A 115,343-nucleotide genomic window follows, 5' to 3' on the forward strand; every position below is an offset into this window, starting at 1 on the left:
ATGAAGGTACGGAAAAAAAACTAATCAATGAAGAGAACCAGGAAAGCGAGAAAACATTTCTGTTAATAGGTGTTGACACAAGGGGAGAGCAAAAATCTCGGTCAGATGCGATTATCCTGGCAAAATACTTTCCTGAGCAGGAGAAACTGAAGCTGGCTTCCATTATGCGTGATAGTTATGTGAAAATCCCCGGGAATAAATCAGGATATAACAAAATAAATGCTGCTTATTATTATGGTGGACGGGAATTGCTCAAGAAAACCATACAGGAAAACTTTGATGTCAAGGTCGATCATGTAGCGGTAATCGACTTCCAGGGATTTGTGAAGATGGTCGATTTACTTGCCCCTGAGGGGGTGGCGGTGAATGTGGATCAGGAAATCATTGATGATATGAGCATCCAAGCAAGCGTCGGTAAAAATGTTCTACACGGTGAGGAAATATTGAAATATGTCCGTTTTAGACATGACGATGAAAGTGATTTTGGAAGGGTAGAGCGTCAACAAGAAGTTATGGTTCAATTAAAAACAGCGTTTATAAATCAAATCTCATCCTTCGAAGGGATGGCAGCCCTTCCTGGTATCATAGAACAAGGGCTCTCGTACTTGGATACAGATATTGGTCTGAAAACAATAATAGAAATGGGTCCAAAAGCCGTCTTCCATACCCCGGACACCGTCGAAACCTTAAGGGTTCCAGTGGAAGGAAGCTTTAAAGATGAAATATATCCCCAGTCCGGAGCCGTTTTGGAAATGGACTGCACTGAAAATAAAAAAGCACTTCAGGAGTTCTTTGCAAAATAACAAGAATTTTGGAAGTCCATTTTATTATCGAAAGTGTTCGGATTTAATTATTGTATTATAGACCTCGCAAGAATAATTATTTAAAAAACGAGAGGGATACGAAATCCTTCTCGTTTTTTATCACCAATAAAGGAACCTGAATCAATTAACAAAATGCGGAATGTTTTTGAAGAAATCAGGTGTTATGATTCCGTTTTCGGTAATGATGCTTGTAATTAGGTGATTCGGTGTAACATCAAAGGCTGGATTGAAAGTCTTCACGTTTTCCGGAGCGATCCTTATACCTTGAATGAAGGTGATTTCAGCTTCATTCCGCTCTTCGATCGGGATGGATGTGCCGGATTCGATAGAAAGGTCGAATGTGCTTGATGGTGCGGCTACATAAAAGGGGATACCAAAGTGCTTGGCTAATATGGCCAATCCCAATGTCCCGATTTTATTTGCTGTATCCCCATTGGCCGCAATCCTGTCGGCCCCGACGATAATTCCATTTATTCGTTTCTGGTGAATTGTATGGGCAGCCATATTATCAGAAATTAAGGTGACATCAACCCCCGCTTGCATCAATTCCCAAGCCGTCAAACGCGCCCCTTGCAGGACAGGCCTGGTTTCACATGCATACACTTTTAGCGGAAAGTCCCTTTCTTTAGCCAGGTGGAAGGGAGCCAAGGCTGTGCCATACCGAGCTGTGGCGATTCCCCCAGCATTGCAATGCGTAAGAATGGAATCTCCTCTAGTGAATAGGGATAAACCATGTTCCCCGATTTTCCTGCACATTTCTTCATCTTCAGCAAAGATGGCTTTAGCCTCCGATACAAGTGCTTCCTTGGCAGTTGAAATGCTTTGCGCAGCCTGCAAGGTGTTCTCCATCCTCCTTAACGCCCAAAAAAGGTTGACTGCAGTTGGCCGGGAAGATGCGAGTTTTTCAATATGCCTCGTTACGTTTTTCTTGAATTCCCCTAATTCAGCGGTTGTTTCCTGTTTGGCACCAAGTGCAACACCAAATGCTGCCGTCAGTCCAATTGCTGGGGCACCGCGAACTTTTAATGTCAAAATGCTGTCATATACATCATTAACAGAATGAAGTTCAATAAACTCAGTTATGGAAGGAAGGGCTTGTTGATTTAATAATGTAATATGGGTATCATCCCATTGTACCGAATATGGTAAGGGTGCTAGTGTAGTCATGTGCAGGTCTCCTTTTAAATGGTTGAGTAAGATGGCAGTGTACGTTGCTTCAACGCTTCAATTATAGTTGGAACATCCAATTCCTCCCGTTTTTTAATTAAAAAAGAACCAATTTCCAATGTTGCCGTTTTGGCAGCGATCCTTGTTTCTTTATCTTCAATGACGTTTAAATCGGCTACATGGGAAAGGCCAATGGTTCGCCGAATCAGTTCGCAGCCTGCAAAACCGAATGCATCTTTTTTGAATTTTGTCAGTAAATAAGGCAGATAACCTTTCACATGGCGAAATGGGCTTTTATTTTGGCCTTCCCATAATTCGGTGTAAGTTTCTTCAAAGGCATTCCAAAATTCATGAAGGAGCGTGAAAATCTCTTCCCTTCCGACGCCATTTCGTGTTACTGCCTGAAAGAGAAGGTTGGCGGTGTATTGACCAAGGTCAAAACCAACTGGCCCATAAAAAGCGAATTCCGGATCAATAACCTTTGTTTCGGTTTCACTTGCAAATATACTTCCAGTATGTAAATCTCCATGAAGCAAGGCTTCCTGCTCGGTTTCAAAGCTTTGTTTCAGTTTGGCGACCTCAAGTATCACTTCTTGATCATTCCATATTTTTTGGGCGGCACCTGTCAATTCCACCTCGAAATCTCCCGGGAGTTCCTCAAAAAATGGATCCGTGAAAATAAAGACCTCAGTGATTTTGCAGAGTTCGGGATTCGTGAAATGTCGGGCCACCTCCTTTTTCGCAGAGGGTTCTAAATGATAATCGGATGTATAAAATGCCGTCTTCGCAACATACTCACCAATATGCTGTGAAAGCAATGGATATGAATCGCCATGGATCAATCCTGTTCTAACGATTTTCAAGTGCGATAAATCCTCCATTACTGTGATGGCAAGCTGTTCATCCGAATAATAGACTTGCGGTACGAATTCGGGGCAATAACTTCTGAAATGAATCAGCGCATTCGCTTCAATGGCTGCCCTTTTCAGTGTCAGCGGCCAGCTTTCACCAAGTACCTTGGCATAAGGGACCGCTTGTTTGATTATTAGTCCTTTGTTTGTGACCGTGTCTGTAATATGAAAAACATAATTTAAGTTTCCATCGCCGATTTCATTACATTTCAAACTTGCATCCGCATTGACCAACCCAAGTTTTTTTGCAAGGGTTATAGCTGTTTCGTTTGTCAATCTCTTAAAATTTGAATGGTTTTGAGTCATTCTTTTCCCCTCCAGATTCAAAATAAGAATAAAAAAGCCTCTTTCATATAGAAAGAGGCAGAAGTTTTGGCTTCGGACCTCTTATCTTCCAGAAAATGAATTCTGGTGGAATTAGCACCGTGCTCTGTGGATTTAATAATCCGGCGGAGGATCCGCCCCATTTCACAATGGTATTACAGTCGGTTGCTGGGCTTCATAGGGCCTTTATCCCTCAGCCTGCTCTTGATAAGAGTAAATGTTTTCTGAAATTTTAATCTTCGGGAAAATAATATCAACTTTTTAAATAGTTTGTCAATGGGTAAATTAATAAAAGTCTGGACGGCGATCTTCGAATACAGGTATTTTGTTACGTGCTTCCGTAACTTTGTTGAAGTCCAAGGTGCCTGTCAATAGTTCGTTTCCTTCTCCGGCTTCACTTACGATATTCCCCCATGGATCAATAATCAAGGAATGACCCGCAAATATATTATTGATATCCGAACCTGTACGATTAACGGCTACAACATAGGCTTGGTTCTCGATGGCACGGCTTATCAATAAGGCTCTCCAGTGATCGAGTCTCGGCTTTGGCCATTCAGCCGTAACGAATAGAACTTCCGCGCCTTGAACGGTATGGGCTCGCTGCCATTCAGGGAAACGAATGTCATAACAAACGAACCCGGCACATATTTTTTCATCAAGAGTAAATAAACCATCTTTTTCACCTGGCTGCAGGAAATGGTGTTCATCCATTAATTGAAATAAGTGAAGCTTATCATATTCTTTAATGAGCTTTCCGTGTTTATCGATGATGAGCATGGTGTTATAGATTCCCTTGCTTGTTTTTTTCGCAATGGAACCGCCGATGATGTGAATCCGGTGTTTCTGTGCCTGTGTTTTAAGAAATTCAATCGTTTTTTCTGCCTCTTGGTCTGCAATCTCATTCAGCCTGGTCAAATCGTATCCGGTTGTCCAAAGCTCTGGTAATATGACGATATCGGGTTCGGACCGAGCTGCTTTTTCCATCCATTGTTCTGCAACCTGAAAATTGATATCTGGTTGACCGAAGGCTATATCCATTTGAATACAAGCTATTTTCCACTTCATCGTTTAAAACCCCCACATGTAAAAAATGCTTTACAAGACTACGATAAACATATATCATTTGTGACTAGAATTTCAAGAAATTTCAGAGAAGGTGTATAAATGGTGCAATTCGAAAAATCCGGACTGCTTCAGGACCTGCCCAAGCAGTTTTTTGCTTCACTGGTCGCAAAAGTCAATGCGATCACGGAGCAAGGACATGATGTCATTAATTTAGGCCAGGGAAACCCTGATCAGCCGACGCCGGAACATATCGTCAAAAGTTTGCAGTCTGCAGCTGAAAAAACGACTAATCATAAATATTCGCCATTCCGGGGACATCAATATTTAAAAGATGCTGCTGCCGTCTTTTATGAACGAGAATACGGTGTCAAGCTGGATCCGAATAGTGAAGTGGCGATTCTCTTCGGGGGAAAGGCGGGTCTTGTCGAACTGCCGCAGTGTTTATTGAATCCAGGTGATACGATCCTTGTTCCAGATCCCGGCTATCCGGATTATCTTTCCGGTGTTGTTTTAGCCCAGGCAAAGACCGAACTGATGCCCTTGACAGAAGAAAATGATTTTCTTCCGAAATACGATGACATACATAAAGAAGTTCTTGATAAAGCCAAAATGATGTTCTTGAATTATCCGAATAATCCCACAGGCGCTTCTGCCACTGAAAGTTTCTTTGATGAAACCGTCTCCTTTGCAAAAGAACATTCAATTTGTGTGGTCCATGATTTCGCCTATGGGGCAATAGGATTCGACGGAAAAAAACCGAAAAGCTTTCTCCAGGCGGAGGGAGCGAAGGATGTAGGAGTTGAAATATACACTCTATCGAAAACATACAATATGGCAGGGTGGAGAGTCGGCTTCGCAGTGGGAAATAAGAGTGTAATAGAAGCTCTTGAACTATTACAAGACCATCTTTATGTGAGTCTCTTCCCGGCGATACAAGAAGCTGCGGCAAGTGCTTTACTTGACTTACAGAGCTGTGTAGAGCAGTTAGTGAAGATGTACGAGGTGCGAAGGAATGTTTTCATTGAGGGATTGAGGGCAATCGGCTGGGATGTCCAAGCGCCTGCGGCATCGTTTTTTGCCTGGCTCAAAGTACCTGGAGGTTTTACGTCCGAGAGTTTTGCGGACTATTTATTAACGCATGCCCATGTAGCTGTTGCCGCAGGGAATGGTTTCGGTGAATTTGGCGAAGGTTACGTCAGGGTAGGGCTACTGACTTCGGAAGAACGGCTGCAAGAGGCTGTGGAACGGATACGAACATTAAACTTATTTTAATGCAATAAGATATCCGATTTATACACATTTAAATAGTTAAAACTTATTGACAAAGTAGGGATTACCTGTCAGAATACAAAATAAATTCTTAATCTTTCGATACTTGGATGCAACTTATATATCAGCGTTTTCTTATTTTGAGCAGGTGGAGGGACTAGCCCTATGAAGCCCAGCAACCGACCGTAATTCCATTGTAAAATGGGGCGGAATCCTTCCGCCGGATTTTCTTGAAATCCACAAGGCACGGTGCTAATTCTTGCAGCCAATGGGCTGGGAGATAAGAAGATGGCTTTTTAAAGCCTCTTCTTTATGAAGGGGCTTTTGCCATTTTGAGACCATTTCAGGTTAATGACATCGAGGGTTTACTAACGTGTTATAGGAGTGATCAGATGAGCGAGATAGTCGCTACTTATTTAATTCATGACTTTAATGGAAATCATGAGAAAAAAGCAGAAAGCATTGCCTTGGGTTTGACTGTCGGGACATGGACGGACCTGCCGCATTTGGTTCAGAAACAACTGGAAAAACATAAGGGACGCGTTGTATCGGTGACACCACTATCTGAAGAAGAGAGGGCAAACAGCTACTTTAATCGGAAAGTATACCGTTCGCTGATCAAAATTGCCTATCCGGGAGGGAATTTCTCCAATGATTTACCTGCAATCCTCACGACGGTCTTCGGCAAACTTTCATTGGATGGTGAAATAAAACTGATCGACTTGGATTTTGTCGGTGATATTCAAAAAGCTTTTCCAGGGCCGCAATTTGGCATTGAGGGCATAAGGGAAAAGGTTGGCGTTTTTAACCGGCCCTTGGTGATGAGCATCTTTAAAGGTGTATTGGGAAGAGACCTAACATTTCATAATGAGCAACTGAGGCAACAAGCATTGGGAGGTGTCGACCTAGTTAAAGATGATGAGATCCTCTTCGACCAGGAACTGACTCCATTTTTCGATAGAATAAAAACGGGAAAAAGAATATTGAATGAAGTCTATGAAACCACTGGCCACCGAACGTTATATGCTGTCAATCTATCAGGGAAAACATTTGAATTATTGGATAAGGCAGAGCAAGCGGCTGAAGCAGGGGCAGATGCTTTATTGTTCAACGTTCATACATATGGTTTGGATGTAATGCAGGCCTTGAGTGAACATGATCGTATCAAGCTGCCGATCATGGCGCACCCCGCATATAGCGGGGCATTGGCATCTTCATCATTTTATGGTATCGGCTATCCATTATTGCTTGGTAAATTAGTAAGGTTATCAGGTGCGGATTTATCCTTGTTCCCTTCTCCTTATGGAAATGTCGCACTTGAAAAAACGGAGACCTTGGCGATTGCTGAAGCTCTGACAAAAAATGAACTTTCATGGAAAAAAGCCTTTCCTGTTCCTTCTGCAGGCATTCATCCGGGCATGGTTCCGGACCTCATCAAGGATTTTGGGCTCGATAGTGTGATTAATGCCGGAGGCGGAATTCACGGGCACCCTGACGGAGCAGAGGGCGGTGCCAAGGCTTTCCGTTCTGCTGTGGAAGCCGTTCTAGCAGGAAAGGAACTTTCTGAAGCGGCGGCAGAGGAAGAAACACTAAAAAAAGCTCTTGTGTTATGGGGAGGCCTATAAGAAATAATGAGACCGATCATCTTTTGTGATTTTGACGGAACGATCACCAACACAGATAATATCATTTCCATCATGAAGAAATTTGCGCCTCCGGAATGGGAAGCGTTGAAAGACGGTGTCCTTCAGCAAAAAATCAGTATATCTTCAGGAGTTGGGGATATGTTCTCCCTGCTTGATAGCGGCTTGAAGGATGACATCATCCAATACGTAAGAAAAACGGCCGGCATTCGCCCAGGGTTTTATGAATTCGTTGAGTATACGAAACAAGCCAATATCCCTTTATATATTGTAAGCGGGGGCATGGATTTTTTCATTGCCCCCCTATTAAATGATATCTTGCCAACAGAGTCCGTTTATTGCAACTATGCATTTTTTGATAAGGATAAGATTTATATTGAGTGGCCGCATACTTGTGATGATCAATGTAATAATGATTGCGGTTGCTGCAAGCCATCCATTATGAGGGAAATTGCGGGTGCGGAAGATTTTAAACTCGTTATTGGAGATTCAGTAACGGATTTTGAGGCGGCAAAACAGGCTGATTTTGTCATAGCCCGTGACATTCTGCTTGAAAAATGCGATAGGGAAGGAATTCCACATCAAGGATTTGAAACATTTTTTGATGTAATTGACATTTTAAAGCAGCAGGAGGCGGTTAAAGCGTGAACACTCATTCTAAAGAATGGCAGGAGTTGGCAGATATCAAAGCTGAACTGGCCGCAAGGGATTGGTTTATGGGAACTAGCGGGAATTTGTCAATCCGCGAGCCCAAAAGCCCTTTCTTTTATATTACCGCAAGCGGTAAGGATAAAAGGAAGCAATCGGATTCGGACTTTTTACTGGTGGATTTAAAAGGAAAACCAGTTGAAGAAACGAATCTAAGACCATCGGCCGAAACTTTACTTCATACAGTTATTTACCGGAAAACAAATGCGAACTGTGTACTTCATGTCCATACAGTTGAAAATAATGTGATATCGGAATTATACGGAGATGAAGGCCAAGTTTCCTTTCGTAATCATGAAATCATTAAAGCGACCGGGCGGTGGGATGAAGATTCGGAGCTTCGGATTCCAATCATATATAATCACGCTGACATTCCGCTGTTATCCGATAAGTTCAAGCCACATGTCGAAGAAGACTCTGGCGCTGTGCTGATACGCAATCATGGTATTACGGTTTGGGGCAAAAGCGGACTCGAAGCAAAAAGAATACTTGAAGCTTGCGAATTTTTATTTCAATATCAACTGTTACTTAATCAACAAAAGGCGTTTGCAGGTTCTTTAAGATAAACACTCATAGAGGAGGAATGAATGATGGCGACGATCAGATTCCATGAAACAAACGAGGTTATTGAAAACGGTGAACAGGTAAAAGGGTTTTTAGAAACTCAAGGGGTTATTTATGAGCAATGGGACATTTCTAAATTACCTGACCACCTTGTGGAAAAATACGATCTAACAGATGCTGACAAGGAGGAAATCCTTGTAACATTCCAATCGGAGATAGCGGAAATCTCTGAAAGAAGAGGCTATAAAGCCCATGATATCATAACATTATCCGATGCAAATCCGAACTTGGACCAAATGCTTGAAAACTTTAAGCAGGAACACCACCACGAAGATGATGAAGTGCGTTTCATAGCAGGAGGAACGAGTATCTTTGCCATTGAAGGCAATGATAAACAGTGGTTTGATGTACGTCTTAATCCAGGAGATCTTATTAGTGTACCAGAATCAACAAGACATTATTTCACGCTCGCGGAAGATAGGAAAACTGTTGCTGTCCGGATTTTCGTAACAGCTGCAGGATGGGTGCCGATTTACGAAAAAGACGAAGTTCAAGCATGAATCAATTTCGAAAAACCAGCTTAAGGGCTGGTTTTTTTATGTGGATACGGCAAGTGATTTAGTAAGGTAAGTATGATAAAATTTAACGGAATCGAATTTAACCGGATTATAGGAGCAGATAAGAATGAAAACGACCGAAGTGTACATATTGGGCGGCTTTCTCGGCAGCGGGAAAACGACGCTTCTTCGAAATATTTTAAAACAGGAAAGTGAAGCGGGCAGAAAAGTGGCAGTGCTTTTAAATGAGCTCGGCAGTGTATCGGTAGACAGCGGACTCATTGGTGATGGAGTGCCTCTGAAGGAGTTGTTTGACGGGTGCATCTGCTGCACAATTCAAGATAAACTGGAGGTTCAGCTTCATGAGTTGCTAACCGAAAATGAACTGGATGCGGTTTATATTGAAACGACGGGCGCAGCTCATCCAGTTGAAGTATTGGATGGCATCATGTCGCCGATTTTCGCCAAAAGGCTGGAGTATAAAGGGATCATCACGGTCGTTGATTTATTAAGGTGGCGCGATCGGGAGGAACTGTCTCCTCAGCTTCGACAGTTACTTGCAGAGCAAATCCACCATGCTGATTTCATACTATTGAATAAAGCGGATTTAGTAAGTGAGATGGAGGCCGCACAGCTGATATATACGATACAGGCGCTGAATACGGATGCGGTATGTCTATTGACGGAGTATGCAGCCGTTTCCTTGGCATCATTGCAGCAAATGCAAAGAAAAAGGCATAATGACCATCAAAAGCTTGATGTACATGACCATTTGCATTTAACTGCAATCGTTCATACATTTGAAGGTGCTGTGGCACAAACCGACTTTGAACAGTGGCTTAGGGCCCTACCGGAAACGGTCTATCGAATGAAAGGATATATTTCCTTTACACATTCACAATACCCCCATTTATTCCAATACTCCTACGGAATGCCGATGTATATGAATGAAATGATGAAAATGCCATTGAATATCGTCATCATCGGGGAAAAGTTGGATAAGGAAATATTGATCGCTCAGTTGAAAGCTTTGGAAGCGAAAGCGGCCCGATAAACGTTTACCGCCCATTAAAGAAGGGGAACATAAAAAGAAGACTTTCTTATCAAGGAGGCGGTATTAGTGCCATGGAATAAGAACGATTACCCAAACTCGATGAAGAATCTAGATAAAGATGTAAGGGAAAAGGCTATAGAAATCGCGAATGCACTATTGGATGAAGGATATGAGGATGGAAAAGCCATTCCAATTGCCATAGACCGGGCTAAGATGTCAGTAGGAAAAGATTGAGAAAATGGTCAGACCCACATAGGGGTCTGACCATTTTTATTGTTGCATTCCAAAGGCGGCAAATGTCTTTTCGTCTTCTATCAATCCGCAAGCGGCACATTGAACCCGAACTTCAGGACCATTATATGCTAGATGGAATGGCTGAAGGGAATCGTTCGAATATTGTTCAACAATCTCACCGGATTGGGGATCCTTTTTAATGGGGGTTGCCACTTGCTGAATGAGATTGAAGCGAGATTTATTTGTCCGGCAATTCGGACAGCGGTATACTTGAGACATTATACTCACTCCTTTTTTGGATTATAAAAAGCGTGATATCTTATTATTAAGATAGTCTTTACAAACTTGAACATTAATATGTATAAATTAGTAACGGATGGAAGGGATACTATGAAAGAAAATGTCAGGCAAGAAGAATTACTGGTGGCTTATTTAAGCATATGGAACAATCGTAAGGTGAACGATGGAGGTGGAAGGGAAGTGTTGTCGGAACTCATCCGCAGAGAGCTTTTGGATGAAAATTCCCATCCACGTGCCCGAAAACCGGTATTGGAGAAATTTTACCTGTCTATTAAACGCGTGATGGAATCTTCGCTTTCGGAAGAAATGAAAAATGCGATTGTCATGGCCTATATCACTGAATTGGAAAGATTATGATTTCCGAGTGTGATATGGATGCTTGTTAGCAAATATTCTTTTATGCTTCATACTTTTTTCACAAATCATTGTTAAAATCTTTAAAAAATAGATATTTAATGAATAAGGAGCTTAAAAAATATGAAGTGGGGCATTGGGCTTCTTCTTGCCATCGTACTGCTTACTGGGTGTAATAGCGGTAATGCATTTACTAAAATCAACAAAAGTCAATCTTTCCTGGCGACTGTCAATATCAAGGATACCTCACTGACTTTCATAGATGAAAACTATCATCCTTTTGCAAAGTGGGATATTTCAGAACCATTTACCGGGGCCCTGCTCCTGGCAGACAAGGATACTATCCTGCTTTATGGAAAAGAGATGGAGAAAGTCCAAGTGTATTCTTTATCCGCAGGAAAACTGATAAACAGTTGGGAAATTGGGAAAGGGATCGTCAATATGCAGTTGTTACGTGATGGAAAAAGCATCGTGGCGGTCAATCAATCGAATCACTCCATTTATTTTTTGAATGCTGATGGGGAGGAACAGGATATTGTCAAGGTTGGTAAAAGCCCCTTGACCGTTCTTCAAGGAGAGCAAGCGAATCGTTTGTATGTTATTAATTTTGGTGATACCAAATGTTCGGTGATAAATCTTGAAACGAAAAAGGTCGATTTCGAATTTCCCGTACATAGTTCCAGTACAGGCACATTATTAAGGGAAGAAAAGGATGAAATATGGATTGGAGGACACGGTGATGGGGACCAAGTGGAAGAAGATCTATATATTTATTCGGCAAAAACGGGAGAGTTGAAGAAAAAGCTTAAGGCCCCAACCATGCCGATAAAGTTCCTGGAAAATGGTGAAGGAATATTTGTCCTTAGTCATGGGACTAGCTCCTTATATAAATTGAATGATCAATATGAGGAAGTCAAAAACAAAGTGGTCGGCGTCAACCCCTTTGAAATGGCGAACTTTAACGAAGATGTGGTCGTGGCGGGATATGATAGTGATGAAGTGTATGTAATGGATGCTGAAACAGTCGAGGTTAAAAAAACGATCAAAGTCGGCGAAGGTCCATTCCAATTGATGTTGAGGGAGTAGATGACATGCATGTTTACACCATTTTAGTCGTGGATGATGAAGAAGATATGCGAAATCTAGTTGAAATGTATTTGCTGAACTCAGGTTATCGATGCCTTCAAGCTGCGAATGGAAAAGAAGCTATAAGCATGGTTGAAACAGAGGAAGTGGATTTAATCCTATTGGATATCATGATGCCAGGTATGGACGGTTTCTCCGTTTGTGAAGAAATTCGTGAAATTGGGGAAATCCCTGTGATATTTGTCAGTGCGAAAGGTGAAGAATGGGATAAGGTGAAAGGGCTGAAGCTTGGCGGCGACGATTATATCGTCAAACCGTTCAATCCAGGAGAATTGGTCGCAAGGGTCGAAGCGGTATTGCGAAGGACAGGGAAATTATCATTGAATGAAGAGAATCAAAACCATGTCCGATTCGGTAAAATTAGCTTGAACTTACAATCCAGAACGGTTTTAGTGGAAGGGAAGCCAATCAATTTAACCTTGAAAGAATTCGAATTGCTTTTATTCCTCATGCGTCATAAAAGCCAGGCACTCAGCCGTGAACAACTGCTTGAAAATGTATGGAGCGGTGAGTATGGAGGATCTTTACGTACTGTGGATACCCATATTAAAACGTTACGAATGAAATTAAGAGCGGCCGATTACATTCAAACCGTCTGGGGAATCGGTTATAAGATAGAGGAAAAGAAATGATCTATAAATGGCGAACCCTTTCTTTTAAATTATGGCTCACCATTATCACCGCCATCATCCTATCCGTGCTGTTCGCTTACTCCCTTTCCCAATATTATTATAAAAATCTATATGTGGAGAAGCTTAAAACGGATTTAGTCAATGAAGCATCATTGCTAGGGGCGGATTATTCCGGCGGTGAAATCAGCGAAAACTTTAAGCAAAAAGTTGAATGGTTTAACAGTAAGAACGACAGCGAAGTCTTTGTCGTCAATAATCCCAGGGAATTGAGTGCTTGTCTGCCTTTTGAAATCAATTATGATACCCTTATTTCTGAAGAAGAACGGCAAATGCTTTTAGATGGGAAAGCCGTTGAAAAAGAGGGATATGAGAAAAGGTTTGAAAAGAACATCGTAGCGGCGATCATACCCCTGATTGACGAAAATCGCCTCGAAGGCATCATCTATACATATATTCCTGTAGATTCCATTACGGTCTTATTTAAGGAATTTGCTGCAAAATGGTTGGCGGCGGTTCTATTATTTTTGATTGTCGCGATTTTGTTTACTACTAAATGGTTGAAAAAGCTAGTCAGTCCGATTAAGGAAATCGAGACTGCGGCCCATCGTGTCTCAGAGGGGAATTATGACATACAGGTCGAGGTAAGGAGTCATGATGAGATAGGTAAACTGGCAATAGCCTTTAATGATATGGCCAATTCCATCCATTTGGAAGAAGAAAGAAAAAAAGAATTTCTAGAAAATGTTGCACATGAGCTCAGAACCCCGCTTAGTTATGTAAAGGGCTATACGCAGGCCATATTGGATGGTGTCGTGAAAAATGATGAAGAGCAACGGAAATACCTTCAACTCATTTCAAGGGAGGCTCTTAGGCTGCAGCGGCTTGTGGGAGATCTTATGGACTTATCAAAAATGGAAAGTGTTCCATTCTTGTTAAATAAAACCCCGATTGCCTATGCGCAATTCATTGAAGACGTACTTGTGAAATATGAACCGATAATAAAGGAAAAACAATTGGGCTTGAAGCTAGACCTGGATCCAGACCCGATTATTTTTGGGGATGAAGGAAGGATGGAACAGATCCTACATAACATTTTTGATAATGCCATTCAGTATACGGATCCTGGAGGGGAGATCCATATTACCCTAATTCAGCATAAAGATGATTGCGAACTGCTGGTAACTGACACGGGCAACGGGATTCCGGAAGCGGATCTGCCGTATATCATGAATCGTTTTTACCGTGTGAACAAGGCACGCAGCCGTTTTGATGGCGGTTCAGGGCTTGGACTGTCCATTGTCAAAAAATTGGTGGAATTACAAAATGGTAAAATCGAAATAGAAAGCAAGGAAAAAAGGGGAACAACAGTCAGGGTTATCCTGCCGAATATAAAAGAAGAATGGAATTCATAAAAAGGGGATACGTTCAAATGAAAAAAATCATGTTATTTTGCATGGCGTTAATTTTTTTGGCTGGATGCGGCAAGAAAGAGGAAATTCCGAAAATGTTAAATGTCGATTTAGCTGTCGATCCAACTCAGGGTAAAGTGAATGAGCCTGTGAAATTTCAGGCAAAAGTAACATATGGGGACGAAGTCGTGACAGATGCGGATGATGTCAGTTTTGAAATTTGGCTTGCGAATAGCGATGACCATGACAAGATAGCAGTAAAACATAAAGGGAACGGTATATATGAACTGGAAAAGGCTTTTGATGAAGAAGGAACCTATTATGTATATGCCCACGTAACGGCAAGGGACATGCACAACATGCCAAAGAAAGAATTCGTCATAGGTAAACCAAGCACTCCCGAACAAAATGGCGGAAAAAAAGAAATGGACGAGATGAATGATGAAGAAATAAAATGATGAATGTACCATCAAAATCAAAACAATTCGGGCTTAAATCCGGATTGTTTTTTATTTGGAAAAATATTCAAGATGATAAGGGGAAATGACGAAATGTCGAAGTGAAACCGAAAAATTTGTAACATAAAAGTAAAGAAAGTCATAATATTTCGGTTGGAAGCGATATGTCAACTAAAAGTTATTAGTATTCCATGGAAATGGTTCTATGTAACTACCATTGACAAATAATTACTGGAAAAATATGAGTATTTATACTATTGGCAGAAACATAGATAGTTAAAGCATTTCTGCTTGTTTTCTCTGAAACTTGGATCATAAATATATTTTCATTCGCATCCTGTGAATTTGATGGAAATTGATGGTGCCTTTATTACAAAAAATGCATGTTATGATAATTCCAGAAGCAAAGCACAACAAAAAATGAACATCACAGGAGGAAATACGAATGAAAAAGAAAATGATTATGTCAGCAGCAGCGGCTGCAGCTATTATATTCACAGGAGTAGGAGCTAACCAAGCTGAAGCAGCCAACTGTGATACAGTGAAACAAGTAACTTATAAAACTACGAATAAAGAGGATATGCAAAAAGTCCTTAACCAATACCTAGCTAAATACAATATCACTATACCTGCAGCGCAGGCACAACAAAAACCAGTTCAAAAACCAGTTCAAAAACCAGTTCAAAAACCAGTTCAAAAACCAGTTCAAAAACCAGTTCAACAAGAAGCTGGAACAACGAACCAATCAAAACCAGCAGCAAAACCTGCAGCACCAGAAGTGACACCTAATAAATCAACTGATGAAAAACAAGAGACAAGCTCTGAATTAAGTGCGTTTGAACAAGAAGTTGTTAAATTAACGAATGCAGAACGTGAAAAACAAGGTTTGGCAGCTCTTAAAATCGACACTGAGTTGAGCAAAGTTGCACGTATCAAGTCTCAAGACATGAAAGATAAAAACTACTTTGATCACAATAGCCCAACTTACGGTTCACCTTTCGATATGATGAAACAATTCGGAATCAGCTATAAAACAGCTGGCGAAAACATCGCACAAGGTCAACAAACACCTGAAGAAGTGGTACAAGCTTGGATGAATAGCCAAGGACACCGTGAAAACATCATGAATTCTAGCTTTACTCATATCGGAGTAGGTTACGTAGAATCTGGTAACTACTGGACTCAACAATTCATCGGAAAATAATAGATTAATAGAAAAGTGCATCCCATTAAAATGGGGTGCGCTTTTTTTTGCGAGAATGGATCATTCCATTCCATGGAAAAAATATAATTGTGACATCGATTGGTTCTCTATAATGTACCCAAATCTAAAAAGAATTGAACCAAGAAATAACTGGAACCGCACCATAACATCAGTGAGGTCCCGGTGAAGCCACTTAAATTTCGGATACATCAATTTCTGAATATTGTGTATTGAAACTTTTTTGAAGACGTATTTCCAATGTTGATTCTTTATATTGGGCTGATGCCCCCTTTTTCTTGACAGGTGCAGGGAGTGTTATGACATGCCGATCTGACTCTTCAGGAATTCCCTCGATGATGGATTGGTTAGATGTATGGTAAAGTTTCATTTTCTTTAGCCAGGATTCATCTTCTATTGGAATTCTTACGAAGACATATAAGTGGGTTTCAAATACTTCGGCATGTAAAGGATGTTCAGATCTGGCATTTACTTTTTGTGAGCCGCCATCATTTTGGTTCATCATACCCTGCATATTGTCAGGGATCACTTGTGAAAATACCTTTTCAATGAACGATTGAACATCACTTTGCTGCATATTTTTCATGAATTCCTTTTGGTTCGGGTTATTCTTAAAAGAAAAAAGTGAATTCCAGGGAAACATATTGAATTCCTCTCTCCTGCTTATGGTCTGACAGGTTTATTTGTTATATTTTATGCAGCTAAAGCCCAGAGGTTCTTTTTTATAATTACTAAATTATAGAAAATGGAATAAACTTATGTATAATTAAGTAAAATCCATTAGATAAAGAGGGTAAGCCTGTGGATGAAAAAGTAGCTTTTATTACTGGTGGAGCAACGGGTATCGGCAAAAGGATGGCGTCTTCACTCGCGGATAATGGAATGTCCATTATCATTACTTATCGAAAAAGTAAAAAGGCAGCTTTAGCATTAGTGGATGAATTACAGGAAATGTACCATGTTAAGGCAATTGCGATTCAAGGTGACTCGTCAAGTGAGGAAGATTGCCGGAATATTTTGCAAAAGATTTCGGAGGAATTTGGCCGTGTTGATGTCTTCATTCATAACGCAGGGCCATATATGCATGATCGTAAACCGATGACTGAATATGGCAGCGATGAATGGAAGTACATCATGGACGGAAATTTAAATGGTTTTTTCTATTTTGCGAAGGAACTTATTCCACAAATGCGCAGCAGAAACTGGGGTAGGGTCATTACATTGGGATTTGAACGGTGTGAAACTGCACCAGGTTGGATCTATCGTTCTGCTTTTGCTGCTGCAAAGAGTGGCTTGACTTCCTTGACAAGAACTTTAGCTGCCGAAGAAGCTACACATGGAATCACCGTGAATATGGTTTGTCCTGGTGATATCATTGGTGATTGGAAAGAGGAGGAAATTAGGATCGCGAGAGCAGCAAAGGATGAAACGGTTCCAGTCGGAAGACCGGGTACGGGGGAAGATATAGCGAGGGTCATCACGTTCCTATGTGATGAAAAATCAGATTTCATTACTGGGAGTATCATACCAGTAACAGGCGGTAAGGATGTTCTTGGGAAAATATATAAAGCCTAGTGGTTTACAATTTGAATTCAGAATGAAAAAAAGTGAGGCCGGTGTAAACCAGCCCCACTTTTTTTACGCCTTTTTTTTATATTTTACTTGCTGAATGAACCGTAAGCGAGCAGCCAAGCCTATAGCTCCGAGAGCCAAGCCGGAAATTAAGCCGATCCAATACCCAAAGGCTCCCATATCCGTATATTGTGCAAAGAAATAGCCAATCGGAAGCCCGAGAATCCAGTAGGAGACCAGTGACATTGCAAATGTGACATTTACATCTTTATATCCACGTAAAATACCCTGAATAGGTGCCTGCAGGGCGTCCGATATCTGAAAGAAGATGGCATATATTAAAAAATGTGATGTCAGCATCATTACTTCGTGATCTTTAGTGTATAAAGAGGCCACAGGTTCACGGAAGAGGAAGAGGATGGTCGACAAAACGAGTGACATCGTCAAGGCCATCGAAATGCCAATCCAGCTATACTCTTTGGCATCTTTATAACGGGCTGCCCCAATTTCAAATCCAATGACGATCGTCAATGCCATGGAGATACTTAGCGGTATCATATAAAGCAGTGACGCAAAATTCATGGCAATCTGATGCGATGCAATCGTCACGGTATCATACTTACTCATCAAAAGTGTGACTGCCGAAAAAATGCTTGTTTCAAAGAAAATAGCCAGCCCGATGGGTACCCCAATCAATAATAAGGCCCTCCATTCTTTCCAGGAAACCCGGAAAAATTCAGTGAAAACCTGATATGTCGAAAATGGGTTTATTTTTATTACAACCAGGATGGCCACCAGGGCTATTAACCAATACGTAATGGCAGTGGCGTACCCGGAACCGACACCGCCAAGTTCAGGGAATCCAAACTTCCCGTATATTAACAGGTAATTAAAAAGGACGTTTACCGGGAGCGCACATAAGGTGATGATCATGGAAATCCTAGTTTGCCCCAAAGCATCGATGAAAGCCCTCAACGCATTATAAATGAATAAAGGAATGATACCGAGTAAAAGGGCGATCAAATAATCATGGGCCACCATGTGGACACTATCTTCAAGGTCCATGGCATTCAATACGGGGTTCAAAGAAAACGCTCCAATGATTAAAATGAACAAGGCTAAGGCTACAGCTAAATAAATGGCCTGCATCACGGAATAGGAAACGGATTTAGACTGCCTGGAACCCACCAGCTGTGAAACTACCGGTGTTAAGGCAATCAATATCCCGCTTAGCCCCGTGTACACGGGTGTCCATAGCGAACTGCCGATGGAGACGCCAGCAACGTCCTGAGTGCTGTATTGCCCCGACATCATCACATCAAAAAAAGTCATGGCATACATGCTGATTTGGGTGATCAGGATAGGTATCAATATATAAAATAATAGGCGGATCTTTTGTGATTTAGTATAAGTCTGATTCATCAAAGTACCTCAATATCAATATTTGGAATTTTCAACACAATGAAAGAATTATATCACATAAGCATGTGATGTTTTAAGAGTTTTTATTTGAAGCTAAAAAAAGACTTGCCGTTTAGGGCAAGTCTCAGACTATAGACAAACTCGATATGTAATTAAGATTTCCTGCATTTTTTTAGGCAGTGTAAAATATGAACGTTGCTTTCCACTGCAGGCACTCGCTTTCCGCGGGCGGTCCCGGGAGCCTCCTCGGCGCTTTTGCCGCCTGTGGGGTCTCCCTTGGACGCGCTCTTAGGAGTCGTCAGTCGCGCATGGATTCAAAATCATTCATGGCTTCCATACCTGAGTCTTTTTGAAGAATGAATGCCTGTGAAGGAATGGCAATTTGTACACCTTCCTGTTCCAATATCTCCATTATTTTAAAGTTCACATCTTCTTTGATTGATAAATATCCTCCAAAGTCCGTTGCTTTCGTGAAGAAATATAGGTAAAGGTTGAAACCGGAATGACTGAACTCATCAAACTTAACCAAAATCGTTTCCGGATGTACTTCAGGATGATCAATGAGCATTCTTTCAATTTCTTTAATGACATTTTCCAATTTTTCTTTTGGTGTCGTGACATTAACACCCAAATGGAAGGCAATCTGTCTTTTGCCCATCTTGGACCAGTTGATGATCGGTTCATTCGAAAGGGTCGCATTTGGGACTGTAACTAAAGCTTGGGCAAAAGTCCGGACTTTGGTGCTTCGGAATGTGATGTCTTCAATGGTTCCCTCCACACTTGGAGTTTTGACCCAATCTCCTATGGTAAAAGGTTTTTCGGTAACGATGACGATACCCCCAAAGAAATTGCTGACGGTATCTTTAGCGGCAAGTGCGAAAGCCAATCCACCCAAACCAAGCCCTGCAACAAATCCATCGACATTAAATCCCCATTCTTCCGCGATGATGGAGGCACCAAAAGCAATGATGATCAATTTTATGATTTTCGTAAAGAACGGCATGACGATTTGATCGACTTCAAGTCCGAATTTACTTACTAATTTCGGAAATAATATAGTTAACATCGAACTGATATTAAAAATCGTCCAAAAGAATAAGAAGACAAAAAACGATCTGTATATTTTCGATCTGAGTTCAACCGAAGGTGAGTCGATCGGAAAGTAGTGCAGTGAAATGATAACACCAATCAAAACGATAAGCCATCTTACCGGCTGTTCTAAAGCGAGCATTAAGTTGGCGGCAAATTCAACTTTACGTTTTTCTGCAATCCGTAGAAAGAACTTGAATATATATGTAGTAAATACTTTCCGAAGCAAAAGGAAGATTAGAAAAATGCCTATGGAAATTCCTAATTTGGTCCAGGCTTCGATTCCATCAAATTGATTAAGTGATTCAGAAACTTCTTGCAATGTATTACTCCTCCATTGTATCTTGTAGTATTGTAGAATACTAAGATTATAATATATTCATGCTGAAAAAGGAAAAATAATCGATGATTACATACATCATGGGGGTTTTACGGTTCACTGAATACTTTTTCAAGTTATTAATGGCAAGGATATATGGTAATATGGATGCAAAGTGATTTTTTAAGTTTGGAAGGTGGAAATATTGACTAAGAAAATAGTATTTACCGGAGGCGGTTCTGCCGGTCATGTATCTGTTAATGCAGCAATCATCCCGGAATTTTTAAAGCATGATTGGGATGTTACTTATATTGGTTCAAAAAAAGGCATTGAAAAAAGTATCATCGAAATGGAATTTCCCGAGGTCCGTTATGAAACGATTTCCGTTGGGAAATTCCGACGTTATCTATCTGTTGAAAATATGAAAGACCCTTTCCGTGTCATAAAAGGGATTTTTGATGCACGAAAAATATTAAAAAAGACCAAGCCCGATTTCATTTTTTCTAAAGGTGGTTTCGTTTCGGTTCCAGTAGTTTTGGCAGGCAGGATGCTGAGGATTCCGATTGCGATACATGAATCGGATTATACGCCTGGTCTGGCTAATAAGATCGCGATGCCACTTGCATCGAAAATTTTCACTACCTTCGAGGAAACGGAAAAAAATCTTCCGAAAGAGAAGGCCATGTATCTTGGCGCTGTATTGCGCGATGGGATTTTTACTGGAAACGCTTCTGCTGGAAAGGCATTTTGTGGATTCACGAATAACAAACCGGTATTACTCGTTATGGGCGGAAGCCTTGGGGCCGTTAAAATCAATAATTTAATTACAGATAACCTTGATGCCTTATTAAATGATTATCAGATTATTCACATTTGCGGGAAGGGAAATGTGAAAACCGAATTGAAACAAAGGGGATATGCTCCTTTTGAATACGTGCACGAAGAATTATTCGATCTTTTGGCGGCTGCTGATGTCGTTGTGTCAAGGGCTGGTTCAAATTCTATCTTTGAATTCCTTGGTTTGCAAAAGCCGATGTTGCTTATCCCTCTAAGTGCCAATGCATCCCGTGGAGATCAAATCCTGAATGCATCAAGCTTTGAAAAACAGGGTTTTTGTAAAGTCATCCAAGAAGAAGAGCTGAATGATCGGATTTTTAATGCTACATTAGCGGATTTATTGAAACAATCGGATGAATATCAAGAGAAAATGCGTCAAAAACGCCCATTCAAAACGGCAGCTGAAATGTATGAATTACTGCTTCAAGTAATGGCAGCAAAAAAATAAGTATCATTCCCCTCTATGCAGCATATCTTTTCGAACAGAGGAGGGGGTAGTATGGCTTATGAATATTCCAAAGGATGGTTCATTCAGCAGCTAAAAGCCGCAGGGATTAGCTATCATCCAATTGAAAAAAGAAAGCTGGAGCTGTATAAAACTTATATTCTAAGGCGTTTATACGAAGATCTGCAAAAAAGGTAAATCATAAAAAGAACCGCAACGTCGTTAACGTTGCGGTTCTTTTTAAAGGAAATTACTTATAAAAGGAAAGAAACAGGAAATAAGGATACCTGCGATAGCCATTGCCGCACCTGCGACAGCCCCGGTAAACTCACTTTCCTGGGCAGCTTGAGCCGTTCCGAGACCATGAGCGATCGTACCATAAGCGATACCGCGTGCGAAGGGCATCGTAATGTTTAGTTTATCCATCATTTTTGGAGCGATCATCGTACCCAGCACCCCTGTTAAAATGACGAAGGCAGCTGATATATTGGAATTTCCACCATAAAGTTCCGTGATTTCAACCGCGATGGGCACTGTAATGGATTTTACCGCCAATCCTTGGACTATGAATTGCGGAAGTGAAAATGCTTTAGCGATGGCGAAGGCAAGGATCAAAGTGACAAGAAGACCAAAAATCATGCCGCTAATTGCCGGCATTGCATATTTAACGATTATTTTTCTATTTTTATAAAGTGGTACGGCCAAAGCAACGGTAGCTGGTCCCAGGAAATAGGTGATGATGTCTTTTCCTGGTGAATAATCCTCGAAGTCCAACCCGCTGATCAGCAGTACGAGAATAATTGTAACCGTACTGAAAAATACGGGCGTCGTAAAAGGTGATGGATGTTTAGCATATATTTTCCTTCCAATGATATAGGCAAGGATGGTTATCAAGATGCTATATGTTGTGATGAGCGCTGTCATGCTGCTTAACCTCTCCTCTATTGGATAGCTTCTGAACGGTCCAAGCTGAAACGATGAATCCGAATATCAGGCTGATTCCCAATGTAAGTGCCAATGGCAAACCGAATTCAATGAAAAGCCATCCCATGGTCATTAAACTGATTGAAATGGGAATGAAGAAAAAGGCTAGGTGCTTTACCAAAAATCCTGATGTAAGTTCAATCCATTCGACTTTTATGACCTTCGTCTGTAATAAACCGAATAACAGAATCATGCCGATGACGTTGCCTGGTATAGGTAAATGAAGTAAATTGGCTAAATAATAGCCAAGCTTGCAAATGATGAGCAGGAAGATAAGCTGCACGATAAAAGCAAATGTTTTTTTCATGATTAAGTCCTTTCAATGACGCTTTGAATATATTATTGAATTGGTCAATTGTATTCATTATAAAAAAATATCCCTAAAAAGAATAGGGATTTGCAGCAATCTATGTTAAACATCCTGTGAAACTGGAAAAAAGAGCTTTCCAGGTTTGGAAGCTCCGGCCATTATATGAAAAGATGAACAAAGCCATGCTGAAATGTTCTTCGCTCTATGCTTCAAGTAACTGCTGTTCGTCATCATCATGCTGTCTAAGGATATGAAAGGTGTATAAATCTTTAGGGATTTCATACAAATCGTAGATATCTCCTTCATGATTGATCTGATCATAAAGGGATTTTCTTGTTTCGTTGGCATTGACGGCATAGGGAAGCTTTTCAGCAGCTTTTATGGAGCGGATATTTTTTTTGCGAATACGCATGAAGACCGTTTCCAAACCGAGCTCGAAAAAAAGCTCTTTGAAGAAAGCGTCTTTTGCGATGGCATTATACCCTTTTCCATGATAAGGCTTGCCAAGCCATGTGCCTAAGAAACCTGCCCCATTTTCAATATCGTATAAAGAAATACAACCGATGGGATTTTCCCATTCATCCAAGATTGTTCGTGAAATGAGTTGCCCAGCATCTTCGGCTTCGATCGTTTGCTTAGTAATGAAAACATATTCTTCATATGAATCTACCTTATGGCGCACGAAAGGGAAGACATCTGGATGCGTCATTTGTTCATAAAGAGAAAAACAATCTGTGAAATCTCTCTTTTTTAACATTTCCGTCCCTCCGTTTGAGGGCAGTTCTTATGCGTAGTCGCTGCCCACCCTCGAAATTTTTTAAGTCGTTCATCAAAAAATTTCGGGGTGGGAATCGAACCCACTAGAACCGGAAACCGGTGGCGCACCATTTGCCTTCCCTATTTTTATTGTCAGAAAATATGCAAATCTAAAGTACCTTACGAAGGTATAATACTAAAAAAAAAACGGTTTGGGAATAGGTTTTTTGCCTTTTTTTTTCGTCAAATTTCAACTTTTTTTTGAAGGGTGAAATCTTTAGGCAAACGCTGCATCCTTCCATGAAAAACTGATTTTTCTCCCCCTTTTTTCTTTAAAATTCACCTGTATATTGCATGAATAAAATGATTGCGCCGAGGGCCCATACATAAATGGAGAATATTTTGAGTGAACGCTTTTTTAAGAAATCGATCATCCATACTACGGCTATATAACCAAAGATTGCTGCTGATAGGGTCCCGACGAATAGTGCAGTGAGTGGAAGCCGTTCTACTTCTCCTGTAAAAATCGGTTTCATCTGAAATATGATGCCACCCGTAATGGCAGGAATGGAAAGCAAAAAGGAAAAATAAGCTGCGGTGGCCCTATCCAGTCTGCAGAAGAGGCCTGCGGCTATCGTTAAGCCGGAGCGCGAAAGAGCAGGCATGATGGCAGCAGCTTGGAAGGTACCGATGATCAGTGCATCTTTAATCGAAATTTCATTAAGGGATTTGCCGCCTTTTCTTACTCCGTCGGCTACCCATAAGATCAGTCCGGTCGCTAAAAATTCCCAGCCTATGGTCACACCTGTTTTTGAAAGGCCATCAAACCAATCACCGAGTAAAATGCCGGCAATAACTGCAGGTATCGTCCCAGCAATGAGAAGCAGGGTCATTTTGGAAAAAGGGTTTTTCAAAATGGCAATTATATCATTCTTATAGACGACCAATAACGCCAGCAAGGTTCCGATGTGGAGCATGGTATCCAGAAAAATGCCGGCCTCGTCAAGGTGGAAAATATGCCGTCCTAAATATAAATGTCCAGTGCTTGAAATAGGTAAAAACTCAGTCAAGCCTTGAATGATCCCAAGGATGAAGGCTTGAAATTCATTCAGCAAAAAAACATCACTCCATTCTAGAAGGTATAGGACAATCCATTATTTAAACTGTATGCACAAGACGGATGAACATGTCCGGATTTTATTGGTTATATCAAGATAAGGCAGTCCAGATTTACCTTCTTTCGAATATAATGAGAGGAAAAATGAAACTATTTTTGATTTGATTCGTAATTATTCATATGAGAAAGGAGGAGAAGACACTATGCCTACTAAAGATGAAAGAGTGTTTGCTGCCCTTATTTATGTGATCAGCTTTTTTACAGCATTTATCGGTCCTTTGGTGATTTGGTTATTGAAGAAGGACTCGTCACAATTTGTGGATTATCACGGAAGGGAATACTTGAATTTTTTCATTTCCTACACTGTATATTCAATAATCGCAGGGATACTCACTATAGTATTGGTTGGTTTCTTGCTATTGCCGGTTATCGGGATAGCTTTAGTCGTATTCACCATCATTGCTGCTGTTAGGGCTTATGAAGGAACGGATTATAGGTTCCCATTGATCTTCAGGGTATTATAGAAGGAGGTAAAAGGATTCCGTTCCATTCGGAATCCTTTCAGACTGTAGACAAACTCGAGGAAAAGCGAGTTTGACTGCAGTTTTTTTATTTAGAAAACGTTCCAGTGGATTTCAGAAATCCGCTCCCTATCCGCCGACAGCCTGCCAAGCCTCCTCGCCTAGCGGCTGCGGTGTCTCGGCTAGCCAGTATTCGGCAGGAGTGTCGTAAATTTCTTCAATCCAATAAGGAATGCAGTAAAAAAACATTAAGGATAATTTAGTCTTGTTTTAAAATTAGGTAGAGCCCCATTTTGTCTACAATAGGATTCCGTTCCATTCGGAATCCTTTGAGACTGTAGACAAACTCGAGGAAAAGCGAGTTTGACTGCAGTTTTTTTATTTAGAAAACGTTCCAGTGGATTTCAGAAATCCGCTCCCTATCCGCCGACAGCCTGCCAAGCCTCCTCGCCTAGCGGCTGCGGTGTCTCGGCTAGCCAGTAATTCGGCAGGAGTGTCGCAAATTTCTTCAATCCAATAAGGAATGCAGTAAAAAACAACATTAAGTATAAACTAGTCTTGTTTTAAAATTAGGTAGAACCCCATTTTGTCCACAATAGGAGTCCAATCAATACGGAATCCTTTTTTATATGAACCGTGTTGGGAATTACCTTTCATTAAAAAGGGAATAGATCACATTAAAGCGAATAAAGTATTATGATAACTGCTTCCATGCACTTTCAGGAAGCAGATGCCGGGCGGTTTTTGGTACTGCTAATCAATGGCAGCCCTAAAGGCGGTAATCTTTTTTGTAGGGAGTGAGCAGCAGAGCGGGATATGAATATACGTGAATATTATCAGAAAACGAGCAATTCAAATTTTCATGCTTCTTGGATATCTCTTCTTTTGGCTGTTGTATTTTTCATTTGCCATATTTTTGCAATGATACCGGGCAATATATTATTGATAACGTTTCCTTTTATTTTCTTTAGCATTGCCCAATTTGTCAGCCATCGTATATATGAAAATAGAATGAAGGAATTGCCTGATCAACACATCGGGACGAATACCGGGTTATTAAAAAATGAACATGTTTTATTGACTTTTATGCCGGCACCGACATTGCGACTGCTTCTCTTTGCGCCTGATGGGTCACTAATGGGCGAGGTACGGGATTTGAATATGAAGTGGTTCATGTGGATGATTCCCAATTTCTTGTCGATGCTATTGGCGAAGAGGTATGAACTGGTGGACCATGAGGGGCGTTTGCTGGCTAAGTACCATATCAAAAGGGGGCTTTTCAATAAAATGACGATCATGGATGATCGGGGCGGCATTATTGGATCGTATCAAGAAAATCCGTCATTCGTGAAGATCAATGGAATGATCTATAAGGAAGACGGTACGGAATGGATGCCGATTGAAACGCCGGGAAGTGTGAATTCTTTTGAGATTGTCACAAAAGACGGGGAAAAGATCGTTTCATACCAAGAAGGCTGGATGCCTTTGGAGTGGGGGACACGATTCAAGACAAATACACCCATACTATCTTTTTCATCAAATGTTGCTGAAATTCCTAAAATCATCGTATTTGGGTTCTGTGCAGCCACACTGAATCATCGTTCAAATTGACTATGGTTACCCTTTAGCAAATCTTTTAAATATTTGATATAATATTAGAGAGCTACATAGATTAATAATACATATTAAAAAGGTGGTAATTATGAGTTTACTTAATGAGATTCTTGATTATAATGAACAGTTTGTTGAAAAAGGTGAATATGTAAAGTATAGAACGGATAAGTTTCCTGAGAAACGTATGGTCATCATAAGCTGTATGGACACTCGGCTCGTTGAACTATTGCCAAAATCCTTGAATGTCAAAAATGGCGATGTCAAAATCCTGAAGACTGCCGGGGCAATCGTCTCCCACCCATTCGGAAGTGTCATGCGGAGTATCCTTGTTGCTATTTATGAGCTAAAGGCAGATGAAGTATTGGTCATACCTCACCATGACTGCGGGATGGCATCAGTCGATGCCGATTCTGTAATGGACAAGATGATAGAACGTGATATACCAAAGAGCACCATCGATACACTGGGGGCTGCAGGAATCGATATCCGCAGTTGGCTTCGCGGATTTGATGATGTTTATGAAAGTTGTAAGAACAGCGTGGAAGTGATTAAAGGACATCCTTTGATCCCTAAAAACATTCCTGTACATGGTCTAATCATATCGCCTGATACAGGGAAGCTGGAATTGGTAGTCGATGGGTATTCGGAAGTACAAAAATAATATATTCATCGAGGCTGTCGGGATCATTTCCGGCAGTTTTTTTCAATTTTTTATCATTACTATTTATTTTTATCCTTTTTTTTGTTAAAATCGCCAAGTGTAGTTTGTCACTAATACAAACGGGTGGGCGAGGGATAAATTTAATAAGGATACAACATGAAGAAATTAAACTTGGAAACGTTTTTTCATTTTTCCGACTATGGAACGAATGGAAAACGTGAAATCCTTGCTGGAGTGGTCGGCTATTTTACGATAGTCTATATTCTCATCGTGAATTCCCTGATTTTATCGGAAGCGGGCATACCGATTAATGGTGCGGTGATTGCCACGATTCTTTTATCAGCTATAAGCTGTGTCATGATAGGGCTTTGGGCGAATGTCCCAATCCTTCTCGTTCCAGGAATGGGCGTTAATGCCTTATTTGCTTATACCATGGTTCAAGGAATGGGTCTATCTTGGCAATCGGCTCTTGGTGCTGTTTTTATCTCGGGGGTAATTTTTGTAATCATCGCTTTTACAAAATACTCTAAGTTAATCAGTGATTCGATTCCAGGTTCGATAAAAGAAGCCATATCTGTTGGTCTTGGCTTATTCTTGATGCTGATCGGACTTGAAAAGGGCGGGATAATCACAAGAGGTTCATCATCAATCGTCGCACTGGGAGATTTAAGCGATCCAGCGGTGTGTGCAACGGTGTTGACCTTTTTACTGGCAATCACGCTGTTCATCAAGAATGTCCCCGGTAATTTCATGATTACCATCCTGGCAGGCAGCCTCATTGCCTATTGGTTCGGAACGGTTCAACTATCGGAAATCCATTTTTCAGGCGTAAACACAGCTTCCTACGGCGATCTCTTCTTTTCATTATCGTTCTTGGAAGCGAACCGGATTGAATTCTGGATAAGTGTATTTGCGATGACGATGGTTCTTGTTTTTGAAAACATTGGTCTTGTGCACGGGCATGTAGACAGCATAAACCGCCAGGATGCCTATAAAAAGTCGCTGCAGGCGACAAGTGTGTCCGTTCTGTTTTCAGGTATATTCGGTTCGAGTCCTACCGTTGCTACAGTTGAAACGGCAGCAGGAATCGCATCAGGAGGCAGGACAGGTTTTACTTCGGTGGTGACGGGCGTGCTATTCATTCTATCACTGCTATTTATACCGGTGATTAAAGTAATCCCTGATAGCGCCATTGCCCCCATCTTAATTATCATTGGCATTTTAATGCTCGGAAATATAAAAAAGCTGGATTTCAGCGATTTAACCGAGAGCATACCTGCAATCATGATCATTACGATCATTCCTTTCACTTACAGTATTGCCGATGGAATGGCATTCGGTTTCATCCTGTACCCGTTCTTGAAGCTTGTAACCGGAAAAGCGAGAGAAGTGTCAGCACCGATGTATGTAAGTGCCGGAATGTTTATCGTCTATTTCATCATCGGTATGATCGGTTAATAATTCAAAAAAGCGGTTGGTATGAGTTAATTCTTATTCCAACCGCTTTTCTAATGGGTTTTTCGTCGAAAAAATGGATTAATTGTGATTTACGCGATGACACATCCATCTTGAAAATGCTATGATATAGAATATTAAAAAAATGATAAATGACAAGCAGCATATTAGAGGATGTGACAGGATGATTATTGAAGGTTTAAAAAGCCATGGTTCAGGAAATGATTTCTTGATCATTGATGAATTGACTACGACCCTGACGTTTACTGAAGAAGAGCGGGAAAATTTCGCGAAGGCCCTATGCAATAGGGAAAGGCTTGGAGCGGATGGTATTTTGTTCGTAATGAAAAGTGAACATGCTGATTGCCGGATGCGTGTCTTTAATGCGGATGGATCGGAAGCCTCAATGTGCGGTAATGGACTTCGCTGTGTGGCACGTTACGCGAATGACGTTCTTGGGCTCGATAAAATGATCGTGGAAACCATGAAGGCAAATCTGCTCGTGGAAAAAACGGAAGATATTTATGAGGGGATTCCGACTTTCAAGGTGGAAATTTCCCCGGTAAGTTTTAATGTGAGGGATCTACCTCTTGTATTGGCTAAAGAACAGCTGCAAAACGAAACATTGCCGGAACTGCATGATACCCTATTATTTTCGGCATTGGCGGTTCCTAATCCACATTTGATCTCACTTGTCGATAGTGATGTTTTACAAAGTGATTTGCAGGAAAAACTTTCAACAAAGGTCAATCAACCGAATGAGCTTTTCCCTGATGGTGTCAATGTCAGCTTTGTGAAAGAGCTGGAACCAGGGAGCATTTATGTGAGGACATTCGAACGTGGAGTAGGCTTCACGAATGCATGTGGAACGGCGATGTCGGCTTCTAGCCTAGTAACATGCTCTGTTGGGTTAAACGAGTTGGAAAGTGCAATATCTGTCTACAATAACGGCGGAAAAGTTAAATGCGTAGTCCACCATGATGAAGAAAGCCAAACGTATTCAATTGATTTAATCGGAAATGCAACCTATGAATTCAAGGTATCGATTGAAATTGACTTAGATCAGCCTGAAAAATTTGAAATGCTTGAAAAAGAGGATTTTGAATTGGAAACAAGCTTATATGCCAAGCTGCAGGATGAAGTGCAAGGTTATTTGAAAACAAAATTATAAAGAAAATTTTAAACTGCAGGCGAACTCGAAAAAAAGCGAGTTTGCCTGCAGTTTTTTTATAAATTGCAGTGGATTTCAGAAATCCGCCCCCTTTCCGCCAACTGTCTGCCAAGCCTCCTCGGATCAAGAGCCTGTGGGGTCCCGGCTAGCCAATTATTCGGCAGGAGTGTCGCAAATTTCTTCAGTCCATTAAAGATTATAGTAAAAAAATATGAAGGGTAACCTAGTCTTAAACATTATTCGGGATGAGACTAGCCTACATTTTTTTTAAAAAAAGAAACGTCCCAGTTGATTGGAATGTAAGGTACGAGACTCCTGCGGGAAAAGCGTGGCCAAGGGAGGCCCCGCAGGTGAGCGCCGAGGAGGCTCCCGGACCGCCCGCGGAAAGCGAGTGCCTGGAGTGGAAATCAACGATCAGAATTACTAACCTTCAAAAAAACGTTGGGTTAATTTCAGAAATCCGCTCCCTAACCGCCCTACTGTCTGCCAAGCCGCATCAAATCAAAGCCTGCCAGCGGAAAGAGAGTCCACGGAGGCACCTTTCCATTTTACCAATTAGTTATGGGTCTTTTTTTGTTTAAGGAACGACAATACTTCCAAAAAGGCTGGTCCATTATCCACCAGTCGGTAATCCATAAATGCACACCCGCTCCTTTTTATTCTGTTTGGTATGGTTTCAATCGTAAAGTCCTTTAACTGGAGACTTTCGTTCACTTCCTCCCAAAACAAAGGAGTAGCTACACCAGCGAAAGAATTTCCCCGTGGGGAATAAGGCAGAATGATGGTTTTTCCTTCACTATGCTGCACAAAGTCCAAGTAAAGTCGATTCTGCCGATTTATTTTCATTCTTTCCGTTGTAAAATCATTCGGATTGGAACTTGTTAAGTAGTCACCGAGAAAGTCGGTGAATATGCGTGTCTCCTGATAAGTAAATCTGTCTTCAGGCAGAGGGATGTGAATTTGCAGTCCTTTGTTACCTGAAGTTTTTACAAAAGCTTTAATCCTTAATGATTCCATCACCTTTTTTATTTCCTGTGCAGCCTTTACCGCAAAGGAGAAATATTCGATGGAAGGAGGATCCAAGTCCAGGACGATTTCGTCGGGTCTTGTTTTACCGGCTTTCTGAAATGGTGCATGAAATTCCAATGCAAGTTGATTACCAAACCAAAGAAGGGTTTCAATGTCGTTACAGAGCATATACTCGATATCCTCATCCATGAACGTTTTAATAAAGTCCGGGGCATAATCAGGTTTGTTTTTTTGGAAAAACCTTTCTTTATCCAAAGTGCCATGAGGATAGCGGATCGTTGTAAGAAGCTTATCCTTCAAAAAGGGTAAGAAGAAAGCTGAAACCTCCCTTAAATAATGAAGGTATTCAACTTTTACCACCTGTTTACCTCCTGTTATCCAAAGCGGTTTATCCCTGGAAGTTATTTGTACAGTATCTGGAAATGTATATTGCCCTAGCACGAATTTCTCCCAGGTACATTCGTCGGGAGACGTTTGTAAAAGCCATTGCGAAAACTGGGGTTCACGTAATTCATTTTCCTCATATACGTGTAAGAATTGAACTTCAATGCAAATGGATGGATGGATATAAAAAAATTGTGCGTCTTCGTCTGATGCATTTTGCTTGATCAATTGATGCAATATACTTTTATCTCGAGCACTCAGTCCATTTTTGACACTTCCGATTTTCGTTACGGCACCTTCTTTGAAAACTGCGAGGGACACGTAGCCATTTTCTTTGTGCAATGCTGTAATGAAACAAGAAACGGTCTTCCAATTTTTCACCTTAATCCAAGTTGTTGTACGTCTTCCTTCTTGCCAAACACCTCGAATTTCCTTGGCGACAACCCCTTCGCCATCTAACAGGGTGACCTTCTTCAAAGCATTATCCAAAACGTCAAAACTCTCAATTAATTGTATCAATGCCTTATCGTTGGGATCAGGAGGCATAGGAAGACCGAGTTTTTCCCCCATATTCAACATCAATTCCCTTCGTTCCACCATTGGTTTAGCTGCTACGTCTTTTCCGCTGATGCGAAGCAGGTCAAACGCTATAAACCGACATGGGGAAAAACGGGCATTTTCTGAAATTAAGGATTGTTTCCCTAGGCGTCCTCTCCACTGTATTTGAAAAAAGTCCGCTTTCGCCTGATTGGTAAGCCAGACCAATTCTCCATCTAACTGAAGCGGGAGATAATCTTCCAGGTCCAGATCTTTGATGTAAGCAATGATTTCTGGGAATTGAGTTGATAACTCCTTCTCATTCCGACTCGAAATGCTTATGGTATCGGTGTCTATTGTTAAAATAGCCCTAAAGCCGTCATATTTGACTTCATAACGCCAATCGTTGGATTTGGGGGCTTCAGGGTAATAGGTAGGCAGCATCGGTTTCATTTTTGTATTTACCTCCGCAAATAATTGATAACATTATTTTGCCAAAAAAACGTAGTGTTAGAGTTGGCAATTGTTTTTTCGGTTTTTTTTTAACAAAGGGGAATAATAAAATTGTTCTTCTCATTAAAAATAAGTTATGAGGTGACGAATATGCATACGATGTGGAAGGGAAGCATATCATTCGGTTTGGTGAACATTCCGATAAAACTTCATGCTGCAACGGAGGATAAGGATATTTCTTTGAGGACGTTGCATAAGGAATGCCATTCACCGATTAAATACGAAAAGGTTTGTCCGGTATGCGAGAAAGAAGTGGGGAAGGATGATATAGTCCGCGCTTTTGAGTATACAAAGGGAAAGTTTGTTGTATTGGAAGACAATGAACTAGAACAACTGAAAAAACAAAACGAAGAAAAAGCCGTGGAAATCGTGGATTTCGTTAAAATTGAAGAAATAGATCCTATTTATTTTAACCGGAGTTATTACATGTCCCCAAATGACGGGGGGATAAAAGCTTATTCCCTTTTGAGGCAGGCCCTCAAGGAATCGAATAAGGTAGGTTTGGCGAAAATCATCATTCGCTCCAAAGAGCAAATGGCGGTAATCCGAGTCGTTGATAATACCCTGGTTATGGAAACGATTCATTATCCGGATGAAGTCCGCTCCACAGCGGATGTTCCGAATATCCCTGCCAATGATACCATTGTAAAAAAAGAAATCGATACTGCCGTATTATTGATAGATCAATTAACGACTACCTTCGATCCGACAAAATACACCGATGACTATCGAACCGCGTTACTAGAATTGATTGAATCAAAGAAAACGGGACAGACGACGATTACAGCGAAAACAAAAGAACCAGTTTCCAACAATGTAACCGATTTAATGGAGGCATTACAGGCATCCATAGACCGTACAAAACATGATGAACCGGTAAAGAAAAAGACGACCAGAAAGAAAGCGGCACCGAAAAAAAAGAAACAAGCGTAAACAGGAAGCTGAGCGGAAGACGCATGATGTCGCTCGGCTTTCTGCTTGTTTTTGCAAGGAATCAGGCTTCTAATAAGGAAATGATAGGGACCTGCCAGGGAGGAAGGAAGGTGCGAACAGTTAAGTCGATCAGGACGCAAGAAACTGAATGGGATTAAAAGAAAAAAATGGAAGTGAATGAAAGCAAAAAAAATTCGCTCCCTAAAGAGCGACAATGAGGAATTCAATCATGAAAATCAACATATAGGCGAACGGTTGTAGTTTTCGACTATATATTGTGTTCATATTCTACCATATTTAATTCTGAAATAGCAACAAAATTACTGAAACTAACCTATGAATTTTTCTGGAAATCAATGATATTTTGCCCATTTCATGCACATTTGGCTTTTTCATTTCATATACATATAAAAAGTTACAGAATAAAATGGATTTTTAGTATAATTTATACATACAGGGTTATTTAAATTAAATATGAATGGAAGATGCAAAATGGAAAATGGAAAAATCAAATCACTTCATGCGGGAAAGCCGAAACATGAAATTTATTCGAATATCGATATCTTTTCAGCCATGAATAAACAAGCACAGGATAATCTGACAGTGACTAAAGCAGGCATAATCGGTGATGGCGTGGGTAATGTAAAGTTCCATGGAGGTCCTGATCGGGCTTTGTGCTTTTACCCATTTGAGCATTATTCATTATGGAATGAAAAATTCTCTAAAAAGCTGGATATCCCTGCATTCGGTGAAAATTTAACCATAGTGGGGATGAAGGAAGAAACAACTTATATCGGCGATATTTATCAAATAGGCGATGTGATTGTTCAAATTAACCAGGGGAGGATACCTTGTTCGACCATTTCCCACTTCAATCAAGAACCTAAGTTTTTGGAACTCGTGCTGAAAACGGGTTTCACTGGTTATTTTGCAAGAGTACTTCGAGAAGGAACGATAAATAAACAAAACGAGATCGTGCTAATAGATCGTTTGCAAGGAAAAATTTCAGTTCATTATGCAGCAGATGTCATCCTTCATAAACGAGATGGCCTGGAAGGCGCTAAGGCTTTACTTACACTAGACTCGTTAGCGGAAGACTGGAAACAAAGGATCTTGAAGAGGGTTGAAGCTGCATAAGATTGAATGAATTTTGCAAAAGTGAAAAAAATGTCGATCAGGTATTGAAATTGACAGATTATTAATGTAAATTAAATATAATCAAATTTTGAAATCTTGTGAAAATTATATAATTGGATCTTATCGAGAGAGGTGGAGGGACTGGCCCGAAGAAACCTCAGCAACCAGCTTAGGCAAAGGTGCTAAATCCAGCAAGCAGAGCTTGATAGATGAGGAGAATGTTTCAATAAACCTTCTTCTTTGAGAAGGTTTTTTTCCTTTTCTCTCATACTCATAGACTACGACAAAAACAGGATTGTTTTTGAGAGAGGGTGTAATGATGAATTTTCGTAAAGAAGTGAAAGAAAGAATGCTGGTTGGGGAAGGGGCAATGGGGACCCTACTGTACTCTAATGGCATCGATCAATGTTATGAGGAATTAAACTGCACAAACCCAGATCAAATAGAGTCCATCCATCGTGCTTATCTGGAAGCTGGTGCAGATATCCTTCAATCGAATACTTACGGAGCCAGTTTCAGCAAATTGAAACGGTATGGACTGGAAGATGAAGTGAGCAGAATCAATCGCCAGGGAGTCATTCTTGCTAAAAAAGCGGCAAAAGGAAAGGCATACGTCTTCGGTACCATAGGGGCACAGCGGAGTATCAGGAAATCGGATTTAAGCTTGGAAGAGATAAAACGGGGTTTTCGTGAACAGCTATACAGTCTGTTGATGGAAAACCCTGATGGGATTCTCTTGGAAACATTTTATGACCTGGAAGAACTGGAAACCGTCCTGCAAATCGTTAAAAATGAAACTGGACTGCCGATCATCGCCAATGTCTCGATGCATGAACTGGGCAATCTTCAAAATGGAATCCATTTAAATGAAGCCTTTCAAAAACTCGAGCAATTGGGAGCCGATGTGGTTGGTGTGAATTGCCGTCTTGGTCCACATCATATGATTCGGGCCTTGGAAGAAGTGAGTTTGCCAAAGCAAGCATCGATTGCCATATACCCTAATGCCAGCCTGCCGGATTATGTCGATGGAAGGCTCGTCTATAAAGCTGTGCCGGAATATTTCGGTTCCAGTGCCCTGGAACTTCGTAAGCAAGGTGCCGCAATCATAGGCGGGTGCTGTGGAACGACTCCACTGCACATTCAAGCTGTAAAGAATGCGATTGGAAGTTTGGTTCCAGTAAAATATAAATATACGAAATCCCGCGAAATAGAAAAAATTGAAGTGAGCGTTAGAGAATTGGAACTTCCCCTGTACGAAAAGGCCAAAACAGAAAGGACGATTCTTGTTGAGCTTGATCCACCGAAAAAGTTGGGAATAGAGAGCTTCATGACTGGTGCTGAGGTTTTGAAAAAAGCAGGGGTCGATTCCATAACATTAGCGGATAATTCACTTGCCTCACCAAGGATAGCGAATGATGCACTGGCTAATTTACTGAAGAACCAATTGAATATAAAGCCGATGGTGCATATAACATGCCGTGATCGAAATTTGATTGGCCTGCAGTCACATTTAATGGGTCTGCAGACGGTGGGGCTGAACGAAATATTGATCATCACCGGAGATCCTTCAAAAATAGGGGACTTCCCGGGTGCCACTTCGGTTTATGATTTATCTTCCTTTGACCTGATAAGTATGGTCAAACAATTTAATGAAGGTCTTTCCTATTCCGGTCAAAGTTTGGGCCAACGGGCAAATTTTAAAATTGCGGCAGCTTTTAATCCTAATGTGAAATATCTGGATAAAGCCGTACTGAGGATGGAAAAGAAGATTGCCTGCGGTGCTCAATCCTTTTTGACACAGCCGATTTATTCCGTGGAGCAGGTCGAAGAAGTATATGAAGCTACAAAACATTTGGAAACCCCGATTTTCATCGGTATCATGCCGTTGACAAGCACCCGGAACGCCGAATTCATCCATAATGAGATCCCAGGCATCAAATTGCCTGATAATGTTAGAAGGGCCATGGCTTTAGCGGGGGATGACCCTGTAAAGTCAAGGATTGAAGGGGTGAATATCGCGCGGGAACTGGTGGACGCGGCAAGGGAAAAATTCAAGGGCATATATTTAATCACTCCGTTCCTTCGCTATGAAATGACGGCTGAACTTACAAAATATATTAGAAAAGTCGATAGTAAACAGACATCAGAGGTGGAAAGTACATGAATAAAAAAGCGATTCAAGATCAGTTGAATTCTAAGATTCTCCTTCTTGACGGAGCGATGGGAACGATGCTTCAAGCGGAGAATTTAACGGCAGCGGATTTTGGCGGGGAACAATTCGAGGGCTGCAATGAATATTTATCACTGACGCAACCGGAAATCATCCAATCCATTCATGAAAAATATTTAGCAGCGGGTGCAGACATCATTGAAACAAATACCTTCGGAGCGACCAGCATCGTTCTTGAGGAGTACCAAATAAGCACAATCGCCTACAAGCTAAATAAAATTTCAGCTGAGCTTGCCGTTAAAGCTTGTGAAAAGTATTCCAATGATGAATGGCCAAGATATGTAGCTGGCTCGATGGGTCCCACTACAAAAACGCTTTCCGTAACGGGCGGAACGACTTTTGATGTTTTAACAGATTCTTATGAAGAGCAGGCACTGGGTCTCTTGGATGGCGGGGTAGACTTGCTGTTGGTGGAAACCTGTCAGGATATGCTTAATGTCAAGGCTGCCTTTTCTGGAATCAAAGCAGCATTCGCTAAAACTGGAAAAGATGTGCCTGTCATCATATCAGGAACAATCGAACCGATGGGCACGACACTTGCCGGCCAGTCCATAGAAGCTTTTTATTTATCGGTTGAACATATGAAGCCCGTAGCCGTCGGCCTTAATTGTGCAACAGGGCCGGAATTCATGATAGACCATATCAGGACACTTGCAGATATATCAAATAGCGCCATCAGCTGTTATCCGAATGCCGGGCTCCCTGATGAAGAAGGCCACTATCATGAATCACCTACTTCCCTGGCAGAGAAAATGAAGCAATTTGCCGATAAGGGATGGGTCAATATCATTGGCGGATGTTGTGGTACGACACCAGAACATATTAAAGAACTTTCCAGGGTACTCGAAGGCATGAAGCCCCGTACAATTACGGAAACTGCCCATGGCCATGCCGTATCAGGCATAGAGCCGCTAATTTATGATGATTCAATGCGTCCTTTATTCGTAGGGGAGAGAACGAATGTTATCGGTTCCCGAAAATTCAAGGAGCTTATACGTGGAAAGCATTACGAGCCAGCTGCCGAAATTGCACGTAACCAGGTAAAAAAAGGCGCCCATGTCATTGATATCTGTCTTGCTGATCCTGATGGGGATGAGCTTGGCGACATGAAGGAATTTGTAGAAGAGGTCGTCAAAAAAGTGAAAGTCCCATTGGTCATCGATACTACGGATGAAGTCGTACTTGAACAGGCATTAAAACATTCACAAGGAAAATCGATCATTAATTCCATAAACCTTGAAGATGGTGAAGAGCGCTTTGAAAAAATAGTCCCCTTAGTCCATCAATATGGTGCTGCCGTTGTCGTAGGAACCATTGATGAAATTGGGATGGCCGTCGATGCTGAACGGAAATTGGAAGTGGCTACACGGTCTGTGGATTTGCTCGTCAATAAGTACGGTCTAAACAAAAATGACATCATTTTTGATCCGCTGGTATTTCCTGTAGGCACAGGGGATGAACAATATATTGGATCTGCATTGGAGACGGTTAATGGAATAAAGGCGATTAAAGAAAAGTTTCCGGAATGCTTAACGATACTTGGGATTTCCAACGTTTCTTTCGGTCTGCCGGCGAGGGGAAGGGAAATATTAAATGCCGTTTTCCTTTACCATTGTACAAAAGCGGGTCTCGATTATGCTATCGTGAATACAGAAAAACTTGAACGTTTCGCCTTGATACCGGAAGAGGAAGTGAAATTGGCTGAGGCACTCCTGTTTGAGACTTCAACTGAAACCTTAGCGATTTTTACCGAATTTTATCGTGGAAAAAAAGCGGAGAAGAAGGATAATGGTGTGATCCTGCCATTGGACGAACGTCTAGGTAACTATATTATCGAAGGAACGAAAGAAGGATTGATTGATGATTTAAATGAAGCGATAGAGCGCGGTGATACCCCATTGGAAATCATCAATGGACCCTTGATGGATGGCATGAGTGAAGTGGGTCGGCTGTTCAATGACAACCAACTAATTGTCGCAGAGGTGCTTCAGAGTGCTGAAGCGATGAAGGCGGCTGTAGCTCACCTTGAACCACTTATGGAAAACTCTGAAGATAGTGCAAAGAAAGGGAAAATCCTGTTGGCGACTGTCAAGGGAGATGTGCATGATATCGGGAAAAACCTAGTGGATATCATCCTATCCAATAATGGCTATGAAGTCATTGATTTGGGAATAAAGGTCGCACCGCAACAAATCATTGAAGAGGTTCGAAAACATGAGCCAACCATCATTGGCCTATCTGGGTTACTTGTCAAATCTGCACAGCAAATGGTTTTAACCGCTCAGGATTTAAGGCAAGCGGGAATAGATACCCCAATTTTAGTTGGAGGGGCAGCATTATCCCGTAAATTCACCGATTTTAAAATATCACCTGAATATGAAGGGCCGGTTTTATATTCCAAAGATGCGATGGATGGTTTGGCTGTAACGAATATTTTACATGACGCTGACAAAAAAGTCCTGTACTTGGAAGAGTTGGTCAAGAAACGAGAAAGATCGAAAGCGAATGCCGCCATTGCTGCCACGATGGAAAAACCTGTTCGTAAGCAGTCCACAGCGGCACCTTTAAGCGATGCTCCTGTTCAAAAACCGCGTGACATCAAACGTCACGTCCTGAAAAACTATCCATTGGATGTCGTCCAGCCATATATAAATAGGCAAATGCTGATTGGTCATCATTTGGGGTTAAAAGGCAAAGTTTCCGAGTTGCTAAAGCAAGGGAATGAAAAAGCAGTGCAGCTCAATGATCTCGTTGATGAATTGATCGAATTCCTAAAGACGGAACCGGATTATGGTTTGAATGCGGTTTATCAATTTTTCCCTGCTCAAAGCGAAGGAGATAAGCTATTTATATACAACCCGGACAATCATCATGAGGTTTTGGAAACTTTCGACTTTCCCCGGCAAGATACGAATCCGCATCTTTGTTTAGCGGACTTCGCTAAACCGATCTCCTCCGGGCAAATGGATTATGTTGGTTTCTTCCTGGTCACTGCCGGAAAAGGCATCAGGAAATGGGCAGAAAAACTGAAGCTTGAAGGTGATTTCTTAAAAAATCACGCCCTTCAATCACTTGCTCTCGAAACAGCCGAAGGGTTCGCGGAAAGAATTCATCAATTGATGCGGGATGATTTAGGTATAAGCGATCCGATTGATATGTCCATGAAAGAGCGGTTTGCCGCTAAGTACACCGGGCAAAGGTTTTCATTTGGTTATCCTGCTTGCCCTAATCTGGAAGACCAGGAGAAGCTATTCCGCCTGTTGCAACCTCAAGATATTGGTGTGGAATTGACTGAAGGATACATGATGGAACCTGAGGCTTCCGTTTCAGCCATTGTTTTTGCACATCCTGAAGCACGTTACTTTAATGTCGATCGATAACTTCATTTAATAAAGGCAGCGGTATTTTTTACCGCTGCCTTATTGCGCATGAAACCCCTTAACTGGTACATCTTAATGGTCAAAAGGAAGGGGATGCAACACCTATGAAGAAGATGCTAAAATTAATTCTTTTCATGGCGGGTTCTTTCATTATTATTTTGTTTGATATGGATGTGCAGAACATTCATGTACATGCAGTGGTTCCTGAAGAGATGACACCGCTCCTAAAAAGTAAAGCGAATCAGAAAATCGCTTATTTGACTTTCGATGACGGACCATCTTTGAATACCATGGAGATATTGGATATTTTGGACCGCTATCATGTTAAGGCCACATTTTTCGTTAAAGGTAACGAAGAAGCATACGCAAAGGAATGTTATCAGGAAATGATATCCCGCGGTCATTCGATTGCCCTTCATTCATATACACATGATTATTCCATCGTTTATCGGTCTACTGAGAGTTTCTTTCAAGATTTGAATAGGCTTGAAACCATGCTGCAAGAGGAGTATGGGATAAAAAGCCGTATTGTGCGCCTTCCTGGAGGCTCGAATAATCGCCTGCGGCATCAGGCGTCAACGAAACCAATCATCAATGGAATCCTTCAACAACTAAAGGAAAAGGGGTATATTTACATTGATTGGTCCATTGACTCGACAGATGGTTTCAGTCCGTCAATAAGTGAACAACAAATCATTACTGCTGTACAAAAAGGGACGAAAAATCAAAAGCATGTTAATATCTTATTGCATGATATCAATAGTATGAAAAATACAGTGAAAGCATTGCCTGATATAATTGAATTCCTTAAAAAAGAAGGATATACCTTTGATACTATTGATGAGACAACGCCAAAAATGCAATTTAATTGATGAACACATAGTTTAACTATAGTAAATTAAGGTATAGGATATTGAGATTACAATGCGAAAGGATTTATCGTCTCTATGATGCCATCATTGTTTTTATCACACGGAACACCGCTATTAGCTTTGGAAAAGAATAGCTATACCTCTTTTTTGAAGGATTATATGCAAACTATGAAGAAACCTGCTGCCATCGTTATTTTGTCAGCGCATTGGGAAAATGAAGGTCAAATGATTTCTGCAGTGGGGAAGCATGAAGTCATTTATGATTTTGCAGGATTTCCTGAAGAAATATTTCAGGTAACCTATCCTGCCAGGGGATGCCTTGAGCTGTCAGATCGAATTTTAACCTTATTGTCCAGGATAGATGTATTGGGGGAACTTGATGAAAGGCGCCCCCTGGATCATGGAGCATGGGGGCTTTTGCATATCATGTATCCCGAAGCAGATATCCCGACCGTATCCATGTCCATAAGTCCTGCGCTGCCATTGGACAAGCAGTATGAAATTGGGAAAGCGTTGAGGGAATTAAAGGAAAGTAATGTCCTGATCATAGGAAGCGGTGGAATTGTCCATAATTTCACCCATATTCAGAAAGACATGCATGTTGCAGAAGGATGGGCAATCGAGTTTGAGAATTGGGTCGAAGAGAAAATCATGAAATGGGATTTGCAATCTTTGTTCAATTATGAAAATATTGCCCCTTACAGTACAGAGGCTGTGCCTTCCAAAGAGCATTTCATTCCATTGGTCATCGCAATGGGGTCAGGGGATGACAACAAAAAAGCGACTCTTTTGCATAGGAGCTATCAATATGGCAATCTGAGTTTAACAGCTTGGAAGTTTGAGTGAGGTGAAAGGGTTTTCAAACTAGTTAAATTTACCTGAAAAATAATCATTATACAAAAATACAAAAATCTTTTTTTAGCGAAAAAAAGACTTAAATGAGCAAAAAAGACAATTAAAAGCGATTTTTGACGAATTAAGCAGAAATATAGTTGAAAAAAGGTTGTATAAAGTGGTTTAACCTTTGGATATTTCGACAAAAACATGTTAATATAACATCTGAAAACGTTTTATCCTTTAAAATTTTATTATTCAAGAACCAAAGTTATTTATTATATATCTTATATATATCGTATATTTGGGGAAAATTAGAAGAAAGAAATTTGGGGATGGATAAAACGGAATGAAAAAAATTATGAGAAAAATTTGGGGGTTTACAAAATGACCATCAATGATTCTAAGGTATTAGACCACTGGAAAGCTTTTTCAGGTCCGAACCTTGGGTATGTCATGGAGCAATACGATTTATTTCTAGCCAACCCGGAAGAAGTGGATCCGGAACTGAAAAACTTTTTTGAAGTAGCAGGTCCTCCTTCATTCGATGTATCGGCAGAAACAACGACTGTAAGTGCATCAACTGTACAAACTGGAGAAGTTCTTCCAATGAAGAAAATTATGTCTGCAGTGAAGTTAGCTGAAAATATCCGTGCATACGGACATCTTGCTGCAAATATTTATCCTTTAAAAGAAGAAGCTCTGGACACTGAACAAATTCACTTTGAAAAATATGGCTTGACTGCAGATGATTTAAGGAAAATACCGGCTGACTTCATTTGTCCGGAATCACCTGAAGACGTGAAAGACGGATACGAAGCCGTACAATACCTAAAACAACTCTATACAAAAACGATAGCCTTTGAATTTCATCATGTTAATGACTTGGATGAAAAGCAATGGCTTACTGATATGGTCGAATCTGGAAACATGTTCCCGGAAGTGGGAAAAGAGAAAAGAGAACTATTACTTAAACGATTGAATGAAGTAGAAGGTTTCGAGAAATTCCTTCACCGCACATATGTAGGGCAAAAACGTTTCTCAATTGAAGGACTGGATGCTATGGTTCCGATTTTAGATGAAATGATTTCACAAACTGTCCAAAACGGAACGGGTAATGTGAATATTGCCATGGCTCACCGTGGCCGTTTGAATGTGCTTGCACATGTATTAGGAAAGCCTTATGAGGTCATTTTCTCTGAATTCCAACATTCACCGAATAAAGATTTGGTTCCTTCCGAAGGTTCGACAGGCATTAACAATGGATGGACAGGTGATGTTAAATATCATTTAGGTCTGGATAAACAGATTACTAAAGCTAATATACAAAAAGCAAGGATTACACTTGCCAATAACCCAAGTCACTTGGAAGTAGTCGGTCCAATCGTGGAAGGGTATTCTCGTGCGGCTCAAGAAGACCGTTCAGAGAAAGGTTTCCCGGTGCAAGACATTTCCAAATCTCTTGCAATCCTGATTCATGGTGATGCTGCATTCCCAGGTGAAGGAATTGTACCTGAAACGTTTAACTTAAGCCGTTTACGCGGTTATCAAGTTGGCGGCGCAATCCATATCATCGCCAATAACATGATCGGTTTTACAACGGAAAGTGAAGATTCACGTTCAACCTTATATGCTAGTGATTTGGCAAAAGGCTTTGAAGTGCCGATCGTGCATGTAAATGCAGATGATCCAGAAGCATGTATGGCTGCTGTGAACCTTGCTAACCTATATCGTGAAAAATACAACAAGGATTTCTTGATCGACCTGATCGGTTACAGACGTTTCGGCCATAACGAAATGGATGAGCCATTGGTGACTCAACCTGAAATGTATGCATTAATCCATAAGCATCCTACCGTAAAAGAGCTTTATGGAAAAAAACTTATCGAATCCGGCGAGTTCACTGAAGCTGAAGTTAAAGCGATTGCTGAGCAAGTGGATACAAGGCTTGCAGATGCATATGCGAAAATTTCCGGAAATAAACCGGAAGCTTCCAAAGAGTGTAATCCTCCTGGGATTATTGAAAAAGGACTTCCAGCCATTGAAACGGCAGTTCCGAAACAAGAACTTGTTACAATTAACGAAGAGCTTGTTAAGTGGCCGGAAGGATTCACCCCTAATAAAAAATTAGGAAAAATTTTATCACGTCGCTTGGATTCCTTTGGTCCAGACGGAAAAATCGATTGGGCACATGCCGAGACATTGGCTTTTGCATCGATTTTGAGTGACGGCACGCCAATCCGTTTGACAGGACAAGATTCAGAGCGTGGAACATTCGCACAACGTAATATCATGTTACATGATAGTGTTAATGGAAAAACATATTCACCACTTCACACACTTGAAACTGCCAAAGCTTCATTCGCTGTTCATAATAGCCCGCTTACGGAAACGGCAGTTCTGGCTTATGAATATGGTTATAATGTTTTTGCACCTGAGACACTTGTATTATGGGAAGGCCAATTCGGTGACTTCGCTAATACAGCACAAGTGATCTTTGACCAATTCATCGCGGCTGGCCGTGCAAAATGGGGTCAAAAATCAGGTCTTGTCATGCTGCTACCACACGGTTATGAAGGACAAGGGCCAGAGCACTCAAGTGCACGACTGGAACGCTTCCTTCAATTAGCAGCTGAAAACAACTGGACAGTCGCCAACTTAAGTTCGGCAGCTCAATACTTCCATATCCTTAGAAGACAAGCTAAGATTTTGGATCAAGAACAAGTACGTCCGCTTGTCATCATGACACCGAAGAGTATGCTTCGTAATCAAGTGATGGCTTCTACAACAGAAGAATTCAGTGAAGGCGCATTTGAATCATTCGTAGAAACCAAAGCTTTGGGCAAAAAACCTAAATCGGTTGAACGCATTGTTTTTGCAACAGGTAAATTGGCGGTTGAACTTCGTGAAAAAGCGGCAACTGAAAAAAATACGGATTGGTTGCAAATCATCAGTATCGAGGAAATTTACCCATTCCCATTCACTGGAGTTCAAGAAGCCCTGAAAAAATATACAAATCTTAAAGAAATCTTCTGGGCTCAAGAAGAACCTAAAAACATGGGTGCTTGGACATTTGTTGAACCTCGCCTGAATGCAGCGGCTCCTGGCAATCTTTCGGTAACATATATAGGAAGGAAGCGCAGATCAAGCCCGGCTGAGGGAGATCCACTTGTCCATAAAAATGAACAACAACGGATTATGACTCAAGCAATTACACGCAATAATGAGGGGGAGAAATAAAATGGCTGAAGTAAAAGTACCTGAATTAGCAGAATCAATTTCTGAAGGATCTATTGCGCAATGGTTAAAACAACCCGGTGATCACGTTGAAAAAGGAGAATATGTCCTTGAACTTGAAACGGATAAAGTGAACGTTGAAATCATTTCAGATTATACTGGTACACTTTCGGAACATTTAGCAGAAGAAGGCGATACTGTCCAAGTTGGACAGGCTATCGCCATCGTTGATGAAAATGGATCAGCTGCAGCAGCTCCAAAAGCGGAAGCTCCTAAGGTTGAAGAAGCTAAAGCAGAACCAGTTAAGGCTGAACAAGCGGCTCCTGTTAAAGAGGCTCCTAAAGCAGAAGCGAAAGAAGCATCATCCACTCAACAAGTTATTGCATCACCAGCTGCAAGGAAATTGGCTCGTGAAAAAGGAATTGACTTGACTCAAGTGCCTGTAGCAGATCCACTAGGTCGTGTACGTGTACAAGACGTAGAAGCAGCAACTAATGCACCTGCAGCACCTGCTGCAGCTCCAAAACAAGCAGTTGCACCTAAACAAGCAGCCGCTCCAGTTGAAGTGAATGATGACCGCATTGAAGTGGTTAAGATGACACGCCGTCGTCAAACCATTGCCAAACGTCTAGTTCAAGTACAATCAGAAGCAGCCATGCTTACTACTTTTAACGAAGTAGATCTTTCTGCAGTCATGGAATTGCGTAATCGCCATAAGGATTCTTTCGTGAAAACAAATGATGTTAAACTTGGTTTCATGTCATTCTTCACTAAAGCGGTCATTGGCGCATTGAAAAAATATCCGTTATTGAATGCTGAAATCCAAGGCGACCATATCCTGAAAAAGAACTTTTACGATATCGGTGTAGCAGTATCCACTGATGAAGGTCTTGTCGTTCCGGTTGTAAGGGATGCCGACCGCAAAAGCTTTGCTGAAATCGAGAAGAACATTTCGGATTTAGCTGTTAAAGCGCGTAACAACAAACTGGGACTTTCAGATTTATCAGGTGGTACTTTTACCATCACAAACGGAGGGACTTTCGGTTCTCTATTATCTACACCAATCTTGAATGCCCCTCAGGTTGGGATTTTGGGCATGCATACAATCAAGACTCGTCCAATCGCTGTTGGAGATCAAATCGAAAACAGACCAATGATGTACCTTGCATTATCTTATGATCACCGTATCGTAGACGGAAAAGAAGCTGTAGGTTTCTTAGTGGCCATCAAAGATATGCTTGAAGATCCAGAACAACTTTTACTTCAAGGTTAATAAAATAATACGAACCCCCCTGTCATCTTGACATGGGGGTTTTTTTTGTGAAGAACTGAAAGGATATTTTCATAGAAAAAAAGATAATGGGATTCAAAAGTTTTTTTCTGAATGAATGGTTTTGAAGGTAATGATGAATGAATTTGAATATTTTTAAATGTTTATGATTGATTATTCCTTCGTTTTCATATATGATGATGATATTAAAGTGAGGTGGGCGAATTGTTGACAACTGAAAGGCATGAGTTCATCTTATCGATCCTTAAAGAACAAGGAACGGTAAAGCTGCAGGAGCTTGTAGATCAGTTACAAGCCTCGGAGTCGACCATTCGGAGAGATTTAGTGCAACTCGAAGAAATGAAGCTCTTGAAACGCGTGCATGGCGGGGCCTCTTTACTTCAAAGAAAAGGCCTTGAACCAACAACTATGGAAAAGCAATATAAAGCAAGAGCTGAAAAACAACTTATAGCAAAGCTGGCGGCTTCATTCATAGAGAAAAATGATTGTATATATCTTGATGCAGGCACGACAACTGCCGAAATGATCCCTTATTTAAAGGATAAAAATATAACGGTGCTGACAAATGGTCTTATGCATATTCCAAAGCTCATCGAATTGGAAATCAAAACAGTGTTAGTTGGCGGAACGATAAAATTTTCGACAAATGCGGTTATAGGAAGCAATGCTGTGCAGTTTTTGAATGAATACCGTTTTGATAAATGTTTTTTGGGAATGAACGGCATCCATCAAGATTTGGGTTTCACAACACCCGACCCGGAAGAAGCCCTGCTGAAGAAGATGGCATTACGCCTCTCTAACGAAGCCTACGTACTTGCTGACAGTTCAAAACTGAATGAAGCTACTTTCGCTAAGGTGGCAGATGTAAGCGATGCCATAATCCTTACTGACAGCAATGATGAAGAGGCTGTTGCTCAACTTCAAAAAAATCCAAAGATAAAGGTCGTGACCATTTAATGATTTATACAGTGACACTTAACCCATCCATCGATTACCTGGTCGAGGTGGAGAGTTTTCAAATGGGCAAGGTGAATCGAACCAGTTATGATGCAAAATTCCCTGGAGGGAAAGGGATCAATGTTTCCCGAGTGCTAAAAAGGCTAGGAAATAATACGACAGCGTTAGGATTCATCGGTGGACAAACAGGTGAATTTGTAAAAAGGTTTTTAAGACAGGAAGAGATTTTCACGGACTTTACAGAAATAGCTGGAGATACAAGAATAAACATTAAATTGAAAACAGGGCTTGAGACCGAAATTAATAGCCAAGGGCCAGTCATTTCAAAAGGGAATTATCAACAATTATTCAGTCAGATTGAACAGTTGAATAATGATGATATCCTCATTTTGTCAGGAAGCATCCCTCCAAGCGTTCCTTCCGATGTATACGAAGCCATGGCAAGAACCTGTTCCCATAACGGCATAAAAGTGGTGGTGGATACGAGTGGCAAGGAATTACTGAATGTCCTTCCGCACCGGCCATTTTTAATCAAGCCCAATCATCATGAGCTGGGTGAGCTTTTTTCCACCGAAATAAGTACGGTTGATGATGCTAGGGAATATGGCGCTAAATTGGTTGAAGCAGGAGCACAAAACGTTATTGTTTCAATGGCGGGACAGGGTGCCGTGCTTTGCTCCGGTGGAGAATCATATTCCGCAAATGTTCCAAAAGGGAACGTCATCAACTCAGTGGGTGCCGGTGATTCCATGGTAGCAGGTTTCATCGGGACTTATGAAAGGAAAGGGGATATTCTATCTGCTTTCCGATTCAGCCTTGCAGCAGGAAGTGCTACAGCCTTTTCATCCGATCTCGGTACATTGGATAAAATTGAAGAGTTATTACCGCAAATTGCTATCAATCAACTAACAGGAGGCTGACTCTATGAAAATTACAGACTTGTTAAAATTGGATACAATCATAATCGATCTGCAAAGTGTTACAAAGCAAGCAGTCATTGATGAACTATCAGGAAAGTTAGCCGAGGCAGGCAGGTTAAATGATGTGGATGGTTTCAAAGCTGCCATCTTAAAACGTGAAGAGCAAAGCACAACAGGGATTGGTGAAGGGATAGCCATACCGCACGCAAAAACAAATGCTGTAAAGATACCTGCCATCTGTTTCGGAAAATCGGTCAGTGGTGTGGATTATGAATCGCTTGATGGGCAGCCAGCTCATTTGTTCTTTATGATTGCAGCAAGTGAAGGAGCGAATGCAGATCACTTGGAAACCCTTTCCCGGCTTTCTTCGTTACTGATGGATGATAAATTCAGGGCCCGATTGATTTCTGCTTCTTCTGGTGAGGAAGTGTTGGAGATAATCAATCAAAAAGAAATGGAGGCTTATGAAGAAGAAAGTGAAGAGCAGCAATCGAGTAATGGTGCCAGCGGTAACAATAAAGGAGGTAAAATCCTTGCCGTTACAGCTTGTCCAACAGGAATTGCCCATACTTATATGGCTGCAGATGCGTTAAAGGCCAAAGCGAAGGAAATGGGAATCGATTTCAAAGTGGAAACAAATGGTTCCACAGGAATCAAAAATGGTTTAACCGCCGCAGAAATTGATGAGGCGGATGCGATTATCGTTGCAGCTGATAAGCAGGTGGAAATGGACCGTTTTAATGGTAAACATGTCATCATTGTCCCTGTTGCCCATGGGATCCGGAAGACCGAGGAACTGTTAACAAGAGCCGTGAATCAGGATGCACCTGTTTACAATGGAACTGGAAATGATAAAAGTGATGAAGGTGATTCAGCTAAAGGTGGATTGGGGATTTACAAGCACTTGATGAATGGTGTAAGTAATATGCTTCCATTTGTCGTCGGGGGCGGTATCTTGATTGCGCTTTCTTTCTTTTTTGGAATCGAGGCAGCAGATCCGGCAAATCCGGAATATAATCCCATTGCCAAAGCATTAAGTGATATTGGCGGGGGAAATGGTGCCTTCTTCTTGCTTGTCCCTGTACTAGCTGGATTCATTGCTTCAAGTATAGCCGACCGTCCAGGTTTTGCCCCTGGTATGGTAGGGGGATTATTGGCAGCACAGGCTAATGCCGGTTTTCTTGGCGGACTGATTGCCGGTTTCCTTGCAGGTTATGTCGTCTTACTATTAAGAAAATTGTTTTCCAAGTTACCGCAAACACTCGATGGCATTAAACCGGTTTTACTCTATCCTGTATTCGGGATGTTAATTACAGGGTTTATCATGGTATTTCTCGTAAATGAACCAGTAACCGCAATTAACACGGGACTGACCAATTGGCTCCAGGGCTTATCAGGCACGAACGCAATATTCCTTGGCTTGATTCTTGGCGGTATGATGGCTGTGGATATGGGAGGCCCCATAAATAAAGCGGCATTCACTTTTGGGATTGCAGCCATTGAAGCATCAAGTTTCGGACCGCATGCTGCAGTTATGGCTGGTGGAATGGTTCCTCCTCTTGGAATCGCATTTGCAACTACATTCTTTAAAAGTAAATTCAGTGAAATGGAAAGGAAATCCGGTTTCACTAATTACTTCATGGGTGCTTCGTTCATTACAGAGGGAGCCATTCCTTTTGCGGCTGCGGATCCATTGCGGGTTATCGTCAGCAGTGTTGTTGGGGCAGCGACGGCAGGAGCGCTGTCAATGGCTTTTAGTGTAACATTGCCAGCCCCACATGGGGGAATATTCGTCATCCCCCTAGTCAACCATCCTTTCCGCTATTTGCTGGCGATTTTAATAGGGTCCCTCATTACCGCTTTAATATTGGGATTCTGGAAAAAGAAACAAAAATAAATATACTACCAAAAGCGGGTCCGAGAAAAATGGACCCGCTTTTTAATATTTCCATTCCAAAATTTCGATCCGGTTGCCGAAGTGATCGGATAAATATATACGGTTCGCCCCGGGTAACCTCTCGTCTTCTGTAAAAGAAATATGCTTAGTCATTAAATGTTGTTTAAATTCAGTGAGATTTTCAACTTCAAGTGCTGGATGCGCTTTTCTTGCGGGAATGAAATTATCCTCCTTTCCGACATGAATTTTGATCGATCCCGATTCAAACCATATCCCGCCATTGGAACTTAATGACGGAGGCGTAATTCACTTCCCGGAACATTAATATCTCAGTGAAAAACTTCCTTGATTGGTCCTCGGTATTTTTAGGAGATGCTAATTGGTAATGGTCGATTGACTTAAAAATGAAGTTCAGCTTTCAACCCATCCATTTCCTTATATATCCAATTTTAAAATAAATCAATCAATAAGGATATATTATTTTTTTAATTGTCATCGATAAGATTTCCTTATGTTTTAGTCGTGAGTGGTTTAAGAAAGCATGAATGTAATGTTTATGGGTAAAGGAGTATTAAAATGAACAAAAGGAGTGAATGTAGATGCTGAAGAAAAATACCTTAAAAACGACGAAAAGGGATGATATGATTGATGTAACGATAGAAGTACAGGCATTCATCAAGGAAAATGGGATTCAAGAGGGGATAGCTCTTATATATTGTCCACATACGACAGCAGGAATCACGATTAATGAAAATGCTGATCCCGATGTCAAAAAGGATATATTAAGAAGACTGGATGAGCAATATCCATGGAATCATACATTGGATTTACATATGGAAGGGAACACGGCTGCCCATTTGAAATCAAGTACGGTTGGTTCTTCACAACAGGTGATCATCCATAAAGGGAGCTTAGTCCTTGGTACTTGGCAGGGTGTATATTTTTGTGAATTCGATGGTCCCAGAGAAAGGCAATATTTTATTAAATTATGTGTCGACCAGTAAAATGGAAGGTACTGCAAGGATGAGGTGGGTGGAAGCGGATTGGACGATGTTTGGATTGAAGGAAGCAAAGTCAAATTGAGGAATGTTAAACAAGCCGATTTAAAACGTTTATGGAGCCTGAAATATGGCGAAGCCGATCCAGAATGGAAAAAGTGGGATGCACCTTATCAGCCTCTTGAACTCATTGATTTCCATACGTTTATCGATAAAGAAACGAAGCATAAAACCTATGATGAGAATATCGGGGCTTATTCCGAGCTATTAATGGAAAAAAACGATCAAATTATAGGTTCTGTTGTATATTACTGGGAACATGAACCTTCACGATGGCTTGAAATCGGAATTACTATTTTTGATCCCAAGTATTGGAATGGCGGTCATGGAACAGAAGCATTAATGATATTCATTGGCTATTTATTCGAAAACCTGGAGATTGAGCGGGTTGGACTTACAACTTGGTCAGGTAATGAACGTATGATCGCAGTTGGAAAAAAGGTTGGCATGCAAGTAGAGGGAAGAATGAGAAAATGCCGTTATCATGATGGTTATTATTATGATTCAATCAGAATGGGAATGCTGCGGGAAGAGTGGGAATCATTAAAATTCCGAAGATGAATTGACCCTGAAAATTTTTCCTTCATTTCCTTGGAAAAAATTTAGCACTGTTTTCTCCCATATGGTCTGTTATCCTAGGAAGGTGCTTAACGAGGAGGTAACAGGATGAAATTATCAGTATTAATATCCGTGATAATGACTCTAAGTGTCATCGTACTTGGTATAGCTTTTCCTAAGGGAACGACAAGTGAAGCTTCTGATGGGGCAACCAAACATGTCATTAAACAAGGTGAATCGATATGGGATATTGCAAAGCAGCACGGTGTTCCAATCGGTAAGTTAAAAAAAGTCAATAATAATGTAAATAATGTTGTCGAACCTGGTAAAACATTGATTATTCCACATGTAATGAATGAAAAAGATAAAGAATTATTAGCAAGGCTTGTGCATGCAGAAGCCAAAGGGGAACCATACAGAGGAAAGGTCGAGGTGGCAGGAGTTGTTTTGAATCGCCTTGATAGCAATGAATTCCCTGATACGGTCCGGGAAGTGATTTATCAAAAAAACCAATTCTCGCCTGTTGGTGATGGCAGTATAAACAAACCTGCAGGAAATGATGCCAAGAGAGCTGTCAATGAAGCATTGGCCATTCATGGCTACACAAATGATGCCTTGTATTTTTGGAATCCCAGTATTTCGGACAGCGAATGGATGAAACAATTAGAAGTAATAAAAATTATCGGCGGCCACCATTTTGCCATATAAACTGCATATTAAAAACCGGCTTTCCAAATGGGGGGCCGGTTTTTTTGTTAAACGATATCAGCCCACATTTCGCGGGGATTCAGTTCATAAATGCTGTTTTCCCGGTACATGATGCTTCCGATAATGAGTTCACGTCGTATCGTTGCATAATCATCATGGAAAGACTGGATGAATTCATTCAGTTCTTTTTCCGGATATTTTCGTCCCTTCTCCAACAGGCCTGCAATATGATGAAGAACGACCATTTTCTTTTTTCTCTGTGCTGGTATGGTTTTTAGTCGACCATCTGGAGTAAAAAAGTTTTCAAGGATCTTTTTGTGTTCTAAATTCAGCTTTTGACTTTCCATTTTATTGGAGTCCTCCTTAGTTGAAACCATTTTAGGTAATGCTGACGAATAATGCTTCAGGACATCTTCATTCAAAAAATAATATACCGTATTTTTTTCCCTCCGATCCTTCACTAAATTAATGTCTTTCAATTTCGTTAAATGGTGTGAAATGGTTGGGGCCGTCAATTTTAATATTCCCGCAAGTGCCTGTCCGTGTTTTGGTCCGTTTGCCAGGATGGATATAATCCTAATCCTTGTCACATCACCAATCGTTTTGTGGAAAGCTACCAATTTTTCTAATTGCAATTTTGTCCCCCCTCATAATTAGATTATCATCTAATTAGATAATAATCTAATTAGTGACTGTCAATCAAGTTAATATTCACTTTTCTATAATGCTTGGAAAATCTGATGTATACTTTAGGGGAATACTAAAAAAATAATCCGGAATTAAGGAGCTGTAACATGGCTAATACACATGTTTATACAAAAAAAGAAGAAGTAGTCAATGCGATAACCCACGGTGTCGGCGTTTTGTTGAGTATTGCTGCACTTGTGTTTTTAATCATATACTCAGTTCAAACAGGATCGCCTTGGAATGTAGTCATTTCAGTCATATATGGTGTTTCCATGCTTCTTTTATACGTCTCTTCCACTTTAGTGCATAGTTTTCCAGAGGGGAAAACAAAGGATATATTTGAAATCTTTGATCATTCGGCCATATATATATTCATTGCTGGAACATACACGCCCATCATGCTTCTTGTGATCAAAGGGTCACTAGGCTGGACACTGCTAGGTATCATTTGGGGAGTTGCAATCATTGGCGTCGTCTTCAAAGCTTTCTATGTGAAAAAATTCCTTTTCCTTTCGACGATTCTCTATATTGCAATGGGGTGGATGATCGTTATCGTTTGGGGCCCACTTACAGCAACGATGCCTTCAGCTGGTATCCAGTTACTGATTGCAGGGGGATTGCTTTATACGTTTGGTGCCATTTTTTATGTTTGGCGCGGTTTTCCGTTCCATCACGCGGTTTGGCATGTATTCGTGCTTGGGGGAACTGTCACACACTTTTTTGCAGTATTGTTTTATATCCTTCCACTATGATCACTTGGTCGATTTGATGTATCTGAGAGATTGGTTGAGGTTTTAAATGACCCCTATTAGGAAATAATTAAGGTATACAGACTAAAGGAGGAAAAACTAATGAGAAGATCAATCAAAATATTATCAGTGCCGTTTGCCGCTTTGCTTGTTTTGGCTGGATGCGGCGAAGAAAACGATGAAGTGAAAAACCCGCCGGTTCAGGAAAATGAAAATCAAGCGGAAAATAATCCTGAAACAGGTACGGATAATAATGAAAAACTGCCTTTCACATATAAGGATTTTCAATTAGAAGTGGATTATACCGGCAATGATAACGAATACGAAGCTGAATATGATACAATGGGAGCTCAAACAGAAGCTTCGATCGAGGACAAACTTAACAAACACGAAGTTCACGGTGATGAAGCAATGAAAGAATTGACACCGATTCTAGAAAAATTGACATTCACCAAAGATTCATCAGATGAGGAAGTCATTCAAGAAGTGACAAAAGCATTTAATTTGAAGGATGACTATCAAGAATTTGATTTAGAGGTCGTTTTCGAAGATGGTACGAAAAAAGAATATCAAGTGAATAATAAGTAACTAAAATCCATTACTCTATTCTGCATGTTCATATGTGCCGTCAATAGTTGTCAAATTACTGTTCCTATAGTAAAATGGTTACGGTTAGCAAAGGGGATAATATACATTTGCTATTTATATTCGGACTTATGGGGATAGGACCGCAATAAATACTTGCAAAAAAGATTCTTTTTTAAGAGTCTTTTTTTTGTAGTGTTCTGGAATGAAGAAAAGGGTACCGCTTGCGGTACCCTTTTCTTCATTTATCCATCATTGCGATAGTGATGCATTTCTTTTTGGCAGCATATTAGCCGACGCTAACCTTGAACGGATTGTTATGCCAAGCCAAGATGCAAGGAATGCCTTTAAAACGCCTACGATTATAAATGGTGCAAAACCGCTGGCAAATGCCACTGGCCAAGATAATGAACTCATATATTTTAACCAAACCGTACCGATGACCAAAGTAATTATCATCCCGATTGTATTTGCAAGGAAAGCCATTGCGACTGAGAAACGGGTTTTTTCCAATATCAGGCCAGTTATATATACTGTCGGGATATAGGATAATAAATAACCGCCAGTAGGACCGAATATCTTAGCCAGCCCTCCTGACATTTCAGCGAAAACCGGAACTCCCGCTGCCCCTATGAACAGATATAATAAAACGGAAGAGGTTCCATAACGTGAACCCAGTATCGTTGCTGCCAGTCCAACAGCTAGAGTCTGACCTGTAATCGGTACTAATGGCAGTGGAATTGTAATTTGGGCAAGTATTCCTATAATTGCTGCAAATAAAGCTGTAACCATCATCATTCTTAACTTCTCATGACGCTCCTTCATCGTGCTTCCTCCCCTTATGTAAACCTGGTTGTATGACGAGTTGACATATAAAGAATTTTAATATGTTAAGTAAACACTGTCAATGATATTATGAATTTTATTTCAATAATGGACTTTTTAGATGACAAGGTTTGTAAAAAAACAAGGCTCAATTCCAAAGTAGGGTTACTAATTCGTGGCCGAATTGCTATTAATCTACTCACTTAAATAATGGGGCTACCTAAATAAATATTTTGCATAAAAAATAGCACCCCCAATTGTTAGATAGTGTCTAACAATTGGGGTGCAGTTCATGATTCGTTTGTGATTATAGTATTCTATATATTTTGCTAGTTCTTGTTTAAAGTGTTCCACACTTTCAAATTCTTTTAGATAAAGAAGTTCCGATTTCATGATACCAAAGAAATTTTCCATAACAGCGTTATCGTAACAATTCCCTTTGCGAGACATACTTTGTGTAATGCCACGTTCCCTAAGGACATCACGGAATTGTTTCATTTGATAATGCCAGCCTTGATCTGAATGAATAAGGAGAGTATCGTCGTCTGTTAAGCGTTCAAAAGCTTGATCTAACATCGTTGAAATGAGTGAGTAGGTTGGTCTTGAACCGATTGTATACGTAATGATTTCTCCATTAAATAAGTCCAATATCGGCGATACATATAGCTTTTCTCCAAATAATTTAAACTCTGTAATATCCGTAACCCATTTCTCATTTGGTTTTTCAGCTTTGAAATTGCGATCTAAAATATTTAGTGCAATCTTGCCCACAGTTCCTTTGTAAGAGCGATATTTTTTCATACGGACAAGACATTTTAGCCCTAGTTCTTTCATGATACGTTGTACCTTTTTGTGGTTTACTTTGTGTCCGCGATTTCTAAGTTCATCACGAATACGTCGGTAACCAAACCGACCTTCATGTTCATCGAAAACAGATTTAATCAATCCTTTCAGTTCTGCATCTGGATCAGGACGACCGAAGTTTTTCACCCAATAGTAATACGTGCTACGCGGAATGTCTGCGAGCTGTATAAGTGCTTTCACCAAGAATGCATTCCTTAATTCATAGACTACTTGTGCTTTGTCTTGTTTGGTGATTTTTCCTTGTTTTGAACTAAGGCATTCAACTTTTTTAAATAGGCATTCTCCATACGTAAACGTTCATTCTCCGCCTGTAAAGCCTCTATTGATCCTTCATCGGGCACTTGAGAATTTGATGTCTTATTATTTTTATTTTTCATGGATGGACGCCCCTTTTTCTTTGATTGTAGGGCATCAAATCCTCCTGTTTCATAAGCAATTTTCCATTTTCGAAGTGTTTCATAAGATGGAATATTAAAAATCGCCGCTGTTTCCCTGATAGACGTCCCGTGTTCGTTCATATAATTGAGTACATCTAGTTTAAACTGTGCGGGGTAGGGTGTATAGCGTTTTTCAAAAGCATCAACACCAAAAAGTTCAAATTGTTTAATCCACTGATGGAGCAAACTCGGATGAACACCAGTAGATTTAGCAATAGTTTTTCCTCCCTCATTACCATCTATATATTGTCTTACTGCCTGTATTTTTTCTTCTGAAGAAAATCTCGCCATAAAAAAACTGCACCTCCAATTGTTAGTTGTGTCTAACAATTGGGGTGCAGTTCAAAATTACTGGTTGACCTTTTTTTAATAGAATCTATTATTTCAGTAGCCAGGGTAGGACGTAAGGGTGCGTGGGACTTGATCCCGTGAACTAAACTGTCCGCCCCTACTTGTAGAAACATGTTTGAGGCTGGTCGGGACGCAGATCTCGTATAACAAGCGAAGCTATGACACTACAGGTAGGACTAGGGGTACTGGTTAGTAAGTAGAGGAGGAAAAAACAATGAATCCAGTTGTTGGTCTGGATGTGACAAAAGGAGAAAGCCAAGTTCAGGCATTTTTAGACCAATCTAAACCGTATGGGAAGAGCTTTATAATGAAGCATACCAAGGAGAAATTGGACCATTTTTTAGACTTTCTAAAAGAAGTTGAAGAGGTGACAGGGCAGCTGCCTATGGTCATTTTAGAATCTACAGGGCATCACCATACTCCCGTTATTCAATACTTGGAGGAACAAGGGATTCTATATATCTTACTAAAACCGATTATTTCTTATCAGGCAAAGAAGTCCAGTTTACGGAAGGTAAAAACGGACGCAATCGATGCGTACCAGTTGTGTGTGCTGTATTACAAAGAGGGTTTTGAACCTCATAAAATTAGAGGAATTCAGCTTTTAGACCTTCGGAATTTGTCAAGATAACAGGAAATCGTAACGAATATGTATGTGGGAGCTAAACTTCAGTTTCACCCCATTTTAGATCAAGTGTTTCCTGAATACCGGAAGGTTTTTGGGGATCTATATTCGAAGGTTTCTTTATTGATGTTAAAGGAATATCCTACTTCAGAGGCGGTATTAACAGCCGGAGAAAGTAGACTGGCAGAGAGTGTTATAGAGTTCTGTTCTAGCCGATCCGGTCAATGGGCATGGGAAAAAGCAAAAAAAAATAATGGACTCCGCATCTCGAAATCCATTTCAAAAAAACGTGTATGAAAGTCACGTAATCAATCTTCGTATGTATATTGAGCTGCTTTTTCATTACCAGGGACACCTTTCTGATTTGGAAGATCGTATAGTGGCCCTGGCAAATGAAATGGAAGAATATAAGATCATCCAATCGATTCCCGGTATAGGAGAAAAAATCGCAGCCACGATTATCTCTGAAATTGATGAAATCAATCGGTTTAATCATCCGAAAAAACTGGTTGCCTTCGCTGGAGTAGATCCAAGTGTTCACTCATCGGGTAAGTTTACGGCAACCATTAATCGTATGACCAAAAGGGGGTCGAGCAGACTACGTCATTCCCTGTATCTTGCCGTACTATGCGGCATAAGAAGTTCAAGGAACAAAAAGCTTAAAGCATTCTATGATAAGGAAATTCAGAAAGAAAACCTGCCAAAGTGTCAATCGTTGCCCGTAAGAATAAGTTGCTTCATTGGATCTATGCTTTATTAAAGAAACGTTCCTAGATTTAGCCTAATTAACGTTTTTATGTAACAGAGAAAAACCCTTCCAAAAGGGTTTTGGAGGGTTATTTAGCATGGCCAAAAATAGTATATCATAAGGGAAATGAAAATTTTAGAGAAAGATATTGACATCCTATTAGCTGGTTTAGTTCATTAAGGATTACTAAAAATAATCAAACTATTTTTCGAAAATTGTAAACTTAATTACTAGTTTTGATCAACAATAGTTTCTAGTTTTTTAAAATAATGGGGCGTAAGACTATTTATTTTATTACGCAGTACGATCATTATATGCATTATAAAAAAAGTGTTGTTGCACTAACAGGTTTTACTTTTGGATTTCTTTAAATTATATCTATTCACTAAATGCTTTATATATACAAAAAACATCTTTTACTTTACGTTCGTTCCTGTATTTTTGGGACACTTTTACGGAAAGAGATATGTTTTAGCAGTTTTTTTATGTTACCTTTTTTTTCAGTGACACTCATCGTTCTTAGTTGCATGTACAAGCACTCCGTTTGTAATTTTAATAAGATATAGAGAAAAACAAAAATTTTGATTAATGAATGGAGGAAGTACAATTATGAGTCTATCAAATGATCCTGTAGATAAATTGTTTATTTTCGTTCATATCCCCAAAACAGCGGGGACAACCCTATCATGTATAATAGAAGATCAATATAAAGGTAATGAGTTTTGGAAATATAGCTATGATTATCAAGTACTAATAGAAAAAGCTAACAAGATGAAATGTGTAATCGGACATTTTCCTTTCGGAGTTCATCAGCATATTAAAAGGCCATACACTTATTTAACCATGCTTCGCGATCCGGTTGAACGTCTCATTTCACTTTATTATTTTTGGTCCGAACAGGCTTTTGGGAATGTTCAAAATGTAAGTTTTGAAGAATTTATCGATTCTCCCATTTATGATGCTAATGTTTCAAATGGGCAAACTTTATATTTGGCGGGAGGTCTAACACCAGATTTGGAGAAAGCGAAAGAAAACCTTATCAATCATTTTGCAGTTGCAGGGATTTTGGAAATGTTTAACGAATCTCTCTTTTTCATAAAAAATGAATGTGGCTGGAATATAAATCATTACCAATTGGCTAATAAGGGGAAGACTCGTCCCGCGGAAATACCATTTTCAAAAGGTGTGCTCGAACTTGTAAAAAGTAAAAATGAGTTGGATTTAGAATTGTATCAGTTTGCAAAGAATCTATTAGAAACAAAAATACAACAATTAAATTCTGACCAAACAATAGAATTTAATAAGTTTATAAATCAAGTAAGACAACATTAAGCTTGAGTTATAAACTCCTAATGTATTCCCCTACATTTGGTTGAACGTTTCATTTGTTAAAGCTGAATTTGTAAAAGTTCGGTTTTTTTATGGAGATATTTCTTTATGGGATTATCAATAGTCAACACATTAACTAGTGAGGATAGAGTAATTTTTTCATTTATAGACAATAAGACAAGCATTTCAAATTCTAGTTCACATAATGGGTTTATCTGCACATTACAATTATGGTTCACGCGTTTTAAACCCTCTAGCAACACCAAGATCCTTTTAAAGAATAATGGCCTAGTTTATCCGAAAATCCTTGATAGAAATCCTTTTTTCTCATTCTTTTGACTGCTCAGTTGAGCCTCAATTAACTTCTTTTTTCCTCTAATTCGGCCTGTTTAATTATGTCTTCCTTCTTTTGTTCTTTTTTGTACACATTAAAGGTATCATGTGTCCATGAAACTATACTAACTCCATATTGGCATATTTACACTTACAATAGTTCGATGTTCGTAATCATTTTAGAATTAAGTAGTACGCAGTTCGCCTATTATACATATACATCCCATTGAAAAGACAGGGGATGTAACGGCTCAATAAAGATGATTACTATCTCCCCAACAACACTGCTTTGCTAGAGTAGACTATTGACTAATTATGTGGAAAATAAGAACTTTTTATAAGGAAGCATAATAATGTATATAAACATGTGTGGAAATGATTAACTGATTAGACGGAATTAAAGCTATAACAAAACATGAAAAGGACGTGAATAAAATAAGTGGTAGATAATATAAATGCATATGAAAAAAAACCCAATCTTAAAATGGAGAAGACAGAGTACTTGAGGAACTATTTAATCGGATGGGTACTACAAATGAATTTTTTGTGGAATTTGGAGTAGATGAGGGAATTGAATGTAACACACTTCTTATCTCTCCATGTATAAACAGTGGAGTGGATTATTAATTGAAGGAAGTACTGAATCCATTGCAAAGAAAGGGGATGTAACGGCTCAATAAAGATGATCACTATCTCCACAATAACACTACTTAGCTAGAGTAGACTATTGACTAATTATGTGGAAATAAGAACTTTTTATAAGGAAGCATAATAATGTATATAAACATGTGTGGAAAAGATTAACTGATTAGACGGAATTAAAGCTATTACAAAACTTGAAAGGATGTGTATAAAACAAGTGGTAGATAATATAAATGCATATGAAAAAAGAATCCAATCTCAAAATGGAGAAGACGGAGTACTTGAGGAACTATTTAATCGGATAGGTACTACAAATAAATTTTTTGTGGAATTTGGAGTAGAAGAGGGAATTGAATGTAACACTTCTTATCTCTCCATGTATAAACAGTGGAGTGGATTATTAATTGAAGGAAGTACTGAATCTTATACTAGATTAGTAAATAACTATAAAAGTAAAGGACTACATCAAGTTGTTTTAGTCCAAGATTTTATTACAAAAGAAAACATAGATACGTTGTTTAAAACAAATAATGTACCAACTGAATTTGATCTATTGTCCATTGATATAGATGGAAACGATTATTGGGTTTGGAAGGAACTTGGTGATTATAAACCGCGAGTTGTTGTAATAGAGTATAATGCTGCTTTTCCACCACCAAAAAAGTGGGTGATGCAATATAACCCTACACATTATTGGAATGGAACAGATTATTATGGAGCAAGTCTTACCTCTTTAACCGCATTAGGAAAACAAATGGGGTATGGGCTTCTTGGTACAGATTCAAAAGGTGTGAATGCCTTTTTTTTAAGAAAAGACCTTATTCAACAATCAGGATTTGCGGAAAAAACACCTGAAGACGCATACAATTCATTAAAACATGGGAACAATGGACATCCACCAGGATCTGGTCCATTTCTAGAGATATAAAAAAGATTTAGACATTAAGTATGAAGTTGAACATAATAATATAAATATATATTTACCTTATAAAGCAAAGAGTAACATTCTTGCAAAGCAAGATTTTAATTAACAGTGTTATATCGTGAAATATTATTTATTATGAAAAAGAGGTGTATCTTAATGATGAATAGGTGGCTTATCTACACACGACCTGACTGGCCCTTTAACTGGTTCTTTAATCAATATTATGAAAATGGTACCAATCCTCGTTACTTCACTTTTCAAATTGTGTTCAATTTACTCAGCCAAAGAAAAGAAAATCCAGTTATTATAGAAACTGGAAGTCAATGGCTTGAAAAAGGTGATGGGAGTTCTACTACTATCTTCTGTGAGTATATTTCGAGATACGGTGGTAAACTAATTTCAATTGATATTAATCCTAATACTATTAAAACCGTTAAAGAATGGACAGCTGATTATCAGGCTGACAAAGAGTTCATTGCCTCGGATTCTGTCACTTATCTAGAAAAATATCAGGGGCCAGTTGATCTTATCTACCTTGATAGCTTTCACTATAGCATGGATGATGGCCCTAATCTCCAAGAAAGAAGATTAGAAAGTCAAGAGCACAACCTTAAAGAGTTCAAGGCTATTGAAAAACAATTAAGTCCCTCAACCATTATTTTATTAGATGATAATTTCCTTCCAGGAGGTGGAAAGCCTACACTAACAAAAGATTATCTTGAACAAAAAGGATATATCTGTTTGTTAGATTTTCACCAGAGTATTTGGATAAAGGAGATATAATAATTGAAAATTTTATATGTATCTATGCATGAAGTCCTTGAATATGAAGAAATACTTCTTTTAAAAGAATTAGGACATGAAGTTTTCTCTCTTGGTTTTAGTTCAACTGAAGCCGGTCGAGCATATAGACCCAATTTATTTAATCATCAAAATGATTCGAATATAACTAAAAAATGGGAAGAATTACAGATTAATCCTGCTTCATATGGTCCGGGCTTTTATCATTATGTGAAATTAACTAAAGATTTTGTTGATAATTTTGATGTTATTATAGTCATGCATAGTTCCACATTTATTGAAACAAATTGGGATGTAATGAAGCATAAAACAGTTATTTGGAGGACAATTGGACAGAGCTTAGAAACGTCAGAAAATATTATGGCACCGTATAGAGCTCAAGGAATGAAAATTATTCGTTATTCACCAAAAGAACGTGAAATTCCAGGTTTCATTGGAGAAGATGGACTGATTCGATTTTATAAAGACGAAAATCAATATGGTAATTGGAATGGTCAAAAATCTCAGGTTATTACATTTTCGAGGATTATGATGTATGCTGATAGATATCGTCATTATACTTTTTTTGAGGAAACGACGAGACCGTTTCAACGTGCCTTGTTCGGACTAGACAGTGAAAAAGTAGGTTCATGGGGAAAAGGAATGGTTCCTTTTGAACAGCTTAAACAAGAACTGTGTGATAACCGTGTTTATTTCTACACAGGAACATGGCCAGCTAGCTATACTCTCAACTTTATAGAAGCTTGGATGACTGGCATTCCAATTGTCGCTATCGGTCCATCTTTAGGTAATCTTAAACACCACGGTAGTAATTATAATCTCTATGAAATTCCATCATTGATTGAACATGGAAAGACAGGGTTTTTTTCAGATAATCCATTAGAGTTACAAGATTATATTCGTAATCTATTCCAATCAACAGCTTTGTCTCAACAAATTAGTAGTGAAGCAAGAAAAAAAGCGATCTCTATATTTGGAAAAAATGTAGCTTTGAGGGCTTGGAATGACTTTTTGAATAATGAACTTTAGGGCTTCAATTTATAGCATATAGCTTCTGTGTTCGCTTTCCGAAAAGTCGAGCAAAGAAGCTTTTTTTTGTTCATTATCGGTTGCAGCTTCTTCGTACGCAGAAACAATCTGGTTTATTTCCTCTTTTTCGGATTCTTCAGCAAATGTAATATAGGAATCTAATTTTGGGGCATAACCTTAATTAGTACGGAAAGAAACTCGAATCAAGCGAGCCGAAGCTTCGCATCGTGGGAATGGAACCTACAGGCCATTACTGGATTATTCTTTCAAAATGGCTATTTAAACAAGGAATTGAGGTAGTTGACGGTAAACCCTCACTTAGTAAAAAGGAATAAAGAAAACCGTGATAATACTCAGTCGAAAACTGATAAGAAAGATGCCCTGGTCATCGCTGATATGGTGAAGAACGGTTACTACGCCTTTTTCAGGAGCACTTCAGAATCATTTGAAATACTTAGGGTCCTTATGTCTAACCGTGATGTGGTAGTTAAACGACTCGTTAACACTATTAATTAATTAAACCGTTGGGTTGATATTGTCTTTCCCGAACTCAGGCGCAAGTATTTAAAGACATTACTGCTAAAGGGGCAATTGCCACACTTCGTTTATTCCATCTCCAATGGAACTGCGTTCCCTGAAACCTGATGATGTTGTTTCAGGATGGAAATCAATAATGAAGAGACAGCCTGGATTAAGGCAAGCTCAATTACTTCTTCAGTTAGCTAGGAAATCTGTCGGCACAAGACAGGCTCTTGAAGCGTATAAATTTTATTTGGAACAATTATTACTTACAACTCGAAAGAGTGGAACAAGAGGTTAAGGATGTATTAAAACAAATACCTTTTGCCAAGAAGCTGCTTGCCATTAAGGGAATTAGTGAAATTTCTTTGCCGGAATATTAGGTGAAGCAGGAGATCTAAGTGGTTTTTCACACGGTAATTCTTTACTCCGGCACGCTGGGGTGCATCTGGCTGAAGCAAGCTCTGGTAAGTGGAAAGGCCAAAATGTCATCTCTAAGCGAGGGCGATCCAGGCTAAGACGTTTCCTTTTCTTAGCCACCATGAGCCTTGTGATGAATAACACGGAATTTCGAGCCATTCACACCCATAATGTTAAGGTGAAAAAAATGAAGAAAATGAAATCGATTATGAAATTGGTAGGTAAGCTAGCCAGGATATTTGTTGGAATAGCACGCAATAATATTCCAGGGTAATGGATTTTAAATTGTTTATTCAACAAACAGGTGCGTTACTTCATTGCCAGGTGCTGATCAAAGCTCCTTTTTCTTATGGGGGTACCCCTAATAGGTTCTTACATGTCACTGCAAAATTCTATATACTAAAATTAATAAACTAGAATACACGAAGAACATTTAAACAGAAGTGTAATACGAGGAGGCAATATCATGCTTATTACGGAACGGCATCAATTAATTTTAAAGCTATTAAAAGAAAAGAAGAATGTTAAGATTCATGAGCTAGTAGAATTAACAAATACTTCAGAATCTACTTTGCGTCGTGATCTAGATCAATTAGAAAAGCAGAACTACTTAAAACGTGTACATGGTGGAGCTTCACTTTTACATAGTAAACGAGACGAACCAAGTGTGTTTGAGAAAATAACGCAGAACCTTGGGGAAAAAGCTAAGATAGCAAAATATGCGGCAGAACTAATTTTGGACGGCGACTGTGTTTATCTTGATGCTGGAACAACAACGTATCAAATGATCAAACATTTAAGACAAAAAGATATCGTTGTCATTACAAACGGAATTGATCATTTAGATGCATTACTTGAAAATGATATATGTACATATTTTATTGGTGGATTTGTTAAAAAGATTACCAAAGCAACAGTTGGACGTTATGCATACGAAAGTATAAAAAAATACAGATTTGATAAGTGTTTCATGGGTACGAACGCTATTCATTATAATTTTGGATTGACTACCCCAGATCCAGAAGAGGCGCAAATGAAAGAAAGAGCCATTTTTTTGTCACGTGAGGCCTTTGTATTAGCAGATCATACAAAATTTGGAGAAGTATCATTTTCTAAGTTTGCAGATTTAAACCAGACAAAAGTTATTACGAATGAAGAAGGTACAATAACGTTAGGAAAATATAAGGAGAAAACGGAGATAATTATTGTGAGGGACTAAAAACTAAATTTGCTATCGTTGAAGGAAAGCTGGTATTCAAACTGTCTGATTCAGACATTAGAATACCAGCTTTTTTTTAAGGAGATTCTGAAATTATTTTTTGGGGATTTTCCCCTTTGTTGTATCAATATAATAAAGAATGCTTGATTTATTGTAATGTGGCCAATTAACAATGAGGGAAAATCTGCTCCATGTATTAAACATCCCATTTGAAAGTTTAATATTTTATGTTATTAATATATTTTTTGGGAAAATTGGAACTATTGACAATTATAAACAGTTTTAATATAATCAAAATCAATCAAAATAAATCAAAATCAATCAAATTCATTCAATTGTAATTCTAATGTGTAAAATGTAATTGTATTGTTATCCAAAAGATGAAAGCGTTATCATTCAATTGAGATGTCAATGTGAAAACTATCAAAATCAACCATATCCCCATTATTTCAACCAAAAATATTTATTTAAGGAGGTGATCTAGTTTAAGGAATTGAAAGCGGTAACAATTTCTCGTTCTGTAGCTAATTATTTTCATCTTCAATAACTAGGGGGATTAATATGGTGAAATATGTAAGGGTACTTGGAATACTAGTTTTGGCGTTTGTAATTGCAGCGATGACGGCATGTAGTGGGGCTGGTGAATCCTCAAATGGATCAACAGACGGTAACGAAGGACAAGAAGGTAATAAACAATTAACGATCGGTGTAGCGGTGGGTAGTTTAGCAAACCCTTTCTTCGTCTCCATGGGTAAAGGTGCTGAAGAAGCAGGAAAAGAATTAGGTGCTGAAGTACTAGTTGAAAGCGCTGAATATGATTTAGCAAAACAAGCAGCTCAAATTGAAAACTTTATTACGAAAAAGGTAGATATTATTCTTTTAAATGCTGTTGATACAAAAGGAATTGCGGCAGCTGTTCAACAGGCCAAAGCTGCTGATATTCCAGTGGTTGCTGTAGATACTAATGCAGAAGGTGGTGTCGATGCCACTGTTACTTCAGACAACTATCAAGCTGGTAAACTAGCCGGAGAATATGTGGTTGAACAATTAGGTGGAAAAGGAAAAATAGTTATTATTGATGGACCTCCTGTTTCGGCTGTATCTGATCGTATTCAAGGATTTGAAGATGCAATAAAGGATTCCGAAATTAAAGTAATTGCGAAGCAAAATGGAGAAGGGAATCGCGAAAAGGCATTAACGGTGATGGAAAGTATTTTACAAGCTAATTCATCGGGCTCTATTGACGCTGTATTTGCGATTAATGATCCAGAAGCAATTGGTGTTGAAATTGCTCAAGAGCAAGCGAATCGTAAAGATGAATTTTTCATTGTCGGAGTAGACGGTGCTCCTGAAGCCACAGAAGCAATGGCAAAGGAAGGAAGTACAATTTTTGCAACTTCAGCTCAGTCACCTAGTAACATGATCAAAAAAGCTGTTGAAATCGGAATGAAAGTGAAAAATGGTGAAGAAGTTGAGGAGCTTATTAAAGTTCCAGTTGAGATTGTAACTCAAGATACATTAGATTCTTACCAAGGTTGGTAAGCCTCTTTCAATAAATAGGCTGATAAGGATTCCTCCTTTCATCAGCCTCTTCAAATCAATATAAGGGGTGAGATAAAGGTATGGCTGTCAATGAAATGTCCCTTAAAGGCCAACAAAGTCTAAAAAAGCCAGTGTTGAATATGGAAGGGATTGGTAAAACGTTCTCAAGTGTAACCGTATTGAACAATGTGAGAATTGAACTTTATCCAGGTGAAGTACATGCATTAATGGGAGAGAATGGCGCTGGGAAGTCAACTTTCATGAAAATCCTCGCAGGCATTCATACACCTGATGACAATGGTGGGAAAATCTACTTAAAAGGTCAACCAATTTTATGGAAGGACCCTACTGATGCAAGGAACAAAGGAATTAGTGTTATTCATCAGGAGTTAAACCTTTCTCCTAATTTAACAATAAGTGAAAATATCTTAATGGGTTCGACCTTTCCTAGAAATGGTTTAGGAATGGTGAAATGGAATGAGGTCCATGAACGTGCCCAAGAGGTGTTAGATTCAATGGGGTCGAATCTAAATCCTCGCCAATTGGTCTCGACATTAAGTGTTGCTCAACAACAAATGGTTGAGATCGCTCGAGCCTTATCCTTTAATGCAGAGGTACTCATAATGGATGAACCAACCGCCTCTTTAACAGATAAAGAAATAAAAAAGCTGTTTGAAATTATTGATGATTTGAAAAAGCAGGGAGTTGCTATTGTATATATATCTCACAGAATGGAAGAAATCTTTAAAATTTCTAATAGGTTCACTGTATTACGTGACGGCGAATGGATTGCAAGCGGGCCGATTGAAGAGACAAATCCTGATCATCTCGTAAAGCTGATGGTAGGACGGGATTTAAAGGACTTGTTTAATCGGTCAAAAGCTTTTGGTACAAAAAATCAAAGGGGAGTTTCACCTGTACTTGAATTGAAAAATGTTTCTGATAACACGATTGTAAAGAATGTATCTTTAAAAATTTACCCAGGTGAAATTGTTGGTTTAGCGGGGCTTGTTGGAGCTGGTAGAACAGAATTGGTTAGGGCTATTTTCGGTTTGTCCGAGTTGAAAAGTGGCGAAATATTGGTTGATGGTCAATCTGTTAGAATCAAATCCGCAATAGGTGCTATTGCTAATAGGATTGCACATGTACCTGAAAGCAGGAAAGAACAAGGGTTATTTTTATCAATGTCCGTAAAAGAGAACATCATAATGGCTGAATTGAAAAAACACGCTAAAGCAGGAATTGTTAGTTGGAAGCAAGCAAATGAAAGCGCTAACCAATATATTGAAGATTTAAATATAAAAATAGCTTCGCCAGAACAGCAAGTATCAAACTTAAGTGGTGGGAATCAACAAAAGGTAGTGATTGCTAGGTGGCTATCAATTGCACCAAAGGTATTACTACTTGATGAGCCAACACGAGGGGTTGATATAGGTGCCAAGACTGAAATCCACAAGATTGTTTCAAAGCTTGCAGATGAAGGATTGGCCGTTTTAATGATATCATCTGAACTTCCTGAAGTATTGGGAGTAAGTGATCGAATACTTGTCATGAGTGAAGGAAGGTTAACAGGCGAGCTTTCGAAGGTAGAAGCTACACAGGAAAAAATTATGCGTTTGGCTACCAAAGGGGGGAGAGAGAAATGAGAGGGAATACGCAAACTATTACACATTCACAACGCCTAAATATAGGAAATGTCCTTTATTCTTTATGGAATAGGCTTGGCATGATCATGATTTTATTATTATTGTGTGTAGTACTTTCATTTACAGCACCAAATTTTTTAGATACAGCCAATTTATTGAATGTATTAAAACAAGTTTCTATTATTGCTATTTTAGCTGCTGGGATGACAATTGTTATTTTAACTGGTGGTATTGATTTATCAGTTGGTGCAACAGTTGCTCTATCTGGCGTTATCTCAGTCATGGTCTCTTCTGCAGGAGTTAATCCTATTATTGCGATGTTATCAGGCGTACTAGTAGGGTATGCAGTAGGACTGATTAATGGATTTCTCACAGCCAAAGCAAAGTTACCAGCATTTATTGTTACACTAGGCAGCTTCACATATGTTCGTGGACTTGCTTATGTCATTAGTGGCGGTTATCCAATTGTTTTACAAAACGAAACATTTAAATTCATCGGTGGTGGAAGTATTTTTGGAATCCCCACTCCTATTTATATCATGTCTTTAGTATATGTTGTGATGTTTTTTGTTCTTAAATATACGATGTTTGGTCGTCATATTTATGCGATTGGTGGCAATGAAGAGGCAGCTCGGTTAACTGGAATTAAGGTTGAAAAGTCTTTAATCAATGTGTATTCGATTAGTGGTTTACTAGCTGGTTTAGGAGGAGTCGTTTTAGCGGGAAGGTTGTTTTCTGGACAGCCAACTGCTGGTCAAATGTATGAATTAGACGCAATTGCTGCTGTTATTCTAGGAGGAACAAGTTTAACAGGTGGAAAAGGGAAAATAATAGGAACAATTATTGGGGTTTTAATTATGGGGGTAATCAGTAATGGGTTAACTCTAATGGATGTCAACTATTATTGGCAGTTAGTTGTAAAAGGTGGAGTTATTGTAGCAGCCGTTTTATTAGATCGATTACGCGGAAATAGTCCAGCATAGCGATCACATGTCAGTTTAGATTTTAAAAAAGGGATGTGAAATTAAAGTGAAGAGGATTATTAGTATTCTTCTAATATGTTCAACTGTCACTTGTTTACCATTGAATAGTGCATATGCAGAAGACCCTGGGTATTATAATGAACCATACCGTAATCAATTTCATTTTTCTCCTGAAGCTAACTGGATGAATGATCCGAATGGTATGGTTTTTTATAAAGGTGAATATCATTTGTTTTATCAATATCATCCGTATGGAACGACATGGGGACCGATGCATTGGGGGCATGCTGTCAGTAAAGATCTTGTTAATTGGGAGCATTTGCCGATTGCTTTATCGCCGGATGAAAACGGTCAGATTTTCTCGGGGAGTGCTGTTATTGATTGGAACAATACAGCTGGCTTTGGAAAAGAAGCAATGGTTGCCATCTTTACGCATGCAGGGGATAAGCAAGTCCAAAGTATAGCGTATAGCCTAGATAAAGGAAGAACTTGGGAAAAATATAAAGGGAATCCCGTAATGCCAGACCCTCCTATACAAGATTGGCGCGATCCTAAAGTATTTTGGCATGAAGAATCAAACCAGTGGGTTATGTCGTTAGCGGCTAAGGATAAGATTATGTTTTATACCTCACCAAATTTAAAAGAATGGGAGTATGCAAGTGAATTCGGCGAAGATGGTGGAATACAAGCAAATAGCTTAGACAGAACTTCTTATACCATGTCATCCCAGACAGGTGAATCATTTAGCTATGAGGGTGATATTACCCTTAATGAGAAGAATGGGAGAGAAGGGGCAGGCGGTTTAGTTTTTCGGTCAGATAGGAGTGCAAAGAACGGCTATGTTGCGAGCTTAGATGCCAAAAACGATGTCATAACATTAAGTAAGAATGTAGATGGAACAAACGAGGTAATTATGAGAAAACCTTTTACCCTCAAAACTTCAACTACCTACCATGTGAAGGTGGAAACAGATGGGGATCAAATTCAAGTCTTTGTAAACGATCAATCTGTTATAAAAAAAACAGATATAGAATTCGATTATGGATACTATGGATTGTCAGCGTGGAATTCAACGGTTGCCTTTCGAAATGTGGAGTTCAAGAATACATCTAACTTTGAAACCAATTTATCAAAATGGTCAGATGTAAACGGAAGCTGGGAGAGCACGATGGATGGAAAAAGTGGAACCTCTACGGAGGACGCTTTTGTAATGAGTGGTCAAACAGGGGATAACTTTTTTTATGAAGCAAACATTGAGATATCTGGGGAAAAAGGTGGCAAAGGAGCTGGCTCGCTCGTTTTTCGTGCAGATCCTAATGCAACAAACGGTTATATGGCGAATATCGATGCTTTAAACGATACAATAAAAATCATGAAAATCGAAAATGGAGACATATCCATTTTAGCTGAAAAAACAATAAATCTAGATACAGATAAAAGGTACCATTTAAAAGCAAGCACTCATGGAAAAAATATTAAAATTTCTTTAGATGGTAATCTCATTCATGATGTAAATGATTCAACTTTTTCATCAGGGCATTTTGGCTTAAATGTTTGGAATTCATCCACGTTATTCCAAGATGTTCAAGTTGGTAAGAACATCATGACAAATGAGAAGGAAATTACTAATCATGATTTTGAGACAGGTGATCTAACTGGGTGGAGTACAATCGAAGGTAATGCTTTCACAAAAGATCATGTGACAAATGTACCATCATACTGGGGAGGGGATTTCGGCCACCAAGGAAACTACCACTTATGGGGGTTTACTGATCTTCAAAAGGGAGATGACGCAACAGGTGAACTGCACTCCTCATATTTTAAACTAGATGGCTCTGGAGAAATCAACTTTCTGTTGGGCGGTGGTAATGATATCAACAACCGCTATGTTTCGTTAGTGAGAGCCTCTGATGATCAAGAATTAATTCGACAAGCCAATACCAAATTTAAAGAAGAAAAATATCAAAAATACGTCTGGGATGCTTCGAAATACATTGGAGAAGTGTTATATATTAAAGCTGTAGACCAAGCTACAGGTGGTTGGGGTCATTTAAACATGGATGATGTTAATGTTTATAATGAAGGGGCCATGCCAAATGAAGTAGACCAAGTTGTCAAAGAGCCTGAGAAAGACGATTCAAAAGAAAGCGGCATCCTTACAGACTGGTCTGCTGTTTCTGGAGAGTGGATACCTTCTACTCATGGTAGTAACGGAGGGATTTGGGAATGTCCTACTCTAATCGAATTACCAATTGATGGTGACCCTTCAAAAACAAAATGGGTACTACAGGTAAGCATTAATGATGGCGCTCCTGCAGGCGGGTCAGGTATGCAATATTTTGTAGGTACCTTTGACGGGAAAACGTTTAAAAATGAAAATCCTTCCGATCAAGTGTTATGGACTGACTATGGGGCAGATTATTATGCCGCAGTAGATTGGAGCGGAATTGAAGGAAAGAATGGCGAAAAATATTGGATTGGCTGGATGAGTAATTGGCAATATGCAAATAATACACCAACTTCGACTTGGAGAAGTTCAACGACATTGCCAAGAAAGATGGAGCTAACTCAGACAGATGAAGGTTTACGTTTAAAACAAACACCAGTTTCTTTAAAAACCATTCGAGATAAGAGTGAAAAAATTTCATATAAAAATAAAGTCATATCTGGTGAAAGTAATCTCCTATCTAAACTATCAGAAGATACATTTGAAATGATAGCTGAGTTTGATGTAGATGATATAAAAGCAACTGAATTCGGCTTTCAAGTTCGTAAAGGAGCAACTGAATATACGACTATTGGCTATGATGTTGCCGCCAAACAGTTATTCGTAGACCGTTCAAGTTCAGGAAGCTTTGATTATGGGAACAATGTAGTTGGTAAGCATGACGGACCGTTAAATGCATTAAATGGGACTGTGAAAATGCATATTTTCATTGACCGATCTGCTGTAGAAGTGTTTGGAAACAAAGGTGAAACGGTTATTTCTGATCAAATTTTCCCGGATCCATCAAGTAAAGGATTGCAAATTTATAGTAAGGGTGGAGAAGTTACATTAAAGTCTTTGAAAATATACCCTTTAAAGAGTATATGGAAAAGATAAAGACTAAATTTCAATCCTATTAAAGAGGGGTTGATAGTAAGAGTTTATGAAGGCTGTCGAAAATGATCGATAGCCTTTCATTTTACCTAAATCAAAAGAATGGAGAGTGTAATGTAGATGAATAAAACAAACCGCGCAGTCATATGCGTTGGGGAGCTTTTGATCGATTTTTATTGTACAGATATTGATGTTAATTTAATAGAAGGTAATCATTTTCTAAAGAAAGCCGGGGGTGCACCAGCGAATGTCGCAGCTACTATTTCAAAGCTAGGTGGGGAAGCGAGTCTAATTGGAAAAGTAGGAAATGACCCATTTGGACTATTTTTAATAGAAACGATAAAAGAGGTAGGGGTTGATACATCGATGATTGTTACTGACGATTTAGCACCAACTACTTTAGCATTTGTTTCTTTACAAGCAAATGGTGAAAGGGATTTTGTATTTAATAGAGGAGCGGATCGAAATTTAACAGAGGATAACTTATACCTAGATAGATTAAGTGGTGCTAAGATCATTCACTTTGGATCTGCAACTGCATTTCTGGAAAACCCTTTTAAAACAACTTATTTAAAGGCAATGGAATTTGCGCAAAATAGGGGGATATTTTTATCGTTTGACCCTAACTTCCGACATGATTTATGGAAAAATAGAGTGGCTGAATTTATTAGTTTTGCTAGAAAGGGTATATCAATGGCTGACTTTGTAAAAGTAAGCGAATTAGAGCTTGAACTAATCACGGGAAAAATGGATAAATATGATGGAATAGCAATGCTCCATCATTTAGGGGTAAAAATAGTGGCTGTTACCCTTGGATGGGAAGGCACTCTTCTTTCAAATGGAAGTGGAATGAGTGTAATAAACAGCGTCGAAGTAAATTCAATTGACTCAACTGGTGCTGGTGATGCATTTGTCGGTGCTGCTTTATTTCAATTTGCAAATCTTGAGTCCAATGACACAATTTTTAGTGATTTTAGTAAACTTAAAGAGATCATTCTTTTTGCAAATAAAGTAGGTGCCGTCGTGTGTACGAAGGTAGGAGCGATTTCTTCTCTACCAAACGAAGAGGATATATATAAGATTTAGTCTTCATCGTTCTTTAATATAATAGCTTGTACTATTAAAACCAACTTGATAAGCAACTTCAGTAATAGTAGAATCACCCAGCAAAGGGATGGCAAAGAGATATAGTGTAGATGTAAACAAAGGGATAGATTTTTAAAGAAGATGGTCAATGAACTTAATCTTAACATGTATCGAGGAAATATTGACAAATTACTGTTCTTTTAAGCTGGTCACAGACACACTTTGTTTTTTACTTGGTTAATCAAGGGAAAGGATTGTACCTGTTCCATCTTGTTCACCTACGTTTTCAATGTAGATATTTTCCTCGTTGTGGGTTACGTTAGCCATAATTGGCGATTAAGCAATTTCTTCTGCTCGTTTAGCCACCTCATTTGGTTTGCAACAGTTTTAATATTTATTCCAATTCCCTTAGATATAATGTTTTATTAAAATAATTCCAAGAATCCTTACTGAACTAATAAGTCTTACTTTAAAAAGGGAGGTTGCTGAGGCAGCCTTTTTCTATGGAACAAAACGGGGCAGGTTAGCATTCCTTCAGTTCGTTATACTTCAGCATTGAAAAAAATAGGGCTCCAGTAAGATATGGAGTAAGACACCACTCTAACTCTAGGAGGAACCCTAATATGAAGTTTAAAATGCAAGGTAAACAAATCAACTAATCGAGAGAATTTCCGGTAAACACCTTATTGTTGGGGTAGATATCGACCAACAATTACATGAGGCTGGAGCCGTGAATTTCCGTGGAGTTGTAGTCGTAGATCCACTTGCAATTAAAAATAATGAAAATGGATTTGCTGGTTTATTAAAATGGATGGATAAGCTTCAAAGACTTAATAAACTGGAGGCAGCCATTGTGGGAATGGAGCCTACAGGCATCACACACTAAGATTATTGTATATCTAACTCTTTGACAGTTTCTCCTTCAATTAACACTGGTTGATAATAGGTTTCGTTTGGTAAATCCTTCTTTCCCTGTAATTTCTTAATGACCCAATCAGCTGCATCATGTCCCATTTGTTCTTGTGGGTGTGTCAATGTCGTTAGTTTGATATTAGCATTTTTCGCAATATAAGAATTGTCCTGGCCAATAATTGATAATTGTTCGGGAATAGAAATATCAAGTTGTCTGCATACATTTGCTACTTCCAACCCTACCTCGTCGTTATAGCAAACAATGGCAGTCAACACGTCTCTATTTTCATCTAGGAACCCTTTCAAGTTCGTGTATAGGTCTAGCTTCGTTTCTGTAGTATACGAAAGCAATTGCTCTGGTTGAAAGCGTAATTTGGCTTCTCCAAGTGCTTTTATATATCCCTTCATTCGATACTTTCCTTGTAAATCATCCATTTTCGAAATGAGTCCAATTTGGGTGTGTCCTTTTGAAATCAATTCTTTTGTTGCGAGGTAGCTTGACTGCACATCATCTAGGCAAAAGAAAGGAACCTCTAATTCTTCATAATAAGCGTTGATCATGATGAATGGAACCTCTTGTTCCTTAAACGATAGGTAGTAACCGATGTTGGGATTGTATAGATTGCTTTTTGTAGGTTCAATGATCAAACCATCCACGCCAAATGACAACATCATTTCCAAGGCTTTTTTTTCTTGTTCGACATCATTATTTGTACTGGCTAATAGTAACGAATAATTATCTTCATTCAATCTTCTTTCAATTCCGCGGATAATGGAAGGGAAAATGTAATCAGAAATGTAGGTCGTGATTACACCTATCGTTTTATTTTTGGAATTGCCACCAGATTTTGATTGATATTGGTTACTAACATATGTGCCAGATCCTTTTTCACTTCTTAAGAATCCCTCGTTTGATAATTCTAAAATGGACTTTCGTACAGTGTGGCGGCTGACGTTATACATTTCTTGCATGACGGATTCAGTAGGTATTTGTTCCCCTACACTATATTCACCTATAAGGATTTTATTTTTTAAATCATCAATGATTACCTGATACTTTGGTTTCATTAAACCTCACTTCTTTCATAGTTGTTTGCATTCTAATTTATTTGTTTGGAATATTTGTGCGGACATATTTTAACATAATTTCGAGTGAATTAAAACAAATCACCTTATTTTTTGTATAAATTTTAGAAAAGTTATAAATTCCTCTTATTTACCTTTAGGTTTCATGTCGCATAAATTCCTTTATTACTAATTTACTAACTTTAAGGTAAGGATGGAGTATTCCACTTGAAAGTTGTAAGTATAAATAATATATATTGTTGACAAATGTACGTACAAAAAAATATAATATGGTTGTTAGTATATTTAAGCGCCTCCTATTATTGAAAGCGCTGTCAGGAGGGGATTAACGTGCAAACGAATCGAGTGAAAATTAAACATGTGATTACCGAGGGAGAAACTTCACTTGGAATCGAATTTGGATCCACACGTATTAAAGCGGTGTTGATTGATAAACGTTATGAAACTATCGCATCTGGAAGTTATGAGTGGGAAAACTCCTTGGAAGAAGGAATTTGGACGTACAACTTAGTGGATATTATCACTGGTCTGCAAACAGCTTATAGTGAAATGAAGCAAGAAGTTGAACGGAATTACGGAATTACAATTCGAAAAATAGGTTCTATTGGATTTTCTGCAATGATGCACGGGTATATGGCTTTTGACAGTACAGGGGAGCTACTAGTTCCGTTTCGAACTTGGCGTAACTCAACAACTGGTGTTGCAGCAAAAGAACTAACTAATCTATTTCAATTTAATATCCCTGAACGATGGAGTATTGCTCACCTTTATCAAGCAATATTAAATGAAGAGAAACATTTGCCGCGCATTGATTGTATTACTACTTTGGCTGGATACATTCACTGGTTATTGACTGGTAATAAAGCAATTGGCATTGGAGATGCTTCAGGCATGTTCCCAATTGATGAATCAACGCAAGATTACAATGAGTCAATGGTCAAGCAATTTGACGATTTAATTGCGACGAAAGGTTATCCTTGGAAGCTAAAAGAGATTCTTCCTAAAGTCTACATTTCAGGCGAGCAAGCGGGTGAATTAACCGAAATTGGAGCGAAAATCCTGGATAGATCAAGAAATTTACAACCAGGCACTCCAATTTGCCCACCGGAAGGCGATGCCGGAACTGGAATGATTGCTACGAATAGTGTGAGGAAACGTACCGGAAACATCTCAGTAGGAACTTCCGTTTTTGCCATGATTGTACTAGAGAAAGAACTTTCAAAAGTATATCCAGAAATTGATTTGGTAACTACACCAAACGGAAGTCCAGTTGGAATGGTTCACGCGAATAACTGTTCAAGTGATCTCAATGCTTGGCTGGGATTGTTCCGAGAATTTTCTGAGGCAATGGGACAAAAGGTTGATACAAATAAATTATTTGAAGTAATGTTGAATAAAGCTTTGGAAGCGGATCCAGATGGTGGCGGTTTGCTTAGCTACGGTTATTTCTCAGGTGAAAATATCACAGGATTAGAAAAAGGGCGACCATTATTTGTTCGCTCGCCTGAGAGTCAATTCAATTTAGCAAACTTTATGCGGACTCACCTTTTTACTGCTTTCGGTGCATTGAAAATCGGAATGGGAATTTTGACAACAGAAGAAAATGTTGCAATTGATCGTATTTTGGCTCACGGTGGTTTATTTAAAACCCCTCTTGTTGGACAAAAAATTGTTGCCGCTGCAATGAATACTCCAGTAACAGTTATGTCAACAGCAGGAGAAGGCGGAGCGTGGGGAATGGCGATTCTTGCATCTTACATGATGAATAAAGGTCAAAAAGAAAGTTTAGAAGACTTCCTCGACAAAAAAGTATTCGAAGAGGTTGATGGGCAAGAAATTTATCCTGATCAAGTAGATGTTAAAGGATTTGAAGCATTTATTGAAAGATACAGGAAGGGTTTAGTGATTGAGCAGGCCGCAGTTGACAATTTGATGTTATGAGTGGAAAACTGGAGGGATTGACTTGTTAGAAGAACTGAAAGAAGAGGTATTTCAAGCAAATTTGGACTTGCCTAAATATGGACTTGTGAAATATACATGGGGAAATGCGAGTGCCATTGATCGTGAAAGTGGTTTATTTGTTATCAAACCTAGTGGTGTTGATTACGAAACGATGAAAGCCAGCGATATGGTTGTTGTTGATTTAGATGGCAATGTAGTTGAAGGAGAGTTGAGGCCTTCGTCAGATACAGCGACTCACGCAGTACTTTATAAGTATTACCAAGAAATCGGCGGCATTGTGCATACTCATTCAACTTGGGCGACAATCTGGGCTCAAGCAGGCCTTGATGTTCCAGCGATGGGGACCACTCATGCAGACACATTTTATGGATCCGTTCCATGTGCCCGCCACCTAACACAAGAGGAGATTGATCGTGGGTACGAAGTGGAGACTGGGAAGTTAATCATCGAAACATTTGAAGAACGTGGGTTAGACATTTTAGCCGTTCCTGGTGTCTTACTTCATGGTCATGGTCCGTTTACTTGGGGCAAAGATGCAAAATCCGCCGTAATGAATAGTGTGGTGTTGGATGAAGTTTCGAAAATGAATTTATTTACACGGGAATTAAATCATTTTGCAAAAGAATTACCACAAAATATTTTGGATAAACACTATTTACGAAAACATGGAAAATATGCTTATTACGGTCAAAAGTAAGGGCAACTCTATCAAATTATCAAACCATTAGATAAAGAAAAGAGGCTTATTATGTTAACAACAGAAAAAAAGGAATTTTGGTTTGTCGTAGGATCACAACATCTATATGGTGAAAAAGCGTTAGCTGAGGTCAAGGCGCATGCACAAACGATAACCGATGCATTAAATGAAAGCGGTATTTTACCTTATCCACTTGTATTGCAAGATTTAGCTGTTAGTGCAGATAAAATCACAAGCATCATGAAAGAAGTCAACTATCGTAACGAAGTTGCCGGTGTCATCACTTGGATGCATACTTTCTCACCTGCAAAAATGTGGATTCGTGGAACAAAATTATTACAAAAACCATTGCTTCATTTAGCTACACAATTCAACGAAAGTATTCCTTGGGCAACGATTGATATGGACTTTATGAACCTAAACCAATCCGCTCATGGTGACCGTGAATATGGTTTTATCAATGCCCGATTGAAAAAACAAAATAAAGTTGTTGTAGGTTATTGGGAGCGCCCTGAAGTGCGACAGCAAATTGCTCAATGGATGGACGTAGCGGTTGCTTATAACGAAAGCTTCAACATTAAGGTCGCTCGCTTTGGAGACAACATGCGTAACGTTGGAGTAACCGAAGGGGATAAGGTTGAAGCGCAAATCCAATTTGGGTGGACAGTTGACTATTTTGGAATCGGAGACCTTGTCCAATATATAAATGAGGTTACTGATGAAGAAATTTATGCTTTATTTGCAGAATATGAAGGCCAATATGAATTTTTTTATGGTACCTACAGTAGGGAAGATTGGGAGAAAAGCGTAAAGGTACAGGCAAGCTATGAAATTGCGATTAAACGTTTCCTTGATGATGGTGGTTACACGGCCTTCACAACGAACTTCGAAGATTTATATGGGATGAAACAACTTCCTGGTCTTGCCGTCCAACGTTTGATGGCACAAGGATATGGCTTTGCGGGTGAAGGAGATTGGAAGACGGCAGCACTTGATCGCTTACTGAAAGTGATGAGCCATAACCAATCAACTGGCTTTATGGAAGATTACACATATGAACTAGCTGCTGGACAAGAATCGATCCTCCAATCACATATGCTTGAAGTCGACCCATCTTTAGCAAGTAACAAACCAAAAATTGTCGTATCCCCATTAGGTATAGGTGATCGTGAAGATCCAGCACGTTTAGTATTCGACGGCAAAGCAGGAGACGGTATCGTTGTTTCCATGGCTGACTTTGGTACAAACTATAAACTTTTGATTAATGAAGTTTCTGCATTCGAGCCAACAGTTCCAGCACCAAACCTTCCAGTGGCCCGAGTACTTTGGGAAGTGAAGCCAAATTTCCAAGATGGAGTGAAAGCTTGGCTTGAGAATGGTGGCGGTCACCATACAGTTGTGTCATTGAATTTAACGACAGACCAAATCATAACCTATGCAAAACTTGTTGGCTTGGAATACGTAGTTATTAAGTAATGTCTCTTCCCTCCAAGGAGGCTCTGCTTCCTTGGAGGGAAAAAATAGGTAATCCAGACGTTGTAGACTGGAAATAGGAACCATTAGGATGATCCCTTATTCGTAAGCGTGTTCGTGGTTTTCAGGGAAAAGATGAAAGCGCTTTAATAGCAGAATGACACAGATTTCATCCTAATAAATAACTTTTAGTAGTGGGATTTATTTTAAATATAATTTTAAAACCTTTAGGGGGGAACTTAAATGGTTAATGAAAAGAAAATCTCAAGTGGATTCATTTATTTTTTTGGGGCTTTTGGAGGCATTCTCTTCGGTTATGATATCGGCGTTATGACGGGTGCTTTGCCTTTTCTGCAACATGATTGGAACCTTCAAAACAACCCTGGTGCTATTGGCTGGATTACCTCTTCGTTGATGTTTGGAGCTATTTTTGGAGGTGCCCTGGCCGGACAACTTTCTGATCGTTTAGGACGGCGCAAAATGATTTTAATATCTTCTATCATTTTTGCTGTTGGATCCATTTTGGCAGGAATATCCCCTCATAATGGGATCCTTTTTATGATTGTTGCTCGGATTTTATTAGGGTTGGCTGTTGGAGCTGCTTCTGCGTTGGTCCCAGCCTATATGTCGGAAATGGCGCCTGCACGTTTACGTGGACGTCTGTCAGGAATTAATCAAACAATGATTGTCTCTGGAATGTTGCTTTCGTACATTGTCGCTTATTTATTGAAAGACTTACCAGGCACAATGGCATGGCGGTTGATGCTTAGTTTGGCTGCCGTACCTGCTTTGATCTTATTTATTGGAGTGTCCAGGTTACCCGAATCACCACGTTTTTTAATTAAGAACAATAAAATTAATGAGGCTCGTAAAGTGTTGGGCTATATTCGCTCGAACAAAGAACAAATTGATTCTGAAATAACCCAAATACAAGAAACTGTTAAAGAGGAAGCAAAGGTAAATCAAAAAGCATCATGGGGTACCCTTTTAAGTTATAAATACCGTTATTTAGTAATTGCTGGTGTGGGTGTTGCGGCGTTTCAACAGTTCCAGGGAGCAAACGCAATTTTTTATTATATTCCTATGATTGTGGAAAAAGCAACAGGGCATGAAGCCAGCTCAGTATTGATGTGGCCAATTATTCAAGGGGTTATTCTCGTACTAGGTTCATTAATATTCCTAATGATTGCTGATAAATTTAATCGCCGTACTTTATTAACAATAGGCGGAACTATTATGGGGCTATCCTTTATTTTGCCGGCAATATTGAATTTATTAATTCCTAATGCTAATCCGATGATGATGGTTGTTTTTTTAAGTATCTATGTTGCACTTTATTCATTCACGTGGGCTCCTTTAACTTGGGTCTTAGTTGGAGAAATTTTCCCGCTGGTAATTCGCGGGCGGGCGTCAGGAGTAGCTTCATCATTTAACTGGATTGGTTCTTTCTTGGTTGGATTGCTATTTCCAATCATGACCGCTTCGATGTCTCAAGAAGCCGTTTTTGCAATCTTCGGTGCTATTTGTTTACTTGGTGTTTTATTTATCCGGACATGCGTTCCTGAAACTAGAGGTCATACTTTGGAGGAAATTGAAAAGATTGGAGAAAGTAGACAATCCAAGGGGAAAAGTGCTTAAAATAGACCTATTAAGGTTTGGAGCGGAATTCAAAGAAGCTATGCGCAAATAGAAGAGTTAAGCAGCATTATAAATTAGGGGGGCATAAGGGAAAATACTTCTGTAATTATGATCTACACATACACATCATGAACATGTTGATTTACTCATTTGATTCCTTTCTTGCTACTTCGGGCTATTTAACTATTAAAAATGTTTGCTGAACTTTTAGTGCAATTCATGGTGTTTTAGCTTTTATTTATATGAAGGGAACTTAATAGGGAAAGGAGCTGAAAAAAGTGAAAGTATCACAAAGCTCGTTTGGAAATGAAGTCTTGCTGTTTACTATAGAAAATGATCATGGAGTAAGAATAGAAGTTACAAACTTTGGTGCAAGAATCGTCAATCTTTTCGTATTAACGGAATCGGGTCGTAAAAATATCGTATTGGGATTTGACTCGATTGAGGATTACAAAAAAGAAACATATTATGGAGCAACAATAGGAAGAGTCGCTGGCAGAATAAAAAATGGCGAATTTTCAATTGGTGAATCTCGTTACCATACATCTGTAGATCAATTGGGGAATACATTACACGGTGGCAACCCTGGATTCGATGAAAAAATCTGGGATTATGAAGTGGAGGAAACGGATGAAAGTGCATCGATCATTTTTTCAACCCACTCACCTGATGGCGAGAATGGTTTTCCGGGGAATTTGAAAGTAAGTGTGACTTATACATTAGACAACTTAAATATTTGGTCAGTGAGCTATCAAGCAAAAAGTGATAAAGACACAATTTTTAATCCGACCAATCACGTCTATTTTAACTTAACAGGGCATCCCAGCAATCCGATCGATGATCATTACTTACAAATCTCTTCTGAAGAATTTGCACCAGTAAATGAAGATACCACGGTAACTGGGGAAAAACGAAGCACAATTGGCACGCCTTATGATTTTCGAACCCCGAAGAAATTAAAAACAACCTTTGAAGCCGTTGACGCAGAAGTTAAAAAGGTTCAAGGAATCGATCATCCATTCTTCCTTACGTGCTCAGGGATTCATCAAACTGCAGCCAAATTAATTAGTCCTGACCAGAAAATAACAGTCGAGGTATACACAGAAGAGCCTGCGGTTGTCATTTACACTGCAAACTTTGTGAAAGGTGTCCCACTTATGCACGGAGAAAAATTAATTCAACACGGCGGAATAACGTTTGAAACCCAAGCTGCTCCAGGAGCGATTGAGTTTGAAGATTTTGGAGATATTCTTCTTTTAGCAGGCGTAAATTATACTTCTCAAACAAAATATAAAATTAAGGTCAGGACCCCGCTCAACTGAAGTTTCCAGCGTTATTGTATTAAAGTGTTAAATAGGTCGATAATTTCACATCATTTCGGCTGCTAGTTAAGATCAGGATCCGGGGCCTTTCAGAGCGATCGAGCATAGGTCGTGACATATATCGGGTGGGATTCCCTACGAATAAAAGTTAGCGACTCACTCGTACTGGGTTTTGGAGGATAGGGGATAACTACTTATATCTTTAAGCCTAAAGAGTTAGATAGTGGGCCGTATACTACGGTTAAAGGTAAGCCAATTTAAACAACGCATATTAAATACGTAGCACCTCCTGGTACGATGCTTGTATCAATCAAAGGAGGTGCTTTTCCTATGCCGCAACAAAATTAACGATTGTCCCCGTTTGAGATTTACAGTTATATCCATTCGTAATGTACAGAAACTCGTTCGTAAAAGTACACTTTTATGAACGGGTCTTTTTTAAGCGAAATTTACTCTTAAGTACTTTCTTGCGGGAGTGTGAGGGATATTTTAGTTATTTTGTATTTTACGCACACTTTATGTATAAATTTGTAATGAGAATGTAAAATTAGGTAAATATATGTGTCACTTAAAGATGATAGAATTATAAAAAAAGAGATTTAATCGGGGGAGAAAATGAAAAAAATTATAGCATCTTTTGTTGTGTCTGGATTGTTGCTATCAAATCCGTTGGTTAGTAGTGCTGCATTGGGCGATCGTACATTAAAAAGTGGAATGACTCATACAGAAGTAAAACAATTACAAGAGGTTCTAAAGAAAAAAGCATATTTTAAGAGTAAAAATACAACTAAATATTTTGGGACCGTTACTAAAAGTGCAGTCGTAAAGTTCCAAAAAAGTAAAGGCTTAAAAGCTGATGGTATTGTAGGCCCGAATACATATAAAGCTTTGGGGGTAAAAAAGCAGACATCCAAAGGAGCTAATAAAAATAAAACAAGCAATAAATCTTCTGCGATAGTGAATGAAGCAAAAAAACATTTGAATGTACGGTATGTATGGGGTGGAACTACACCAAAAGGTTTTGATTGCAGCGGATTCCTAAAATACGCTTTCGATAAAGGCGCAAATGTCACATTACCAAGAACGGTATCGGAAATATATAAAAAGGGGACGAAGGTGTCCAAACCACAAGTTGGTGATTTGGTCTTTTATGAAACCTATAAACCTGGTGCCTCACATGCCGGTATTTATATCGGTGGCAATCAATTCATACACAGCTCCTCATCAAATGGTGTCAGCATTTCCTCGATGGATAATAGTTATTGGAAAAAAAGGTATTTAGGAGCAAAAAGAATGTAATAGAGAAAGGTGCCAGTTCTTTTTTTAGGGACTGGCTTTTATAGTTCAACCAATAGGTTACGATACTAAGAAGTCCTACGGATGGTAGAGTCGGTATTGATACATAAAAAAATTTATTTCTTTAAGATACAATTTTAGCTTTTATTGCTCCCAGAAACACTTGGGTATAGTGGATACTCCATATACCATATATAAATTCTTTGATTTCTCCCGTAAGAGAGTCGAGGAAATTTATAAAAACCGGAAAAGTTTTCCCAGGAAGTACAGAGGGTAGCCTCGCGGGACTTATCTAAAATGGGACTCATAAACAGGATAAAAATGGATACCTTGATTCGCTCGGAAAGCCAAGGATTACGCAGGTGAAGAGGGATGCCGATATAGCTACCGTCGAGCGCGAATCAAGCGAGCCGAAGCGAACATGAATATGGCAGCAAGCAAGGAAGAATAACAGGGAAAAAATAAAATGAAAGAAGGTAAGCGCACTTATATGCTCTTACCTTTTTAAATAGTTTTCGCTTATAAAAGGCATGATCAGTTTATTTGATCATTTATACTTAACAAATATGTTCGTCATAGTCGGTTCTCAAGTAATTCATCATCTTTTGTTTTTGGTGGGAATAATGAAAGCAATTAAAGTAAAAGGAAAAGTCGTCAAAAAAGAGAGGATTTTTTTCATCGAAGCCATAAGTATTTAAAAAATCCGAGATTATTTTTTCTTGATCCACTAAATCGAACAATCCGGACACATAAAATTGATAACTGAATTTATCATATAAAAAAAGGTATCCTGTATCATCAAATATATTTTTCACTGTATGACCATCCAATTCTAACTCACTCCTTCCTCACCAATATACCTTTTTATCGATGACATTATTCAGTGTTCATCTTAGGGGAATATTATTATATTTATTGCAGGGTGTTTTTTATACCTTCAATGCATTAAAGGTATGAAATAGAGGCAGGTAGCAAAAATAAGGAACGAAAAAAAGCACATCCAATAAGGATGTGCTTTCATAAAAGGATTATTTGTACATTTCAGCCACTTGTTTTTGCAATTCACCATTTTCAAGGTACTCATCATAACTCATTTGCTTATCGACTGTACCTTTTGGTGTAAGTTCAATGATTCGGTTCGCTATAGTTTGGATGAACTGATGATCATGAGAAGAAAAGATCATAGATCCTTTAAAGCTGATCAAACCGTTGTTCAATGCGGTAATCGACTCTAAGTCCAGATGGTTAGTAGGTTCATCAAGCATAAGGACGTTCGAACCGCTTAACATCATTTTGGAAAGCATACAGCGGACTTTTTCGCCCCCTGAAAGTACACTTGCCTTTTTCGTGACTTCATCGCCAGAGAATAACATTCTGCCCAAGAAGCCGCGCAGGAAGCTTTCGCTCTGGTCATTAGGAGAATATTGACGGAGCCAGTCAACAAGATTTAAATCGACACCTTCAAAGAATTCAGCATTATCCTTAGGGAAGTATGCCTGAGAAGTCGTAACGCCCCATTTGAATGAGCCGCTATCCGGTTCGATTTCACCTGCCAAGATTTTGAACATTGTTGTTTTAGCAATCTCATCTTTACCGACAAATGCAATCTTGTCGCCTTTATTCATCGTGAAGCTGACGTTATCCAATATTTTTACACCATCGATCGTTTTCGCGATTCCATCCACACGAAGCAGGTCGTTCCCGATTTCACGATCAGGCGTAAAGCCGACATAAGGATAGCGGCGCGAAGATGGCTCAATGTCATCCAAGCTGATTTTGTCCAATAATTTCTTACGCGATGTCGCCTGGCTCGATTTGGATGCATTGGCGCTGAATCGAGCGATGAAATTTTGAAGTTCTTTGATTTTTTCTTCTTTTTTCTTATTGGCATCTTGAGTCAGTTTAAGGGCAAGCTGGCTTGATTCATACCAGAAGTCATAGTTACCGATATAAACCTTGATTTTACCGAAATCAAGATCCGCGATATGTGTACAAACTTTGTTAAGGAAGTAACGGTCATGGGAAACTACGATAACAGTGTTTTCAAAGTTGATCAAGAATTCTTCCAGCCATTTGATCGCTTTTAAGTCCAAGTGGTTGGTAGGCTCATCCAGTAAAAGAACATCCGGTTTACCGAATAATGCCTGGGCAAGCAATACTTTAACTTTGTCGCCACCGTTCAATTCAGCCATTTTCTTCGTATGCAGGTCTTCTGCAATGCCAAGGCCTTTTAAGAGGATTGAAGCTTCAGGTTCAGCTTCCCAGCCGTTTAACTCGGCAAATTCACCTTCAAGTTCGGCCGCCTTCATTCCGTCTTCGTCCGTGAAGTTTTCCTTCATATATATGGCATCTTTTTCTTGCATGACTTCATATAATCTTTCATGTCCCATTATGACAACTTTAAGGACTTCTTCCTCTTCATAAGCGAAGTGATCTTGTTTTAAAACGGCCAGGCGTTCGCCAGGCCCCATATGGACATCACCGGATTGCGCTTCAATTTCACCGGAAAGGATTTTTAAGAAAGTGGATTTACCCGCACCATTCGCACCAATCAGGCCATAGCAGTTACCAGGCGTGAATTTTATATTAACATCTTCAAACAGTTTACGATCGCCATAGCGTAAACCAACATTATTTACTGTAATCATTTATTTACATTCCTCCAAAATACTTTTGTTTCAACGTGTCCAACACTTTGTTTCATTAGTTTTACGCTGATTCACACAAACAGCAGTTTACGATCTTGTATGTTTTAAACTGTGCATCATTTAAATTGTATCTTATTTCTTAGGAAAATTAAAGGCAGATTAGCAAAAACAAACGTTTATAAGCAAAAATTACACAAGGATTTAATTTTGTTTATAAATTGTCACCAATAATGTAGTTGTTTTTCTTGTTGACGAAAAAATACGGGCACAAAGACTCATTACGCAGCAACATTATAATTGGTAATATAGGTAACTGTAACTAACGGAACAGGAGGGTCATATAATGAGCGATTCAGTAGGCTTTTGGAAACGTTTATTTGCAGGAGTTTTGGATGGCATAATAGTATCTTTACCATTAGCGATAATTTTCGGGTTGATTACCGGTGAGTGGGAAAATGAAAACTTTTCAACGTTCTTCGACTTTCTTTACATGCTGATTGTCCCTATATTATGGTATGGCTATACAGTTGGTAAAAGGATTATGGGAATACGCATAGTAAGGATGGACGGCAAAAAATTAGGCATAGGCACTATGCTATTGAGGTATTTAGTTGCTGCATTGGTTTATGCCATTACATTAGGGATAGGGTTTATTGTTAGTGCATTCATGGTCGGCATAAGGAAAGACCATAGAGCGATACATGATTTCATAGCAGGTACATACGTGACATCAAATAAACCATGAATAATGGATAAGCAGCTTAATGGCTGCTTTTTTTATTCGAAATTACAGATTCAAACCGAGAAGATTTTTTTAATATGAAGGGAATTTAGCTGACTACTTTATTGGCGCATAAATGAAATCTTAAGGGATAAATATTACATTGGAAACCACGATAGAATATCTATTCCATCTATACAGTGGCAATTAGGATCCAAAAAAGCACTTAACCTTTATGGTCAAGTGCTTTTGTTATTCAAAACCTCTTTATTTTGATTAATGATTATTTTATTTTTTAAAATCATTTCTTTATTATTAAGTCCAACATTGGGTTCTTTGGTATTATTCACTTTTTCCAGCAGTGACACTACAGATATTTCCAGTAATTCAGAAACAGGCATATTCGTTTTGAATGATAAAATTTCTAGTTCATGGATTAATTTAGGGGATAGCATTGGTTGTCTTTCATTTATTTCCATGACAGAACCCACTTTCTTAAAAAAGTTATGTAATAGTAATTTAAGTATATAATGTGAGTTTCCAATAAAATATTAAATTAGCGTTATTTATGTTAAGAGTTGATGACAAGTGCAGAAGAAAGGCATAACCAGGCATTTTGAATGTTCCTGCATAACAATCTGGAATATATAGTGTATTCTTCGAATTATATGAAATATCAGGTAATGTAAATTGCAACTATATAATTCTATGTCTCCAAATTTGTCAACCATTGGCTTTTCTGATAGTATGAATGTCCATTTCGTCCTAGCATCGGCACCTTAATAAGTTTGATAAATACACAAGAAAGGGGAAGTGATTTTATTGGGGAATCACCCTGACTTTGAACAGGAACGAGAGCGGCTGGATTTTACGAAACGTTATATCGATGTAGTCATCAAAACATCAGAAACAAGCAAAGATCAATTTCAGCGGAATATGCAAGAAGCATTTGGTGATGCCGATTGGTCTGAATCAGCCTTATATTCACAGTTGCTGACGACGGCAAACTTTTTTGAGATGTCCAAAACCGAACTTGAAAGTTTACGCAAAGCAAGTAAAAAACCCTACTTTGCAAGAGTGGATTTTGTAAGGAATGACGGTGATAGAGGTGAAGTCCTTTATTTCGGAAAAACATCGCTCTATCAGAGGGAAAGCCAGGAACAGATCATCGTCGATTGGCGTTCACCGATTGCAAATCTGTATTATGAGGGACGGATTGGTGAAATAGAATATGAAGCGGAAGGGGAGACGTTCAGCGGGAACATCACTTTAAAAAGACAGCTAATGATAGAAGAAGGGGTTTTGGAGGAGATAAGGGACATTGATTTGACAACAACGGATGAACTGTTACAGGAGTCCCTTTCCAAAAGTTCCAGCAATCGATTGACAGATATCATTACCACGATCCAGGAAGAACAGAATAAAATCATTCGGGCAGATTTGAATAAACCTATCATTGTCCAGGGTGCAGCGGGCAGTGGTAAAACCACAATCGCTTTACATAGGATCTCTTATTTCATTTATCACTATAAAGATTTGTTCGATCCGCGACAATTAATGATTCTTGCTCCGAGCCGGGTATTCATTGATTACATATCTGAAGCTTTACCTGAATTGGGTGTCGAAAAGGTAAAACAATTCACGTTTTCCGAATATGTTCAGGCAGCGATAGGAAAGCAAGTGAAGCTTGTAGCGGATGATAAATTAACGCGATTGCTGGAAAAGGATGATGAAGAAATTAATTCAGCCGTCTGGATATCAGGTCTGAAGGGATCCCCTGCCTTTAAATATATATTGGACGAATATGTAAAGGATATTTTCAGGGGGTTTCATCCGGATGCTGATTTTTATTGTGATAAATATCGCCTCTATTCCGCTAAGAAGTTCATTAGATTATTGGAAGAGGATTATTGGTATTTACCGTTATACAGCAGGCTGGACAAACTGAAGGCCATTTTACAAAATGAAGTGAAATTAAAAAAGAAAATAATGCTTGAACGTGTTGTTGATCTTTATGATGCCAAAATCGAGAAGGCGCTCTATAAGAATATCGATCCAGTCATTCGCAAGGAATTTGTTACAAAATGCCTCGATAAAAAAGAGGAAAGGATAGGACAGATCCAAAAGGCGATCCGTTCTTCGGTAAAAGGGTATTTTAAGCAATTCAAAAGTAAAGATCTCCTAGAGTACTATCAGGAATTATACCAAGATCCGGGGCGTCTCGCCTCTTACAGCAACGGTAAGCTTACTGTTGAAGATGCCAATGTTTTATGTGAGTACAATCATAAATTATTTTCTGCTAATAGTTATGAGATGGAGGACTTAGGAGCATTATTATATCTACAGGAGCGGCTTTTTGGTGTCGATAAAGAAAACAAAGCAAAAAATGTCGTCATTGATGAGGCACAGGATTATAGCTTCATGCAGTTACAGGCCCTAAAGACGGCAGTGGATACCGATATGTTCACACTTGTAGGCGATCTTGCACAAGGCATCCATTCATACCGCGGACTTCAAACATGGGAAGAGGTTCACAGTCGTATTTTCCCTCGGGCGACGTATACTGAATTACAAAAAAGCTACAGAACAACTGTTGAAATTATGAAACAAGCTAATGAAATACTTCAGTTGTTAACATACGATTTCCCGGAAGTTGAACCTGTAGTCCGTCATGGCAAGGATCCAGAATTCATTTCCATTGAAAAGGAAGGGTGGGAAGAAGAACTGATCGAACTTGTCGCAAGCCTTAAAGGAGAAGGTTTTAAAACGTTTGCCGTTATTGCCAAAACGATGAAAGATTGCAAACTGGCTAACGAGAAACTAAGTGGTTTCCACCAAGGCTTTCATTTAATAGATGAAGCGGGAAACATCCCTAAAGATAAAACGTTGATTGTTCCTTCCTATCAAGCCAAAGGTCTCGAATTCGATGTCGTATTTGCAATATCCCTCGAAGAAGCGTATTGCCATGGAAATGAACTTGATATCAAATTGCTGTACGTAACAATGACAAGGCCATTGCACAGGCTTTATTTTTTAGGTAAAGATAAAAATGCTTTCCTTCGTGAGACATGAAAGGGGTAGGGTGGAATGTAACCACCCTCCTCGTGAAATGCTCACAGATGCAAAAGGATATCTCGAATATCTTCCCATCCGAAACCGACTTCGATAAGCTCTATGCCTGCCATTTTAACGGTTTTTTCAGCTATCACTTGACCGCCAAGGGCTTTGTAAAAACCGCATGAAGGATTATCCTTTAGTGCCCAAATTATTAAATTCTTATGTTCCAATTTCATAAGCTCATGTATGACCGTTTTTATCATTTTTCGGCCTAGTCCCTGTCGTTGATATTCTTGTAAAAAATAAATGGCATATACTTCACCTTGAAAATGAGGATCATTCGTTTGTTCTGGTCCCCCTGCAGCGAAACCGATGATTTCCCCATTGGCGTTTTCCGCCACAAAGGTGGAATTATGCAGCATCTTTAAATTTCTTAGCCAGTTTTTCTTTTTGGCTTCCAGATTCAAGGAAGACAAATATTGATCCGGGAGGATTCCTTTATAAGTTGTTTTCCAGCTTTTTATATGTACAATTGCTATTCCATCTACATCTTCTTCCATGGCTTTCCTTATCTTCATAAAAAACACCTTCTGATTTTCATATTTTCCCCTAGAATATCATGGAAAAAGTGAATAAGCATTTTATTTATGTTTATAACTGCATGAGAAAGGTTAAGAAATAAAAGAGTGATCAACCAGATGAAGGGAAGGATGAGAAAGATGAAATTGAAAGTTGGTTTTTATTTTCCGGGCGGCAAAGAACTAGAGCATGAAGTTGAAGGCGATGACTCAACTCAAATAATTTCAAATATTCAAAAGCACCGTTATTATAATTTAGTTAAAGGCGATTGCCATTATGTCGTAGATACGGAAAAAGCGGCATATTTTTCTGTAACGGAAATATTGGATTGAGAATGAACCGCATTGGACTTTTAATCCATTGCGGTTTATTCTTTTTGTTGTAAGGAAACCGGAAAAGGAGTATCGTCAATGAAAATCAATTTTACCAAGAAACAGTATGAAACATTATTCAAAATGGTTCAGTACGGATATTGGGTTGCTTCCGAAACTGAAGATAATAAAGAATTCAGTGAGATGGAACAGTATCTCAATTCCTTTGCCAAAGATTTCGGCATGGATGGAGTACAGTTTGTGAAGGAGTACGAAATTTATGATCTGAGCAGGGAATTGGAGGATCAACTTCATACAGTCATAAATGAGTATGAAGATGGAGTGTTCAGGGATAAGCTTGCCTACCATTTGGCTAGAATAGAGTTCTCCGAGGAGTCGGAAAACCATGAATGCAATCAGGGGGAAGCGTTTAAACGTATCATGGAACTCGAGGAAAAATACCATCTTCATATTGAAGAACACGGGATTGGGAAATTGAAAATAGAAGAATAAAAAAGAGAGGACATGAATTTGTCCTCTCTTCAGTTTAAAGACTTTGTCCTCTCTTTTCTCATTCCCAGAAGTCATGATTTCCAGGTTCATCACATATGCCATATTACGGATCGGTTTTATGCACCAGGATTTTAGCCTAATTTTTCAACTGAGTATTGGTAAAATGCAATTAAGTCATTTTGTGACGCAAAACCTGCTTGTGCAGTCCGTTCGTTCCCTCCGCCTTTTCCATTATAGGAGCCCAGTTCCGCTTTGAAATATTGTCCGCAATGAAAGGGGTTGTCCCCGCTGTGCGAGAGTATGACCTTTTGCTCCTTACGCGATGCTAATAATACGGTAACCTTTTCTTTTTTTACAATCGTACCTGCAAGGTAAAGCATTTCTTTCATTGAGCTATCTTCGAAAATATGAGAGATGAATCCCCCTCCATTTTTTGCAAGCAAGGAGTCAGCAAGAAAATTTGCATTTTCAAGTTTTAAGTTTTCATTTGCCGATAGCAGCTGCTTATAGTCATTTTCAAGTTTCTCCACCCTATTCAGGATCTCTGTACGTCCGGTATTGAATTTATTCGATAATGCGGAAAGGATATCTAGACTTTCGGAATAATCGTTCAATGCCCTGAAGCCGCACTTAAAGTAGAGACGGGTAAGTTCTTTCTGCTTCTCCGTTTTAAAAATTTTAATTAAACCAATCTCACCGGTACGACCTACATGGGTTCCGCCGCAAGGGTTATATTCAATTCCTGCTATCTCAACAATACGGATATTCTCAGACACTTTAGGCATTTTGACGACAGGAAGTGTCTGTAATTCCTCGTTTGTCACGTAATAGATAAGTATTTCGCGATTCTCGATGATATATTGATTAACTAGCTTTTCAGCAGCAGCCGTATGTACTTCAGTCCATTGAAATCCTGACATTATATCGATCGTTAAATATTCCTTTCCAAGGTGAAAGCTTACCGTATTAGAGTCAAATAGTTCCCTGCAGACAGCAGAGAGTAGATGCTGGCCGCTATGCTGTTGCATATGATCGAAGCGGCGGGACCAATCAAGTTCACAGTGGACGATTTCTGAATCTGGCCGTCTCTCCATCTTATGAAGAAGCTTTCCTTCATTGTCTTTTATAACGTCAAGAACGGAGATTCCTTCTATTTTACCAGTATCTGCTGGCTGACCGCCCCCTTCGGGATAAAAAGCGGTTTCTTCAAGAGTGATATAGTAAAAGCCATTTTCTACAATGGTCTCCCGAATTTCAGTATCCCATTGGGAAGTCTCGGTGGACGTGTAATATAATTTTTTTGTCATGAATGATTTATTTTTCCTTTCAGTTGATCATTAAATTATATCATCGAAATACCAGACTTTAAAATCGCGGTTTAGAAGATAAGTCAGGTAAATAAGTAAACTTTATGATAAATTCTCCTCATCATTCGGAATTTCGGAAAATGGCGTATGGCAATTCCGGAATAATATCCACAGCGATTTGAATCATCGTCTTCCTGAAGTGAAGAAACCCTTCACAATAAATAGAGAACAAGGTGTGGCTGAGAAAGGGTACCACGAAAATAAGAATTACAGTTATGATTTATATCTTCCCGTTATATCCACGTATAAAGAAGTGGATGCCAACATGGTTTCCAACAGGAATGGAACCCGGTTTACCGATCAGGGAGCGGAAGAATGCGAAACGTGGCAAAGCAAATTTCAACGTCGCTTGACAAGATCAAGCTTTACGAACAGGCGGAAGAGAATAGGAGGCTGAATCAGGGCATCCTGAATACGATTCAGGAAATCATCCAATTGATTGATCAGGAAAGAAAAGTCATTCAGGTCAATCAGCCATTTTGCGATATTTTTTAAACAGGTTCTTTCCTGAGCAAATAATTGACTTGCCATGGGAAACATGGAGTGCTGAAATGGTTGGTCAAATGGAGGTGGAGATGGACGGCTGGACGATCCTGAGGGAATTAAAAGAATCCGCTGACTTGAATGAGATTCCCGTTTTTGCATTGACCGCACTTGACGAAAGGGAGAAGGGGATTTCCTTTTGAGCTAACGATTATTTAGTTAAACCGTATAAACCGAGCCAATTATCCAAAGTGATCATGCATATCTTATTAAGTAACGGTAAACAAGGGCATATTCTGGTTCCGCAGGCATTCCATGAAGAAAACAATGGTTAAAAAATAAAAAAACATTATAGGTATACAGAACAACAAAAAAATGATAAATTCAAATATGTTGGAAATATAAATAATTGGGTACAATTGTAGGTAAAGGTAAGTTACAGGAGGATTTTTATACATGCAAAAAATTCAGGCCGGCATGGCTGTAGAGTTAGAAGTGGAACGTAAGGCTGATTTCGGATGGTTTTTAACGGATGGTTCAGAAGATGTCTTACTTCATCATAATGAAATGAATGAAGGAACGGAACTTGAGATTGGCGATGAAGTAACTGTGTTCATCTACCATGACAAACAAGCAAGGCTAACAGCGACAATGAAGATACCCGAAATTCAGATTGATCAGTATGGCTGGGCGGAAGTTGTCAATGTGAAAAGGAAGCTTGGTGTTTTTGTGGACATCGGTCTTTCCAAAGATATTCTTGTATCCCTGGACGACCTTCCGAATATAGATCGATTATGGCCCGAGGTTGGCGATCGTCTATATGTATCCCTGAAGACAGATCGTCATGATCGCCTGTTTGGTAAACTTGCAACGGAAGATGTCATTCAGGAGATTGCAGTGACAGCCCCTTTAAAAGGAGTCCGTAACACCAGTATTAAGGGAAATGTCTATCGATTGCTTATGGTTGGATCTTTCTTTATTTCACAGGAAGGGTACCGCTGTTTCATTCACGAAAGTGAACGCAAGGATGAGCCCCGTCTTGGTGAATTGGTTGAAGGGCGCGTCATTGATAGTAAAGAAGATGGAACGCTTAACGTTTCTTTAATCCCCTTTAAACAAGATTTAATGGAGGAAGATGCTGATGTCATTTTCAATTATTTAATGAATCGCGGCGGTGCAATGCCTTATGGTGACAAAACGCCACCTGATGATATCAAGTTTCACTTCGGTTTAAGCAAGGGAGCGTTCAAGCGTGCTCTAGGCAAACTGATGAAAGAAGAAAAGATTTATCAGGAAGATGGCTGGACTTATTCTTCAGACCGTAAATGAAAAAAGGCAGTGGATATTCTCCGCTGCCTTTTTATTTCATTAAAAAAACTTCTTTTTACCTTTTTCTTCTTTTAAAATCTCCACAGCTTCCCTGAACCTCATCGAATGGACAATTTCCCTCTCGCGCAAAAACCTGAGTGAATCATTGATATCAGGATCATCCGAGATATCAATCAACCATTGGTAGGTTGCTCTGGCCTTCTCTTCAGCGGCGATATCTTCATATAAATCTGCAATCGGATCTCCTTTGGCTTGGATATAAGTGGCGGTCCATGGATTCCCCGCTGCGTCATGATAATAAAGGGCATGATCATGATTAACATAATGGTCCCCTAGCCCGGCAGCAGCCATCTGCTGAGGTGTGGCATCTTTTGTAAGCTTATAAATCATCGTTGCGATCATTTCGAGATGGGCAAATTCTTCCGTTCCGATATCCGTCAGCAGGCCAATCACTTTATCCGGAATTGAATATCGTTGATTTAAGTAACGAAGTGCTGCAGCCAACTCACCATCAGCACCACCGTATTGTTCTATTAAATATTTAGCCAATCGAGGATTACAGTCTCTTACTTTAACTGGATATTGCAGCTTCTTTTCATAAACCCACATAGCTCATCTCTCCTTATACCTGCCATGGCCAAGGGCCTTGGCCCCATTCCCATTTATTTTCACCGCCTAGACTGTTTCCAAATCCCAATAATGGACCATATTTAGGCTCAAAAACCGATTTCAGTTGTTTGGAGTATTCATGAAATTGATTGAATTGCTGTAAAGCCTGCTGGTCGTTAGGATGTGTATCCAAATAAAGAGTCAACTCGACAAGTACGAAATCGGCAGCCTGTATTTGTTCAAGCAACTGATAATATTCATCATCCAGTTTCTTATTCATTTACGTCTCCCTTTCCCGATATGGATTATCATAAAAATCATAAAAGAATTTCCAAAGTGTACCGTATTTCAAAGCTTCTTCCGGTGTGAACTGCTCCATATTAGGCGGTTGAAAATTAATATACAAATTAGGAGGTGTCCTGTAAAACTTTCTCCCAATCGGCGGACATGGATCGAATTTACTATGGAAAGGTTTATATGACTTAACTAAGGTAAAAGTTTTTTCGCGAGTCACAAAAAATACCTCCTTTGTAAAGATATAGCCTTTAATTTTTATGCCTGGGTAATGCATAATATGACTTCTCTGGCCTGGAAAGGAAATTATCTGGAAAATGGTGTTTCTTCAGAATATTATAAAATCTTGTTATAGTCCCGTTATCTTACTGTGATGTTTGTCATCTATTCTTTATCTGTTTGTTCTTTGTATAGAAAAAAACTATGTTAATATTTAACTCGTAGCTTATAAAGCAGCTCACAAGGAGGTAACAACATATGAAAAAATCAATCTTATCGTTAGCGGCAGCCGCTGCTATATCCGGTGCATTTACAATTCCGGTACAAGCAGAAGATGTCAAAGTGAAAGATGGAGACACATTATGGGGGATATCTCAAACATATAAAGTATCAGTAGAAGATATTAAGTCTTGGAACGATTTGTCTTCAGACGCGATTTATGCCGGAGAAACCATACATATTTCTCAAGAGGAGCATTATGAAGTAAAGTCAGGGGACACATTATCGGATATTGGAGACAAATATGATGTAGCGGTAAATGATATTAAATCTTGGAACGGTTTAAATTCAGATATAATCCATCCTGGTCAAGAACTGGTCATTAAACCGGCAGCTAACAAAGTCGAAGCTGCAAGTGTAGAGCCTGCACAGAAATCTGGGCAAGCTGCACCCGTACAACAATCGGAACAAGCAGAAGAATCCAAGCCAGTCGAACAATCCAAGCCAGCAGAACAAACAAAGCAGGTTGAACAATCGGAACCAGCAGACACAAACAATGAATCCCAAGATCAAGCAGAGTCTGGAAAAGAGATCACTGTCAGTGCAACCGCCTATACGGCTGATTGTCATGGCTGCAGCGGTACAACAGCTACAGGAGTGGACTTGAAAGCTAATCCTGATGCAAAAGTGATTGCCGTGGACCCTTCAGTCATTCCACTAGGATCAAAGGTTTATGTTGAAGGTTATGGCTACGCGACGGCAGCCGATACAGGCAGTGCCATCAAAGGGAATAGAGTGGACATATTTGTTCCAAACGAACAGGATGCCGTGAATTGGGGCGTTAAAAACGTTAAAGTGCAAATCCTGAATTAATTTAACCATGCAAAACATGTTAATATATTGAAAAAGCAGACATAATGTGTCTGCTTTTTTTGTCCTTTAGGTTGATGGGAAAAGCAGGTACAATGGAAGAAATAGATCATAATAAATAGGGGGAGTAGTAAATTGATGGAAAAAGCACGTTCTTATTTACAAGAATACTTTGGTTATGAGTCATTCCGAAAAGGTCAGGAACAGATTATCGAACAGGTGCTGGGAGGAATAAACACAGCGGGCATCATGCCTACCGGCGGAGGTAAATCAATATGTTACCAAATTCCAGCCCTTCTGTTACCAGGTGTAACACTCGTTATTTCCCCGCTTATTTCCTTGATGAAAGACCAAGTAGATGCCCTCGAACAAAATGGAATTGATGCCACGTTTCTTAATAGCTCCATTTCTGGGTTAGAATCATCCAATAGAATGAACGATATTAAGCACGGTAGATATAAGCTGGTTTATGTGGCACCTGAACGTTTGGAGAATCCTGCATTTCAACAGGATCTATTTAATGTGGAAATTTCATTGGTTGCCATTGATGAGGCCCACTGTATATCTCAATGGGGTCATGACTTCAGGCCAAGCTACTTAAAAATCAAAACCTTATTGAAAAACATGCCTTCTGCTCCGACTGTACTGGCATTAACGGCAACAGCCACACCGCATGTGACCGATGATATATGTCAGTCGCTCGGAATATCTGTACACCATACAGTATCCACGGGGTTTTCCAGAGATAACCTGTTCTTTTCCGTTGTGAAAGAAGAAAATCGCGGACGGTTTTTAATGCGCTATTTGGAGAAAAACAAAAATGAATCGGGTATCATATATGCAGCCACCAGGAAAGAAGTCGATTCCTTGTATGCCAAGCTTATTAAAGCCGGATTCAAAACAGGTCGATACCATGCTGGCATGAATGAACAAGAACGGTCGGAACAGCAAGACCAATTCATTCGGGATGACGTTCCCTTGATGGTAGCGACATCTGCCTTCGGGATGGGAATCGATAAGTCGAATGTTAGATACGTCATCCATTACCAAACTCCAAAGAACATGGAGAGTTATTATCAGGAAGCGGGCCGTGCAGGCAGGGATGGATTGGATAGTGAATGTATCCTCTTATATTCCCCTCAGGATATGCAGATACAGCGATTCTTGATTGATCAATCAAATCCCTCGCAGGAGTGGCAATCCCAGGAATTGAAGAAATTGAACAGAATGAAGGATTATTGTTTTACTGAAGGATGTTTACAAGCCTTCATTCTTAGATACTTTGGAGAAGAAAACCCCGAAGATTGCGGTCATTGCGAAAATTGTACAGATAAGCGTGACTCTGTTGAAGTAACCACACAGGCACAGATGGTCCTTTCATGCATGTTGCGAATGGGGGAGCGATTCGGTAAAACGATGATTTCCCAAGTGCTTACGGGATCACGCAATAAAAAAATTGAAGAGTTCGGATTCCAGAAGCTTTCAACCTATGGCATCATCAATGATCAATCTGCGAAGGATGTAGGTGATTTCATTGATTTCCTGACAGCAAAACAGTATATAGAAATGACAGGCGGCCAGTTTCCGGTACTCAAGGTTACCAATGCTGGCAGGGAAGTGCTATTGGGACAGAAAAAAGTCCTGCGTAAGGAAATAAAAAAAGTAAGCAGCATCAGCGCGGATCATGGGTTGTTCGAAGAACTGAGACAGTTAAGAAAAGAATTGGCAAGCAAGGAAAATGTACCTCCATTCATTATTTTTTCCGATGCATCTTTGAAGGATATGGCTGTCAAACTGCCGAAGACGGAAGAGGAATTCCTGGAAGTCAAAGGGGTAGGCATGCAGAAATTCGAACGCTTCGGAAATTTATTCTTACAAGGTATTTCCAAGTATGTACAGGCACATCCTGAATTAGAAACGAATACTATGGTTACAAAGGAAACGGTAAAGCGAACAACTAAACCATCTCACTTAGAAAGCTATCGCTTATATCAGGAAGGCAAATCAATCAAGGAAATAGGGGGATTGAGAGGGCTGTCTTCCATTTCAATTGAAAATCATTTATTAAAGTGTGCAGAAGAACACTTGGATATTAAATGGGATGAGATTTTCTTGGATAAAGAGTTTGATCTTGTTTTGGAAACTGCGAAACAATTGGGTTCTGAAAAATTGAAACCACTTAAAGAAGCTCTGCCAGAGCATATTTCCTATTTTATGATTAAAGCGATCTTGGTTAAAGCAGGGCTGGAAAACGAAACGCGTTAAGGTTTTTTGGATAATTTCATCATTGAATAAATAAGAATTTGGTTTAATGCGTATACTAGGAATGATAAAAAGGTGAAATTTCGCTCCTTTAATCAGAGTCTTTATAAAAAAGAGGAGGTTGCTCATGTATTTTGGTAAAAAGAATTCAGAGGAACCAGAAATAGTTATGGAAGATACGATAGTATATGCGTGCGGAGCAGCAGATTGTAATGGTTGGATGAGAAAAGATTTTGCCTCGGAAAACTATGATTGTCCAATGTGTGGAAGTCAATTGGTTGAAGAAATCAGGGAGCTTCCAAAAATCGAAAATGAGTATAACGCGTTTAAATAAAAGAGGTGAATCATAGCCTCTTTATTTTCATTTTAAGAAGGAAGTATGGCGGAGTGTTTTCATCCTGGATTAATGCTTTACATATAAAGATATGTATGGTATCATTGAATTTCAGTGTTATGAAAAGAATGCACTGGAGGGTAATTTCAAGTAACATTTTTATTAATGAAATAATTTTTCATCATTTTCATGATGAAGTAGAAACAAGTTAAACACATCTAGAAAAAAGAAATACATGTTATCATCAAGTATTTTCCTCGATCCATTTCTGTTCTTCATTAACTTACTTCTATGTACCATTTGTCTTTTGGAATTTAATCTACCCAATTGGAATTACGGACGGTTTTAATTAATAAACATGTACTTACAAGCTTTTATCTGATTCTCGCAGGCACGGTCTAGGAACCGTATGGATGGGAGAGAGGCAGGGCTTTCATTGTTTTAGGTTTTGGCATTAAAAATTACTCTCATGCTCGCTTCACTTTGAAATTCATCGAACGAGCAGGAAGAACCATATGGAATGGATTCTTAAACAGCGCAGTCTCAATTATCTTGAAGGGTAAGTCAGGGACTGTGTTTCATTTTGGGGAATACTTTCTTTTTTAGAATCTTTCCTCAAATATATAAAGCATATATATGATATAATGGGTACTGAGATATGAAAAATTCATGCCGTAATCTCAAGTTCTTACCATTCAAAAGGTTTGGTTGAAAGAACAATAATCATACTTAGATTTGCGAATGGTTATTTACTCACAATTTAGATTAAACGCCATCTATTCTTCTTTTATCTTTATGGCTTGTGATCTGTTATGCAGGACGGAGTCAATTCAATTCTAAGGAGTGAGATATATGTATAGAAGAAATAATACGGAAGAAATCATTCCTGAAGAAACAAAGGTGTGGGAATGTACATCAGAAGATTGCAAAGGTTGGATTCGCGACAACTTTACAAGTAATGATGAACACGTTTGTCCGTTATGTAGCAGCGAGATGAAACCCGGCACCAGAATGCTTCAAGCAATTAACAATCCAAGAAACTATTAAGGCTATAAAAAAAGCTGAAGGGGATTCCCTTCAGCTTTTTTTATCTTTCTGCCAATTGGATGAAGCAAAAAGCAGATGGATGATTAGTGGATATCTTTTTTCTTGAATCGACCGCCTCGAACTTCCGCGATATCCCCAACGGCAAGAAATGCAGATGGATCGAAGCTTTTGACTATCTCTTTAAGTTTAGCTTCCTCAAGCCTGTTTATTACACAAAAGATTACTTTTTTATCATCACCAGAATAAGCACCTTCGCCAGCTAAAAAGGTTACGCCCCGTCCAAGGCGATTCATTATGGCATCACCGATATCATTAAATTCATCACTGATAATCCAGACAAATTTGGATTCGTCCAAACCTGCGATGACGATATCCATCGTTTTATATGCCACGAAGTAAGCTATGATCGAATACATGGCACGATCCCAAGAGAATACGAAGCCCGCACTGCCAAGGATGAATAAATTGAAAAACATGACAATCTCCCCAACGGAAAAAGGGAGCTTCTTACTAGCGAGTATAGCAAGTATTTCTGTACCATCCAATGAGCCGCCATATCGAATGACCATTCCAACACCAATGCCAAGAATCATTCCGCCGAAAGCGGACGCTAGGAGGATATCTTGAGTGAAAGCTGGTACATGATGAAGCAATGTAGTGGTAATGGAAAGGACTAAAATTCCATAAAGGGTAGATAATGCGAAGGTTTTGCCGATTTGTTTATAACCGATAAAAAAGAAAGGAAGATTCAAAGTGAATAGAAAGATTCCAAGCTTCCATCCAGTGATGTAAGATAACATAATCGATATACCCGTTATGCCCCCGTCGATTACGTTATTCGGCACTAAAAAAATCTCGAGTCCGACAGCCATCAAAACCGCACCGATTGTAATTAATAGGCCCCTCTGTAAAATTTGCCTCAGTGTTAATTTTTTATGCTGGGTCTTCTTTTGCATAATTTCTGTTGTACTTGCACCTGCCAGGTCTGACATAATCATGCCCCCCACTCCTTCTCTCTATATAGGTTCTATTTAATTATAAACCTATAGGTATAATTAAATAAAGGAATTAACATTCTTGATTAATATATTAGTCAAGAATTATTGGTATTATTGATAATGTCCTGTAAGATGAAGCAGTATTGTGAATGCTTGTCATTACCATGTATTCATATTCTACTCCATACAAAACAATAGTATTTCTAATTTTATTGATTTTATGAAAGAAACCTGCATTTTCTTGAGATATGGGGTGCACGGAAAGAATCAATGTGTAAAAATAAATAGGAGTAAGGAAATAAAAAACCTTTGAGGTACTATGAATTTCCATTACAATATAGGAGAATAGAACGTTTGAGGTGATCAGTAAAAAAATGGAACAATCAATTGTGGCATCAAATCCTGTTCTCTTTATGATTACAGCGCTTTTGATAATAATGGCTTGTTATACGGCGTTGGATTTACTGACAACTTTACTGACGATAAAGAGATATAAACGCCTAGTGTATATAGGGAGCAGCTGCTCTATGGGAGTGGCTATCTGGACGCTTAATTTTGTGGTCATATTCACCCTCGATAATTCAGGAATGGCAGCATACAACTTTTCTACAATAATTTTTTCGTTAGCATTAGCGATCGCTCTCGCAGGGGGTGGGTTATTGGCCATTTCCTATAAAACACAAGTGCTGCAAATCGTTTTTTGCGGCTTCATGTTTACGATGGCCATTTTATCCAATTATATAATGGGAACATCTTCTTTAAACCACTCTTTGCACTTTAGCCCATTGTCGGTCTTCAGTACGCTTTTCAGCATCTTTATTTTATTTGTAGCAGCACTTGCAATATTATTTTATTTTAATAAACTAAGTCAATCCTCGCTAAAGCCAGTCAGTACTCTCTTGATGAGCGGGGCAATCATTGAAGGCTATTATCTTTTTTTAAGAGTGTTACCGATGAACGCGAAAAACGAAACGGGTGAATTTGTTCCACTCACTCCATTTATGCTTTATCTTACATGCTTCGTTTCATTATTCATTCTTGCCAGCTTGATCGCTTCAAGTACGATCGTAGGCCGGCGGTTGGCAAAAAGTGATAATACTGTGAGCGATATCCGTTATGCTTTAGATCAATCGGCGATCGTCGCCATCACGGATGCAAAAGGAATCATTACATATGTTAACGAAAAATTCCTGGAAATATCACAATATGAAAAACATGAACTAATAGGGAAAAATCATTCCATCATCAATTCTGGTTATCATCCAAAAGAATTTTTCACTGACCTATGGCTAACAATCAGCCAAGGGCAAACATGGCATGGTGAAATATGCAACCGGGCTAAAGATGGTAATGTTTATTGGGTGGATACAACTATCGTTCCATTTATGAAAAAGGGTAAACCATATCAATATATTTCCATCCGTTCGGATATTTCCGGTCGTAAAAAAGCAGAACATGCTTTAAAGGGGTCAATCAAGGAACTGGAGGATATGCAATATGCAATCAACCAATCCTTGATTGTGGCGATTACCGATAAGAAAGGTATCATTATGGAAGTTAATGAAAAGTTTACGGAGGTTTCCGGTTATGGGAGAGGTGAATTGATAGGTCATACACATAAGATAGTTAATTCAGGATATCACTCAAAGGAATTCTTTGAACATATGTGGAAGACCGTCCATGAACGGAAAGTTTGGAAAGGTGAAATTAGAAACAAGGCGAAAGACGGCAGTTTTTATTGGGTCGATACAACAATTGTTCCATTTTTCAACGAAGAAGGAAAGCCATTTCAGTTTCTGGCACTTAGATATGATATAACTGAGCGTAAACAATCGGAAGAGATGCTCCATCGGCAGGATAAATTAGCCGCTGTCGGTCAGCTTGCTGCTGGAGTGGCACATGAAATTCGGAATCCGCTGACCTCCATGAAAGGGTATACGGAATTTTTGCAATTGGATGAAACGGACGAAAGCAAACAAGAATATCTGGAAATAATCATGGACGAAATCAATCGTGTGAATGAGATAGTTGAAGAGTTCTTACAATTGGCCAAACCACAGGCCTTGATATTGGAAACGAAGAATCTTGTGCCAATCATTCAAAATGTTGTATCTTTGACGGAGTTTGAAGCCAGGAAGAAGAACATCACGCTGTTTTCGGATTGTAATGTCGAAGAGATCTTCGTTAGTTGTGATGAGAATCGATTAAAACAAGTCATATTGAACTTCATTAAAAATGGTATGGAAGCTATGCCTGACGGTGGGTTCATAAAAGTCATTACGGAACTTAAAGAGGATAAAGTGCAAATATCCATTACCGACACAGGAATTGGGATACCGCCGGAGCAGCTTAAGAGACTGGGAGAACCATTTTTCACAACGAAAAAATCTGGTAATGGGTTAGGTTTAATGATCAGCTTTAAAATCATAGAAAGCCATTTGGGATATGTCTTTGTCGAGAGCGAGGTCAATAAAGGTACAGTCTTTAATATTGTGCTCCCTATTTAGCCCAATAGGAAGCAATGAAAAAAATCAACAATTTGGTAGCAGATGTCTGCATGGGGGAACTGGATTTGGAAAAACAAAAGCAAGTCAATATTAGCTTGAAGGTATTTTACCTTTTTTCATTTTTTGCAGTGGGAAGTTTAACACCGCTATTAAGTGTTTATTTGGCCAATGAGGCAGGTTTGTCCGGTATTGAGATAGGTACGATCATGTCTGTTGGACCGATAGTGATGATCGTTTTTCAACCTTTTTGGGGAATTGTCTGTGATTGGAGCGGGAGACCAGCAAAAATACTGGCAATTACATCGTTGCTTGCTGGTGTATTCGGTTTAGGCTACTTGCTGTTCGATCACTATTTACTCATAGTATCCGTCGCTGTCGCTTTGGCTATTTTTCAAAGTGCGATAATACCAGTTTCAGATAGCATCACCCTTCAATATACAACGAAAATCAAATCGAATTATGGGAAAATCCGTTTATTCGGATCACTTGGTTACGGTGTGGCCGTTTTTGTAATGGGAAAATTATCTGAATCCTTCATGGGCCCTTCCGTGATATTTTATGCCTTTTTCTTCGGCCTTTTGATTGCGGCTAGTCTGGCTCTTCGTTTGCCTGAAGAGCCACCTGGGGAAAAGGTGAAGCTTTTCGGTGGAATGAAAGAATTGATCACCATGAAACGATTTCTTATCTTTCTTGCTATAACGTTCTTGCTTTTTGGTCCTAATCTTGCAAATAATGTATACTATGGTTTGTTTGTAGAGGCAAGGGGAGGAACATATACAGGAATTGGCATCGCGTTTCTTTTAGCTGTATTATCGGAAATCCCCTTTATGAGAATTGCAGGTACTTGGATTCATAAAATTGGCTTGCTGCCAATTACCTTATTGGCTGGAACGGCCTCATTGGTCCGCTGGGTTCTGTACTTTACCGAACCAAGTTTGGCTACCGTATATGTGTCTTCGATCATTCAAGGGTTTTCACTTGGCTTATTCATTCCTGCAGCTTTACAATATATCAGGAAAGTTGTCCCTGTACGAATTACAGTAACAGCAATAACGCTTTATTCTGCCATTGGCAATGGATTGGGTAATTGGTTCAGTACCTTCAGCGGCGGAATAATCTTGGATAAATCAGGAATATATGCGGTCTATTTATTTTATGGTTTACTCACGCTGATCGGGATGCTGCTTACAATATGGCTCATGAGGTTAGAAAAAAATTTAAAAGCTATGGGGAACCCCATAGGTATAATTGAAAAATGATGGAAATATAGCGAGTGACCTCTTAACCTTTCATGGTGAAGAGGTCTTTTTTTATATTCTATCTGAAAGTTTGAGAGAAGGCATGCTAATTGTTCAAGCAGATTGAACAATTTTTTAAAAGGCCGAATCGGATTCATTTTTTCCTTCAGTAGATAAACTCGATGAAAAACGTAAGGCACTCGCTTTCCGCAGTGCCTATTCTCCCTAGGAAACGCTTTTCCCGCAGGAGTCTTGAAAACCCGCTCCAATCAACTTTATTATAAAATTTAGATAGACCCTCTTTTGTAATCCCTTTCCGCCTTTTTTTATTTGTAAGTTTATAAAGGCAATGTTATTAACTATTGGGATTTTTAACCAGAACAATCAGTTTTTTATTTTTGGAAATAATATGATTTAATGGAAGATAGAGAATGAATGGAAGGGTGAGTGTTTTTGAGCAAACCAAATGTGCTGGCAACTACCATCGCATCAGCTTTTATCGGCGTGTTTTTTTTATTTTGTCTTGGATGGGCGATTATGGACCATTATGGAAAGAGAACTTCTGATACGGAAGTGATTGAAGAAACACCCATTAAAAAAAATGATCTTCCCAATGATTTTACGGTAGTGGCGCTAGGCGATTCATTGACACGTGGCACAGGTGATGAAACAGGGAAAGGATACGTTGGACTTGTTATTGAAGATTTAAAGAGTGAATACAAAAGAAAACCAATCATTCATAACCTCGGAATCAATGGACAAGTGTCTAAAGAATTGGTACAGCAAGTGAAACAACCGCAAGTGAAGCGTCAAATCCAGGCAGCTAATGTTATTTTGGTTACAATCGGGGGTAACGATTTATTTCAAAAAGGCCAGACCCTGCTTGAATATGATCATGAAGCCATTACTGTTTCACAAAAGAATTTCTTGGGAAATTTACATGAAATTTTTAAAGATATCAATAAAGTCAATGATAAAGCTACCATTTTGTTGCTTGGGCTGTATAATCCGTTTATAGATTTGGATGAAGACTTTGATACGAACCGCATCGTACGGGACTGGAATAATGAAACGGCGGAAGTCGTGGCTCTTTATGAAAATGCAATTTTCGTTCCAACTTTTGATTTATTTCAATTGTCGGTAAATGAGTATTTGTATTCAGATAAATTTCACCCTAATAAGAAGGGATATCGTTTAATTGCTGATAGAGTGGCTCCTTTAATAAAATGGGAGGATGTGGAACGATGAAACAGGTGACATTGACTGTCAGGGACTTGAAAAAAAGGATTGGCAAAAGGGAAATTATTAAAGGAATTGATTTTGAACTGAATGAAGGTGAGGTTTTCGGCTTTTTAGGACCGAATGGGGCAGGCAAGACGACGACGATCCGCATGTTGGTCGGTTTGATTAAGCCAACCTCGGGTTCCATCCATATATGCGGGTATGATGTTCGTCGGGAATTTACGAAGGCAATGAAGCAAATGGGCTGCATCGTTGAAAATCCAGAGTTATATCCATTTTTGAGCGGGTGGGATAATTTGCTCCACTTTGCAGGAATGTTACCTGAAGTTGATGAAACAAGAATGATCGAGGTTGTTGAACTCGTCGGTTTGCAAGCGAGAATTCACGATAAAGTGAAGACCTATTCGTTAGGCATGAGGCAACGTTTAGGAATCGCGCAGGCAATGCTGAACAGCCCTAAACTGTTGATTTTGGATGAACCGACCAACGGGCTAGATCCTGCCGGAATCCGTGAAATGCGGCAATTCATCAGAAAGTTGGCTGAAAAAGAAGGGATGAGCGTTCTGGTTTCTTCACACTTATTAGGTGAAATACAGCAACTTTGTGACCGGGTCGCAATTATTAAAGGTGGGGAAATTATCAAAACGGATACAGTGGAAAGCTTATTATCCACGCAGGAGCGGATATTTTGGCGGGTGGAACCTATTCAAAAGGGGGCAGAAATTCTTAGCGGCTTCACCGAAATTACCATTGATCAAAAATATATCATTACAGCCTATGATGAACTCAAGACACCTGAATGGAATGCTGCTCTTATCCAAGCAGGCGTGAGGGTGCATGAAATGAATCGAAAGCTCCCGGGATTGGAAGAATTGTTTTTGCAAGTTACCGGTGTCGGAGGTGCAGGCATTGAATAACTTGGTCCAAAATGAAATGATGAAGTTATTGGCAAAGAAACGGTTAATCATAATCGGTATCATCGTTGGAATTTTAGTGCTGATGTTTACATATGCCCAATATAAACAAGTGGAAGAGCAGCGGGAGAAGTTGGGAACTGATGATTGGCGTGCAGCTCTTCAGCAGCAAATCATTGATACTCAAAATCGATTGGGCTCAAATAGGATGCTCGATGAGTGGCGTGAACAGCTTCAAGTTAGTCTGAAGCAGCAGCAATATTACCTCGATCATGATATCAACCCCTCAGAACCAGGCGCAGCCACTTTTACACGCATGTTTTTGGAAAATGCAATCGATTTGTTCATTCCGCTGTTAATCATGATTGTGGCTAGTGATATGGTTTCTTCCGAAAATAGTCAAGGGACGATCAAGCTTCTGCTGACACGGCCAGTGGAGCGCTGGAAAATCTTATTGAGCAAATATGTAACATTATTATTATCGGTTTCGATTATCGTGGCGATGACAGCCTTATTGTCTTACCTTTTATCAGGTATCGTTTTCGGATATCAAGGATGGGGGGCCCCCATAATAACCGGATTCGAATTGAACGGGGCTGACGTGGATGTCAGTCATGTAAGGTTAGTGGAACAATGGAAATTCCTATTGATGGATTTGGGACTTGTCTGGCTGGTGGCGGTTGTTGTAGGGACCCTTTCTTTCATGCTTTCGGTTTTAGTGAGAAGCACCCCTGCAGGCATGGGCATCATGCTGGCTGCATTGATTTCCGGGGCTATATTGAACAATATGGTTTCCTCATGGGAATCAGCGAAATATTTCTTTATGGTGAATTTGAAATTGACCGCTTATATTAGCGGAACGGCTCCACCAATAGAAGGGATGACTTTATTATCCTCCGTCATTACTCTGTTCGTTTGGTGGGCGCTGGCTTTAGTTGTATCTTTTACGGTATTTACCCGGAGGGATGTGTACTGAGAAACAGCCTATATAAATTATATGTTGTTTCAGTTTGTTGGACATAATTGGTTCGGATGTTTCGCACCCATGATTAAAATCGGTTTAACTGGCTAGCCAAGCCCTCAAAGACGCTTGGCGGACAGTCGGCGGAAAGGGAGCGGATTTCTGAAATCATCTGCAACTTTTTAAAAATACTGTATGCAAACTCGCCTTCGAACATGTTTTCATTGTGAAACAGCCTATATAAATCATAGGTTGTTTTTTATTTTCTCGTACAGGGTATCCTTTAAAAAAACAGTATGTTCAAATTAGGAGGGTTAAAAATGGATGATAATCATTTGAATGAAAAATTCATGCCAATGACTTCAGTTTCAAGTGGAGATGTACAGATAGTAAATGAGGATATATATTGTCTGTCCGTCCAAATCGTTAATGTGGTTTTTGTAGGGTCACCCAAAGATGATGAATGGGTATTGATAGATGCAGGGATGCCGCGTTCAGCAGAGGCAATAAAGAAAACTGCAGAAGAAATATACGGACCGCAAAAACCACCTTCTGCGATTATTTTGACACATGGACATTTCGATCATGTTGGTGCACTGATTGAGTTAATGGATTATTGGAAGGCTCCTGTTTATGCCCACATTAAAGAAATGCCTTATTTAACGGGACAGGAAAATTATCCCGAACCAGATCCTACTGTTGAAGGGGGGATGGTCGCAAAAATCTCATGGATATTTCCGAATGAGGGAATCAACCTTGATGAAAAAGTTCAGCCATTGCCTGATGACCATAGTGTTCCCGGGCTTAGTGATTGGCAATGGGTTCACACTCCTGGCCATTCGAAAGGACATATTTCACTTTTCCGAGAAAGTGACCGAAGTTTGATTGTTGGTGATGCCTTTGTGAATGTCAGGCAAGATTCCCTATACAAGGTTATCACCCAGGAGAAAGAAATAGCAGGACCACCGCGGTATTTAACAACCGACTGGGAGATTGCCAAAGAATCGGTAAGGCTATTGGAAAGTCTAAAGCCGACTGTGGCCATAACTGGGCACGGGTATCCTATTGAAGGGAAAGAACTGGAAATGGGTTTAGCGAAGCTTGCAAAGGAATTCGATGCATTAGCTAAACCGGATCATGGGAAATATGTAGAATGAAGGGTGAACGTGTTTGATGAATAATTTCTCTAAAGAAGTCAAAAATAAACAAGCAACATATGAAAAATGGAGGGATATCCGTGACTAATTTAAGAGATATCATGACAACAAACGTGGACTGTTGCACTGCGGAAGATAATATATATGAAGCAGCAGTCAAAATGAAGAATGATGATGTTGGTGTCATTCCTGTATTGGAGAATAACCATTTAATCGGTGTTATTACAGACAGGGATATCGTCATTCGCTGTGTTGCCGAGAAAAAGCCGAATTCGACTAGAATTACCGATGTCATTTCCACCAATCTTGTAACAGGCACGCCTGATATGTCAGTGGAGGAAGCAGAGGAGCTAATGGCTACCGAACAAATCAGAAGGCTCCCTATCATTGAGAATGACAAGCTGGTCGGAGTCGTGGCATTGGGTGATCTGGCTGTACACCAACAGACTAATTCAATGGCGGGAAATGCTTTAAGTTCAATTTCCGAGGACAGAGATCAAATTCAACACTAAAAACCAAAACTCTGTTAGCTTTTGCTAACAGAGTTTTGGTTTTTAAAGATACTTATTGAACCATCCTTTGATTTCCTCAACATGTTGCAGTCGCATTTTTGGAGATCCGCTTCTCGATACCTCATGAGTTTCATTTGGGAAGGAAACAAGTACCGCTTCTTTTTTCTGCCGTTTTAAAGCGACGAAAAATTGCTCACTCTGTTCAATGGGACAGCGGAAGTCCTTTTCTCCGTGAAGTAAAAGTAAAGGGGTATTCACATTGGAAACATATTTTAATGGAGAGTGCTGCCATAGCTTTTCAGCAGAGTTAACGATATCGCCGCCAACTTCCCACTCAGTAAAATAATAGCCAATGTCGCTGACCCCATAAAAACTTAGCCAGTTACTAATGCAACGCTGAGAAACAGCTGCCTTGAAGCGGTTGGTATGTCCGATGATCCAATTAGTCATGAATCCTCCATAACTTCCTCCGGATACCCCTAAATTTTCATGGTCTATAAAATCATACGTAGCTAAAACGTGATCAACTCCAGCCATTAAGTCCTTATAATCCATGCCTCCATAATCGCCCCTGCAGGCATTTACGAAGTCTTGGCCATATCCTACACTACCGCGCGGGTTTGTGAACAATACAGTATACCCTTCATTAGCCAAGGTCTGGAATTCATGAACATAGGTATTTGCATACATCATATGCGGTCCGCCGTGGATTTCTAAAATGAGCGGATATTTTTGATTACCATTAAAACCGGTCGGTCTCATGATCCAGCCGTGAATGTTAAGTCCATCGACAGATGGAAAAGTAATGGGTTCAGCCGTGGACAAATGTTTATCCTTCAAAAAATCCTCATTAACAAAACTGATTTGTTCCTTATCACCATTGGTAAGGTTATAAGCAAAGAGATCACCAGGATGAACAGGTGTACTGATGGCCACGACAGCACGGTGGCTTTCGGGATCTATAGTCAGGCCGTATATATGCTGCGGGTCAAGGATTGATGGATACATAGCACCTTCAATCGAACCATAATATACTCCGGTATTTCCATAATCACTTATTAAAAAGTAAAAACCTTGGCTATCGTTTGTCCACAATATACCTGGGTCGACGGCTCCGATTTGGAAATCCCCAATTGCGGAATCTCCAATTTGGACGTCCCATCCGTCGGTCAAACATTGAGTCGTTTGATCGAAAATGGAGTATAACCAGATATTGGAAAAGGTGGCACCGGCAAATTCTTTATTATGGCCAATGAAAGATAGATATTCGCCATTTGGAGACCATTTAGGATCTCTAAAGAAACCTGTACTATCCGTTATTTTCTCTAAAGATTTCGTTTCAAGGTCCATGATGAAAATATCTGAAAAAAGTTCATCATCACTTCTTTCTGCATCCCCGCTTATGAATGCAATATGCTGTCCGTCTGGAGACCATGCATTCGGAAGGTGATCAATATTGTTTTCCGTTAGCAATGTGAATTCTTCCTTAAAAATGTCCACTATTACAAGCTGCTGATATAACTGATCAAAATAGCCTCTCCCATCCCATTTATACTTGATCCGTTCATACCTATTAACTTCTTTGGATAGATCATTTTCCTTGACCGTATTAAGGTTTTCGCCTTCCTTTAACCCGGTAGAAAGCAGTAACTTGGCGGAACAGGGAGACCAAATAGGCTTTGATGCGCCGTTAACGAAATGGGTGAGCTGGCGAGCTTCCCCACCGATGCTCCCAATAATGTGGACTTGTTTTTTTCCTGATCTATCTGATATAAAGGCGATATGCTTGCCGTCGGGGGACCAGGCTGGTGATGTATCACGATTATCCCCAAACGTCCATTGCTTTGTTTCATTCGTAATCAGGCTGAACATAAACAGATTGGAAATGTATTTTTCCGTTTTTTCATCTATTCTGGTTTGGACATAAACCGCCATGCTGCCATCCGGTGATAGCTTTGGATCGGTCACTGATTTCAAGTGAAATAAGTCTCTTGCTGTTATACCTATTTTGTTCATCCTTTTCACCCTTTCATTTCTCATAGTTATGTATTTCGCTAAAGAGAAATATAAATCCTCTAGTAAATGGTAAACGCGTAATGTTTATTTATCAAGGACGAAAGAAATGAAAATAATCCGGCCTTTTTATCAGGTCGGATTATCAGGCTATATAGGCACGAAACTTACAATTACTTCTGCATGTGTCGTGTATGTGGACGGTGCGGCGGAATTTGGAAATTATTTTCTTCCATCATTTTATAATGTTTTTCAAAATGTGAAACCATTTTATCGGCTTCTTCTTTCGAAAGCGCGCCATACTCGACATATTTTTCAATCAATATCTTTTTGTCAGCGAGTAACTGCTTTTGAATCTTGGCGATTTCCGATTTTTGAGCATCAGTGAATTGAACACTTTCCGTCTTTGCTTTATTTTCCTCCTGTGCAGCCGGATGATTAAGGTTGACTAAGAATAGGGAGCAAGCTGTTAAACAGATGACTAAAAACTTTTTCATGAATGAACGACTCCTTCTTTTTGTTTTTTTCTGCCTTATTGAAGAACTCTAGAACCTTTAAAACCTGATAGTCCCTTCCTTATGGTGAATGATTTCCAATATGGAAGATTCCTTATTTCTTTATTATCATTTACAGCATTTACAGTTTTATGTAAAAAATAAGGTGAAGGTTTGTTAGATAAAGATATGGGTATTTTAAATGTAAGTGGGAATTTTGTTGTAACTTCTTATTAATAAAAAATCCTTAAAAAGGGAAGAAAGGGGGATTATCATGATTTGGACGATTATTGGTGTAATAATATTATTATGGGTTCTTGGTTTAGTCTTTAAAGTGGCTGCAGGCTTTATACATATCTTGCTTATCATCGCGGTCATTCTCATTTTGGTTAAAGTTTTTAGGGGAAGGAATCGAATGTAGAATTGTATTGAAGGCTAAAGAGGAATAGTTTATGAATACGGGTCGCTTCAGACTATAGACAAACTAAAGTTTTATTAGGACTTGTACAATTTGAACGTTGATTGGAACGTATGGAACTCGCTTTCCCCGCAGGAGTCTCGTACCTTCCGTTTCAATCAACTTTGTTTTAATTCAGACCTTATGCGTACAAAATGAGGCGGCCTGTTGAACAGGTCGCCTTTTAATTTTCCAGCAAGCCGTCAATCATAAGGAAGTGGCTGGCCTAACAGCCTCTTATGAATCCATATGGCTGCTTGGGTACCATCCCCCATAGAAATGGTGACTTGTTCGGAATGGGCAACGAGGTCGCCGCCGGCCCAGACTCCTTTAATATTCGTTTCTTTAGTCCGGGGATGAATCACGACATGATTGTTTTCATTGACTTGCACACCTAATTGTAAGGCTAGGTCATTATTAAGTTTGTTCCCTTTAAACGCCGTGAATGCCTTTTCAGCTTTGATAATTTTACCAGATCCTAATTGTATGCCCGTTAACTGCTGTTGGGCATCGACATGAACCTCGCAAACTTCCTCTTCAATTACGGGAATGTGGTTTGCCTTTAACTTATCCCTATACTCATCATCAATTTTTGATTTCAAATGGTTTACGTAAATGATATCTTTTGACCAATATAATAGAGTAAGCGCCATGCCTGCACCCGCATTTCCGCCTCCAAGAACAACGGTTTGCTTATCCGTGATCTCATACCCATCACAGTCAGGGCATATATATGTGGATGTTCCAAGAGTTGAATAGATGTTTTTGATTGGAGGAATGTTATCGATAATGCCTGTACCAAGAAAAATCATTTTTGCTTGATATTCCCTGTGATTTTTTGTTTGGATAAAAAACTTGTCCTGCTTTTTTTCAAGAGATGTCACTGTATCATCTAAGAATTCGACACCGAATTTTTCAGCGTGCTGTCTGCCAAGCGCCCTTAATTGTTTACCGCTTACCCCATCCGGCCACCCAAGAATGTTATGGTAAGCCTTGGCAATGGAAGAGCGGCCTTGAGCAGAATCAATGACGATAATACCATGTTTATATCTTCCGAGCTGGATGGCTGCCTGAATCCCGGCTATACCTCCACCAATAATAATGCAATCTGCTTGTTTCATGAATTCACCGCCCATAAATTTGGAATAAACCTAGTGTTATTCTATCTGTAAAAAATATACCACTAGTCGCTCGAGTTTAAACAAAAAAGGAGGAAGTCCGCAGCTTGCAGATCTTCCTCCCTTTCTTTAATGCCTATATCATTGATTCTGTATTGGTTCGAGCCATTCTTGTGCCCAATTTTGAATTTCGTTCATTACCGGTGCAAGAGCCTTGCCTTTTTCAGTTAAAGAATATTCAATCCTGACCGGTGTCTCCGGATATACGTCCCTTTTGACAATGCCTTCAATTTCCAAGTCCTTTAAACGTTCAGAAAGAATCCTGCCGCTTATAGGGAATGCAGATTCAATATTACAAAACCGTTGAGGGCCATTAAGTAATTGATTGACAATCAATCCAGTCCAGCGTTTACTCAAGATTTGCATTCCTTTTTCAAATCGTGGACA

Annotated in this window: 102 protein-coding genes, 6 pseudogenes and 3 riboswitches (2 of these 111 cut by a window edge); of the genes and pseudogenes, 78 read left to right on the forward strand and 30 right to left on the reverse strand. The window is 39.4% G+C overall.

Annotated features, from left to right (window positions below):
* Nucleotides 1-803 carry the 3' portion of an LCP family protein gene (locus ACIQ0C_RS04195; protein ID WP_403057244.1) on the forward strand. Its footprint begins 85 nt before the window's first position, so only the last 803 of its 888 coding nucleotides appear in the window; the start codon falls outside the window, past its left edge; the stop codon is at nt 801-803.
* 141 nt (nt 804-944) lie between these two features.
* On the opposite strand, the gene mtnA is transcribed toward ACIQ0C_RS04195, so the two are convergent.
* The 3 genes from mtnA to ACIQ0C_RS04210 form a co-directional block, all read right to left on the reverse strand.
* Entirely contained in the window at nt 945-1,991 is a 1,047-nt protein-coding gene (gene mtnA, locus ACIQ0C_RS04200; RefSeq protein ID WP_403057247.1) for an S-methyl-5-thioribose-1-phosphate isomerase, read from the reverse strand.
* Between the two features lie 14 nt (nt 1,992-2,005).
* On the reverse strand, nt 2,006-3,208 hold the full coding sequence (gene mtnK, locus ACIQ0C_RS04205; protein ID WP_403057250.1) for an S-methyl-5-thioribose kinase: 1,203 nt from the start codon (nt 3,206-3,208) through the stop codon (nt 2,006-2,008).
* 78 nt (nt 3,209-3,286) lie between these two features.
* Nucleotides 3,287-3,440: riboswitch (SAM riboswitch) on the reverse strand.
* 71 nt (nt 3,441-3,511) lie between these two features.
* Entirely contained in the window at nt 3,512-4,294 is a 783-nt protein-coding gene (locus tag ACIQ0C_RS04210) for a carbon-nitrogen family hydrolase (RefSeq protein WP_403057253.1), read from the reverse strand.
* Nucleotides 4,295-4,393: 99 nt separating this feature from the next.
* On the opposite strand from ACIQ0C_RS04210, the gene ACIQ0C_RS04215 reads away from it, so the two are divergent.
* The 7 genes and pseudogenes from ACIQ0C_RS04215 to ACIQ0C_RS04245 all read left to right on the forward strand — a co-directional run.
* Nucleotides 4,394-5,566, forward strand: a complete 1,173-nt coding sequence (locus ACIQ0C_RS04215) for a pyridoxal phosphate-dependent aminotransferase (protein ID WP_403057256.1) — start codon at nt 4,394-4,396, stop codon at nt 5,564-5,566.
* Nucleotides 5,567-5,695: 129 nt separating this feature from the next.
* Nucleotides 5,696-5,850: riboswitch (SAM riboswitch) on the forward strand.
* Between the two features lie 105 nt (nt 5,851-5,955).
* Nucleotides 5,956-7,188 carry a 2,3-diketo-5-methylthiopentyl-1-phosphate enolase gene (gene mtnW / locus ACIQ0C_RS04220; protein WP_403057259.1) on the forward strand — a complete coding sequence of 411 codons (1,233 nt, stop codon included), beginning with the start codon at nt 5,956-5,958 and terminating at the stop codon, nt 7,186-7,188.
* Nucleotides 7,189-7,194: 6 nt separating this feature from the next.
* Nucleotides 7,195-7,854 (forward strand): 2-hydroxy-3-keto-5-methylthiopentenyl-1-phosphate phosphatase, encoded by a 660-nt coding sequence (locus tag ACIQ0C_RS04225; RefSeq protein ID WP_403057262.1) that lies wholly within the window; start codon nt 7,195-7,197, stop codon nt 7,852-7,854.
* Nucleotides 7,851-8,480 (forward strand): methylthioribulose 1-phosphate dehydratase, encoded by a 630-nt coding sequence (locus tag ACIQ0C_RS04230; protein WP_403057265.1) that lies wholly within the window; start codon nt 7,851-7,853, stop codon nt 8,478-8,480. The genes ACIQ0C_RS04225 and ACIQ0C_RS04230 overlap by 4 nt, the downstream gene beginning before the upstream one ends.
* 24 nt (nt 8,481-8,504) lie before the next feature.
* Nucleotides 8,505-9,038 (forward strand): cupin domain-containing protein, encoded by a 534-nt coding sequence (locus tag ACIQ0C_RS04235; protein WP_402837927.1) that lies wholly within the window; start codon nt 8,505-8,507, stop codon nt 9,036-9,038.
* Nucleotides 9,039-9,162: 124 nt separating this feature from the next.
* Nucleotides 9,163-10,089: a CobW family GTP-binding protein gene (locus tag ACIQ0C_RS04240; RefSeq protein ID WP_403057268.1), complete on the forward strand. Its 927-nt coding sequence runs from the start codon at nt 9,163-9,165 to the stop codon at nt 10,087-10,089.
* A gap of 66 nt (nt 10,090-10,155) precedes the next feature.
* Nucleotides 10,156-10,302: pseudogene (locus ACIQ0C_RS04245) on the forward strand (DUF2188 domain-containing protein); the annotation flags it as partial.
* Nucleotides 10,303-10,359: 57 nt separating this feature from the next.
* Here ACIQ0C_RS04245 and ACIQ0C_RS04250 read toward each other — a convergent pair.
* The gene (locus ACIQ0C_RS04250) at nt 10,360-10,602 is read right to left on the reverse strand and encodes a hypothetical protein (RefSeq protein WP_048688669.1); all 243 of its coding nucleotides are present in this window, start codon (nt 10,600-10,602) and stop codon (nt 10,360-10,362) included.
* Nucleotides 10,603-10,713: 111 nt separating this feature from the next.
* Between ACIQ0C_RS04250 and ACIQ0C_RS04255 the strand changes: the two genes are divergently transcribed.
* The 6 genes from ACIQ0C_RS04255 to ACIQ0C_RS04280 all read left to right on the forward strand — a co-directional run bounded on the left by ACIQ0C_RS04255 (nt 10,714) and on the right by ACIQ0C_RS04280 (nt 15,826).
* Complete coding sequence (locus ACIQ0C_RS04255; protein ID WP_403057271.1) at nt 10,714-10,980, forward strand: hypothetical protein; 267 nt, start codon at nt 10,714-10,716, stop codon at nt 10,978-10,980.
* Nucleotides 10,981-11,100: 120 nt separating this feature from the next.
* The gene (locus ACIQ0C_RS04260) at nt 11,101-12,063 is read left to right on the forward strand and encodes a YncE family protein (protein WP_403057275.1); all 963 of its coding nucleotides are present in this window, start codon (nt 11,101-11,103) and stop codon (nt 12,061-12,063) included.
* 5 nt (nt 12,064-12,068) lie between these two features.
* Nucleotides 12,069-12,755 carry a response regulator transcription factor gene (locus ACIQ0C_RS04265; protein WP_034307471.1) on the forward strand — a complete coding sequence of 229 codons (687 nt, stop codon included), beginning with the start codon at nt 12,069-12,071 and terminating at the stop codon, nt 12,753-12,755.
* The gene (locus ACIQ0C_RS04270) at nt 12,752-14,167 is read left to right on the forward strand and encodes a sensor histidine kinase (RefSeq protein ID WP_403057278.1); all 1,416 of its coding nucleotides are present in this window, start codon (nt 12,752-12,754) and stop codon (nt 14,165-14,167) included. The genes ACIQ0C_RS04265 and ACIQ0C_RS04270 overlap by 4 nt, the downstream gene beginning before the upstream one ends.
* A gap of 17 nt (nt 14,168-14,184) precedes the next feature.
* Nucleotides 14,185-14,622: a FixH family protein gene (locus ACIQ0C_RS04275; RefSeq protein WP_403057281.1), complete on the forward strand. Its 438-nt coding sequence runs from the start codon at nt 14,185-14,187 to the stop codon at nt 14,620-14,622.
* Nucleotides 14,623-15,067: 445 nt separating this feature from the next.
* Complete coding sequence (locus tag ACIQ0C_RS04280; RefSeq protein ID WP_403057284.1) at nt 15,068-15,826, forward strand: CAP domain-containing protein; 759 nt, start codon at nt 15,068-15,070, stop codon at nt 15,824-15,826.
* Nucleotides 15,827-16,019: 193 nt separating this feature from the next.
* Here ACIQ0C_RS04280 and ACIQ0C_RS04285 read toward each other — a convergent pair whose 3' ends face one another.
* Entirely contained in the window at nt 16,020-16,487 is a 468-nt protein-coding gene (locus ACIQ0C_RS04285; RefSeq protein ID WP_402837767.1) for an Hsp20/alpha crystallin family protein, read from the reverse strand.
* A 158-nt stretch (nt 16,488-16,645) separates the two neighbouring features.
* On the opposite strand from ACIQ0C_RS04285, the gene ACIQ0C_RS04290 reads away from it, so the two are divergent.
* Complete coding sequence (locus tag ACIQ0C_RS04290; protein WP_403057287.1) at nt 16,646-17,419, forward strand: SDR family oxidoreductase; 774 nt, start codon at nt 16,646-16,648, stop codon at nt 17,417-17,419.
* Nucleotides 17,420-17,482: 63 nt separating this feature from the next.
* Here the strand turns inward: ACIQ0C_RS04290 and ACIQ0C_RS04295 are convergent, their stop codons facing one another.
* Nucleotides 17,483-18,838 carry an MATE family efflux transporter gene (locus ACIQ0C_RS04295; protein ID WP_403057290.1) on the reverse strand — a complete coding sequence of 452 codons (1,356 nt, stop codon included), beginning with the start codon at nt 18,836-18,838 and terminating at the stop codon, nt 17,483-17,485.
* Nucleotides 18,839-19,136: 298 nt separating this feature from the next.
* Nucleotides 19,137-20,249, reverse strand: coding sequence for a mechanosensitive ion channel family protein (locus ACIQ0C_RS04300; RefSeq protein ID WP_403057293.1), 1,113 nt, complete (start codon nt 20,247-20,249; stop codon nt 19,137-19,139).
* A gap of 193 nt (nt 20,250-20,442) precedes the next feature.
* On the opposite strand from ACIQ0C_RS04300, the gene ACIQ0C_RS04305 reads away from it, so the two are divergent.
* Nucleotides 20,443-21,531, forward strand: coding sequence for an undecaprenyldiphospho-muramoylpentapeptide beta-N-acetylglucosaminyltransferase (locus ACIQ0C_RS04305; RefSeq protein WP_403057296.1), 1,089 nt, complete (start codon nt 20,443-20,445; stop codon nt 21,529-21,531).
* A 51-nt stretch (nt 21,532-21,582) separates the two neighbouring features.
* Nucleotides 21,583-21,726, forward strand: a complete 144-nt coding sequence (locus ACIQ0C_RS04310) for a DUF2639 domain-containing protein (RefSeq protein WP_072273150.1) — start codon at nt 21,583-21,585, stop codon at nt 21,724-21,726.
* Nucleotides 21,727-21,768: 42 nt separating this feature from the next.
* On the opposite strand, the gene ACIQ0C_RS04315 is transcribed toward ACIQ0C_RS04310, so the two are convergent.
* The 4 genes from ACIQ0C_RS04315 to ACIQ0C_RS04330 all read right to left on the reverse strand — a co-directional run bounded on the left by ACIQ0C_RS04315 (nt 21,769) and on the right by ACIQ0C_RS04330 (nt 24,690).
* Nucleotides 21,769-22,452: an LrgB family protein gene (locus tag ACIQ0C_RS04315; protein WP_403057299.1), complete on the reverse strand. Its 684-nt coding sequence runs from the start codon at nt 22,450-22,452 to the stop codon at nt 21,769-21,771.
* Complete coding sequence (locus tag ACIQ0C_RS04320; protein ID WP_403057302.1) at nt 22,427-22,819, reverse strand: CidA/LrgA family protein; 393 nt, start codon at nt 22,817-22,819, stop codon at nt 22,427-22,429. Before ACIQ0C_RS04320 ends, ACIQ0C_RS04315 begins: the two co-directional genes overlap by 26 nt.
* A 205-nt stretch (nt 22,820-23,024) precedes the next feature.
* Complete coding sequence (locus ACIQ0C_RS04325) at nt 23,025-23,579, reverse strand: GNAT family N-acetyltransferase (protein ID WP_034307447.1); 555 nt, start codon at nt 23,577-23,579, stop codon at nt 23,025-23,027.
* 331 nt (nt 23,580-23,910) lie between these two features.
* Nucleotides 23,911-24,690 (reverse strand): undecaprenyl-diphosphate phosphatase, encoded by a 780-nt coding sequence (locus ACIQ0C_RS04330; RefSeq protein ID WP_403058061.1) that lies wholly within the window; start codon nt 24,688-24,690, stop codon nt 23,911-23,913.
* 208 nt (nt 24,691-24,898) lie between these two features.
* Here ACIQ0C_RS04330 and ACIQ0C_RS04335 point away from each other — a divergent pair, with 208 nt between their 5' ends.
* Entirely contained in the window at nt 24,899-25,219 is a 321-nt protein-coding gene (locus ACIQ0C_RS04335; RefSeq protein WP_402837755.1) for a DUF4870 domain-containing protein, read from the forward strand.
* Nucleotides 25,220-25,635: 416 nt separating this feature from the next.
* On the opposite strand, the gene ACIQ0C_RS04340 is transcribed toward ACIQ0C_RS04335, so the two are convergent.
* Nucleotides 25,636-25,758 carry a hypothetical protein gene (locus tag ACIQ0C_RS04340; protein ID WP_403057305.1) on the reverse strand — a complete coding sequence of 41 codons (123 nt, stop codon included), beginning with the start codon at nt 25,756-25,758 and terminating at the stop codon, nt 25,636-25,638.
* A gap of 274 nt (nt 25,759-26,032) precedes the next feature.
* On the opposite strand from ACIQ0C_RS04340, the gene ACIQ0C_RS04345 reads away from it, so the two are divergent.
* The 4 genes from ACIQ0C_RS04345 (at nt 26,033) to dapF (ending at nt 30,117) form a co-directional block, all read left to right on the forward strand.
* Nucleotides 26,033-26,827, forward strand: a complete 795-nt coding sequence (locus ACIQ0C_RS04345) for a hypothetical protein (protein WP_403057308.1) — start codon at nt 26,033-26,035, stop codon at nt 26,825-26,827.
* 91 nt (nt 26,828-26,918) lie between these two features.
* On the forward strand, nt 26,919-27,491 hold the full coding sequence (locus ACIQ0C_RS04350) for a beta-class carbonic anhydrase (RefSeq protein ID WP_402837751.1): 573 nt from the start codon (nt 26,919-26,921) through the stop codon (nt 27,489-27,491).
* Between the two features lie 156 nt (nt 27,492-27,647).
* Nucleotides 27,648-28,949 carry an NCS2 family permease gene (locus ACIQ0C_RS04355; RefSeq protein WP_403057311.1) on the forward strand — a complete coding sequence of 434 codons (1,302 nt, stop codon included), beginning with the start codon at nt 27,648-27,650 and terminating at the stop codon, nt 28,947-28,949.
* A gap of 181 nt (nt 28,950-29,130) precedes the next feature.
* A complete protein-coding gene (gene dapF / locus ACIQ0C_RS04360) occupies nt 29,131-30,117 on the forward strand; it encodes a diaminopimelate epimerase (RefSeq protein WP_403057314.1) in 987 nt (328 codons plus the stop codon).
* Between the two features lie 555 nt (nt 30,118-30,672).
* Here the strand turns inward: dapF and ligD are convergent.
* Nucleotides 30,673-32,520 carry a DNA ligase D gene (ligD, locus tag ACIQ0C_RS04365; protein ID WP_403057317.1) on the reverse strand — a complete coding sequence of 616 codons (1,848 nt, stop codon included), beginning with the start codon at nt 32,518-32,520 and terminating at the stop codon, nt 30,673-30,675.
* Between the two features lie 150 nt (nt 32,521-32,670).
* On the opposite strand from ligD, the gene ku reads away from it, so the two are divergent.
* From ku to ACIQ0C_RS04435, 14 genes are all read left to right on the forward strand, one after another.
* Nucleotides 32,671-33,513, forward strand: coding sequence for a non-homologous end joining protein Ku (ku, locus tag ACIQ0C_RS04370; protein ID WP_403057320.1), 843 nt, complete (start codon nt 32,671-32,673; stop codon nt 33,511-33,513).
* Nucleotides 33,514-34,005: 492 nt separating this feature from the next.
* Entirely contained in the window at nt 34,006-34,650 is a 645-nt protein-coding gene (locus ACIQ0C_RS04375) for an MOSC domain-containing protein (protein WP_403057323.1), read from the forward strand.
* A 117-nt stretch (nt 34,651-34,767) separates the two neighbouring features.
* Nucleotides 34,768-34,866, forward strand: a riboswitch (SAM riboswitch).
* A 103-nt stretch (nt 34,867-34,969) separates the two neighbouring features.
* Nucleotides 34,970-36,814, forward strand: coding sequence for a bifunctional homocysteine S-methyltransferase/methylenetetrahydrofolate reductase (locus ACIQ0C_RS04380; protein ID WP_403058064.1), 1,845 nt, complete (start codon nt 34,970-34,972; stop codon nt 36,812-36,814).
* Nucleotides 36,811-40,260 (forward strand): methionine synthase, encoded by a 3,450-nt coding sequence (gene metH / locus ACIQ0C_RS04385; protein ID WP_403057326.1) that lies wholly within the window; start codon nt 36,811-36,813, stop codon nt 40,258-40,260. The genes ACIQ0C_RS04380 and metH overlap by 4 nt, the downstream gene beginning before the upstream one ends.
* Nucleotides 40,261-40,364: 104 nt before the next feature.
* A complete protein-coding gene (locus ACIQ0C_RS04390) occupies nt 40,365-41,132 on the forward strand; it encodes a polysaccharide deacetylase family protein (RefSeq protein ID WP_403057329.1) in 768 nt (255 codons plus the stop codon).
* A gap of 75 nt (nt 41,133-41,207) precedes the next feature.
* On the forward strand, nt 41,208-41,978 hold the full coding sequence (locus ACIQ0C_RS04395; protein WP_403057332.1) for a dioxygenase family protein: 771 nt from the start codon (nt 41,208-41,210) through the stop codon (nt 41,976-41,978).
* 375 nt (nt 41,979-42,353) lie between these two features.
* Nucleotides 42,354-45,206, forward strand: coding sequence for a 2-oxoglutarate dehydrogenase E1 component (locus ACIQ0C_RS04400; RefSeq protein ID WP_403057334.1), 2,853 nt, complete (start codon nt 42,354-42,356; stop codon nt 45,204-45,206).
* A gap of 1 nt (nt 45,207) precedes the next feature.
* Nucleotides 45,208-46,476 carry a 2-oxoglutarate dehydrogenase complex dihydrolipoyllysine-residue succinyltransferase gene (gene odhB / locus ACIQ0C_RS04405; protein WP_403057337.1) on the forward strand — a complete coding sequence of 423 codons (1,269 nt, stop codon included), beginning with the start codon at nt 45,208-45,210 and terminating at the stop codon, nt 46,474-46,476.
* Between the two features lie 222 nt (nt 46,477-46,698).
* A complete protein-coding gene (locus ACIQ0C_RS04410) occupies nt 46,699-47,451 on the forward strand; it encodes a DeoR/GlpR family DNA-binding transcription regulator (RefSeq protein ID WP_403057340.1) in 753 nt (250 codons plus the stop codon).
* A complete protein-coding gene (pfkB, locus tag ACIQ0C_RS04415; protein ID WP_402837729.1) occupies nt 47,451-48,371 on the forward strand; it encodes a 1-phosphofructokinase in 921 nt (306 codons plus the stop codon). The genes ACIQ0C_RS04410 and pfkB overlap by 1 nt, the downstream gene beginning before the upstream one ends.
* A gap of 4 nt (nt 48,372-48,375) precedes the next feature.
* The gene (locus tag ACIQ0C_RS04420) at nt 48,376-50,268 is read left to right on the forward strand and encodes a PTS fructose transporter subunit IIABC (RefSeq protein WP_402837727.1); all 1,893 of its coding nucleotides are present in this window, start codon (nt 48,376-48,378) and stop codon (nt 50,266-50,268) included.
* 599 nt (nt 50,269-50,867) lie between these two features.
* Nucleotides 50,868-51,272 carry a secondary thiamine-phosphate synthase enzyme YjbQ gene (locus tag ACIQ0C_RS04425; RefSeq protein WP_402837725.1) on the forward strand — a complete coding sequence of 135 codons (405 nt, stop codon included), beginning with the start codon at nt 50,868-50,870 and terminating at the stop codon, nt 51,270-51,272.
* Nucleotides 51,273-51,311: 39 nt separating this feature from the next.
* The gene (locus tag ACIQ0C_RS04430) at nt 51,312-51,887 is read left to right on the forward strand and encodes a GNAT family N-acetyltransferase (RefSeq protein WP_403057343.1); all 576 of its coding nucleotides are present in this window, start codon (nt 51,312-51,314) and stop codon (nt 51,885-51,887) included.
* Between the two features lie 105 nt (nt 51,888-51,992).
* Nucleotides 51,993-52,592: a cell wall hydrolase gene (locus tag ACIQ0C_RS04435; RefSeq protein ID WP_403057346.1), complete on the forward strand. Its 600-nt coding sequence runs from the start codon at nt 51,993-51,995 to the stop codon at nt 52,590-52,592.
* Nucleotides 52,593-52,639: 47 nt separating this feature from the next.
* On the opposite strand, the gene ACIQ0C_RS04440 is transcribed toward ACIQ0C_RS04435, so the two are convergent.
* Complete coding sequence (locus tag ACIQ0C_RS04440) at nt 52,640-53,227, reverse strand: DUF2087 domain-containing protein (protein ID WP_403057349.1); 588 nt, start codon at nt 53,225-53,227, stop codon at nt 52,640-52,642.
* Nucleotides 53,228-53,386: 159 nt separating this feature from the next.
* Between ACIQ0C_RS04440 and trhA the strand changes: the two genes are divergently transcribed.
* A complete protein-coding gene (trhA, locus tag ACIQ0C_RS04445) occupies nt 53,387-54,031 on the forward strand; it encodes a PAQR family membrane homeostasis protein TrhA (protein ID WP_403057352.1) in 645 nt (214 codons plus the stop codon).
* 99 nt (nt 54,032-54,130) lie between these two features.
* On the forward strand, nt 54,131-54,616 hold the full coding sequence (locus tag ACIQ0C_RS04450; RefSeq protein ID WP_403057355.1) for a YusW family protein: 486 nt from the start codon (nt 54,131-54,133) through the stop codon (nt 54,614-54,616).
* A 249-nt stretch (nt 54,617-54,865) separates the two neighbouring features.
* Here ACIQ0C_RS04450 and ACIQ0C_RS04455 read toward each other — a convergent pair whose 3' ends face one another.
* Together ACIQ0C_RS04455 and ACIQ0C_RS04460 are read right to left on the reverse strand one after the other, a co-directional pair.
* A complete protein-coding gene (locus tag ACIQ0C_RS04455; RefSeq protein ID WP_403057358.1) occupies nt 54,866-55,438 on the reverse strand; it encodes a biotin transporter BioY in 573 nt (190 codons plus the stop codon).
* Nucleotides 55,439-55,654: 216 nt separating this feature from the next.
* Nucleotides 55,655-57,030 (reverse strand): IS3 family transposase gene (locus ACIQ0C_RS04460; RefSeq protein ID WP_403057361.1). Its coding sequence is split into 2 segments (ribosomal slippage): nt 55,655-56,574 and nt 56,574-57,030, totalling 1,377 coding nucleotides; the frame shifts between segments, so codons are not numbered across the junction.
* Nucleotides 57,031-57,304: 274 nt separating this feature from the next.
* Between ACIQ0C_RS04460 and ACIQ0C_RS04465 the strand changes: the two are divergent.
* The 13 genes and pseudogenes from ACIQ0C_RS04465 to ACIQ0C_RS04525 all read left to right on the forward strand — a co-directional run bounded on the left by ACIQ0C_RS04465 (nt 57,305) and on the right by ACIQ0C_RS04525 (nt 74,037).
* A pseudogene (locus ACIQ0C_RS04465) lies at nt 57,305-58,489 on the forward strand (IS110 family RNA-guided transposase).
* A 583-nt stretch (nt 58,490-59,072) separates the two neighbouring features.
* Nucleotides 59,073-59,795, forward strand: a complete 723-nt coding sequence (locus ACIQ0C_RS04470) for a sulfotransferase family 2 domain-containing protein (protein WP_403057364.1) — start codon at nt 59,073-59,075, stop codon at nt 59,793-59,795.
* A 1,189-nt stretch (nt 59,796-60,984) separates the two neighbouring features.
* On the forward strand, nt 60,985-61,695 hold the full coding sequence (locus tag ACIQ0C_RS04475) for a hypothetical protein (protein ID WP_403057367.1): 711 nt from the start codon (nt 60,985-60,987) through the stop codon (nt 61,693-61,695).
* A gap of 153 nt (nt 61,696-61,848) precedes the next feature.
* A complete protein-coding gene (locus ACIQ0C_RS04480) occupies nt 61,849-62,475 on the forward strand; it encodes a class I SAM-dependent methyltransferase (RefSeq protein WP_403057370.1) in 627 nt (208 codons plus the stop codon).
* A gap of 3 nt (nt 62,476-62,478) precedes the next feature.
* A complete protein-coding gene (locus tag ACIQ0C_RS04485; RefSeq protein WP_403057373.1) occupies nt 62,479-63,522 on the forward strand; it encodes a glycosyltransferase in 1,044 nt (347 codons plus the stop codon).
* A gap of 224 nt (nt 63,523-63,746) precedes the next feature.
* Nucleotides 63,747-64,735 (forward strand): annotated as a pseudogene (locus tag ACIQ0C_RS04490) (IS110 family RNA-guided transposase); the annotation flags it as partial.
* 192 nt (nt 64,736-64,927) lie between these two features.
* Nucleotides 64,928-65,680 carry a DeoR/GlpR family DNA-binding transcription regulator gene (locus ACIQ0C_RS04495; RefSeq protein WP_403057376.1) on the forward strand — a complete coding sequence of 251 codons (753 nt, stop codon included), beginning with the start codon at nt 64,928-64,930 and terminating at the stop codon, nt 65,678-65,680.
* A gap of 561 nt (nt 65,681-66,241) precedes the next feature.
* Nucleotides 66,242-67,222: an ABC transporter substrate-binding protein gene (locus ACIQ0C_RS04500; RefSeq protein ID WP_402837673.1), complete on the forward strand. Its 981-nt coding sequence runs from the start codon at nt 66,242-66,244 to the stop codon at nt 67,220-67,222.
* Between the two features lie 140 nt (nt 67,223-67,362).
* Entirely contained in the window at nt 67,363-68,868 is a 1,506-nt protein-coding gene (locus ACIQ0C_RS04505) for a sugar ABC transporter ATP-binding protein (RefSeq protein ID WP_403058067.1), read from the forward strand.
* Nucleotides 68,869-68,948: 80 nt separating this feature from the next.
* Nucleotides 68,949-69,851 (forward strand): ABC transporter permease, encoded by a 903-nt coding sequence (locus ACIQ0C_RS04510; RefSeq protein WP_225988884.1) that lies wholly within the window; start codon nt 68,949-68,951, stop codon nt 69,849-69,851.
* A gap of 64 nt (nt 69,852-69,915) precedes the next feature.
* A pseudogene (locus ACIQ0C_RS04515) lies at nt 69,916-70,941 on the forward strand (glycoside hydrolase family 32 protein); the annotation flags it as partial.
* Between the two features lie 999 nt (nt 70,942-71,940).
* Nucleotides 71,941-72,954 carry a glycoside hydrolase family 32 protein gene (locus tag ACIQ0C_RS04520; RefSeq protein ID WP_403058070.1) on the forward strand — a complete coding sequence of 338 codons (1,014 nt, stop codon included), beginning with the start codon at nt 71,941-71,943 and terminating at the stop codon, nt 72,952-72,954.
* A 117-nt stretch (nt 72,955-73,071) separates the two neighbouring features.
* Nucleotides 73,072-74,037: a carbohydrate kinase family protein gene (locus tag ACIQ0C_RS04525; RefSeq protein ID WP_403057379.1), complete on the forward strand. Its 966-nt coding sequence runs from the start codon at nt 73,072-73,074 to the stop codon at nt 74,035-74,037.
* 237 nt (nt 74,038-74,274) lie between these two features.
* Here ACIQ0C_RS04525 and ACIQ0C_RS04530 read toward each other — a convergent pair whose 3' ends face one another.
* The gene (locus tag ACIQ0C_RS04530; protein ID WP_402837667.1) at nt 74,275-74,364 is read right to left on the reverse strand and encodes a small, acid-soluble spore protein, H family; all 90 of its coding nucleotides are present in this window, start codon (nt 74,362-74,364) and stop codon (nt 74,275-74,277) included.
* Between the two features lie 296 nt (nt 74,365-74,660).
* Between ACIQ0C_RS04530 and ACIQ0C_RS27245 the strand changes: the two are divergent.
* Nucleotides 74,661-74,911: pseudogene (locus tag ACIQ0C_RS27245) on the forward strand (IS110 family transposase); the annotation flags it as partial.
* A 14-nt stretch (nt 74,912-74,925) separates the two neighbouring features.
* On the opposite strand, the gene ACIQ0C_RS04540 reads toward ACIQ0C_RS27245, so the two are convergent.
* The gene (locus tag ACIQ0C_RS04540; protein ID WP_403057382.1) at nt 74,926-76,017 is read right to left on the reverse strand and encodes a GntR family transcriptional regulator; all 1,092 of its coding nucleotides are present in this window, start codon (nt 76,015-76,017) and stop codon (nt 74,926-74,928) included.
* Nucleotides 76,018-76,365: 348 nt separating this feature from the next.
* Between ACIQ0C_RS04540 and ACIQ0C_RS04545 the strand changes: the two genes are divergently transcribed.
* The 7 genes and pseudogenes from ACIQ0C_RS04545 to ACIQ0C_RS04575 form a co-directional block, all read left to right on the forward strand.
* Nucleotides 76,366-77,976, forward strand: a complete 1,611-nt coding sequence (locus ACIQ0C_RS04545) for a xylulokinase (RefSeq protein WP_403057385.1) — start codon at nt 76,366-76,368, stop codon at nt 77,974-77,976.
* A 22-nt stretch (nt 77,977-77,998) separates the two neighbouring features.
* Complete coding sequence (locus ACIQ0C_RS04550; RefSeq protein WP_403057387.1) at nt 77,999-78,694, forward strand: L-ribulose-5-phosphate 4-epimerase; 696 nt, start codon at nt 77,999-78,001, stop codon at nt 78,692-78,694.
* Between the two features lie 51 nt (nt 78,695-78,745).
* Nucleotides 78,746-80,170, forward strand: coding sequence for an L-arabinose isomerase (araA, locus tag ACIQ0C_RS04555; RefSeq protein ID WP_403057390.1), 1,425 nt, complete (start codon nt 78,746-78,748; stop codon nt 80,168-80,170).
* Between the two features lie 240 nt (nt 80,171-80,410).
* Entirely contained in the window at nt 80,411-81,805 is a 1,395-nt protein-coding gene (locus tag ACIQ0C_RS04560) for a sugar porter family MFS transporter (RefSeq protein WP_402837655.1), read from the forward strand.
* 278 nt (nt 81,806-82,083) lie between these two features.
* Nucleotides 82,084-83,127, forward strand: coding sequence for an aldose epimerase family protein (locus tag ACIQ0C_RS04565; protein WP_403057393.1), 1,044 nt, complete (start codon nt 82,084-82,086; stop codon nt 83,125-83,127).
* A 615-nt stretch (nt 83,128-83,742) separates the two neighbouring features.
* Nucleotides 83,743-84,426 (forward strand): C40 family peptidase, encoded by a 684-nt coding sequence (locus ACIQ0C_RS04570; protein ID WP_403057396.1) that lies wholly within the window; start codon nt 83,743-83,745, stop codon nt 84,424-84,426.
* A gap of 220 nt (nt 84,427-84,646) precedes the next feature.
* Nucleotides 84,647-84,824, forward strand: a pseudogene (locus ACIQ0C_RS04575) (flotillin family protein); the annotation flags it as partial.
* Nucleotides 84,825-85,451: 627 nt separating this feature from the next.
* Here the strand turns inward: ACIQ0C_RS04575 and ACIQ0C_RS04580 are convergent.
* Nucleotides 85,452-87,071: an ABC-F family ATP-binding cassette domain-containing protein gene (locus ACIQ0C_RS04580; protein WP_403057399.1), complete on the reverse strand. Its 1,620-nt coding sequence runs from the start codon at nt 87,069-87,071 to the stop codon at nt 85,452-85,454.
* Nucleotides 87,072-87,414: 343 nt separating this feature from the next.
* Here ACIQ0C_RS04580 and ACIQ0C_RS04585 point away from each other — a divergent pair, with 343 nt between their 5' ends.
* A complete protein-coding gene (locus ACIQ0C_RS04585; RefSeq protein ID WP_403057402.1) occupies nt 87,415-87,816 on the forward strand; it encodes an RDD family protein in 402 nt (133 codons plus the stop codon).
* Nucleotides 87,817-88,031: 215 nt separating this feature from the next.
* Here ACIQ0C_RS04585 and ACIQ0C_RS04590 read toward each other — a convergent pair whose 3' ends face one another.
* Nucleotides 88,032-88,271 carry a hypothetical protein gene (locus tag ACIQ0C_RS04590; protein ID WP_403057404.1) on the reverse strand — a complete coding sequence of 80 codons (240 nt, stop codon included), beginning with the start codon at nt 88,269-88,271 and terminating at the stop codon, nt 88,032-88,034.
* Nucleotides 88,272-88,605: 334 nt separating this feature from the next.
* Here ACIQ0C_RS04590 and ACIQ0C_RS04595 point away from each other — a divergent pair, with 334 nt between their 5' ends.
* The gene (locus ACIQ0C_RS04595; protein ID WP_483878359.1) at nt 88,606-90,864 is read left to right on the forward strand and encodes a HelD family protein; all 2,259 of its coding nucleotides are present in this window, start codon (nt 88,606-88,608) and stop codon (nt 90,862-90,864) included.
* Nucleotides 90,865-90,905: 41 nt separating this feature from the next.
* Here ACIQ0C_RS04595 and ACIQ0C_RS04600 read toward each other — a convergent pair whose 3' ends face one another.
* The gene (locus ACIQ0C_RS04600; protein ID WP_403057410.1) at nt 90,906-91,427 is read right to left on the reverse strand and encodes a GNAT family N-acetyltransferase; all 522 of its coding nucleotides are present in this window, start codon (nt 91,425-91,427) and stop codon (nt 90,906-90,908) included.
* A 141-nt stretch (nt 91,428-91,568) separates the two neighbouring features.
* On the opposite strand from ACIQ0C_RS04600, the gene ACIQ0C_RS04605 reads away from it, so the two are divergent.
* Both ACIQ0C_RS04605 and ACIQ0C_RS04610 read left to right on the forward strand, forming a co-directional pair.
* On the forward strand, nt 91,569-91,760 hold the full coding sequence (locus ACIQ0C_RS04605; RefSeq protein ID WP_403057413.1) for a hypothetical protein: 192 nt from the start codon (nt 91,569-91,571) through the stop codon (nt 91,758-91,760).
* A gap of 78 nt (nt 91,761-91,838) precedes the next feature.
* Nucleotides 91,839-92,252 carry a hypothetical protein gene (locus tag ACIQ0C_RS04610; RefSeq protein ID WP_403057416.1) on the forward strand — a complete coding sequence of 138 codons (414 nt, stop codon included), beginning with the start codon at nt 91,839-91,841 and terminating at the stop codon, nt 92,250-92,252.
* Nucleotides 92,253-92,383: 131 nt separating this feature from the next.
* Here the strand turns inward: ACIQ0C_RS04610 and ACIQ0C_RS04615 are convergent, their stop codons facing one another.
* Nucleotides 92,384-93,559: an alanyl-tRNA editing protein gene (locus ACIQ0C_RS04615; RefSeq protein WP_403057419.1), complete on the reverse strand. Its 1,176-nt coding sequence runs from the start codon at nt 93,557-93,559 to the stop codon at nt 92,384-92,386.
* Nucleotides 93,560-93,934: 375 nt separating this feature from the next.
* Here ACIQ0C_RS04615 and ACIQ0C_RS04620 point away from each other — a divergent pair, with 375 nt between their 5' ends.
* From ACIQ0C_RS04620 to ACIQ0C_RS04630, 3 genes are all read left to right on the forward strand, one after another.
* Nucleotides 93,935-94,114 carry a hypothetical protein gene (locus ACIQ0C_RS04620; protein WP_403057422.1) on the forward strand — a complete coding sequence of 60 codons (180 nt, stop codon included), beginning with the start codon at nt 93,935-93,937 and terminating at the stop codon, nt 94,112-94,114.
* Nucleotides 94,115-94,170: 56 nt separating this feature from the next.
* The gene (locus ACIQ0C_RS04625; protein WP_403057425.1) at nt 94,171-94,305 is read left to right on the forward strand and encodes a response regulator; all 135 of its coding nucleotides are present in this window, start codon (nt 94,171-94,173) and stop codon (nt 94,303-94,305) included.
* 253 nt (nt 94,306-94,558) lie between these two features.
* Nucleotides 94,559-95,431, forward strand: a complete 873-nt coding sequence (locus ACIQ0C_RS04630; RefSeq protein WP_402837631.1) for a CvfB family protein — start codon at nt 94,559-94,561, stop codon at nt 95,429-95,431.
* A gap of 39 nt (nt 95,432-95,470) precedes the next feature.
* On the opposite strand, the gene ACIQ0C_RS04635 is transcribed toward ACIQ0C_RS04630, so the two are convergent.
* The 3 genes from ACIQ0C_RS04635 to ACIQ0C_RS04645 are packed head-to-tail and all read right to left on the reverse strand — an operon-like array spanning nt 95,471 to nt 96,554.
* Complete coding sequence (locus ACIQ0C_RS04635) at nt 95,471-96,040, reverse strand: manganese catalase family protein (protein ID WP_403057428.1); 570 nt, start codon at nt 96,038-96,040, stop codon at nt 95,471-95,473.
* 13 nt (nt 96,041-96,053) lie between these two features.
* On the reverse strand, nt 96,054-96,320 hold the full coding sequence (locus ACIQ0C_RS04640; protein WP_403057431.1) for a spore coat protein CotJB: 267 nt from the start codon (nt 96,318-96,320) through the stop codon (nt 96,054-96,056).
* Nucleotides 96,321-96,554 (reverse strand): spore coat associated protein CotJA, encoded by a 234-nt coding sequence (locus tag ACIQ0C_RS04645; RefSeq protein ID WP_402837627.1) that lies wholly within the window; start codon nt 96,552-96,554, stop codon nt 96,321-96,323. It lies immediately after the preceding gene.
* A gap of 257 nt (nt 96,555-96,811) precedes the next feature.
* Between ACIQ0C_RS04645 and ACIQ0C_RS04650 the strand changes: the two genes are divergently transcribed.
* The 4 genes from ACIQ0C_RS04650 to ACIQ0C_RS04665 all read left to right on the forward strand — a co-directional run bounded on the left by ACIQ0C_RS04650 (nt 96,812) and on the right by ACIQ0C_RS04665 (nt 101,285).
* Nucleotides 96,812-97,645 (forward strand): 3D domain-containing protein, encoded by an 834-nt coding sequence (locus ACIQ0C_RS04650; RefSeq protein WP_402837625.1) that lies wholly within the window; start codon nt 96,812-96,814, stop codon nt 97,643-97,645.
* A 135-nt stretch (nt 97,646-97,780) separates the two neighbouring features.
* Nucleotides 97,781-99,907: a DNA helicase RecQ gene (gene recQ / locus ACIQ0C_RS04655; RefSeq protein ID WP_403058073.1), complete on the forward strand. Its 2,127-nt coding sequence runs from the start codon at nt 97,781-97,783 to the stop codon at nt 99,905-99,907.
* A gap of 124 nt (nt 99,908-100,031) precedes the next feature.
* Nucleotides 100,032-100,238, forward strand: a complete 207-nt coding sequence (locus ACIQ0C_RS04660) for a cold-inducible protein YdjO-related protein (protein ID WP_377434133.1) — start codon at nt 100,032-100,034, stop codon at nt 100,236-100,238.
* Between the two features lie 852 nt (nt 100,239-101,090).
* The gene (locus ACIQ0C_RS04665; protein ID WP_034307294.1) at nt 101,091-101,285 is read left to right on the forward strand and encodes a cold-shock protein; all 195 of its coding nucleotides are present in this window, start codon (nt 101,091-101,093) and stop codon (nt 101,283-101,285) included.
* Between the two features lie 83 nt (nt 101,286-101,368).
* Here the strand turns inward: ACIQ0C_RS04665 and ACIQ0C_RS04670 are convergent, their stop codons facing one another.
* Complete coding sequence (locus ACIQ0C_RS04670) at nt 101,369-102,283, reverse strand: YitT family protein (RefSeq protein WP_402837622.1); 915 nt, start codon at nt 102,281-102,283, stop codon at nt 101,369-101,371.
* A 374-nt stretch (nt 102,284-102,657) separates the two neighbouring features.
* On the opposite strand from ACIQ0C_RS04670, the gene ACIQ0C_RS04675 reads away from it, so the two are divergent.
* From ACIQ0C_RS04675 to ACIQ0C_RS04705, 7 genes are all read left to right on the forward strand, one after another.
* Nucleotides 102,658-104,790, forward strand: a complete 2,133-nt coding sequence (locus ACIQ0C_RS04675; RefSeq protein WP_403057434.1) for a PAS domain S-box protein — start codon at nt 102,658-102,660, stop codon at nt 104,788-104,790.
* A 50-nt stretch (nt 104,791-104,840) separates the two neighbouring features.
* Entirely contained in the window at nt 104,841-106,049 is a 1,209-nt protein-coding gene (locus tag ACIQ0C_RS04680) for an MFS transporter (protein WP_403058076.1), read from the forward strand.
* Nucleotides 106,050-106,481: 432 nt separating this feature from the next.
* Nucleotides 106,482-107,276 (forward strand): SGNH/GDSL hydrolase family protein, encoded by a 795-nt coding sequence (locus tag ACIQ0C_RS04685; protein ID WP_403057437.1) that lies wholly within the window; start codon nt 106,482-106,484, stop codon nt 107,274-107,276.
* A complete protein-coding gene (locus ACIQ0C_RS04690) occupies nt 107,273-108,187 on the forward strand; it encodes an ABC transporter ATP-binding protein (protein ID WP_403057439.1) in 915 nt (304 codons plus the stop codon). Before ACIQ0C_RS04685 ends, ACIQ0C_RS04690 begins: the two co-directional genes overlap by 4 nt.
* Nucleotides 108,180-109,160, forward strand: coding sequence for an ABC transporter permease (locus tag ACIQ0C_RS04695; RefSeq protein ID WP_403057442.1), 981 nt, complete (start codon nt 108,180-108,182; stop codon nt 109,158-109,160). The genes ACIQ0C_RS04690 and ACIQ0C_RS04695 overlap by 8 nt, the downstream gene beginning before the upstream one ends.
* 305 nt (nt 109,161-109,465) lie before the next feature.
* Nucleotides 109,466-110,302, forward strand: coding sequence for an MBL fold metallo-hydrolase (locus tag ACIQ0C_RS04700; RefSeq protein ID WP_403057445.1), 837 nt, complete (start codon nt 109,466-109,468; stop codon nt 110,300-110,302).
* An 80-nt stretch (nt 110,303-110,382) separates the two neighbouring features.
* The gene (locus ACIQ0C_RS04705) at nt 110,383-110,814 is read left to right on the forward strand and encodes a CBS domain-containing protein (RefSeq protein ID WP_403057448.1); all 432 of its coding nucleotides are present in this window, start codon (nt 110,383-110,385) and stop codon (nt 110,812-110,814) included.
* A 42-nt stretch (nt 110,815-110,856) separates the two neighbouring features.
* Here the strand turns inward: ACIQ0C_RS04705 and ACIQ0C_RS04710 are convergent, their stop codons facing one another.
* Nucleotides 110,857-112,830, reverse strand: coding sequence for a S9 family peptidase (locus ACIQ0C_RS04710; protein ID WP_403057451.1), 1,974 nt, complete (start codon nt 112,828-112,830; stop codon nt 110,857-110,859).
* Nucleotides 112,831-113,000: 170 nt separating this feature from the next.
* Entirely contained in the window at nt 113,001-113,324 is a 324-nt protein-coding gene (locus ACIQ0C_RS04715; RefSeq protein ID WP_403057454.1) for a YckD family protein, read from the reverse strand.
* Between the two features lie 271 nt (nt 113,325-113,595).
* Between ACIQ0C_RS04715 and ACIQ0C_RS04720 the strand changes: the two genes are divergently transcribed.
* Nucleotides 113,596-113,742, forward strand: a complete 147-nt coding sequence (locus ACIQ0C_RS04720; RefSeq protein WP_403057457.1) for a lmo0937 family membrane protein — start codon at nt 113,596-113,598, stop codon at nt 113,740-113,742.
* A 239-nt stretch (nt 113,743-113,981) separates the two neighbouring features.
* Here the strand turns inward: ACIQ0C_RS04720 and ACIQ0C_RS04725 are convergent, their stop codons facing one another.
* Together ACIQ0C_RS04725 and catR are read right to left on the reverse strand one after the other, a co-directional pair.
* On the reverse strand, nt 113,982-114,899 hold the full coding sequence (locus ACIQ0C_RS04725) for an NAD(P)/FAD-dependent oxidoreductase (RefSeq protein ID WP_403057460.1): 918 nt from the start codon (nt 114,897-114,899) through the stop codon (nt 113,982-113,984).
* Between the two features lie 138 nt (nt 114,900-115,037).
* On the reverse strand, nt 115,038-115,343 hold the 3' portion of the coding sequence (gene catR, locus ACIQ0C_RS04730; protein ID WP_048678030.1) for a catDE operon transcriptional regulator CatR. It continues 18 nt past the right edge of the window; only the last 306 of its 324 coding nucleotides appear in the window; its start codon lies beyond the right edge, outside the window — the gene reads right to left on this strand; the stop codon is at nt 115,038-115,040.

The organism is Peribacillus sp. NPDC096448 (assembly GCF_044762675.1).
Lineage (GTDB): Bacteria > Bacillota > Bacilli > Bacillales > DSM-1321 > Peribacillus > Peribacillus frigoritolerans_B.

Coding starts and splice junctions, on each gene's coding strand:
- ACIQ0C_RS04500 (WP_402837673.1), top strand. CDS start 66,242: ATGGTGAAATATGTAAGGGTACTTGGAATACTAGTTTTGGCGTTTGTA.
- ACIQ0C_RS04400 (WP_403057334.1), top strand. CDS start 42,354: ATGACCATCAATGATTCTAAGGTATTAGACCACTGGAAAGCTTTTTCA.
- ACIQ0C_RS04680 (WP_403058076.1), top strand. CDS start 104,841: ATGGGGGAACTGGATTTGGAAAAACAAAAGCAAGTCAATATTAGCTTG.
- ACIQ0C_RS04295 (WP_403057290.1), bottom strand. CDS start 18,838: ATGAATCAGACTTATACTAAATCACAAAAGATCCGCCTATTATTTTAT.
- ACIQ0C_RS04625 (WP_403057425.1), top strand. CDS start 94,171: ATGGTTGGTCAAATGGAGGTGGAGATGGACGGCTGGACGATCCTGAGG.
- ACIQ0C_RS04690 (WP_403057439.1), top strand. CDS start 107,273: ATGAAACAGGTGACATTGACTGTCAGGGACTTGAAAAAAAGGATTGGC.
- ACIQ0C_RS04720 (WP_403057457.1), top strand. CDS start 113,596: ATGATTTGGACGATTATTGGTGTAATAATATTATTATGGGTTCTTGGT.
- ACIQ0C_RS04530 (WP_402837667.1), bottom strand. CDS start 74,364: ATGGCTAACGTAACCCACAACGAGGAAAATATCTACATTGAAAACGTA.
- ACIQ0C_RS04280 (WP_403057284.1), top strand. CDS start 15,068: ATGAAAAAGAAAATGATTATGTCAGCAGCAGCGGCTGCAGCTATTATA.
- ACIQ0C_RS04630 (WP_402837631.1), top strand. CDS start 94,559: ATGCAAAAAATTCAGGCCGGCATGGCTGTAGAGTTAGAAGTGGAACGT.
- ACIQ0C_RS04610 (WP_403057416.1), top strand. CDS start 91,839: ATGAAAATCAATTTTACCAAGAAACAGTATGAAACATTATTCAAAATG.
- ACIQ0C_RS04660 (WP_377434133.1), top strand. CDS start 100,032: ATGTATTTTGGTAAAAAGAATTCAGAGGAACCAGAAATAGTTATGGAA.
- mtnW (WP_403057259.1), top strand. CDS start 5,956: ATGAGCGAGATAGTCGCTACTTATTTAATTCATGACTTTAATGGAAAT.
- mtnA (WP_403057247.1), bottom strand. CDS start 1,991: ATGACTACACTAGCACCCTTACCATATTCGGTACAATGGGATGATACC.
- ACIQ0C_RS04525 (WP_403057379.1), top strand. CDS start 73,072: ATGAATAAAACAAACCGCGCAGTCATATGCGTTGGGGAGCTTTTGATC.
- ACIQ0C_RS04310 (WP_072273150.1), top strand. CDS start 21,583: ATGGCTTATGAATATTCCAAAGGATGGTTCATTCAGCAGCTAAAAGCC.
- ACIQ0C_RS04210 (WP_403057253.1), bottom strand. CDS start 4,294: ATGAAGTGGAAAATAGCTTGTATTCAAATGGATATAGCCTTCGGTCAA.
- ACIQ0C_RS04710 (WP_403057451.1), bottom strand. CDS start 112,830: ATGAACAAAATAGGTATAACAGCAAGAGACTTATTTCACTTGAAATCA.
- ACIQ0C_RS04340 (WP_403057305.1), bottom strand. CDS start 25,758: ATGTTGTTTTTTACTGCATTCCTTATTGGATTGAAGAAATTTGCGACA.
- ACIQ0C_RS04725 (WP_403057460.1), bottom strand. CDS start 114,899: ATGAAACAAGCAGATTGCATTATTATTGGTGGAGGTATAGCCGGGATT.
- ACIQ0C_RS04335 (WP_402837755.1), top strand. CDS start 24,899: ATGCCTACTAAAGATGAAAGAGTGTTTGCTGCCCTTATTTATGTGATC.
- ACIQ0C_RS04255 (WP_403057271.1), top strand. CDS start 10,714: ATGAAAGAAAATGTCAGGCAAGAAGAATTACTGGTGGCTTATTTAAGC.
- ACIQ0C_RS04580 (WP_403057399.1), bottom strand. CDS start 87,071: ATGATTACAGTAAATAATGTTGGTTTACGCTATGGCGATCGTAAACTG.
- ACIQ0C_RS04420 (WP_402837727.1), top strand. CDS start 48,376: ATGAAAATTACAGACTTGTTAAAATTGGATACAATCATAATCGATCTG.
- ACIQ0C_RS04285 (WP_402837767.1), bottom strand. CDS start 16,487: ATGTTTCCCTGGAATTCACTTTTTTCTTTTAAGAATAACCCGAACCAA.
- dapF (WP_403057314.1), top strand. CDS start 29,131: ATGATTATTGAAGGTTTAAAAAGCCATGGTTCAGGAAATGATTTCTTG.
- ACIQ0C_RS04375 (WP_403057323.1), top strand. CDS start 34,006: ATGGAAAATGGAAAAATCAAATCACTTCATGCGGGAAAGCCGAAACAT.
- ACIQ0C_RS04480 (WP_403057370.1), top strand. CDS start 61,849: ATGATGAATAGGTGGCTTATCTACACACGACCTGACTGGCCCTTTAAC.
- ACIQ0C_RS04235 (WP_402837927.1), top strand. CDS start 8,505: ATGGCGACGATCAGATTCCATGAAACAAACGAGGTTATTGAAAACGGT.
- mtnK (WP_403057250.1), bottom strand. CDS start 3,208: ATGACTCAAAACCATTCAAATTTTAAGAGATTGACAAACGAAACAGCT.
- ACIQ0C_RS04675 (WP_403057434.1), top strand. CDS start 102,658: ATGGAACAATCAATTGTGGCATCAAATCCTGTTCTCTTTATGATTACA.
- ACIQ0C_RS04395 (WP_403057332.1), top strand. CDS start 41,208: ATGATGCCATCATTGTTTTTATCACACGGAACACCGCTATTAGCTTTG.
- ACIQ0C_RS04590 (WP_403057404.1), bottom strand. CDS start 88,271: ATGGAAATAAATGAAAGACAACCAATGCTATCCCCTAAATTAATCCAT.
- ACIQ0C_RS04715 (WP_403057454.1), bottom strand. CDS start 113,324: ATGAAAAAGTTTTTAGTCATCTGTTTAACAGCTTGCTCCCTATTCTTA.
- ACIQ0C_RS04510 (WP_225988884.1), top strand. CDS start 68,949: ATGATCATGATTTTATTATTATTGTGTGTAGTACTTTCATTTACAGCA.
- ACIQ0C_RS04505 (WP_403058067.1), top strand. CDS start 67,363: ATGGAAGGGATTGGTAAAACGTTCTCAAGTGTAACCGTATTGAACAAT.
- ACIQ0C_RS04270 (WP_403057278.1), top strand. CDS start 12,752: ATGATCTATAAATGGCGAACCCTTTCTTTTAAATTATGGCTCACCATT.
- ACIQ0C_RS04560 (WP_402837655.1), top strand. CDS start 80,411: ATGGTTAATGAAAAGAAAATCTCAAGTGGATTCATTTATTTTTTTGGG.
- ACIQ0C_RS04635 (WP_403057428.1), bottom strand. CDS start 96,040: ATGTGGGTTTATGAAAAGAAGCTGCAATATCCAGTTAAAGTAAGAGAC.
- ACIQ0C_RS04315 (WP_403057299.1), bottom strand. CDS start 22,452: ATGACAGCGCTCATCACAACATATAGCATCTTGATAACCATCCTTGCC.
- ACIQ0C_RS04260 (WP_403057275.1), top strand. CDS start 11,101: ATGAAGTGGGGCATTGGGCTTCTTCTTGCCATCGTACTGCTTACTGGG.
- ACIQ0C_RS04495 (WP_403057376.1), top strand. CDS start 64,928: ATGCTTATTACGGAACGGCATCAATTAATTTTAAAGCTATTAAAAGAA.
- ACIQ0C_RS04650 (WP_402837625.1), top strand. CDS start 96,812: ATGAAAAAATCAATCTTATCGTTAGCGGCAGCCGCTGCTATATCCGGT.
- pfkB (WP_402837729.1), top strand. CDS start 47,451: ATGATTTATACAGTGACACTTAACCCATCCATCGATTACCTGGTCGAG.
- ACIQ0C_RS04665 (WP_034307294.1), top strand. CDS start 101,091: ATGTATAGAAGAAATAATACGGAAGAAATCATTCCTGAAGAAACAAAG.
- ACIQ0C_RS04640 (WP_403057431.1), bottom strand. CDS start 96,320: ATGAATAAGAAACTGGATGATGAATATTATCAGTTGCTTGAACAAATA.
- ACIQ0C_RS04670 (WP_402837622.1), bottom strand. CDS start 102,283: ATGATTATGTCAGACCTGGCAGGTGCAAGTACAACAGAAATTATGCAA.
- ACIQ0C_RS04470 (WP_403057364.1), top strand. CDS start 59,073: ATGAGTCTATCAAATGATCCTGTAGATAAATTGTTTATTTTCGTTCAT.
- ACIQ0C_RS04325 (WP_034307447.1), bottom strand. CDS start 23,579: ATGTTAAAAAAGAGAGATTTCACAGATTGTTTTTCTCTTTATGAACAA.
- ACIQ0C_RS04350 (WP_402837751.1), top strand. CDS start 26,919: ATGAGTTTACTTAATGAGATTCTTGATTATAATGAACAGTTTGTTGAA.
- ACIQ0C_RS04380 (WP_403058064.1), top strand. CDS start 34,970: ATGAATTTTCGTAAAGAAGTGAAAGAAAGAATGCTGGTTGGGGAAGGG.
- ACIQ0C_RS04320 (WP_403057302.1), bottom strand. CDS start 22,819: ATGAAAAAAACATTTGCTTTTATCGTGCAGCTTATCTTCCTGCTCATC.
- ACIQ0C_RS04275 (WP_403057281.1), top strand. CDS start 14,185: ATGAAAAAAATCATGTTATTTTGCATGGCGTTAATTTTTTTGGCTGGA.
- ACIQ0C_RS04345 (WP_403057308.1), top strand. CDS start 26,033: ATGAATATACGTGAATATTATCAGAAAACGAGCAATTCAAATTTTCAT.
- ku (WP_403057320.1), top strand. CDS start 32,671: ATGCATACGATGTGGAAGGGAAGCATATCATTCGGTTTGGTGAACATT.
- trhA (WP_403057352.1), top strand. CDS start 53,387: ATGGCTAATACACATGTTTATACAAAAAAAGAAGAAGTAGTCAATGCG.
- ACIQ0C_RS04570 (WP_403057396.1), top strand. CDS start 83,743: ATGAAAAAAATTATAGCATCTTTTGTTGTGTCTGGATTGTTGCTATCA.
- araA (WP_403057390.1), top strand. CDS start 78,746: ATGTTAACAACAGAAAAAAAGGAATTTTGGTTTGTCGTAGGATCACAA.
- ACIQ0C_RS04390 (WP_403057329.1), top strand. CDS start 40,365: ATGAAGAAGATGCTAAAATTAATTCTTTTCATGGCGGGTTCTTTCATT.
- recQ (WP_403058073.1), top strand. CDS start 97,781: ATGGAAAAAGCACGTTCTTATTTACAAGAATACTTTGGTTATGAGTCA.
- ACIQ0C_RS04450 (WP_403057355.1), top strand. CDS start 54,131: ATGAGAAGATCAATCAAAATATTATCAGTGCCGTTTGCCGCTTTGCTT.
- ACIQ0C_RS04425 (WP_402837725.1), top strand. CDS start 50,868: ATGCTGAAGAAAAATACCTTAAAAACGACGAAAAGGGATGATATGATT.
- ACIQ0C_RS04520 (WP_403058070.1), top strand. CDS start 71,941: ATGCCAAATGAAGTAGACCAAGTTGTCAAAGAGCCTGAGAAAGACGAT.
- ACIQ0C_RS04585 (WP_403057402.1), top strand. CDS start 87,415: ATGAGCGATTCAGTAGGCTTTTGGAAACGTTTATTTGCAGGAGTTTTG.
- metH (WP_403057326.1), top strand. CDS start 36,811: ATGAATAAAAAAGCGATTCAAGATCAGTTGAATTCTAAGATTCTCCTT.
- ACIQ0C_RS04600 (WP_403057410.1), bottom strand. CDS start 91,427: ATGAAGATAAGGAAAGCCATGGAAGAAGATGTAGATGGAATAGCAATT.
- ACIQ0C_RS04700 (WP_403057445.1), top strand. CDS start 109,466: ATGGATGATAATCATTTGAATGAAAAATTCATGCCAATGACTTCAGTT.
- ACIQ0C_RS04215 (WP_403057256.1), top strand. CDS start 4,394: ATGGTGCAATTCGAAAAATCCGGACTGCTTCAGGACCTGCCCAAGCAG.
- ligD (WP_403057317.1), bottom strand. CDS start 32,520: ATGAAACCGATGCTGCCTACCTATTACCCTGAAGCCCCCAAATCCAAC.
- ACIQ0C_RS04265 (WP_034307471.1), top strand. CDS start 12,069: ATGCATGTTTACACCATTTTAGTCGTGGATGATGAAGAAGATATGCGA.
- ACIQ0C_RS04605 (WP_403057413.1), top strand. CDS start 91,569: ATGAAATTGAAAGTTGGTTTTTATTTTCCGGGCGGCAAAGAACTAGAG.
- ACIQ0C_RS04250 (WP_048688669.1), bottom strand. CDS start 10,602: ATGTCTCAAGTATACCGCTGTCCGAATTGCCGGACAAATAAATCTCGC.
- ACIQ0C_RS04240 (WP_403057268.1), top strand. CDS start 9,163: ATGAAAACGACCGAAGTGTACATATTGGGCGGCTTTCTCGGCAGCGGG.
- ACIQ0C_RS04540 (WP_403057382.1), bottom strand. CDS start 76,017: ATGAAACCAAAGTATCAGGTAATCATTGATGATTTAAAAAATAAAATC.
- ACIQ0C_RS04615 (WP_403057419.1), bottom strand. CDS start 93,559: ATGACAAAAAAATTATATTACACGTCCACCGAGACTTCCCAATGGGAT.
- ACIQ0C_RS04225 (WP_403057262.1), top strand. CDS start 7,195: ATGAGACCGATCATCTTTTGTGATTTTGACGGAACGATCACCAACACA.
- ACIQ0C_RS04455 (WP_403057358.1), bottom strand. CDS start 55,438: ATGAAGGAGCGTCATGAGAAGTTAAGAATGATGATGGTTACAGCTTTA.
- ACIQ0C_RS04435 (WP_403057346.1), top strand. CDS start 51,993: ATGAAATTATCAGTATTAATATCCGTGATAATGACTCTAAGTGTCATC.
- odhB (WP_403057337.1), top strand. CDS start 45,208: ATGGCTGAAGTAAAAGTACCTGAATTAGCAGAATCAATTTCTGAAGGA.
- ACIQ0C_RS04355 (WP_403057311.1), top strand. CDS start 27,648: ATGAAGAAATTAAACTTGGAAACGTTTTTTCATTTTTCCGACTATGGA.
- ACIQ0C_RS04620 (WP_403057422.1), top strand. CDS start 93,935: ATGCGAAACGTGGCAAAGCAAATTTCAACGTCGCTTGACAAGATCAAG.